This window comes from Luteimonas terrae (assembly GCF_004358165.1).
Lineage (GTDB): Bacteria > Pseudomonadota > Gammaproteobacteria > Xanthomonadales > Xanthomonadaceae > Luteimonas > Luteimonas terrae.
On sequence record NZ_SMTG01000005.1, the window covers coordinates 1 to 111,815 of the forward strand.

General features: G+C 67.0%; 108 protein-coding genes, 1 tRNA gene, 1 pseudogene and 1 riboswitch (1 of these 111 running past the window's edge). Of the genes and pseudogenes, 77 read left to right on the forward strand and 33 right to left on the reverse strand.

Annotation, left to right across the window (positions count from 1 at the left end; genetic code table 11):
- Nucleotides 1-86: 86 nt before the first annotated feature.
- On the forward strand, nt 87-290 hold the full coding sequence (locus E2F49_RS12000; protein ID WP_055246315.1) for a CsbD family protein: 204 nt from the start codon (nt 87-89) through the stop codon (nt 288-290).
- 78 nt (nt 291-368) lie between these two features.
- Here the strand turns inward: E2F49_RS12000 and E2F49_RS12005 are convergent, their stop codons facing one another.
- Nucleotides 369-1,181 carry a hypothetical protein gene (locus E2F49_RS12005; RefSeq protein WP_133394132.1) on the reverse strand — a complete coding sequence of 271 codons (813 nt, stop codon included), beginning with the start codon at nt 1,179-1,181 and terminating at the stop codon, nt 369-371.
- A gap of 132 nt (nt 1,182-1,313) precedes the next feature.
- Between E2F49_RS12005 and E2F49_RS12010 the strand changes: the two genes are divergently transcribed.
- The 3 genes from E2F49_RS12010 to E2F49_RS12020 all read left to right on the forward strand — a co-directional run bounded on the left by E2F49_RS12010 (nt 1,314) and on the right by E2F49_RS12020 (nt 4,082).
- Complete coding sequence (locus E2F49_RS12010) at nt 1,314-2,633, forward strand: tryptophan--tRNA ligase (RefSeq protein WP_133394133.1); 1,320 nt, start codon at nt 1,314-1,316, stop codon at nt 2,631-2,633.
- The gene (locus tag E2F49_RS12015; protein WP_133394134.1) at nt 2,630-2,938 is read left to right on the forward strand and encodes a hypothetical protein; all 309 of its coding nucleotides are present in this window, start codon (nt 2,630-2,632) and stop codon (nt 2,936-2,938) included. The genes E2F49_RS12010 and E2F49_RS12015 overlap by 4 nt, the downstream gene beginning before the upstream one ends.
- A 205-nt stretch (nt 2,939-3,143) precedes the next feature.
- Nucleotides 3,144-4,082 carry an MBL fold metallo-hydrolase gene (locus E2F49_RS12020; RefSeq protein ID WP_133394135.1) on the forward strand — a complete coding sequence of 313 codons (939 nt, stop codon included), beginning with the start codon at nt 3,144-3,146 and terminating at the stop codon, nt 4,080-4,082.
- Nucleotides 4,083-4,104: 22 nt separating this feature from the next.
- Here the strand turns inward: E2F49_RS12020 and E2F49_RS12025 are convergent, their stop codons facing one another.
- Nucleotides 4,105-4,491 (reverse strand): VOC family protein, encoded by a 387-nt coding sequence (locus tag E2F49_RS12025; protein WP_133394136.1) that lies wholly within the window; start codon nt 4,489-4,491, stop codon nt 4,105-4,107.
- Nucleotides 4,492-4,570: 79 nt separating this feature from the next.
- A complete protein-coding gene (locus tag E2F49_RS12030) occupies nt 4,571-5,443 on the reverse strand; it encodes a tryptophan 2,3-dioxygenase (protein ID WP_133394137.1) in 873 nt (290 codons plus the stop codon).
- A gap of 147 nt (nt 5,444-5,590) precedes the next feature.
- On the opposite strand from E2F49_RS12030, the gene E2F49_RS12035 reads away from it, so the two are divergent.
- The 4 genes from E2F49_RS12035 to E2F49_RS12050 all read left to right on the forward strand — a co-directional run bounded on the left by E2F49_RS12035 (nt 5,591) and on the right by E2F49_RS12050 (nt 14,024).
- On the forward strand, nt 5,591-9,151 hold the full coding sequence (locus tag E2F49_RS12035; RefSeq protein ID WP_133394138.1) for a Calx-beta domain-containing protein: 3,561 nt from the start codon (nt 5,591-5,593) through the stop codon (nt 9,149-9,151).
- A 133-nt stretch (nt 9,152-9,284) separates the two neighbouring features.
- Nucleotides 9,285-10,856, forward strand: a complete 1,572-nt coding sequence (locus E2F49_RS12040) for an AbgT family transporter (protein ID WP_133394139.1) — start codon at nt 9,285-9,287, stop codon at nt 10,854-10,856.
- A 166-nt stretch (nt 10,857-11,022) separates the two neighbouring features.
- Nucleotides 11,023-12,546, forward strand: coding sequence for a peptide MFS transporter (locus tag E2F49_RS12045; RefSeq protein WP_133394140.1), 1,524 nt, complete (start codon nt 11,023-11,025; stop codon nt 12,544-12,546).
- Between the two features lie 131 nt (nt 12,547-12,677).
- The gene (locus E2F49_RS12050; RefSeq protein WP_133394141.1) at nt 12,678-14,024 is read left to right on the forward strand and encodes an MFS transporter; all 1,347 of its coding nucleotides are present in this window, start codon (nt 12,678-12,680) and stop codon (nt 14,022-14,024) included.
- A gap of 22 nt (nt 14,025-14,046) precedes the next feature.
- Here the strand turns inward: E2F49_RS12050 and E2F49_RS12055 are convergent, their stop codons facing one another.
- On the reverse strand, nt 14,047-14,547 hold the full coding sequence (locus E2F49_RS12055; protein WP_133394142.1) for a MarR family winged helix-turn-helix transcriptional regulator: 501 nt from the start codon (nt 14,545-14,547) through the stop codon (nt 14,047-14,049).
- 131 nt (nt 14,548-14,678) lie between these two features.
- On the opposite strand from E2F49_RS12055, the gene hppD reads away from it, so the two are divergent.
- Together hppD and hmgA are read left to right on the forward strand one after the other, a co-directional pair.
- Nucleotides 14,679-15,749 (forward strand): 4-hydroxyphenylpyruvate dioxygenase, encoded by a 1,071-nt coding sequence (hppD, locus tag E2F49_RS12060; RefSeq protein WP_133394357.1) that lies wholly within the window; start codon nt 14,679-14,681, stop codon nt 15,747-15,749.
- A gap of 123 nt (nt 15,750-15,872) precedes the next feature.
- Nucleotides 15,873-17,174, forward strand: coding sequence for a homogentisate 1,2-dioxygenase (hmgA, locus tag E2F49_RS12065; protein WP_133394358.1), 1,302 nt, complete (start codon nt 15,873-15,875; stop codon nt 17,172-17,174).
- A gap of 3 nt (nt 17,175-17,177) precedes the next feature.
- Here hmgA and E2F49_RS12070 read toward each other — a convergent pair whose 3' ends face one another.
- Entirely contained in the window at nt 17,178-17,735 is a 558-nt protein-coding gene (locus tag E2F49_RS12070; protein ID WP_133394143.1) for a hypothetical protein, read from the reverse strand.
- A 176-nt stretch (nt 17,736-17,911) separates the two neighbouring features.
- Here E2F49_RS12070 and E2F49_RS12075 point away from each other — a divergent pair, with 176 nt between their 5' ends.
- Complete coding sequence (locus E2F49_RS12075; protein WP_133394144.1) at nt 17,912-18,565, forward strand: lectin; 654 nt, start codon at nt 17,912-17,914, stop codon at nt 18,563-18,565.
- A gap of 43 nt (nt 18,566-18,608) precedes the next feature.
- On the opposite strand, the gene E2F49_RS12080 is transcribed toward E2F49_RS12075, so the two are convergent.
- Genes E2F49_RS12080 through E2F49_RS12105 form a run of 6 tightly spaced genes read right to left on the reverse strand, consistent with a single transcriptional unit; the run spans nt 18,609 to nt 24,405 of the window.
- Nucleotides 18,609-18,986, reverse strand: a complete 378-nt coding sequence (locus E2F49_RS12080) for a Na+/H+ antiporter subunit G (RefSeq protein WP_055246346.1) — start codon at nt 18,984-18,986, stop codon at nt 18,609-18,611.
- Nucleotides 18,983-19,258, reverse strand: coding sequence for a K+/H+ antiporter subunit F (locus tag E2F49_RS12085; RefSeq protein ID WP_055246349.1), 276 nt, complete (start codon nt 19,256-19,258; stop codon nt 18,983-18,985). The genes E2F49_RS12080 and E2F49_RS12085 overlap by 4 nt, the downstream gene beginning before the upstream one ends.
- A complete protein-coding gene (locus E2F49_RS12090; protein WP_055246351.1) occupies nt 19,255-19,743 on the reverse strand; it encodes a Na+/H+ antiporter subunit E in 489 nt (162 codons plus the stop codon). The genes E2F49_RS12085 and E2F49_RS12090 overlap by 4 nt, the downstream gene beginning before the upstream one ends.
- Nucleotides 19,740-21,266 carry a monovalent cation/H+ antiporter subunit D gene (locus E2F49_RS12095; protein WP_133394145.1) on the reverse strand — a complete coding sequence of 509 codons (1,527 nt, stop codon included), beginning with the start codon at nt 21,264-21,266 and terminating at the stop codon, nt 19,740-19,742. The genes E2F49_RS12090 and E2F49_RS12095 overlap by 4 nt, the downstream gene beginning before the upstream one ends.
- Nucleotides 21,263-21,628 (reverse strand): Na+/H+ antiporter subunit C, encoded by a 366-nt coding sequence (locus E2F49_RS12100; RefSeq protein WP_133394146.1) that lies wholly within the window; start codon nt 21,626-21,628, stop codon nt 21,263-21,265. Before E2F49_RS12100 ends, E2F49_RS12095 begins: the two co-directional genes overlap by 4 nt.
- Nucleotides 21,628-24,405, reverse strand: coding sequence for a monovalent cation/H+ antiporter subunit A (locus E2F49_RS12105; RefSeq protein ID WP_133394147.1), 2,778 nt, complete (start codon nt 24,403-24,405; stop codon nt 21,628-21,630). Before E2F49_RS12105 ends, E2F49_RS12100 begins: the two co-directional genes overlap by 1 nt.
- Before the next feature lie 113 nt (nt 24,406-24,518).
- Here E2F49_RS12105 and E2F49_RS12110 point away from each other — a divergent pair, with 113 nt between their 5' ends.
- Nucleotides 24,519-25,415: an NAD-dependent epimerase/dehydratase family protein gene (locus E2F49_RS12110; protein ID WP_243713591.1), complete on the forward strand. Its 897-nt coding sequence runs from the start codon at nt 24,519-24,521 to the stop codon at nt 25,413-25,415.
- A 65-nt stretch (nt 25,416-25,480) separates the two neighbouring features.
- Here the strand turns inward: E2F49_RS12110 and E2F49_RS12115 are convergent, their stop codons facing one another.
- The 3 genes from E2F49_RS12115 to E2F49_RS12125 form a co-directional block, all read right to left on the reverse strand.
- On the reverse strand, nt 25,481-26,374 hold the full coding sequence (locus E2F49_RS12115) for a DMT family transporter (protein WP_133394148.1): 894 nt from the start codon (nt 26,372-26,374) through the stop codon (nt 25,481-25,483).
- A gap of 186 nt (nt 26,375-26,560) precedes the next feature.
- Nucleotides 26,561-27,055 (reverse strand): Mpo1 family 2-hydroxy fatty acid dioxygenase, encoded by a 495-nt coding sequence (locus E2F49_RS12120; RefSeq protein WP_133394149.1) that lies wholly within the window; start codon nt 27,053-27,055, stop codon nt 26,561-26,563.
- Between the two features lie 66 nt (nt 27,056-27,121).
- Nucleotides 27,122-28,018 carry a phosphoribosylaminoimidazolesuccinocarboxamide synthase gene (locus tag E2F49_RS12125; protein WP_133394150.1) on the reverse strand — a complete coding sequence of 299 codons (897 nt, stop codon included), beginning with the start codon at nt 28,016-28,018 and terminating at the stop codon, nt 27,122-27,124.
- A gap of 111 nt (nt 28,019-28,129) precedes the next feature.
- Here E2F49_RS12125 and E2F49_RS12130 point away from each other — a divergent pair, with 111 nt between their 5' ends.
- Complete coding sequence (locus tag E2F49_RS12130) at nt 28,130-28,474, forward strand: J domain-containing protein (protein ID WP_055246362.1); 345 nt, start codon at nt 28,130-28,132, stop codon at nt 28,472-28,474.
- A gap of 223 nt (nt 28,475-28,697) precedes the next feature.
- On the opposite strand, the gene E2F49_RS12135 is transcribed toward E2F49_RS12130, so the two are convergent.
- Entirely contained in the window at nt 28,698-29,543 is an 846-nt protein-coding gene (locus tag E2F49_RS12135; protein WP_133394151.1) for an outer membrane protein, read from the reverse strand.
- A gap of 281 nt (nt 29,544-29,824) precedes the next feature.
- Between E2F49_RS12135 and rpe the strand changes: the two genes are divergently transcribed.
- The 9 genes and pseudogenes from rpe (at nt 29,825) to E2F49_RS16435 (ending at nt 38,133) form a co-directional block, all read left to right on the forward strand.
- Complete coding sequence (rpe, locus tag E2F49_RS12140) at nt 29,825-30,508, forward strand: ribulose-phosphate 3-epimerase (RefSeq protein ID WP_133394152.1); 684 nt, start codon at nt 29,825-29,827, stop codon at nt 30,506-30,508.
- 235 nt (nt 30,509-30,743) lie between these two features.
- On the forward strand, nt 30,744-31,691 hold the full coding sequence (yegS, locus tag E2F49_RS12145) for a lipid kinase YegS (protein WP_133394153.1): 948 nt from the start codon (nt 30,744-30,746) through the stop codon (nt 31,689-31,691).
- A 147-nt stretch (nt 31,692-31,838) separates the two neighbouring features.
- Nucleotides 31,839-33,323 (forward strand): anthranilate synthase component I, encoded by a 1,485-nt coding sequence (trpE, locus tag E2F49_RS12150; RefSeq protein WP_133394154.1) that lies wholly within the window; start codon nt 31,839-31,841, stop codon nt 33,321-33,323.
- 40 nt (nt 33,324-33,363) lie between these two features.
- Nucleotides 33,364-34,149, forward strand: a complete 786-nt coding sequence (locus tag E2F49_RS12155; RefSeq protein WP_133394155.1) for an SIMPL domain-containing protein — start codon at nt 33,364-33,366, stop codon at nt 34,147-34,149.
- Nucleotides 34,150-34,152: 3 nt separating this feature from the next.
- On the forward strand, nt 34,153-34,731 hold the full coding sequence (locus tag E2F49_RS12160; RefSeq protein WP_055246375.1) for an anthranilate synthase component II: 579 nt from the start codon (nt 34,153-34,155) through the stop codon (nt 34,729-34,731).
- A 158-nt stretch (nt 34,732-34,889) separates the two neighbouring features.
- Nucleotides 34,890-35,924, forward strand: a complete 1,035-nt coding sequence (trpD, locus tag E2F49_RS12165; protein ID WP_133394156.1) for an anthranilate phosphoribosyltransferase — start codon at nt 34,890-34,892, stop codon at nt 35,922-35,924.
- 60 nt (nt 35,925-35,984) lie between these two features.
- A complete protein-coding gene (locus E2F49_RS12170) occupies nt 35,985-36,398 on the forward strand; it encodes an antibiotic biosynthesis monooxygenase family protein (protein ID WP_208004890.1) in 414 nt (137 codons plus the stop codon).
- 79 nt (nt 36,399-36,477) lie between these two features.
- A pseudogene (gene trpC / locus E2F49_RS16650) lies at nt 36,478-37,269 on the forward strand (indole-3-glycerol phosphate synthase TrpC); the annotation flags it as partial.
- Between the two features lie 132 nt (nt 37,270-37,401).
- Complete coding sequence (locus E2F49_RS16435) at nt 37,402-38,133, forward strand: haloacid dehalogenase-like hydrolase (RefSeq protein ID WP_243713604.1); 732 nt, start codon at nt 37,402-37,404, stop codon at nt 38,131-38,133.
- Here E2F49_RS16435 and E2F49_RS12180 read toward each other — a convergent pair.
- From E2F49_RS12180 to crp, 3 genes are read right to left on the reverse strand one after another with little or no spacing between them, the layout of a single operon-like run.
- Entirely contained in the window at nt 38,119-38,868 is a 750-nt protein-coding gene (locus E2F49_RS12180; RefSeq protein WP_133394157.1) for a sulfite exporter TauE/SafE family protein, read from the reverse strand. The genes E2F49_RS16435 and E2F49_RS12180 overlap by 15 nt on opposite strands.
- A 60-nt stretch (nt 38,869-38,928) precedes the next feature.
- Nucleotides 38,929-39,402 (reverse strand): GNAT family N-acetyltransferase, encoded by a 474-nt coding sequence (locus E2F49_RS12185; protein WP_055246381.1) that lies wholly within the window; start codon nt 39,400-39,402, stop codon nt 38,929-38,931.
- Nucleotides 39,403-39,412: 10 nt separating this feature from the next.
- A complete protein-coding gene (crp, locus tag E2F49_RS12190; RefSeq protein ID WP_243713605.1) occupies nt 39,413-40,048 on the reverse strand; it encodes a cAMP-activated global transcriptional regulator CRP in 636 nt (211 codons plus the stop codon).
- A 190-nt stretch (nt 40,049-40,238) separates the two neighbouring features.
- On the opposite strand from crp, the gene speD reads away from it, so the two are divergent.
- Complete coding sequence (gene speD, locus E2F49_RS12195) at nt 40,239-41,030, forward strand: adenosylmethionine decarboxylase (RefSeq protein ID WP_055246385.1); 792 nt, start codon at nt 40,239-40,241, stop codon at nt 41,028-41,030.
- A gap of 112 nt (nt 41,031-41,142) precedes the next feature.
- On the opposite strand, the gene coq7 is transcribed toward speD, so the two are convergent.
- Nucleotides 41,143-41,790 (reverse strand): 2-polyprenyl-3-methyl-6-methoxy-1,4-benzoquinone monooxygenase, encoded by a 648-nt coding sequence (gene coq7, locus E2F49_RS12200; RefSeq protein ID WP_133394159.1) that lies wholly within the window; start codon nt 41,788-41,790, stop codon nt 41,143-41,145.
- 222 nt (nt 41,791-42,012) lie between these two features.
- Between coq7 and rplM the strand changes: the two genes are divergently transcribed.
- The 6 genes from rplM to maiA all read left to right on the forward strand — a co-directional run bounded on the left by rplM (nt 42,013) and on the right by maiA (nt 45,643).
- Nucleotides 42,013-42,441: a 50S ribosomal protein L13 gene (gene rplM / locus E2F49_RS12205; protein WP_055246390.1), complete on the forward strand. Its 429-nt coding sequence runs from the start codon at nt 42,013-42,015 to the stop codon at nt 42,439-42,441.
- A 3-nt stretch (nt 42,442-42,444) separates the two neighbouring features.
- Nucleotides 42,445-42,837: a 30S ribosomal protein S9 gene (gene rpsI / locus E2F49_RS12210; RefSeq protein ID WP_055246392.1), complete on the forward strand. Its 393-nt coding sequence runs from the start codon at nt 42,445-42,447 to the stop codon at nt 42,835-42,837.
- 93 nt (nt 42,838-42,930) lie between these two features.
- Nucleotides 42,931-43,005: transfer RNA gene (locus E2F49_RS12215), tRNA-Gln, on the forward strand.
- Nucleotides 43,006-43,157: 152 nt separating this feature from the next.
- Nucleotides 43,158-43,892, forward strand: coding sequence for a 2OG-Fe dioxygenase family protein (locus tag E2F49_RS12220; protein ID WP_133394160.1), 735 nt, complete (start codon nt 43,158-43,160; stop codon nt 43,890-43,892).
- Between the two features lie 97 nt (nt 43,893-43,989).
- Entirely contained in the window at nt 43,990-44,982 is a 993-nt protein-coding gene (locus tag E2F49_RS12225; protein WP_133394161.1) for a fumarylacetoacetate hydrolase family protein, read from the forward strand.
- 4 nt (nt 44,983-44,986) lie between these two features.
- Nucleotides 44,987-45,643 carry a maleylacetoacetate isomerase gene (gene maiA, locus E2F49_RS12230; RefSeq protein ID WP_055246397.1) on the forward strand — a complete coding sequence of 219 codons (657 nt, stop codon included), beginning with the start codon at nt 44,987-44,989 and terminating at the stop codon, nt 45,641-45,643.
- Nucleotides 45,644-45,876: 233 nt separating this feature from the next.
- Here maiA and E2F49_RS12235 read toward each other — a convergent pair whose 3' ends face one another.
- Nucleotides 45,877-46,986 carry a PilT/PilU family type 4a pilus ATPase gene (locus E2F49_RS12235; protein ID WP_055246399.1) on the reverse strand — a complete coding sequence of 370 codons (1,110 nt, stop codon included), beginning with the start codon at nt 46,984-46,986 and terminating at the stop codon, nt 45,877-45,879.
- A gap of 93 nt (nt 46,987-47,079) precedes the next feature.
- Between E2F49_RS12235 and E2F49_RS12240 the strand changes: the two genes are divergently transcribed.
- The 28 genes from E2F49_RS12240 to E2F49_RS12375 all read left to right on the forward strand — a co-directional run bounded on the left by E2F49_RS12240 (nt 47,080) and on the right by E2F49_RS12375 (nt 76,897).
- Nucleotides 47,080-47,460, forward strand: a complete 381-nt coding sequence (locus E2F49_RS12240) for a DUF4398 domain-containing protein (protein WP_133394162.1) — start codon at nt 47,080-47,082, stop codon at nt 47,458-47,460.
- A gap of 14 nt (nt 47,461-47,474) precedes the next feature.
- Nucleotides 47,475-48,050 (forward strand): hypothetical protein, encoded by a 576-nt coding sequence (locus E2F49_RS12245; protein WP_133394163.1) that lies wholly within the window; start codon nt 47,475-47,477, stop codon nt 48,048-48,050.
- Nucleotides 48,051-48,610: 560 nt separating this feature from the next.
- Complete coding sequence (locus E2F49_RS12250; RefSeq protein WP_055246405.1) at nt 48,611-48,832, forward strand: HP1242/YdcH family protein; 222 nt, start codon at nt 48,611-48,613, stop codon at nt 48,830-48,832.
- A 107-nt stretch (nt 48,833-48,939) separates the two neighbouring features.
- Nucleotides 48,940-50,316 carry a pyridoxal-phosphate dependent enzyme gene (locus E2F49_RS12255; RefSeq protein ID WP_133394164.1) on the forward strand — a complete coding sequence of 459 codons (1,377 nt, stop codon included), beginning with the start codon at nt 48,940-48,942 and terminating at the stop codon, nt 50,314-50,316.
- A gap of 145 nt (nt 50,317-50,461) precedes the next feature.
- Nucleotides 50,462-52,198 (forward strand): GspE/PulE family protein, encoded by a 1,737-nt coding sequence (locus E2F49_RS12260; RefSeq protein ID WP_133394165.1) that lies wholly within the window; start codon nt 50,462-50,464, stop codon nt 52,196-52,198.
- On the forward strand, nt 52,191-53,399 hold the full coding sequence (locus E2F49_RS12265; RefSeq protein WP_133394166.1) for a type II secretion system F family protein: 1,209 nt from the start codon (nt 52,191-52,193) through the stop codon (nt 53,397-53,399). Before E2F49_RS12260 ends, E2F49_RS12265 begins: the two co-directional genes overlap by 8 nt.
- Nucleotides 53,400-53,413: 14 nt before the next feature.
- Nucleotides 53,414-53,860, forward strand: a complete 447-nt coding sequence (gene gspG / locus E2F49_RS12270) for a type II secretion system major pseudopilin GspG (RefSeq protein ID WP_133394167.1) — start codon at nt 53,414-53,416, stop codon at nt 53,858-53,860.
- Nucleotides 53,832-54,263, forward strand: a complete 432-nt coding sequence (locus tag E2F49_RS12275) for a type II secretion system protein (protein ID WP_133394168.1) — start codon at nt 53,832-53,834, stop codon at nt 54,261-54,263. Before gspG ends, E2F49_RS12275 begins: the two co-directional genes overlap by 29 nt.
- Nucleotides 54,256-54,678 (forward strand): PulJ/GspJ family protein, encoded by a 423-nt coding sequence (locus tag E2F49_RS12280; RefSeq protein WP_133394169.1) that lies wholly within the window; start codon nt 54,256-54,258, stop codon nt 54,676-54,678. The genes E2F49_RS12275 and E2F49_RS12280 overlap by 8 nt, the downstream gene beginning before the upstream one ends.
- Entirely contained in the window at nt 54,675-55,298 is a 624-nt protein-coding gene (locus E2F49_RS12285) for a prepilin-type N-terminal cleavage/methylation domain-containing protein (protein ID WP_133394170.1), read from the forward strand. Before E2F49_RS12280 ends, E2F49_RS12285 begins: the two co-directional genes overlap by 4 nt.
- Nucleotides 55,273-56,355, forward strand: coding sequence for a type II secretion system minor pseudopilin (locus E2F49_RS12290; protein WP_165971230.1), 1,083 nt, complete (start codon nt 55,273-55,275; stop codon nt 56,353-56,355). Before E2F49_RS12285 ends, E2F49_RS12290 begins: the two co-directional genes overlap by 26 nt.
- 85 nt (nt 56,356-56,440) lie before the next feature.
- On the forward strand, nt 56,441-57,340 hold the full coding sequence (locus E2F49_RS12295) for a hypothetical protein (protein ID WP_133394172.1): 900 nt from the start codon (nt 56,441-56,443) through the stop codon (nt 57,338-57,340).
- Nucleotides 57,337-57,966, forward strand: a complete 630-nt coding sequence (locus E2F49_RS12300) for a hypothetical protein (RefSeq protein WP_133394173.1) — start codon at nt 57,337-57,339, stop codon at nt 57,964-57,966. Before E2F49_RS12295 ends, E2F49_RS12300 begins: the two co-directional genes overlap by 4 nt.
- Nucleotides 57,963-58,436 carry a hypothetical protein gene (locus tag E2F49_RS12305; protein WP_133394174.1) on the forward strand — a complete coding sequence of 158 codons (474 nt, stop codon included), beginning with the start codon at nt 57,963-57,965 and terminating at the stop codon, nt 58,434-58,436. The genes E2F49_RS12300 and E2F49_RS12305 overlap by 4 nt, the downstream gene beginning before the upstream one ends.
- Nucleotides 58,437-58,548: 112 nt before the next feature.
- Nucleotides 58,549-60,792 (forward strand): secretin N-terminal domain-containing protein, encoded by a 2,244-nt coding sequence (locus E2F49_RS12310; RefSeq protein WP_165971231.1) that lies wholly within the window; start codon nt 58,549-58,551, stop codon nt 60,790-60,792.
- Between the two features lie 346 nt (nt 60,793-61,138).
- Nucleotides 61,139-62,545, forward strand: a complete 1,407-nt coding sequence (locus E2F49_RS12315; RefSeq protein ID WP_133394176.1) for a hypothetical protein — start codon at nt 61,139-61,141, stop codon at nt 62,543-62,545.
- Nucleotides 62,546-62,744: 199 nt separating this feature from the next.
- A complete protein-coding gene (locus tag E2F49_RS12320) occupies nt 62,745-63,797 on the forward strand; it encodes an acyltransferase family protein (protein ID WP_165971232.1) in 1,053 nt (350 codons plus the stop codon).
- 100 nt (nt 63,798-63,897) lie between these two features.
- Nucleotides 63,898-65,046, forward strand: a complete 1,149-nt coding sequence (locus tag E2F49_RS12325; RefSeq protein ID WP_133394178.1) for a cystathionine gamma-synthase — start codon at nt 63,898-63,900, stop codon at nt 65,044-65,046.
- A gap of 87 nt (nt 65,047-65,133) precedes the next feature.
- Entirely contained in the window at nt 65,134-65,952 is an 819-nt protein-coding gene (locus E2F49_RS12330) for an ABC transporter permease (RefSeq protein ID WP_243713592.1), read from the forward strand.
- A complete protein-coding gene (locus E2F49_RS12335; protein WP_133394179.1) occupies nt 65,942-67,294 on the forward strand; it encodes an ABC transporter ATP-binding protein in 1,353 nt (450 codons plus the stop codon). The genes E2F49_RS12330 and E2F49_RS12335 overlap by 11 nt, the downstream gene beginning before the upstream one ends.
- On the forward strand, nt 67,291-68,811 hold the full coding sequence (locus E2F49_RS12340; protein WP_133394180.1) for a sulfotransferase: 1,521 nt from the start codon (nt 67,291-67,293) through the stop codon (nt 68,809-68,811). The genes E2F49_RS12335 and E2F49_RS12340 overlap by 4 nt, the downstream gene beginning before the upstream one ends.
- An 8-nt stretch (nt 68,812-68,819) precedes the next feature.
- Entirely contained in the window at nt 68,820-69,959 is a 1,140-nt protein-coding gene (locus E2F49_RS12345; protein ID WP_133394181.1) for a hypothetical protein, read from the forward strand.
- On the forward strand, nt 69,959-70,876 hold the full coding sequence (locus E2F49_RS12350) for a glycosyltransferase family A protein (RefSeq protein WP_133394182.1): 918 nt from the start codon (nt 69,959-69,961) through the stop codon (nt 70,874-70,876). Before E2F49_RS12345 ends, E2F49_RS12350 begins: the two co-directional genes overlap by 1 nt.
- 384 nt (nt 70,877-71,260) lie before the next feature.
- Nucleotides 71,261-73,855, forward strand: a complete 2,595-nt coding sequence (locus tag E2F49_RS12355) for a DUF7657 domain-containing protein (RefSeq protein ID WP_133394183.1) — start codon at nt 71,261-71,263, stop codon at nt 73,853-73,855.
- Between the two features lie 188 nt (nt 73,856-74,043).
- Complete coding sequence (locus E2F49_RS12360) at nt 74,044-74,424, forward strand: EamA family transporter (protein WP_133394184.1); 381 nt, start codon at nt 74,044-74,046, stop codon at nt 74,422-74,424.
- 7 nt (nt 74,425-74,431) lie between these two features.
- Entirely contained in the window at nt 74,432-75,226 is a 795-nt protein-coding gene (locus tag E2F49_RS12365; protein WP_133394185.1) for a glycosyltransferase family 2 protein, read from the forward strand.
- A gap of 16 nt (nt 75,227-75,242) precedes the next feature.
- The gene (locus E2F49_RS12370) at nt 75,243-76,235 is read left to right on the forward strand and encodes a glycosyltransferase family 2 protein (protein ID WP_133394186.1); all 993 of its coding nucleotides are present in this window, start codon (nt 75,243-75,245) and stop codon (nt 76,233-76,235) included.
- A 53-nt stretch (nt 76,236-76,288) separates the two neighbouring features.
- Nucleotides 76,289-76,897, forward strand: a complete 609-nt coding sequence (locus E2F49_RS12375) for a methionine biosynthesis protein MetW (protein ID WP_133394187.1) — start codon at nt 76,289-76,291, stop codon at nt 76,895-76,897.
- 24 nt (nt 76,898-76,921) lie between these two features.
- On the opposite strand, the gene E2F49_RS12380 is transcribed toward E2F49_RS12375, so the two are convergent.
- Both E2F49_RS12380 and E2F49_RS12385 read right to left on the reverse strand, forming a co-directional pair.
- Nucleotides 76,922-77,869 carry an electron transfer flavoprotein subunit alpha/FixB family protein gene (locus tag E2F49_RS12380; protein WP_133394362.1) on the reverse strand — a complete coding sequence of 316 codons (948 nt, stop codon included), beginning with the start codon at nt 77,867-77,869 and terminating at the stop codon, nt 76,922-76,924.
- A 65-nt stretch (nt 77,870-77,934) separates the two neighbouring features.
- Nucleotides 77,935-78,681 (reverse strand): electron transfer flavoprotein subunit beta/FixA family protein, encoded by a 747-nt coding sequence (locus E2F49_RS12385; protein ID WP_133394188.1) that lies wholly within the window; start codon nt 78,679-78,681, stop codon nt 77,935-77,937.
- 230 nt (nt 78,682-78,911) lie between these two features.
- Between E2F49_RS12385 and cysD the strand changes: the two genes are divergently transcribed.
- The 6 genes from cysD to rfbD all read left to right on the forward strand — a co-directional run bounded on the left by cysD (nt 78,912) and on the right by rfbD (nt 85,259).
- The gene (gene cysD / locus E2F49_RS12390; RefSeq protein WP_133394189.1) at nt 78,912-79,865 is read left to right on the forward strand and encodes a sulfate adenylyltransferase subunit CysD; all 954 of its coding nucleotides are present in this window, start codon (nt 78,912-78,914) and stop codon (nt 79,863-79,865) included.
- Nucleotides 79,865-81,703 (forward strand): adenylyl-sulfate kinase, encoded by a 1,839-nt coding sequence (cysC, locus tag E2F49_RS12395; protein WP_133394190.1) that lies wholly within the window; start codon nt 79,865-79,867, stop codon nt 81,701-81,703. The genes cysD and cysC overlap by 1 nt, the downstream gene beginning before the upstream one ends.
- A 160-nt stretch (nt 81,704-81,863) precedes the next feature.
- The gene (gene rfbB, locus E2F49_RS12400; RefSeq protein WP_133394191.1) at nt 81,864-82,919 is read left to right on the forward strand and encodes a dTDP-glucose 4,6-dehydratase; all 1,056 of its coding nucleotides are present in this window, start codon (nt 81,864-81,866) and stop codon (nt 82,917-82,919) included.
- Nucleotides 82,916-83,803, forward strand: a complete 888-nt coding sequence (rfbA, locus tag E2F49_RS12405; protein WP_133394192.1) for a glucose-1-phosphate thymidylyltransferase RfbA — start codon at nt 82,916-82,918, stop codon at nt 83,801-83,803. The genes rfbB and rfbA overlap by 4 nt, the downstream gene beginning before the upstream one ends.
- A complete protein-coding gene (gene rfbC, locus E2F49_RS12410; protein ID WP_133394193.1) occupies nt 83,800-84,357 on the forward strand; it encodes a dTDP-4-dehydrorhamnose 3,5-epimerase in 558 nt (185 codons plus the stop codon). Before rfbA ends, rfbC begins: the two co-directional genes overlap by 4 nt.
- Complete coding sequence (gene rfbD, locus E2F49_RS12415) at nt 84,354-85,259, forward strand: dTDP-4-dehydrorhamnose reductase (protein WP_133394194.1); 906 nt, start codon at nt 84,354-84,356, stop codon at nt 85,257-85,259. Before rfbC ends, rfbD begins: the two co-directional genes overlap by 4 nt.
- A 70-nt stretch (nt 85,260-85,329) precedes the next feature.
- On the opposite strand, the gene E2F49_RS12420 is transcribed toward rfbD, so the two are convergent.
- Both E2F49_RS12420 and E2F49_RS12425 read right to left on the reverse strand, forming a co-directional pair.
- Nucleotides 85,330-86,742: a mannose-1-phosphate guanylyltransferase/mannose-6-phosphate isomerase gene (locus E2F49_RS12420; RefSeq protein ID WP_133394195.1), complete on the reverse strand. Its 1,413-nt coding sequence runs from the start codon at nt 86,740-86,742 to the stop codon at nt 85,330-85,332.
- Nucleotides 86,743-86,750: 8 nt separating this feature from the next.
- Entirely contained in the window at nt 86,751-88,106 is a 1,356-nt protein-coding gene (locus E2F49_RS12425) for a phosphohexomutase domain-containing protein (protein WP_133394196.1), read from the reverse strand.
- Nucleotides 88,107-88,241: 135 nt separating this feature from the next.
- Here E2F49_RS12425 and E2F49_RS12430 point away from each other — a divergent pair, with 135 nt between their 5' ends.
- Together E2F49_RS12430 and E2F49_RS12435 are read left to right on the forward strand one after the other, a co-directional pair.
- Nucleotides 88,242-88,979: a CoA transferase subunit A gene (locus E2F49_RS12430; protein ID WP_133394197.1), complete on the forward strand. Its 738-nt coding sequence runs from the start codon at nt 88,242-88,244 to the stop codon at nt 88,977-88,979.
- Entirely contained in the window at nt 88,979-89,608 is a 630-nt protein-coding gene (locus E2F49_RS12435) for a CoA transferase subunit B (RefSeq protein ID WP_133394198.1), read from the forward strand. Before E2F49_RS12430 ends, E2F49_RS12435 begins: the two co-directional genes overlap by 1 nt.
- A gap of 3 nt (nt 89,609-89,611) precedes the next feature.
- On the opposite strand, the gene E2F49_RS12440 is transcribed toward E2F49_RS12435, so the two are convergent.
- Entirely contained in the window at nt 89,612-92,425 is a 2,814-nt protein-coding gene (locus E2F49_RS12440; protein ID WP_133394199.1) for a rhamnan synthesis F family protein, read from the reverse strand.
- A gap of 142 nt (nt 92,426-92,567) precedes the next feature.
- Between E2F49_RS12440 and E2F49_RS12445 the strand changes: the two genes are divergently transcribed.
- Nucleotides 92,568-93,170, forward strand: a complete 603-nt coding sequence (locus tag E2F49_RS12445; RefSeq protein ID WP_133394363.1) for an alpha-ketoglutarate-dependent dioxygenase AlkB family protein — start codon at nt 92,568-92,570, stop codon at nt 93,168-93,170.
- Between the two features lie 291 nt (nt 93,171-93,461).
- On the opposite strand, the gene E2F49_RS12450 is transcribed toward E2F49_RS12445, so the two are convergent.
- From E2F49_RS12450 to E2F49_RS12465, 4 genes are read right to left on the reverse strand one after another with little or no spacing between them, the layout of a single operon-like run.
- The gene (locus tag E2F49_RS12450) at nt 93,462-94,151 is read right to left on the reverse strand and encodes an ABC-type transport auxiliary lipoprotein family protein (protein WP_133394200.1); all 690 of its coding nucleotides are present in this window, start codon (nt 94,149-94,151) and stop codon (nt 93,462-93,464) included.
- Nucleotides 94,148-95,074 carry an MlaD family protein gene (locus E2F49_RS12455; RefSeq protein ID WP_055246457.1) on the reverse strand — a complete coding sequence of 309 codons (927 nt, stop codon included), beginning with the start codon at nt 95,072-95,074 and terminating at the stop codon, nt 94,148-94,150. Before E2F49_RS12455 ends, E2F49_RS12450 begins: the two co-directional genes overlap by 4 nt.
- Nucleotides 95,075-95,077: 3 nt before the next feature.
- Entirely contained in the window at nt 95,078-95,908 is an 831-nt protein-coding gene (locus E2F49_RS12460; protein ID WP_133394201.1) for an ABC transporter ATP-binding protein, read from the reverse strand.
- A gap of 2 nt (nt 95,909-95,910) precedes the next feature.
- Nucleotides 95,911-97,023, reverse strand: a complete 1,113-nt coding sequence (locus E2F49_RS12465; protein WP_133394202.1) for an ABC transporter permease — start codon at nt 97,021-97,023, stop codon at nt 95,911-95,913.
- Nucleotides 97,024-97,158: 135 nt separating this feature from the next.
- Between E2F49_RS12465 and E2F49_RS12470 the strand changes: the two genes are divergently transcribed.
- Entirely contained in the window at nt 97,159-98,415 is a 1,257-nt protein-coding gene (locus E2F49_RS12470) for a threonine/serine exporter family protein (RefSeq protein WP_055246463.1), read from the forward strand.
- A gap of 68 nt (nt 98,416-98,483) precedes the next feature.
- Here the strand turns inward: E2F49_RS12470 and E2F49_RS12475 are convergent, their stop codons facing one another.
- The 3 genes from E2F49_RS12475 to E2F49_RS12485 form a co-directional block, all read right to left on the reverse strand.
- Nucleotides 98,484-98,864 carry an H-NS histone family protein gene (locus tag E2F49_RS12475; RefSeq protein ID WP_133394203.1) on the reverse strand — a complete coding sequence of 127 codons (381 nt, stop codon included), beginning with the start codon at nt 98,862-98,864 and terminating at the stop codon, nt 98,484-98,486.
- Between the two features lie 161 nt (nt 98,865-99,025).
- Nucleotides 99,026-100,738 (reverse strand): proline--tRNA ligase, encoded by a 1,713-nt coding sequence (locus E2F49_RS12480; protein WP_133394204.1) that lies wholly within the window; start codon nt 100,736-100,738, stop codon nt 99,026-99,028.
- A 74-nt stretch (nt 100,739-100,812) separates the two neighbouring features.
- A complete protein-coding gene (locus E2F49_RS12485; RefSeq protein WP_133394205.1) occupies nt 100,813-101,232 on the reverse strand; it encodes a DUF4124 domain-containing protein in 420 nt (139 codons plus the stop codon).
- A 104-nt stretch (nt 101,233-101,336) separates the two neighbouring features.
- On the opposite strand from E2F49_RS12485, the gene pssA reads away from it, so the two are divergent.
- From pssA to rimI, 3 genes are read left to right on the forward strand one after another with little or no spacing between them, the layout of a single operon-like run.
- On the forward strand, nt 101,337-102,107 hold the full coding sequence (gene pssA / locus E2F49_RS12490; protein WP_133394206.1) for a CDP-diacylglycerol--serine O-phosphatidyltransferase: 771 nt from the start codon (nt 101,337-101,339) through the stop codon (nt 102,105-102,107).
- Nucleotides 102,104-102,358, forward strand: coding sequence for a hypothetical protein (locus E2F49_RS12495; RefSeq protein ID WP_133394207.1), 255 nt, complete (start codon nt 102,104-102,106; stop codon nt 102,356-102,358). Before pssA ends, E2F49_RS12495 begins: the two co-directional genes overlap by 4 nt.
- A 49-nt stretch (nt 102,359-102,407) precedes the next feature.
- Entirely contained in the window at nt 102,408-102,851 is a 444-nt protein-coding gene (rimI, locus tag E2F49_RS12500; RefSeq protein WP_425481383.1) for a ribosomal protein S18-alanine N-acetyltransferase, read from the forward strand.
- A gap of 3 nt (nt 102,852-102,854) precedes the next feature.
- Here the strand turns inward: rimI and E2F49_RS12505 are convergent, their stop codons facing one another.
- Nucleotides 102,855-105,086: a primosomal protein N' gene (locus E2F49_RS12505; RefSeq protein ID WP_243713593.1), complete on the reverse strand. Its 2,232-nt coding sequence runs from the start codon at nt 105,084-105,086 to the stop codon at nt 102,855-102,857.
- 425 nt (nt 105,087-105,511) lie between these two features.
- On the opposite strand from E2F49_RS12505, the gene E2F49_RS12510 reads away from it, so the two are divergent.
- The 7 genes from E2F49_RS12510 to ribB form a co-directional block, all read left to right on the forward strand.
- Nucleotides 105,512-106,507 (forward strand): hypothetical protein, encoded by a 996-nt coding sequence (locus tag E2F49_RS12510; RefSeq protein WP_133394208.1) that lies wholly within the window; start codon nt 105,512-105,514, stop codon nt 106,505-106,507.
- On the forward strand, nt 106,494-107,141 hold the full coding sequence (locus E2F49_RS12515; RefSeq protein ID WP_133394209.1) for a DUF3106 domain-containing protein: 648 nt from the start codon (nt 106,494-106,496) through the stop codon (nt 107,139-107,141). The genes E2F49_RS12510 and E2F49_RS12515 overlap by 14 nt, the downstream gene beginning before the upstream one ends.
- Before the next feature lie 85 nt (nt 107,142-107,226).
- Entirely contained in the window at nt 107,227-108,495 is a 1,269-nt protein-coding gene (glyA, locus tag E2F49_RS12520; RefSeq protein ID WP_133394210.1) for a serine hydroxymethyltransferase, read from the forward strand.
- A 27-nt stretch (nt 108,496-108,522) separates the two neighbouring features.
- Complete coding sequence (nrdR, locus tag E2F49_RS12525) at nt 108,523-109,047, forward strand: transcriptional regulator NrdR (RefSeq protein ID WP_055246481.1); 525 nt, start codon at nt 108,523-108,525, stop codon at nt 109,045-109,047.
- Between the two features lie 305 nt (nt 109,048-109,352).
- Nucleotides 109,353-110,453, forward strand: coding sequence for a bifunctional diaminohydroxyphosphoribosylaminopyrimidine deaminase/5-amino-6-(5-phosphoribosylamino)uracil reductase RibD (gene ribD, locus E2F49_RS12530; protein WP_133394211.1), 1,101 nt, complete (start codon nt 109,353-109,355; stop codon nt 110,451-110,453).
- Between the two features lie 185 nt (nt 110,454-110,638).
- A riboswitch (FMN riboswitch) is annotated at nt 110,639-110,786 on the forward strand.
- Between the two features lie 96 nt (nt 110,787-110,882).
- Entirely contained in the window at nt 110,883-111,500 is a 618-nt protein-coding gene (locus E2F49_RS12535) for a riboflavin synthase (protein WP_133394212.1), read from the forward strand.
- Nucleotides 111,497-111,815, forward strand: partial view of a 3,4-dihydroxy-2-butanone-4-phosphate synthase gene (ribB, locus tag E2F49_RS12540; protein WP_133394213.1) — the beginning only. The gene runs 782 nt beyond the window's last position; 319 of the gene's 1,101 nt are visible here — the first part of the coding sequence; the start codon lies at nt 111,497-111,499; the stop codon falls past the right edge of the window. The genes E2F49_RS12535 and ribB overlap by 4 nt, the downstream gene beginning before the upstream one ends.

A 111,815-nucleotide genomic window follows, 5' to 3' on the forward strand; every position in this document is an offset into this window, starting at 1 on the left:
CGCGCGAGGATGGCCGTGCGACGAGGACTTCCGCACCCGCGCCGGTGCAGTCCCGCCGCCTCCATTCGAAGACAGGATCAACCGCCATGAACAAAGACATCATTGCCGGCAAGTGGACCCAGGTGAAGGGCAAGGCGCAGGCCAAGTGGGGCGACCTGACCGACGACGTGTTCGACGTGGCCGCGGGCGACAGCAAATATCTCGCCGGCAAGCTGCAGGAAAAGTACGGCTGGGAGCGCGACCGCGCAGAGCGCGAGGTCAAGGAATTCGAAAAGTCGCTCGACAGCTGAATCTTCGAACGCGCGACGTACGCGCACCTGGTTTACCCCCGAACGGACCGGCCTTGCCGGTCCGTTCGCGTATCCGGGTCACGGATCAGGCACGAAACGGCCGGGAAACGCATCCGGCCGGTGCGCCGACCAGGGCCGGTAGCCCGGCAGGATGCCGCGCGCGATCAGCGCGTCGGGACTGTCGTAGCGCAGGCTGGTGACCTGCGCGGGCTGGCGCGTGGCGCGCTCGAACGCCGTCGACGACACCGGCGCCCATTCGCGTATCCCGTGCGCGGTGCCGACCTGCTGGCGCGCGGCGCGTGCCTCGGACGCCATGTCCGCCGCCGACGACTCGGCCGCAGCGCGCCGGCGCGAGCCCGTAGGCGGCGAGGGCGGCGCCGGCACTGGTGCGCGCGCGGCTGCGATCGGTGGCGGTACGGCGCGGCGCTCCTCGAACACCGCGATCCCGATGGTCCCGACATCGTCCGGACGGCCCGTACGTGCCGCATAGCTCTCGCCGAGCGCGGCGAACTCGAACCGGGCGATGTCATCGTGCGATTTGCGCCAGCCCGTGATCTCGGTCGTCTGCCACGGCGCCAGGACGTAGCCGGTCTGCGCGGGCGAGGCAGTCTCGCCGCTGATCGCATTGACGCCGTCGACCGACAGCACCACCAGAACCCGCGCACCCGTGGTGTTGGTCAGTCGCACCGCATACGGCAGGCCGGGCATGCCGACGATCCAGGTCTCGCCGCGATGGGCGTGCGCCTGCAGCGGCGCTCCGCTGTCGCGCTCGACGACGTCCATGCGGACGCGTTCGACGGCCTTGGGCGCGCGATGCGCGGACGCCTCGCCGGCGATGAGCAGGGCGCCCAGGGTCAGGCAGGCGAGGGTGGTGGAGCCGGAAGTGCGCATGGCGGTGTCCCGCGGTGGAGGTGGACGGTCGAACGCGCCATCACCGCCGTCGGGGTTGCGCCGGGAACACCCGTGGCCAAGGGTTAGACTGGCGCTCAGCTGCAATCCGCATTTTCAGGTCGTTCCCAGTCCATGTCCCAGCGTCCCCTGCGCGTCCTCACCGGCATCACCACCTCCGGCACCCCGCACCTCGGCAATTACGTCGGTGCCGTGCGTCCGGCCATCCAGGCCAGCCGCGCCCCCGGTACCGAGAGTTTCTATTTCCTCGCCGACCTGCACAGCCTGATCAAGGCGCAGGACCCGGCGCGGACCCAGCGCTCGACGCTGGAGATCGCCGCGACGTGGCTTGCGGCGGGACTCGACCCGGCCAAGGTGTGGTTCTACCGGCAGAGCGACGTGCCCGAGACCACCGAGCTCATGTGGCTGCTGACCTGCGTCGCGGGCAAGGGCATCCTCAACCGCGCGCATGCGTACAAGGCCGCCGTCGACCGCAACCGCGCCGATGGCGAGGACGACGATGCGGCGGTGACCGCCGGCCTCTTCATGTACCCGGTGCTGATGGCCGCCGACATCCTGATCTTCAACGCCGACCGCGTGCCGGTGGGGCGCGACCAGATCCAGCACATCGAGATGGCGCGCGATTTCGCCCAGCGCTTCAACCATGTCTACGGGCGCGACTGGTTCACGCTGCCGGAGGTCGTCATCGACGACAACGTCGCGACGCTGCCGGGCCTCGACGGTCGCAAGATGAGCAAGAGCTACGAGAATACGATTCCGCTGTTCGTGCCGCAGGCGCAGTTGAAGAAGCTGGTGTTCTCGATCCTCACCGATTCGCGCAGCCCCGGCGAAGCCAAATCCACGGAAGGCTCGGCGCTGTTCCAGCTCTACCAGGCGTTCGCGACGCCCGACGAGACCGCGGGTTTCGCGCAGGCGTTCGCCGACGGCATCGGCTGGGGCGATGCCAAGCAGCAGCTGTTCGACGTGGTCGAGCGCGAGATCGCGCCGATGCGCGAACGCTACGAGGCGTTGATCGCGCGGCCGGGCGACATCGAGGACATCCTGCGCGACGGCGGCCGCCGTCTGCGCGAGCGCTACGCCACGCCGCTGCTGCAGCAGCTGCGCGATGCGGTGGGCCTGCGCGATCTGGGCAAGACGACCACGGTCGACACCGACGCCGGCACGCTGGCGAAGGCCGCGCCGCCGGTGTTCAAGCAATACCGCGACGCCGACGGCAAGTTCTATTTCAAGCTCGCCGACGGCGACCGCTTGCTGTTGCAGAGCACGGCGTTCGACGCGCCGCGCGACGCCGGCCAGACGATCGCGCGCCTGCGCCGCGGTGAGCTCGCGATTCCCGACGCGCCGGCAACGCTCGGCGAAGGCGTCGATGCGGCCACCGTGCAGGCCGCGCTCGATGCGCTGGCCGCAGCCGATGCCGAGAAGGCCGCCTCGTGAACCCGACCGTCGCCCAGAATCTCGCGCTGCTGCTGTTCCTGCCGTGGTTCCTGATCCTGGGCACGTTGTTCTGGGTGTATCCGCGCCAGCCGCGCGGCACGCGTCGCGTGATCTTCGATCTGGTCAGCCTGGCGGCATCGGTCGCCGCATTCCTGTGGTCGATCCATTGGGCGCATGCCGTGGCCGACGTCTCGCACGGACACATGTGGGGGCAGATTCTCGCCACCGCGGTCGGTTACGGCGTGTTTCTCGCGGTGCTGGGCGTGGCCTTCGCATTGCGGCGTCGCGTACTGCGCGCGCACTGACGCGAGCGTCCGCAGACGCCTGAGGGCGCGCGCTCGCGCGCGATTCGGGGCGTGTGACAGCGCACTGCATCACCGGAATCGCGTGCAAACGCGCTCCCACGAGAGCGGTGCCGGGTCATTCGAACGGGGCCGCATCGACCAAGGGCGGATTCGCCTGCACGCGGTCGAGGCCTAGACTGTCGCTTCCAAGTGCAGGAGCGATGCGATGTCCGATTCGGCTGCCATCACGATCATCGACACCGGCTATGTGCGCCCCGGGCTGTGCGCGGCGTATCTGGTGCAGTCGCAGGGGCGCGCGGCGCTGATCGACTGCGGCACCGCGACCTGCGCGCAGACCGTGCTGGACGCGATCGATGCGGCGGGCGTGCCGCGCGAGTCGGTCGACTGGCTGCTGGTCACGCACGTGCATCTCGACCACGCCGGCGCGGCGGGTCCGCTGATCCGTGCGCTGCCGAACGCGCGGCTCGTCGTGCATCCGCGCGGCGCGCCGCACATGATCGATCCGACGAAACTGATCGCCGGTGCCAAACTGGTCTACGGCGAGGCGATGTTCCAGCGCGACCACGCCGGCATGCTGCCGGTGCCCGAGGATCGCGTGGTCATCGCCGACGATGGTCACATCGTCGAACTCGCCGGTCGGCCGCTGCTGTGCGTCGACACGCCGGGCCACGCGCTGCATCACTACAGCGTCTGGGATGCGGCCACGCGCAGCTGGTTCGCAGGCGACACCTTCGGCCTGTCGTATCGCGAACTCGATACCGGGCAGGGCGCCTTCATCCTGCCGACGACCTCACCGGTGCAGTTCGATCCCGGACAGATGCACGCATCGATCGACAAGCTGCTGGCGAAATCGCCGGCGTCGATCCGCATCGCGCACTACGGCGAGGTCACCGAATGCGCTCGACTCGCGAAGGACCTGCATGACCAGATCGAAGCGATGGTCGCGATCACCCGGGAGGCGCAGGGCGCCGACGATCGCCACGCGCGCATCGTCGAGGGCCTGACGGCCCTCTACACGCAGCGCGCCGTCGCGCACGGCATCGAGGACGCCGAGGCGCGCGTGCAGGAGATCCTGGGCGGCGACATCGAGATCAACGCGCAGGGGCTGGGGATCTGGCTGGACCGGCAGGCGCGCGCGGCCTGATCAGGCGATTCCGGGCCGGCGCTCAATCCCAGCGGTTGAGGTGCGCGTCGAAGGGTTTGCCCTGCGGTTTCACCACGCAGAAGCGATGCCCGCTCGGCGCCTGCATGACCCACCAGTCCTTGACCTGCGCGACGCGCGTGGCGCCCAGGTCTTCCAGTCGCGCGACTTCCGCCTCGATGTCGTCGGTCTCGATGTCGAGATGGATGCGTGAGGCGTGGTCGACCTTCTGCAGCATCAGCACCGGTTCGTCGTCTGCGGTGTCGAGCACCGCGTAGCGACCATCGTCGTCTTCGGGCGGCAGCCGCTTGACCGGCTTGCCGAGCGCCTGTCGCCAGAAGTCGACATGCGGCGCGAGATCCTCGACCTGGCAGTCGAGCACGAACGTTGACAGGCGGCTGCGGTGCGGCATCTGCGATCCTCTGTTGCGGATGGGCGCAAGCATGCACCGCCTGCCGGCGACGTGCGTGAGCGAGAAGGCGTCCTTCGCCTCAGGCGTCGCTGCCGCGCCCCGGCCCGACGTGCGTGCGCACTTCGAACAGTTCCGGGAAGAACGTCAGGTCCAGCGCCTGGCGCAGAAAGCCGACGCCGCTCGACCCGCCGGTGCCACGCTTGAAGCCGATGATGCGCATCACCGTGCGCATGTGGCGGAAGCGCCACAGCTGGAACTGCGATTCCAGGTCCACCAGGTCCTCGCACAGCGAATACTCGCGCCACCAGCGCTCGGTGTCCTCGTAGATCGCCTCGAACACCGGCACCAGACTCGCGTCGAACACGTGCGGCTGGCGCCAGTCGCGGTCCAGATGGCGGGCGTCGACCGCGTGGCCCCAGCGGGCGAGATAGCGCAGGAACTCGTCGTAGAGGCCGGGCGCATCGAGCACCGCCTGCAGGCCGTCGCGGCCTTCGGGTTCGTGGGCGAACACGTCGAGCATCGCCGCGTTCTTGTTGCCCAGCAGGAACTCGACCTTGCGGTACTGCAGCGACTGGAAGCCCGACGACGGCCCCAGCACGTCACGGAATTCCATGTACTCGGCCGGCGTCATCGTCTCCAGCACCGACCACTGCTCGGTCAGCTGCCGCAGCACCTGCTTGCAGCGCGCCAGCACCTTGCGGCAGCGCCAGACCTCGTCGCGCTGCAGGTGACCGATCGCCGCCGACAGTTCGTGGATCAGCAGCTTGAGCCACAGCTCGGAGACCTGGTGCTGCACGACGAACAGCATCTCGTCGTGGTGCGGCGGCTCGGACAGCGGCTGCTGCGCGGCCAGCAGCAGGTCCAGGCGCAGATAGCCGCCGTAGGTGACGCGCCCGGAGAGGTCGAGGTGGATGCCGTCTTCGAGGGGGCGCTGGTTGCGGTCGATCGTCATCGGCGCAGGGTACCTCAGGGCCCTCGCTCCCTGTGTGCGGTGACGCTCCGGGGCCGGGACCGACGCCGCGCGTCATGCAATCGCCATCCAACCGCGGCACAATCGGGCGCGGGGCGCTATCGCCCGGGGACTCCAGGGAATCCACGCATGACTCGAACCACCAGCCGGCTGTTGTCGGCCTTGTTGCTGTGTTGCGGCGCCGGCGCCGCGCAGGCGGAGGTCGTCATCAGCCAGGTCTACGGCGGTGGCGGCAACAGCGGTGCCCCCTACAACGCCGACTTCGTCGAACTCTTCAATACCGGCGACCTGCCGGTCGCACTGGGCGGCAAGTCCGTGCAGTACGCCAGCGCCACCGGTACCGGAAACTTCGGCGCGGGTGCAAGCCAGATCGTCGTCCTGCCGGATGTCGAGATTCCGGCCGGCGGCTATTTCCTCGTCGGTCTGGCCGGCGGCACGAACGGCGCCCCGCTGCCGACGCCCGATGCCAGCGGCACGATCAACATGTCCGGCACCGCCGGCAAGGTGATCCTCGCCAATGCCACGACCAGCCTGGGCTGTAATGGCGGCGGCAATGCCTGCACGCCCGCCCAGCAGGCGCTGATCCTCGACCTGGTCGGATTCGGCAGCGCGAATTTCTTCGAAGGCAGTGCGCCTGCGCCTGCGCCGAGCAACAGCACGTCGATCCTGCGCGCCGGCGACGGTTGCACGGATACCAACGACAACGCCGACGATTTCGCCACCGCAGCACCGGCGCCGCGCAACGCCGCCAGCATCCCCAACATCTGCAGCGGCGGCGGCACGCTCTACCTGAGCATCACCGACACCAGCGGCGCCGAGGGCGACAGCGGCACCACGCCGTTCTTCATGACCGTCTCGCTGAACCAGCCGGCCGGACCGGAGGGCGTCACGTTCTCCTACGCCACCGCCGACGGCACTGCGACGGTGGCCGACAACGACTACATCGCGCGCTCGGGCACCGTCATGTTCGATGAAGGCGAGCGCGAACTCGTGTTGAGTGTCGACGTGGTCGGCGACGAGAAGGTCGAGCCGGACGAGGTCTTCTACGTCAACCTGAGCGATGTGCAGGGCGCCGAAGTGGCCAAGGGCCAGTCCGTCGTGACGATCATCAACGACGATGTGATCACGCTGCCGATCCACGCCATCCAGGGCAGCGGCGCGCGCTCGCCGGTCGAGAACCAGCCGGTCGCGACGCGCGGCATCGTCACCGGCCGCAAGAACAACGGCTTCTTCATCCAGACGCCCGACGGCGAGGACGACGGTGATCCGGCGACCTCCGAAGGCCTGTTCGTGTTCACGTCCAGCCTGCCGCCGGCCGATGCGCAGGTGGGCAACCTGGTGCTGGTGCAGGGCACGGTGATCGAGTACGTGCCGGCGGCCGATCCGCTGCAGTTGCCCTTGACCCAGATCACCAACGCCTCGGTGGTCAAGCTGTCGGAAGGGCATGCGCTGCCGGCAGCGATCGTGCTGACCAACGACCTGCCCAACGCGACCGGTGGCCTCGAGCAGCTGGAGCATCTGGAAGGCATGCGCGTCACCGCGCCGAGCTTCACCGTCGTCGCGCCGACCGGCGGCAACACCAACGAAGCGCAGGCGACCGGCAGCAGCAATGGTCGCTTCGCCGTCGTGGTCACCGGGACGCCGCGTCCGTTCCGCGAGCCGGGCATCCAGATCCCCAATCCGGATCCGGTCGGCAGCACCGCGCCGAACATCCCGCGCTGGGACTTCAATCCCGAGCTGATCGCCGTCAACAGCACGACGATCGGCGCGCCGGCGGCCGATCTCGCCGCGGGCTGCCGCATCACCGGCGGTTCGCTCATCGGCCCGCTGGACTACACCTTCCGCCGCTACACGATCTATCCCGAAGGCCCGCTCACCAGCGACTGCACGGGCGATGGCGAGCCGCGTCCCTCGGCGTTGCCGGGTCCGGACCACGTGAGCTTCGCGACCTACAACCTGCAGCGCTTTTTCGACACGGTGAACGATGCCAACAGCGGTCCGACGCTGACGCCGGCCGCGCTGGAGCGTCGGCTGTCGAAGGCCTCGATCGGCATCCGCGCGTATCTGCACGCCCCGGACGTCGTCGGCGTGACCGAGGTCGAGAACCTGCCTGTGCTGACCACGCTCGCCAACCGCATCAACGCCGACGCCGTGGCTGCGGGGCAGCCGGATCCGAAGTACGTCGCGTATCTGGAAGAAGGCTTCGACGTCGGCGGCATCGACGTCGGTTTCCTGGTCAAGACCGCGTCGGTCGGCAGCGTGGCCCGCATCGAGGTGGCGCGCGTCACCCAGGAAGGCCGCGACGAAGTGCTGACCAACCCGAACGGCTCGACCAGCGTGCTCAACGACCGGCCGCCGCTGGTGCTCGACGCCACCGCGCACTTCGCCGACGGCCGCCGCTACGGGTTCACCGCGATCGTCGTGCACCAGCGTTCGCTGAGCGGCATCGAGGACGATGCGTCCGGCAGCAACGGCTGGGCGACGGCCGGCCAGCGCGTGCGCGACAAGCGCCAGAAGCAGGCCGAGTACCTCGCCACGCTGATCGATGGCATGCAGAAGGATGATCCGGCGCGCCAGATCGTCGTGCTCGGCGACTTCAACGCGTTCGAGTTCAACGACGGCTACGTCGATGCGATGGGCACCGTCACCGGCCTGCCGTCGCCCGACGGCGAGACCGCGGTCGACAACGACGGCGCGGTGCTGATCACGCCGTCGCTGCTCAACATGACGCTGGAAGCGGCGAACGAGGAGCGCTACTCCTTCGTCTTCGACTACCAGGCGCAGTCGCTCGACCACGTGCTGGTGAACCAGGCCCTGGTGGATTCGCCGATGGTCGTGGGCCTCGACATCAGCCACGCGCGCATCAATGCCGACTTCCCGGAAGTCGCGCGCAACGATGCGGCCACGCCGACGCGTCTGTCCGATCACGATCCGACGGTGCTGCTGGTGCGTCTGCAGCCGGCGACGGTGGCCGATCTGGGCATCACCGCCGCCGCGGCGAACGCCGAAGTGTTCGCCGGCGACGCGCTGGACTTCAGCGCGACGGTGGTCAATTCCGGTCCCGATGCCGCGGCGTTCCCGGGCTTCGGCGCGGTGCTCGACGCCGAGCTCGACGATCTGCTGGTGACGCCGCCCGCCGACTGGAGCTGCGATGCGCCGGCGCTGGCCGACGGCAAAACCACCGTGTCCTGCAGCGCCGAAACGCTGGCCAACGCGGGGCAGGCGACGTTCGCACTGTCGGCCACGGCGCCCGAGTCGTCGATCGACGAGACGGTCACGCTGACCGTCGCGGCGACGTCGCAGACGCAGGATCCGGACGAGACCGACAACAACGCCGTGGCCGCGGTGTCGGTGGTCGAGGATCCGGCATCGGCCGCGACGCCGCTGGTGAACGGCGTGCAGATCGGCAATGTCGCCGGCGCAGCGGGCGAGTCGCGCCTGTTCCGCATCGACGTGCCGGCCGGTGCGCGCAACCTGCGCATCCTCACCGCGGGCGGTACCGGCGACGTGTCGCTGTTCGCCAGCCGCGACGTGCTGCCCACCGTCGATGCCTGGCAGCTGCGCTCGCAGCGTCCGGGCAACAACGAGACGGTGACGCTGGCGACCCCGCAGGCGGGCACCTGGTACATCCGCGTGGTCGGCGAGCGTGCATTCGCACGACTCACGGTGCGGGCCAGCTACACGCCCTGATCCGCGCGGTTTGCCTGTAGAGTGAAAAACCCCGGCCACGTGCCGGGGTTTTTTCGTCATCGGCACTGCGCCGGGGCCCGCGCGGGACACGGCTGCTAGGATGCGGGGCTGACGCACAAGGGGATTCCACCGCATGAGCCAGCCTTCTCCGCACACCGCAGCGCCGCGTGGCGCCATTGCCCGGTTCCTCGACGCCGTCGAGCGTGTCGGCAACAAGCTGCCCGATCCGGCAGTGCTGTTCCTGGGGCTGATGCTGGTCGTGTGGGTGGTGTCGGCGGTGCTGGCCAACGTGTCGTTCAACGAGATCGATCCGCGCAGCGGCGATCCGATCCAGATCCGCAACCTGCTGGCCGGCACCAGCTTCACCACCTTCATGGCGGACATGGTCCGCACGTTCGTCAACTTCGCGCCGCTGGGCGTGGTGCTGGTGGCGATGCTGGGTCTGGGCGTGGCGGAGCACACAGGCTTCATCAACGCAGCGCTGCGGTCGGTGCTGTCGATCACGCCGAAGATGCTGCTCACGCCGATGCTGATCGCGGTGGGCATCTTCAGCCACGTCGCCGTCGACGCCGGCTACGTGCTGGTGATTCCGCTGGGCGCGGTGATTTTCTATGCGGCCGGGCGTCATCCGCTGGCCGGCATCGCGGCCGCGTTCGCCGGCGTTTCGGGTGGATTCTCGGCAACGGTGATCCCGTCCAGCCTTGATCCGCTGCTCGCGGGTCTGACCCAGGAAGCAGCGAATCTCATTGACCCCACCGTCGTGGTCAATCCGCTCAACAACTACTACTTCACCACCGCCTCGACCGTGCTCGTGGTGCTGGTGGGCTGGTTCCTGACCGATCGCATCATCGAGCCGCGCCTGAAGACGACGCGTGTCGACGGCGATGCCAGCGACATGCCGAAGATGGAAACGCTGACCGCGCGCGAGCGCCGTGGCCTGTGGCTGGCCGTGCTGTCGATGCTGGTCTGCGTGGTGGCGCTGGTCGCGACCGCATTGCCGGCCGGCTCGCCCTGGCGGGCACCCGCCGACGCGCCGTCGGGCGCGGGCGAGCTGCTGGTGGCCAGTGCGCCGCTGATGCTGTCGATCGTGCCGTTGATCTTCATCCTGTTCGTTGTGCCGGGCATCGTCTACGGCTACGCCTCCGGCACGGTGCAGACCCATCGCGACATCATCGCCGGCATGAGCAAGGCGATGAGCGGCATGGGCTACTACATCGTCATGGCGTTCTTCGCCGCGCAGTTCATCTACGCGTTCGGCCAGAGCAACCTCGGCGCGCTGCTCGCGATCAAGGGCGCCAACGGCCTGCAGGCATTGGGCCTGCCGACCGGCGTGACCCTGATCGGCATCGTGCTGCTGTCGGGATTCGTCAACCTGCTGGTGGGTTCGGCCTCGGCGAAGTGGGCGCTGATCGGCGCGATCATGGTGCCGATGCTGATGCAGCTGGGCATCTCGCCCGACCTCACCCAGGCGGCCTACCGCGTCGGCGATTCGAGCACCAACATCATCACCCCGCTGCTGCCGTACTTCCCGCTGATCGTGGTGTTCTGCCAGCGCTACGTGAAATCGAGCGGCATCGGCACGTTGCTGGCGCTGATGCTGCCGTTCTCGCTGACCCTGCTGGTGGTCTGGACGGCCTTCCTGCTGGGCTTCTGGGCGCTGGGCCTGCCGCTGGGCGTCGGCGCGAGCTACACCTACCCGGGCTGACCGCGGCCTACAGCGATCGCGGCTTCGGGCCGCGATCGCCTGTTCAGCGTTCGACTGCACGCGGACGGGCCTCACGCCGCATTGACGCTGCGGCCGGTGTCGGTGATCCTCGCCGCACTTCGGGCCCCGGCCCGTCCCTCCAGTCCCGTATTCCCAGGGGTTCTCCATGAGTGCCGACGTCGTCGAGCCCAAGGTCGCGGCCATGCCGCCGCAGCCGCCCGCACCACCCGAATTTTCCCAGGTCCTCGGCCATCCCAAGCCGCTGTGGATGCTCTTCATGTCGGAGTTCTGGGAGCGCTTCGCGTTCTACGGCATCCGCTGGGCGATGGTCCTGTACATCGTCGCGCAGTTCCACGGTGGCGATGCCGCCGGTGAACGGCCGGCGAGCGAGATGTACGGCGCCTACCTTGCGCTGGTCTATGCCGGTGCGATTTTCGGCGGCTACGTCGCCGACCGCCTGATCGGCTTCCAGCGTTCGATCCTGCTCGGCGCGATGTTCATGGCGCTGGGCCTGTTCATGCTGGCCTCGCCGAGCGAGCCGCTGTTCAAGCTGGGTCTGGCGACGATCATCGTCGGCAACGGCCTGTTCAAGCCGATCATCTCGACCATGGTCGGCAAGCTCTACATGCAGGGCGACGCCCGCCGCGATGCCGGTTTCACCATCTTCTACATGGGCATCAACATCGGCGCGATGATCGCGCCGGTCGTCACCGGCTGGCTGGCGCGCAAGGTCTTCGGCACCGACACCGACCCGCATTACCAGTGGGTGTTCATCGCTGCCGGCATCGGCATGGTGATCAGCCTGGTGTGGTTCTGGGCCGGCCGCAGCCAGCTCAAGGGCATCGGTCTGCCGGATCCGGGGCAGGAAGGTCTCGGCCGCGTGGGTCTGGTCGCCGTGCTCGGCGCGGCGATCGGCATCCCGCTGTTCTACTTCCTGCTGACCATCGACGCGAGCGCCCTGCAGGCCATCCTGATGGCGCTGTTCGTGGTGCCGGCGGTAATGCTGCTGATCGAAGGCATCCGCGAGGGCAAGATCGCGCGCGACAAGGTGATCGCGATGCTGATCATCTTCGTGTTCAACGTGCTGTTCTGGATGTTCTTCGAACAGGCCGGCAGCTCGTTCACCTTCCTCGCCGACCGCATCGTCAATCGCGACTTCGGCAGCTGGACCTTCCCGCTGGAGTGGTTCCAGTCGGTCAACTCCATCGCCATCATCACCTTCGCGCCGATCATGGCGTGGATGTGGGTGAAGATGGGCAAGGCCAACCCGTCGATCCCGCGCAAGTTCGGTCTCGGCCTGATCTTCAACGGCCTGGCCTTCCTGCTGCTGATGATCGCGCTCAACAGCATGGTCGACGGCAGCGGCAAGATCCCGTTCTGGACGCTGTTCGCGGTGTACGTGATCCAGTCGATCGGCGAGCTCTGCCTGTCGCCGATCGGCCTGTCGATGACGACCAAGCTGGCGCCCTCGCGCGTGGCCGGCATGGCGATGGGCTGCTGGTTCCTGTCGATCGCGATCGGCAACAACCTGGCGGGCATCTTCGCCGGTCAGGTCAGCGGCGAGAGCGGCATGACCGCCGCCTCCGCGCAGGCCGGCTACACCTTCGGCTTCTGGGCGCTGGCCGGTGCCGGCGTGCTGCTGTTCGTGATCGCGCCGCTGGTCAACCGCCTGATGCACGGCGTGAAGTGACGCAACGGCCTGCGCTTGCGCGCAGGTCGGCTTGACGCGGAACGGCGGCCATGTGCCGCCGTTGCGCGTTTCCGGATCACCCTGCAGGGCTGTACAGTCCTGCACCAGCCTTCACCGATGACGAGACTTCCATGACCACCGGACCGCACACCGCGCTGCCGCGCCCGACGCCCACGCAGCGCTGGCTTGCCCTGGTGTTCGTCAGTCTGGCGATGTTCGGCAACTACTACGTCTACGACGCGCTCGGTCCGATCATCGACCTGCTGCGCGAGCAGGAAGGTTTCAGCTACGTCCAGACCGGCTGGCTCTACAACATCTACAGCCTGGCCGCGGTGCTGGTGCTGCTGTTCGGCGGTTACGTCATCGACCGCTGGGGCACCAAGCTCGCCATCGTCGTCTTCTCGACCATCTGCCTGATCGCCGCGGCCGTCACCGCATCCACCGCGCAGTTCGAGGTGATGCTCGCAGGCCGTTTCCTGCTCGGTCTGGGCGCCGAACCGCTGATCGTCGCCGCAACCGCGGTGCTGGCGAAGTGGTTCAAGGGCCGCGAGCTGAGCTTCGCGTTCGGCATCAACCTGTCGATCGCGCGTCTGGGCTCGGCCTCGACCGACTGGTCGACCTCGTTCGCCGCGCCCCTGTACGAGAACTGGCAGGACCCGTTGTGGCTGGCCACCGGCGTGGCGGCGGTCGGTGTGACCGCGGCGATGCTGTACTGGGTCAGCGAAAAGCGCGCTGAAGGCCGCGTGGATCTCGGCGCGCCGCCGGAAACCGACAAGCTCGATCTCAAGCAGATGTACGCCTTCAGCCAGTCCTTCTGGTACATCGTCGGTCTGTGCGTCGTGTTCTACGCGACCGTGTTCCCGTTCCGCGCGTTCGCGATCGACTACTTCCAGCAGGCGCACGGCCTGGACCGCAGCACGGCCGGCATGCTCAGCAGCTTCCTGCCGCTGGCGGCGATCATCGTGACGCCGCTGTTCGGCCTGTGGGTGGATCGCGTCGGACACCGCTCGGTGTTCATGGCGGTCGGTTCGCTGGTGATGCTGCCGCTGTTCCTCGCGGTGACCTATCTGCCGCCCGGGCCCGAAGTCGGCGTGTGGCTGCCCTTCGTCGGCAGAGCGCAGGTGCCGGTCACGCTGCTGCTGGTGATGCTGCTGCTGGGCGGCGTGTTCTCGCTGATCCCTGCGGTGATGTGGCCCTCGGTCGCCTACATCGTGCGCGAGAACCGGCTGGGCGCGGCCTATTCGATGATGACGCTGTGCCAACAGATCGGCGTATTCCTGGTGCCGCTGGCGGTGACCTCGATGAACCAGTTCAATGCGGCCGGTCCGGAGAACACGGGCGGCTACGCGTCGGGCATGTGGTTCTACACCACGCTCGCAGCGCTGGGCCTGTTCTTCTCGTGGCGCCTGTGGCAAGTGGAGCGCGGGCCGAACGGTCACGGCCTGGAGCGCGGCGCGAAGGAAATGGCGGCCGGCTGATCCGGCCGCCGCCTGCGCGGTCTCAGACCACGTACTTGCGGGTGAGCTTGGCCAGCAGGCCGTCGAGCGCGGCGCGCTCGTCCTCGTCGATCGCCGACAGCAGATCGCGTTCGAACTCCAGCGCCAGCGGCACGACCACGTCGTAGACCGCGTAGCCGGCTTCCGACAGTTCCAGCACCGAACGGCGGCGGTCGCTGTCGTGCATCTCGCGTTCGATGAAGCCGCGTTCGAGCAGGCGCGCCACCGCGCGGCTCACTGCGACCTTGTCCATCGCCGTGCGCTCGGCCACCCCGTTCGCCGACAGCTCCGGATAGCGCCCCAGCACCGCGATCACCCGCCATTCGGTCACGCTGATCCCGAACCGCTCCGAATAGATGTCCGCCAGGCCGCGGCTCATGCGGTTGGTCAGCACGCTGAGCCGGTAGGGCAGGAAATGCTCGAGATCGAGGCTGCGGTGGCCGTGGCCGTCGTGGTCGGCGGCCGGCTCGGCCGGAGGTGCTGCGGGAACTGCGGGTCGGGTCATGGTGCGTTGCGCCTTGCAGTAGGTTGCACACGTAACTATAAAGAGGGGTCTGAAGCCGCGCCCCCCGCCGGCCCCATCGCGATGGAGTATCCACCATGAGCGCTCACGCACACACCGCCCCCAATCTCGGCATGGAAGTGACCACGTTCGAGAATCCGATGGGCATCGACGGCTTCGAGTTCGTCGAGTTCGCCGCACCGGCCGACCAGGCCGCGTACATGCACGACTACTTCCGCAACATGGGCTTCACCGCGGTGCTCAAGCACAGGTCGCGGCCGATCACCGTGTACCGGCAGGGCGGCGTGAACTTCCTGCTCAACGAAGATCCCGATTCCTTTGCCGCGCAGTTCGCCAAGGCGCATGGCCCGTCGGCCTGCGGTTTCGCGATCCGCTTCAAGCAGCCGGCCGCGACCGTCTACGAGCGCGTGCTGGCCAACGGCGGCGAGGCGATCGGCGAAGGCGAGTCGACCAAGGCGGTCGATGCGCCGGTGGTCAAGGGCATCGGCGATTGCATGCTGTATCTGGTTGACCGCTACGGCACGTCGGGTTCGATCTACGGCGACGACTACGTGGCGATCGATGGCGTCGACCAGAACCCGACCGGATTCGGCCTGACCTTCATCGACCACCTCACGCACAACCTCTACTTCGGCAACATGCAGAAGTGGTCGGATTACTACGAGAAGCTGTTCAACTTCCGCGAGATCCGCTACTTCGACATCAAGGGCGCCAAGACCGGCCTGAAGTCCAAGGCGATGACCGCGCCGGACGGCATCGTGCGCATTCCGCTCAACGAGTCGAACGATCCCAAGTCGCAGATCAACGAATACCTCGACGCCTACAAGGGCGAGGGCATCCAGCACATCGCCTGCTTCACCGACGACATCTACAGCTCGATCGAGCAGATGCGCGAGAAGGGCATCGCCTTCCTCGACACGCCGGAGACCTACTTCGAGGTCATCGACCAGCGCATTCCCGATCACGGCGAGGATGTCGCGCGTCTGGCGCGCAACAAGATCCTGATCGATGCCGATCCGGAGACCAAGCAGCGCAAGCTGCTGCAGATCTTCACCCAGAACGCGTTCGGCCCGATCTTCTTCGAGATCATCCAGCGCAAGGGCAACGAAGGCTTCGGCGAAGGCAACTTCCAGGCGCTGTTCGAGAGCATCGAACGCGACCAGATGAAGCGCGGCGTGCTCTGACGCACAGCTGGCCTGCAGGCGTCCTCCCGCAGTGGCGTGGAGGACGCGCAACCACATTCGGGTGACGCCATGAACGCATCGACGGACGACACGGTGACCGCGCTACCGCAGGGCAACGCGCAGATGCGCGCTGCGCGCGGCTACATGTCCGGCTTCGGCAACGAATTCGCGACCGAAGCCGAAGCCGGCACATTGCCGGTCGGACGCAATTCGCCGCAGCGCGTGGCGCATGGTCTGTACGCCGAGCAGCTGTCGGGCACGGCGTTCACCGCGCCGCGGGGCGAGAACCGGCGTAGCTGGCTGTACCGCATCCGCCCGGCGGCGATGCACGGCGCGTTCTCGCCGTTCCAGCAGCCGCGCTTTCACGACGGCTTCGATCGCGGTCCGGTGCCGCCGGACCAGATGCGCTGGAGCCCGCTGGCGATTCCGGACACGCCGGTCGATTTCATCGACGGCCTGTTCTCGATGGCCGGCACCGGCGGCCCCGGCGCGCACGAGGGCGTGGGCATCCACGTCTATGCCGCGAACGCGTCGATGACCGACCGCTTCTTCTACAGCGCCGACGGCGAACTGCTGATCGTCCCGCAGCAGGGGCGGCTGGTGCTGGCGACCGAGTTCGGCGTGCTCGAAGTCGAACCGCAGGAAATCGCGGTGATCCCGCGCGGCGTGCGTTTCCGTGTCGAACTGCCCGACGGCGCGAGCCGCGGCTACGTCTGCGAGAACCAGGGTCATGCGCTGCGCCTGCCCGATCTCGGACCGATCGGCGCCAACGGTCTGGCCAATCCGCGCGATTTCCTCAGCCCCGTGGCGGCGTACGAGGACATCGAAGGCGACTTCACCCTGATCGCCAAGTTCCAGGGCCATCTGTGGCAGGCGCCGATCGATCATTCGCCGCTGGACGTCGTCGGCTGGCACGGCAACTACGCGCCGTACAAGTACGACCTGCGCCGCTTCAACGCGATCGGCTCGATCAGCTTCGACCATCCTGACCCCAGCATCTTCACCGTGCTTACCTCGCCGAGCGACACGCCCGGTACGGCGAACATGGATTTCGCGATCTTCCCGCCGCGCTGGCTGGTGGCGCAGGACACGTTCCGCCCGCCGTGGTTCCACCGCAACGTGGCCAGCGAGTTCATGGGTCTGGTGCACGGCCAGTACGACGCCAAGGCCGACGGCTTCTCGCCCGGCGCCTGCTCGCTGCACAACTGCATGAGCGGCCACGGCCCGGACGCGGCGACGTTCGAGAAGGCGAGCGCGGCCGATCTGTCCAAGCCCGACGTCATCAGCGGCACGATGGCCTTCATGTTCGAGACGCGTGCGGTGATCCGGCCGACGCGCCAGGCGCTCGATGCGCCGCATCGCCAGGGCGACTACCAGGACTGCTGGTCGGGACTGAAGTGCAACTTCGTGCCGCCGCGCGGCTGAGTCTCAGGCGACCGCGTCGGTCTCGCGGTCCAGCACCAGGCCGCCCAGCGCCGGCAGGTGCGGCTCGGGCATCACTTCGGCCACGCGTTCGCGCACGCGTGCGGCATAGCCGGGCTTGGTGAAGGCGGGAAGTCCCGCGATCGCTTCGAGAATCGCGGTCACCGTCGCGTCTTCGTCGGTGCCGCCGACCAGACGCGCGCGCAGGACCTGCGGCGCCGGCGCGCGCTGCAGTTCCAGCATGCCCTGCACGTAGATGCGCGCCGCGCTCAGCGAACGGCGACGTGCCGTCGTGGCTTGCGACGGCGCAGTCGTGGCGCCAGTGGTTTCGACAGCCGCAAGCGGCGATGCGGGCACCACGCGGGATGCGTCCACATCGTCCAGATAACCTGCGTCCTGAAGCTGCTGCAAAACGGCCACGGTATCGGCGCCGAGCATCGCGACGAGTTCGGACGCGGTGCGCCGACCGTCGCATAGGATCAGGACGCGACGTTGTCTGAGATCGAGCGCTGCACCGTGGGTCGCGAGTGCACGATGGGCGGATTCGGTCTTGCGGGCGGGCACGGCGCGGCACTTCCTGCGGCAGGCGGGCAGCATGGAAAGCGCCGATGAAACGGCCATGACAGACCGGGTGATGGCGATCACAGCCTGCGCATGCAGCGTGTGTGGAGCGCAGGCCACGTGCCGTTCACGCGTGGGCGCTAGTCTCGCTGCGCATTCCACCCTCGAGGAGTCGCTGCATGTCGATCCAACGTGTCCTGCCGGCGGTCGCCGTACTCGCCCTGTCGCTCGCCGCCTGCCAGCGCGAAGCCCCGCCGGCCGAGCCGGTTCCCGCCGCCTCCGCGCCCGCGTCGCCGGCCGAGCCTGCGCACGTGGCCGATCAGCCCGAGATGACCCCTCCGCCGGCCGGCATGGGCACCAACATGCCGCAGGTCGTCGATGGCGTGATCACCTTCCAAGGCTTCGGCCCGGCCGCGTTCGGCAGCGACGCCGAGCAGGTCCGCATGGCCTGGGGCAACGATCTGGGCGACGCCCAGCCGTCCGAGCCGGGCGGTTGCTATTACCTCTCGCCGCCGCGCACCGGAACGACGGATTTCGGCCTCGGCTTCATGATGGAAGGCGACAAGTTCTCGCGCATCGACGTAAGCAACGACGGCTACACCGCGCCTGGCGGTGGCAAGGTCGGCATGACGCGCGCGGAGATCGAGCAGCTGTATGCCGGTCGCGTCGAAGCCTCGCCGCACAAGTACGTCGACGGCGCCCATACCCTGCGTGTCACCGACACCGGCGGCGGCCAGTCGGCGCTCGTGTTCGAGACCGATGCCGGCGGCAAGGTGACCGGCTGGCGCATCGGCGTGCCGCCGCAGATCGATTACGTCGAGCGCTGCGGCTGATCGTTCATTGCAAGAAAACAAGGGCCGCATCTGCGGCCCTTGTTCATTGGCGCTCCGGCGGCGCCGGATCTTCGCGATCGACGACTTTCTCGTCCGCGTCGGGCGTGCGGTCGGGATGCGGCGGCCGGTCGTCCATCAGCGACAGCGCCGCGCGAGACATGAGGTGCGCGCTGATCGGCGCGGTCAGGAACAGGAACACGGTGATCAGGATCTCGCGCGGATGCACGCCGCTGCCGTTGACCCAGTGGTAGATGATCGACGCGAACAGCACGCAGCCCACGCCCAGCGTGCTGGCCTTGGCCGGACCGTGCACGCGACGGAAGAAGTCGGAGAGTTTGACCATCGCCACGCCGCCGAGCAGGGTGAAGAAGCACCCGACGGCCAGCAGGAAGATCACGACGATTTCGAAGACCGTGCTCATTCCACGATGTCCCGGCGCACGACGTACTTGCTCAGGACCACGGTGCCCACGAAGCCCAGCATCGCGATGATCAGCGCGGCTTCGAAGTACACCTCGGTGTCGAGCAGCATGCCGAACATGATCAGCTGCGCGATGGCGCTGATGTAGAGCGTGTCCAGCGCGAGAATGCGGTCGGGCGCGGTCGGGCCGCGCAGCAGGCGCCACAGCGACAGCAGCATGGCCAGGCCGACCACGTGCATGCCGACGATGATGGCGATATCGATGATCGTCATGGAAAGATCTCCCTCAGCGGCGCTTCGTAGCGGGCCTTGACCTCGGCCACCAGCGCCTGCGGGTCGTCGGTGCTCAGACAGTGCACCAGCAGATACTTGCGGTCTTCCGACAGCTCGGCCGACACCGTGCCCGGCGTGAGCGTGATCACGCTGGTCAGCGCGGAAATGCCGTGGATGTTGGTCAGGTCCAGCGGGATCCACACGAACTGCGAGCGCAGCCGCGATTCGGGGCCCAGCACCTGGCGGGCGACCGTGATGTTCGCGATGACGATGTCGACCAGCAGCCGGCCGATCAGGCGGAAACCGCCACGCAACCGGCCCAGTCGCGCGAACTCGCGTTCCAGCCGCGCCGCCAGCAGCGGCATCAGCCAGGCGAGCAGCAGGGCCATGACCACGTTGCCCGGGCTCACGTCCTGCGCCATCAGCAGCCAGAACGCGAAGACCGTCAGGCTCTGCGGGATCGAGGGCAGCATGCGGCGCTTCATGGCGAGGGCTCCCGGATCTGCGGATCGGTCTGGCGCAGCGTCTGGATGTACGTGTCCACGTCCAGTAACTGCGTTGCCGCCGCGTTCGTGTAACGCAGCACCGGCCCCGCCGCCACGGTCATCGCGATGCCGTAGGCGAGCAGCAGTACGACGGCGCCGATCTCTGCGCGGCGCACGGGTGGCGCCTCGTGGTCGGTCTCGCTGTCGATCCGCCAGAACAACCGCGTGCCACTTCGCGACAGGCCGATGATCGTCATCAGGCTGCTGCCCAGAATCACCGCCCAGATCCACGCCAGCTGCGCCTCGGGCACCGAATTGAGCAGCTGCAGCTTGCCGATGAAGCCCGATAGCGGCGGCAGGCCGGCGATCGACACCGCCGCGATCAGAAACAGGGCCGCCGGCAGCGTCTTGTTCGGCATCGAGGCGATCGGCATCAGGTAGTCGCCGTTGCTGCCGCGATGGCGCTGGATGATGTCGGCCAGCAGGAACAGCGACGCGCTGACGAACACGCTGTGCGCGAGGTAGTACAGGCCGGCGGAAATCGCGCCGGGATTGGCGAGCGAGAACGCCACGAACAGCGTGCCGGCCGACAGCAGCACCAGATAGGCCACGCCGATGCGCAGGCGCGGCGCGCCGATCACGCCCAGCGCCGCCAGCACGATCGTCGCCGCGCCGGCCGGCAGCAGCCAGTCCCAGGCCAGGTTCGCAAGGGGACCGGCGGCCTCGCCGAACATCAGCGTGTAGACGCGCAGGATCGCGTACAGCCCGACCTTGGTCATCACCGTGAACAGTGCCGCGACCGCGGCCGGCGCGCGCGCATAGGCTTCCGGCAGCCACAGGTACAGCGGCAGCAGCGCGGCCTTTGCGCAGAACACCAGCAGCAGCAGACCGGCGCCGGCATGGATCAGCATCGTGCGCTCGGGGGGCGCGGCCGCGATGCGCGCCGCCATCTCGGTCATGTTGAGTGTGCCGAGCATGCCGTACAGCAGGCCCAGCGCCATCAGGAAGACCACCGACGCCGCGATGTTGAACACCACGTAATGCATGCCGGCCTTGATCCGCGCGCCACGGGCGCCGCTGAGCAGCAGACCGTAGGAGGCGATGAGCATCACCTCGAAGAACACGAACAGATTGAACAGGTCGCCGGTCAGGAACGCACCATTGAGACCGGCCAGCTGCATCTGGAACAGCGCATGGAAGTGCAGGGCGCGCTTGTCCCAGCCCGCGCAGGCGTACATCAGGCAGGGAAGGGCGAGCAGCGTGGTGGTCAGCACCATCAGCGCCGAGAGCCGGTCGACCATCAGCGTGATGCCGAGCTTGGCCGGCCAGTCGCCGAGCAGGTAGACCAGCATGTCCTCGCGCTGCACCTGCACCAGCAGGGTCACGCTGACCGCCAGCATCGCCAGCATGCCCAGCCACGCCCAGATGCGCTGGACGGAGATGCGGTGCCGCCGTTCGAGCAACAGCAGCAGCGCGCCGGTGACCAGCGGCACCAGCACCGGCAGCACGGGCAGGTGGTTCATCGGTCACCTCCGCGCGCGGCGTCGTCGGGTTCCTCGCCGTCGACGTGGTCGGTGTGCAGGTCGGCGTGCTCGCGCATCGCCACGACCACGGTCACCGCGGTCATCGCGAAGGCGATGACGATGGCCGTCAGTACGAGTGCCTGCGGCAGCGGGTCGGAATAGTTGGCCAGCGTCTGCGCCACGCCGTCGCGCAGGACCGGCGGCTTGCCGACGACCGGGCGGCCGGCGGCGAAGATCAGCAGGTTGGTGGCGTAGGACAGCAGCGTCAGTCCCAGGATCACGTCGAACGTGCGCGCGCGCAGCAGCAGGTAGATGCCCGAAGCAGCGAGCACGCCGATGGCGGTGGCGATCGCGAATTCCATCAGCGCGCCTCCTCTGCGGCCTGTCGATGTTTGACCGTGCCCATCGTCGAGAGCATCAGCAGGGTGCCGGCGAACACGACCACGTACACGCCGGTGTCGAACACCAGCGCACTGGCCAGCGGCAGCAGGCCGATCAGCGGCACGTCGAGATCGAGGTGGCCACTGGTCATGAACGGCACGCCGAACCACCACGAGCCGACGCCGCCCAGCACCGCCAGCAGCAGGCCGATGGCGATGCCGCGCAGATAGTCGAAGCCGAACGTCGCTTCCACTGCGCGCGCGCCCTGCAGCACGTACTTCACCAGCACCGGCACCGCGAACACGAGGCCGGCGATGAAGCCGCCGCCCGGCGCGTTGTGGCCGCGCAGGAACAGATAGATCGACACCGTCAGCGCCAGCGGGAACAGCAGCTGGGTGAGATCGGCGGCGATGGGCAGCTGTGCCGGCGGACCGGGAATGACTTCGTCGGGCTTCAGGCGCGCCCAGCGCAGCAGCGCGTGCACCACCAGCGCAGCGATGCCGAACACGGCGATTTCGCCGAAGGTATCGAAGCCGCGGAAGTCGACCAGGATGACGTTGACCACGTTGCGCCCGTAGGCCTCGGGCAGCGAACGCACCAGCAGCTCGCTGGAGATCGTATCGGCGGGCGACATCATCATCGCGTAGGCCAAGACCGCCAGCCCGCCGCCGGCGACACCGGCGATGGCGATGTCGCGCGCCTTGCGCAGCGGACGGCGCGAGACCTTCGACTGCTTGGGCAGGTAGTTGAGCGCCATCATCATCAGCGCGATCGTCACCATCTCCACCAGCAACTGGGTCAGCGCGAGGTCCGGCGCGGAGAGGTGCACGAAGATCAGGCTCACCGCCAGACCCACCGCGCCGATCACGATCAGCGCGGTCAGGCGCTTGCCGTGCACGACGACGGTGCCGATGGTGGCGGCCACGAGGACGGCCCACAGCACCCAGCCCACGACCGGCAGCGGTTGCGGCCGGCCGAGCGTGGCGAGCAGTTCGAACGTGCCGCCCAGCATCGGCGTGCCGGCCAGCAGCAGCGCGATCGCGATCATCAGGAACAGGCTGCGCTGCAGGCTGCCGTTGGCCACGCGTGCGGTGAACCGGCGTGCCAGCGCGAACAGCGCCTCGACGTTGAGCTGGAACACGTTGCGGCCGATCGAGCGCGTCACCACGGCATGGAAATCGAGCAGACGGCGCAGGCCGAAATACAGCGCAACGCCCAGCACCACGCTGGCGATGCTCATCAGCAGCGGCAGGTTGATGCCATGCCAGACCGACAGGCTGAATTCCGGCGCCGCAGCGCCGAGCGTGCCGCGCACCATGGTGTGCAGCAGCGGGCCGATGGTCAGTGCCGGCACGATGCCGACCACAACGCACAGGATCGCCAGTACGCCGACGGGAATGCGCATCCAGCGCGGCGGCTCGTGCGGCACCACGTCGAGCGCGCGCGGACCCTTGCCGAAGAACGTGTCGTGCACGAAGCGCAGGCTGTAGGCGATGCCGAACACGCCGGCCAGCAGGGCTGCGATGCTCACGATGGTGCGCATCGTGCCGTGCCCGCCGATTTCCAGCGCTTCGGCGAAGAACATCTCCTTCGACAGGAAGCCGTTGAGCAGCGGAATGCCGGCCATGGCCAGCGACGCGACGATCGCGAGCAGGCTGGTGGCGGGCATCAGCCGCCTGAGGTTGCCCAGCCGGCGCATGTCGCGCGTGCCGCATTCGTGGTCGATGATGCCGGCCGCCATGAACAGCGACGCCTTGAACATCGCGTGGTTGAGGATGTGGAACAGGCCGGCGACCACGGCCATCTCGGTCGACAGGCCGAACAGCAGCGTGATCAGGCCGAGGTGCGAAATCGTCGAGTAGGCCAGCAGGCCCTTGAGGTCGTGCTGGAAGATCGCGAACCACGCGCCGACCAGCAACGTCGCGGCGCCCACGCTGGTGACCACGTAGAAGAACAGTTCGCTGCCGGCGAGCGCGGGGTGCAGACGGGCCAGCAGGAACACGCCGGCCTTCACCATCGTCGCCGAATGCAGATAGGCTGAGACCGGCGTCGGCGCGGCCATCGCGTGCGGCAGCCAGAAGTGGAACGGGAACTGCGCGCTCTTGGTGAAGATGCCCAGCAGCACCAGACCCAGCGCCCACGGATAGAGATGGCTGGCGCGGATCAGTTCGCCCGAGGCCAGCACCGTGTCGAGGTCGTAACTGCCGACGATGCGCCCGATCAGCAGCACGCCGCCGAGCAGCGCCAGACCGCCCATGCCGGTGATCGTCAGCGCCATGCGCGCGCCCTGGCGCGCGTCCTGACGGTGCGACCAGAAGCCGATCAGCAGGAACGAGCTGATCGAGGTCAGCTCCCAGAACACCGCCAGCAGCAGCAGGTTGCCGGCGATGACCATGCCGAGCATGGCGCCCATGAAGAGCAGCAGATAGGTGAAGAACCGGCGCGGACTGTCCTTGGCCGACAGGTAGTAATGGCCGTACAGCACCACCAGTCCGCCGATGCCCAGCACCAGCAGCGCGAACGTCCACGCCAGCCCGTCCACGCGCAGGCTGAAATCCAGCCCGGCTTCGGGAATCCACGCGTACTGCGTCTTGAGAATCGACCCGTCGAACACGTCGCCGGCCAACAGCCCCAACAGCGTCAGACCCAGCAGCGGCACGAGGCCGGCCAGCCAGGCATGGGTACGACGTGACGCATTCGCGGACAGCGCCACGACAAGCGCCAGCACGAAGGGCAGGGCCAAGAGAAGTTCGAGCATCGGGCTCCTTGTGGAGGCAGGTCGGCCAGTCGGCCGGCGGGTCACGCAAGGGCCGGGCAGTCTAACCGATGGCCGTCGACGGCGCGTGGTCGCGGCTCGATATGCTATGTCCCATGCCGCATGTCTCCGACGTTTCCGCCCACACGTCCCGCCGCGCGCTCGTGTTCGGCACCACCGGCGCGATCGGCGAGGCGCTGCTGCCACGCCTGCTGGCTGCAGGCTGGTCGGTCGACGCGCTGTCGCGCACGCCGCCCACCGACCGCGCGGGCCTTCACTGGCACACCGGCACCTTTGCCGACCTGCCGGCGACGTTGCCGGCGCAGGTCGATGCGATCTTCAGCTGCGGCCCGCTGGATCTGTTTTCGCTCTGGTACGCGGGCGCGACGATCGATTGCCCGCGGGTCATCGCCTTCGGTTCGACCAGCGATGCGACCAAACGCGACGCGGCCGATGCCGGCGAACGCGAGCTTGCGACGCGGCTGCGCGATTCGGGCAAGCGCGTGTTCGACGCGGCGCGGGCGCGCGGCGCGGCCGCCACGCTGCTGCGGCCCACGCTGATCTACGGCAGCGGACGCGATCGCAATCTCAGCCGGATCGTGGCGCTGGCACGGCGCAGTGGCGTGTTCGTGTTGCCGTCCGATGCGCGCGGCCTGCGTCAGCCGGTGCATGCCGACGATCTCGGCGCGGCGGCCTTCGCCGCGATCGATGCGCCCGCGGCCTTCGGGCAGGCCTTCGCCCTGCCGGGCGGTGAAACGCTGGCGTACCGGGACATGGTCGCGCGCACGCTGGCCTGTCTGGCGTCGCCGCCGCGTCTGCTGACGCTGCCGGGCGCACTGTTCGATGCCGCCCTGTGGGCCGCGCATCGCGCCGGTCGTCTGAAAGGGTTGCCGCCCGGCGCGGTCGCGCGGATGCGCGAGGATCTGGCCTTCGATGTCGCACCGGCGCAGACCGCGTTCGGCTACGCGCCGCGGCCGTTCCGGCCCGACGCGACGATGTTCGGCAACGACTGAAACCCGGTGGGCGCGCGATCGCGCGCGAATGCTCCGCAAGGAACAAGGCGGGGCCGCCTGCACACTCAAGGCCCCGCCATCGGCTCCTCGACCAGCTGCCGCGATTTGCGCAGCGCCCGCAGCGCGATGACCAGCACGCCACCGAGCACCATCGCGCCGCCGAGCCACAGGCGCGGACCGGGACGATCGCCCCAGAACGCCACGCCCAGGCCGATCGCCAGCACCGGCACCAGCAGCAGCCACGGCGTGACCATCGCCACCGGATAGCGCTGCATCAGCACGTAATACAGCCCGTGGCCGAGCAGCGAGGACACGAAGGCCGCGTACACGACGCCGCCCCAGGCGATCCACGACACGTCGGCCAGGCGCGCCACGCCGCCGGGCTCGACCAGTAGGCTGATCGCCAGCAACGGCAGCACGCTGACCAGTGCCGTCCAGCCCTGCATGTTCCACATGTCGACGCTGCGCAGCCCCTTCATCAGCACCGTGCCGATCGCGAGCATCAGCGCGGAGGCCAGCATGGTCAGCAGCGCGGCCGGATTGGCCAGCACCACCGGGTCGAAGCCCAGGACCAGCACGCCGCAGAAACTCACCGCGATCGCCAGCCCCGTGCGCCACGCGAAACGCTCGCCGAGCACGGCCCAGGCGAGCAGGGCGGTCATCGGAATGTAGCTCTGCATCACGATCGCCGGCGACGAGAGATCGCTCGACAGTCGCAGCGCGAGGAAACTCAGGCCGAAGTGGCAGACACCGATGCACAGGCACACCGCGATCAGGCGCGGCCACTGGCCGCGCGCGGGCGGGCGCAACATCCAGACCAGGGCCACGGCGAGCAGGGCGAAGCGCAGGGCCGAGAACAGGAACGGCGGAATCTCGCGCAGGGTGTTCGCGGAGACGAGGAAATTCAGCGCCCAGGCGATGCAGACGACGAGTACGAGGATCAGATCACGGGGCGACACGGCAAGGGACCTGCGCGGCGCGACAGGATCGCATGCACAGGCTGGAACCTGTTCAAAGTCCGTCGCGAGCGCAGTCAGATGGCGCGTGGCGGAGCGCAGAAAGCGGAGCGTACGTGCAGGTACGTGAGCATTTCGAGCACCGCACGCGCGCCAGCTGGCAAGCGCAGTAGGACTTTGGACAGGTGCTCAGTAGCTCAGGCCGAGCTTCCGATAGAGCTTCGCCAGTACCCACGCCGGCCCGACCAGCAGGTAGCGCAGATCGGTCAGGAAGCTGGGCTTGCGGCCTTCGAACAGCTTGCTGTGGCCGACGAACTGCGCCACCCACGCCACGGCGAAGACGCCCAGCGCCAGCCAGAACAGGAATGCGGTGCCGAACTCGCGCTGCAGCCACCAGGTCAGCGCCGACATCGCCACGAACACCAGCAACATGCCGAGACCGATCGACCGCGAGGCGCGGTAATAGAACATCCACGCCCCGAACATCGCGATGCCCGCCCAGATGCCGGGTTTGAACAGCGTGCCGGTGGGAATGCACCACAGCAGCGCGATCACGCTCCACAGGATCGCCGGCACGGCGAACACGTGGATGCGCTGGTTGGCGTCGTTGCGGTGATCGGCCGAGTAGCTGGCGAACCACTGGTCGATCGGGCGCGTCTGCGCGGCGTCGTGTGTCGCGTCCATCCGCCCCTCCCGAGGGTCGATTCGCGTCGCTGGGAGAATACGGCAATCCGGCGCGCGGTCCGCGCTTCAGTCGACCGAAATCCCCGCGAGCTTCTGCAACGCCTCGGCGTAGCGGGCGCGGGTGCGCGCGATGACTTCTTCCGGCAGCTTGGGGCCGGGCGCGGTCTTGTCCCAGTCCAGGGTTTCCAGGTAATCGCGGACGATCTGCTTGTCGTAGCTCGGCGGGCTGGTGCCGACCTCGTACTCGTCGGCCGGCCAGTAGCGCGAGGAGTCCGGGGTGAGCACCTCGTCCATGACGTACAGACGGCCGTCGGCGTCGGTGCCGAACTCGAACTTGGTGTCGGCCAGGATGATGCCGCGCTCGGCGGCATACGCGGCCGCGTGCGCGTACAGCCGCAGCGTCGCATCGCGCACCTGCTCAGCGAGATCGGCGCCGATGCTGCGGACCATCGTGTCGAAGTCGATGTTCTCGTCGTGATCGCCGACGGCGGCCTTGGTCGACGGGGTGAAGATCGGCTGCGGCAGCTGCTGCGCCTGGCGCAGGCCACCGGGCAGGGCGATGCCGCTGACGCGGCCGGTGCGCTGGTAATCCTTCCAGCCGCTGCCGATCAGATAGCCGCGCGCGATCGCCTCGACCGGCACCGGCTTGAGCTTCTTCGTCACCACCGCGCGCTGCGCGTACAGCGCCGGATCGACGCCGGCCGGCAGCACGCTGGCGACGTCGACGCCGGTCAGATGGTTGGGCATCAGCGCTTCGGTCTGCTCGAACCAGAAGTTGCTGATCTGGCACAGCATCTCGCCCTTGCCCGGGATCGGGTCGGGCAGCACCACGTCGAAGGCGCTCAGCCGGTCGGTCGCCACGATCAGCAGGCGTTCGTCGCCGAGCTCGAACACGTCGCGGACCTTGCCGCGATGACGCAGGTGGAGGCCGGGGAGGTGCGCTTCGAGCAGGGTCGTCGACACGGTTGACATTCCGGGTGGATCGCGAGCGGCCGGCAAGTGTAGTGCGAACCGTGTCGACGTGCAGGGCGCCGCCACGACCGGTCTCACCGACGCCCGGCTACACTGTCGGGCATGCAACGCTGGTACGGAAAACTGCTGGGCTTCATCGCCGGATGGCTGCTGCTGCGCCACCCTGCCGGCGGCGTGATCGGCGCCATCATCGGCCACGCTTTCGATGCCGGCTGGCTGGCCCCGCGCTCGCACAAGGACCACGCCGTGTTCGGCCTGGGCCCGGACGCCAGCCGCGAGGAGATCGACCAGGCCTACCGCAAGTTGATTTCGCAGTACCACCCTGACCGCGTCGCCAACGCCGCGCCGGAACTGCGCGAACAGGCGGAAGTGCGCGCGGCCGAGCTCAACGCCGCCTACGACCGCCTGCGTCGCGGTCGCGATGGACGCAAGCGCCGACGTCGCTGACAGTCGTTCGTAGGGTGGATACAGCGCAGCGAAACCCGTCGCTGCCGTGCGTGTTCTTGCGACGCCAAGACGATGCCCGACTCGCGTGTGACACGCGATTGCGCTTTCTTTCTGCCGCGAGTGCACGCGCGACAACGGCGGGTTTCGCTGCGTTCGACTTACCCTATGTACAAAGAAGCCGGCTTTCGCCGGCTTCTTCGTTGATGCGATCTGGCGGGATGGATCAGAACCGCCAGTTCACCGTGGCGCGCGCGGCGCCGTAGTCGAAGTGCTTGTCGCTGCGACGCATGTCGGTGCCGGCGCGGTTGACGATCAGGAAGGGATTGGTCGCCGGTGCCGTGCCCGGGCCGGTGCGGACGCGCTGGTCGTCGGCTTCAAGGCTCGTGAACAGGTATTCCAGGCCCACCGAGACGTTCTCGCCGAGCTTGCGCTCGTAGCCCACGCCGGCCTGCCAGCCGAAGCCGGTGGTGTCGCCGTTGGTGGTGAAGGAGTTCGCGGCGTTGCTGGTGGTGAACTCGTTCTCGAGCTTGGCGTGCGCCATGCCGCCGGTCAGGTACAGCAGGTTGGCCGAGTCGGCACCGAAGGCCCAGCCCGAGCGCAGGCGCAGCGCGGCGATGCGGTCGACCTTGCGGAACATCGTGTAGTAGGCCGGCGTGGTGCTGAAGGCGCTCACGGCGTCGCGGACATCGTTGGCGCCGTACTCGCCGACGACACCGAACACCCAGCTGCCCATCTGCCAGTCGTAACCGCCGCGCACGCCGTAGTCGGCGCCGCCCTTGTTCTCGGTGCAGCCGGCGGCCGGCGTCGCGCCCTGGGCTGCGCCGTTGCAGAAGCCGGGCGAGAACGCATTGGCGCCTGCCGCGGTGTTGACCGAATCGCCGTAGACGCGGTCGAGATTGGTGTCGAACACGAAGCGGTCGGTGCTGCTGTCCTCGGGCTTGTCGGTCACGCCGCCGTAGAGGCCGACGTAGCCGCCGGTCCAGGTGTCGTCGGTGGACTGGGCGAACGCGGCCGAGGTGCCGGCGGCGAGCAGCGCGAGGCTGGCGGTGGCGACATGGATGGTCTTCATGCGGGTGTTCTCCGTTCTGTTTTTTTTGGGCCCGATCCTTGGGACCGGTGCCGATGCGGGGCGCGGCCGATCGGGGGAACGGCCGCGCGCTAGGATTACGGGGGCTCTGTGAGCACAGATGCATGCACGGCGTCACTCTCTGAATGAACGGGCGCGTTCAATTCAGGTCCGCAGCCGCAAACCGCGTGTTGGCCGGATCGGACGCTTCGCGTCGCCGCCGTAGAATGTCGGGCTGCGGCCTGCAGGCCGCTTCACCTCCGCCGCCTTCTGGAACCGTCCGCATGCAGCCCGCCGTCATTGCCCCTTCGATTCTGTCCGCGAACTTCGCCCGTCTCGGCGAAGAGGTCGACAACGTGCTCGCCGCCGGCACCGACTGGGTGCACTTCGACGTGATGGACAACCATTACGTGCCGAACCTGACGATCGGGCCGATGATCTGCGAGGCGCTGCGCAAGCACGGCGTGACCGCGCCGATCGACGTGCATCTGATGGTGGAACCGGTCGACCGCATCGTCCCGGACTTCGCGAAGGCCGGCGCCTCGCTGATCAGCTTCCATCCCGAAGCCAGCCGCCACGTGCACCGCACCATCCAGCTGATCAAGGCCGAAGGCTGCCAGGCGGGTCTGGTGCTCAATCCGGCAACGCCGGTCGAGGTGCTCGACTACGTGCTCGAAGACCTCGACATGGTGCTGCTGATGTCGGTGAACCCGGGCTTCGGCGGCCAGGCCTTCATTCCGTCCACGCTCGACAAGCTGCGCCAGGTGCGCAAGCGCATCGACGCGACGGGCAAGCCGATCCGGCTGGAGATCGACGGCGGCGTGAAGCCGGACAACATCGGTGAGATCGCCGCGGCGGGTGCGGACACCTTCGTCGCCGGCTCGGCCATCTTCGGCAAGCCCGACTACCGCGCCGTGGTCGACGCGATGCGCGCCGAGATCGCCCGGGCAACGCAGATCCGCGCCTGAGCGTCGCGCCAACGACGCTGCGCACGAAAGGAAGGCCGCATCTCGCGATGCGGCCTTCCGGAAATTTGGAGGCTGATCCTGCCTCCGCCCGTCGTCCCTGCTATGGCCTCCCATGTTCCGGGCGCTCGATGACCGCGTGATGACAGCACCGGCCGCCGCGTGAGGGCGGGTTAACAGGGCGGACGCGGGCGTCCGCTACGCTCCGCGCCACCTCCATCACCGTACGTCCCCTCGCATGTCGCATCCGCACTGGCGCCTGATCCTCAATGGCAAGTCCGCGGGCGACGACGCGGTGCGCGAGGCGGTCGCGGCGATCCGCGCGCGCGGCATCCTTCTCGACGTGCGGGTGACCTGGGAATCGGGTGACGCCGAGCGCTATACCGCCGAGGCCATCGACGCCGGCGTCGACACCCTGGTGGCGGCCGGCGGGGATGGCACGCTCAATGCCGTGGTCTCGGTGCTGGCCGCGCGTGACGCCGAAGCGGACCGCCTGCCGACGCTCGGCCTGCTGCCGCTGGGCACGGCCAACGATTTCGCGACCGCCGCGGCCGTGCCGGTCCTGCCGATCGACGCGCTGACGCTGGTGGCCGACGCCCCCGCGGTGCCGATCGACGTGCTGCGCATCGACACCGACGACGGCGTGCACTGGTGCGCCAATCTCGGCTCCGGCGGCTTCGGCACGCAGGTGACCGTGGAAACGCATGCCGGCCTGAAGAAAGTGCTGGGCGGTCTGGCGTACTTCATCACCGGCCTGGCGCGGCTGGGGCGCATCGAACCGATCGAGGCGCGCATCAGCGGGCCGGAGTTCGCATGGGAAGGCGGCTTCATCGCGCTGGGCATCGGCAACGGCCGGCAGGCCGGTGGCGGGCAGGCGTTGTGTCCCGACGCCAGCATCGACGACGGGCTGATCGACGTCACCATCGTGTCCGAGCTCGAGGGCGAGCTGGTCAATACGCTGCGCACCGCTCTGACCGAGGGCAAGGTGGCCGCGCTCGACCAGGTCGCCGTGCGCACGCAGCTGACGGAGGTCGTCATCGAGGCCGAGGAACCGCTGGTGCTCAACCTCGACGGCGAGCCGCGCCGGGCGCGGCGTTTCGCGATCGCGTGCGTGTCGGGGCGGTTGCGCATGCACCTGCCGGATGCCTGCCCGCTGCTCGTCGGCGCACCGGCCCCGGTGGATTGAGCCGGTCGCGCAAGCCGCCGGGAGCCGCTACAGTAGCCGCCATGCGCACGTCCGCTCCCTCGCAGTTCCGTTCCGACGACGCCGGTTGGCGATGGTGGCGCGCCGCCACCGTTGCTCCCGTTCGTCCGACCTGCCAGGAAATGCCGCGTGACCACGCTTCCCGAGTTCCAGCGCTACGCCGCTGACGGCCATACCCACGTTCCCGTCGTCCGCGAGGTCCTGAGCGACCTCGACACGCCGCTGTCGGTGTATCTCAAGCTCGCCGACGGGCCGCACACCTACCTGTTCGAGTCGGTCGAGGGCGGCGAGCGCTTCGGTCGTCATTCGATCATCGGCCTGCCGGCCGAGCGCGTGTACGCCTTCCATGGCCATACGCTGACCGTGCGCGAACACGGCGAAGTGATCGAGACCCGCGAGGTCGACGACCCGTTCGCCGAGGTCGAGCGCTTGCGCACGCAGCATTCGGTGCCGCAGATCGACGGATTGCCGGTGTTCACCGGTGGACTCGTCGGCTGGTTCGGGTTCGAGTGCATCGAATACATCGAGCCGCGCCTGTGCGAAGGCGCGCGCAGCGACGTGCGTGACGAACTCGGCACGCCCGACATCCTGCTGATGCTGAGCACCGAGGTCGCGGTGTTCGACAACCTCAAGGGCCGGCTGTATCTCGTGGTCCATGCCGACACCCGCGAACCACAGGCCTGGGTGCGCGCAAACCGGCGCCTCGACGCGCTGACGCATCGCCTGCGCCAGGGCGGCGCGGGTTATCCCGAAACACTGCAACCGGCCGCACTCGACGAGTCGGATTTCGTGTCCGGCTTCACCCGCGAAGGCTTCATCGAGGCGATCGCGAAAACCAAGGAATTCATCGCCGACGGCGACGCCTTCCAGGTCGTGCTGTCGCAGCGCATGTCCGTGCCGTTCAATGCGCGTCCGGTCGACGTCTACCGCGCGCTACGCGCATTGAACCCGTCGCCCTACATGTACTTCCTCGATGTCGGCGGCACCCAGGTCGTGGGGTCGTCGCCGGAAATCCTCGTGCGTCTGAAGGACGGCGAAGTCACCGTGCGCCCGATCGCCGGCACGCGTCCACGCGGCGCGACGCCTGCGGACGATATGGCGCTGGAAGCCGAGCTGCTGGCCGATCCGAAGGAACGCGCCGAGCACCTGATGCTGATCGACCTGGGCCGCAACGACGTCGGGCATGTGTCCGCCGCCGGCACGGTCGAGGTCGGCGAGCGGTTCGTCATCGAGCGCTACAGCCACGTCATGCACATCGTCAGCGAGGTCACCGGTCGCCTGAAGGACGGGTTGAGCTACGCCGATGTGCTCCGCGCGACCTTTCCCGCCGGCACCGTCAGCGGCGCGCCGAAAGTACGCGCGCTGGAGATCATCCGCAGCCTCGAACCGGTCAAGCGCAACGTCTATTCCGGCGCGGTCGGCTACATCGGCTGGCACGGGGATGCCGACACCGCGATCGCGATCCGCACCGCGGTGATCCAGGACGGCCGCCTCTACGTGCAGGCCGGCGCCGGCATCGTCTACGACTCGGACCCGGAGATGGAATGGGCCGAGACCATGAACAAGGGCCGCGCACTCTTCCGCGCGGTCGCGCAGGCGGCAAAGGGTTTGTGAGCCGTTCCGACAGTTTCACCACGGACCAGGAGAGTCGACGATGACAGGACGTTTCGTTCGCGGATGTGCGGTGCTCGTGCTCGTGCTGTGCGCGCCGTTCGCGGCCGCGCAGGTCAATGCGCTGCCTTCGTTGCCGCATCTGCTGGTGAAGGGCGAAGCGACGCGCGATGTGGTGCCGGACCGGTTCACCGTGTCGATCACGCTCAGTGCGCTGGACATGCAGCCCGAGGTCGCGCGCGACCGCGTGCAGACGAATCTGGGCGCGCTGCTGGCTGCGCTGAAGTCTGGGCGCGCGATCGCCGACTCGATCGACGCCAGCACGTTCTCAGTGCAGCCCGAACACGACTATGAATCGCAGAAGCGCGTGTATCGCGGCATCCGCGCCACGCGCGTGCTGCGGGTCACTTTTCCCGATGCGGACGCCACGCGCGCGTTTCTCGCCAAGCTGCCGGCCGGTGAAGACGTGCAGCTGGGCGGTATCGAGCCGACATTCTCCGGCGAGGCCGCACTGCGCGGCGAGCTGAAGGCCGAGGCGATGCGACAGACCCGCGAGACAGCGGCGTTGCTGGCGACGAGCTACGGCGCGCGCGTGGGCTCGCTGTACAGCGTGTCCGACGTGGCGCCGAGCTTCGCCTACGGCGTCCAAGCCGGCCAGTGGGCGTCATCGCGCGGCCGTGGTGGCGCGTCCCCGCCGCCGCCCGCGAGTCCGGGGGCGGCATTCGACCGCATCCAGGTCACCGGCAGTCGCATCACGCCCGAAAGTCTCGCCGTCGGCACCGTCACCATCGCCGAACACCTCTACGCCATCTTCCTGCTCGCGGATTGACCCATGCTGTTGATGATCGACAACTACGACAGCTTTACCTGGAACCTCGTGCAGTACCTGCAGGCGCTGGGCGCCGAGGTCCGGGTGGAGCGCAACGACGCGTTGTCGGTCGATGCGATCGCGAAACTCGCGCCCGAGCGCATCGTCATTTCGCCGGGGCCGTGCACGCCGAACGAAGCGGGCGTGTCGCTCGAAGTCATCGAGCGGCTGGGCGCGACGACGCCGATCCTCGGCGTGTGCCTCGGCCACCAGGGCATCGGCCAGGCCTACGGCGGCAAGGTCATCCGCGCGCAGCGGATCATGCACGGCAAGACCTCGGCGATCCGCCATGAGGGGCGGGGCGTATTCGCCGGCCTGCCGGATGGCTACGAGGCAACGCGCTACCACTCGCTGGTCGTCGAGCAGTCCTCGCTGCCGGACTGTCTCGAAGTCACCGCCTGGACGGAACACGACGACGGCAGCCGCGAGGAGATCATGGGTCTGCGCCATCGCACGCACCCGGTCGAAGGCGTGCAGTTCCATCCCGAGTCGATCCTGACCGAGCACGGCCATGCGCTGTTGAAGAACTTTCTCGAGCGCTGACCCATCGTCGTCCCAGCGCAAGCTGGGACCCATTTTGATCTTGCCGTGCTGGTTGGCTCGAGAATCAAAATGGATTCCAGCGTGACCAGCCATTCGGCTGTTGAAAGCCGCTGGGATGACGCGCAAAGACCAACTCCTTTCGCGACAAGAATCCCCCCATGCCCATCACCCCCCACGAAGCCCTGCAACGCACCATCGAGCACCGCGAGATCTTCCGCGACGAGATGGTCGATCTGATGCGAATGATCATGCGCGGCGAGGTGTCGCCGCTGATGACCGCGGCGATCCTGTCCGGCCTGCGGGTCAAGAAGGAAACCGTCGACGAGATCGCAGGCGCGGCGCAGGTGATGCGCGAGTTCGCGCTGCCGGTGCCGGTTGCCGAGTCCGACCGCATGCATCTGGTCGATATCGTCGGCACCGGCGGCGACGGCGCGCACACCTTCAACATCTCGACCGCCAGCACCTTCGTCGTGGCCGCGGCAGGTGCGAAGGTCGCCAAGCACGGCAACCGCAGCGTGTCGTCGAAATCGGGCAGTGCGGATCTGGTCGAAGCGCTCGGCGCGCGCATCGATCTGCAACCCGAAGCGGTCGCGCGCTGCATCGCCCGGACCGGCGTCGGTTTCATGTTCGCGCCGATCCATCACCCGGCGATGAAGACCGTCGCGCCGGTGCGTCGCGAGATGGGCGTGCGCACGATCTTCAACATCCTCGGCCCGCTGACCAATCCGGCTGGTGCGCCGAACATCCTGATGGGCGTGTTCCATCCTGATCTGGTCGGCATCCAGGTGCGCGTGCTGCGTGAGCTCGGCGCCGAGCGCGCGCTGGTGGTCTGGGGCCGCGACGGCATGGACGAGATTTCGCTCGGTGCCGGCACGCTGGTGGGCGAACTGCGCGACGGCGTGGTGCGCGAATACGAGATCCACCCGGAGGATTTCGGCATCGCGATGGCGGCCAGCCGCAATCTGCGAGTCGAGAATGCCGACGAATCGAAGGCGCTCGTGCGCCAGGCCATCGACGGCACCCCGGGCCTGCCGCAGGACATCGTGAGTCTCAACGCCGGCGCGGCGCTGTACGTGGCGGGTATTTCGGACTCGATCGCCGCCGGGGTCGAACGTGCGCGCGCCACGATTCTTTCAGGCGCGGCGATCCGGCAGATGGAGACGTTCGTCGCCGCGACCCGCGCGCCCGATTGAGGGGTCGAAAGTCATGTAGCCCGCATCCGCGCGGGCGCGTATGCTGAATGCGATGCAAGGATGCTGACCCTTCGTACCGTTGCCGAAGAAGCGATCCTGCACATGAACCACCCCGCATTGCCCCGCCCGCCGTACCACGTCGCGATCTTCCGCTACCGCCGCAACGGCGAGGATGCGGTCGGATACGGCGAGGCGCGTCGCGACATGCTGGAGATGGCGAAGCTGCAGCCCGGCTTTCTCGGCATGGATTCGATCGAGGGCGAAGGCGGCGAGGGCGTCACGCTGAGCTACTGGACCGACGAAGCCTCGATCCGCGCCTGGCGCGCCCAGGACGAACTCGGCGTGATCCGCGAGAAGAGTCGCCGAGGCTGGTACGACCACTACGATCTGCAGGTCGCGCGCGTCGAGCGCGCCTACGGCTGGTCGAGCGCCGAGGACGGCGACGGCACCGAGTGGGACGCCGGCAGCCCCTGAGCCCGCGTTCGGCACCGCCTGCGGTATCGTGTGCGGCCCTTCCTGACCGGTGCCGCCGCGCCGGCCCCTGGTGCCGATCTTGAACGACGTCCTGCAGCGCATCCTTGCGCGCAAACACGAAGAAGTCGCCGCGCGCCGCGCCGCCATGCCGTTGGCCGAAGTCGCCGCACGCGCGGCCGCCGCGCCACCGGTGCGCGGGTTCGCTGCGGCGATCGAAGCCAAGATCGCCGCCGGACACGCCGCGGTCATCGCCGAGGTCAAGAAGGCCAGCCCGTCGAAAGGCGTGATCCGCGCCGATTTCCATCCAGCCGAGATCGCGCGCAGCTACGCGCAGGGCGGCGCGGCGTGTCTGTCGGTGCTGACCGACATCGATTTCTTCCAGGGCGCCGACGACTACCTGCTGCAGGCGCGCGCCGCGTGCGCACTGCCGGTGCTGCGCAAGGATTTCATCGTCGATCCCTGGCAGATCTTCGAGTCGCGCGCGCTCGGCGCCGACTGCGTGCTGCTGATCGCCGCCGCGCTCGACGACCGTGAGCTGGTGGAACTGGCCGAACTGGCGATGTCGATCGATCTCGACGTGCTGGTGGAAGTGCACGACATCGACGAGCTCGAGCGCAGCCTGCAGGTGCCCGCGCCCCTGCTGGGCATCAACAACCGCAGCCTGCGTTCGTTCGAGGTCTCGCTCGAAACCACGCTGTCGCTGCAGAACGCGGTGCCGCGCGACCGGCGCCTGGTCACCGAGAGCGGCATCCACACGCGCGCCGATGTTGTGCGGATGCGCGATGCCGGGATCGACGCGTTTCTCGTCGGCGAAGCCTTCATGCGCGAGCCCGATCCGGGCGTCGCCCTGCGCACGCTGTTCGCCCCCGCCGATGCGGCAACGGTGAGCGACGACAGTGCGCCCGTCGACCTTGCCGCGATCGCGATCGCAGCTGTCACTGCGGCTGCGCCCGCGCAGGACGCCCATGACGCGCCGGTCGAAGAGGCGCCCGTCGTGGCGCAACTGCTGCGCGAGACCGCGCCGGAGGCCGCGCCGCGTACGGTCGTCTTCGACTTCGACCACACGCTCTACGACGGTGATTCGGGCACCCACCTGTTCCGCTGGCTGATCACCCGCAGCGTCTGGCGCACCGCGCTCGCCTGTCTGGCCGCGCCCGTGCTCGGGCCGATGATCGCGTGGCTGCCGACGCGCCGGTACGGCATTTCCGGTTTCGTGTGGATCGGCACCGTGGGCATGCGCAGTCGCGGTCTGCTCGATCGCATGATCGATCGCTACGTCGCGCAGAACGCCGACGGCATCCGTCCCAAGCTGTTGCCGGTCGCGCTGGGCGTGCTGCATGCGCATCGCGTCGCCGGCGACGACGTGGTCATCGCGACCGGTGCGCCGCCCGAGCTGGCGCGCGCGATCCTCGCGTTCGTCGCCCACGAGTCGGTGCCGGTCATCGGCACGGCGGTCGGGCCGAAGTTCGGCGCGGTCACCGCCACGCGCCACTGCCACGCCGAGGAGAAGATGCGCATGCTGCGCGAGCGCGGCTACACGCAGATCGACATCTGCTACTCGGATTCCTCGGCCGACCTGCCGCTGCTCAAGGCCGCGAAGGCGCCGGTGGTGGTGAACCCGAAGGCGGGCAATGTCGACATGTTCCGCCGCGTGCTGCCACCGGGCACGCCGATCCTCAACTGGGGCTGCGCCGACCGCGCGGGCGAGCCGGCTGCCGCGCTAGCCCAGCAGTGACCGGCCGATCTGGTAGAGGCTGATCAGCAGCACGAGCGTGCCCACCGCGAGCAGCACCCAGCGCTCGCGCACGTGCTTGACGAACAGCGCCGCCAGAGGCGCTGCAATCATGCCGCCGACCAGCAGGCCCAGGATCACGTCCAGGTGCTGCAGGCCCATCGTCAGGAAGAAGGTCACCGAGATCGACACGGTGACCAGGAATTCGGCAGCGTTGACGGTGCCGATCGTCGTGCGCGCCGTGCCGCCGCGGGCGAGCAGGGTGGAGGTCGCCACCGGACCCCAGCCGCCACCGCCGCTGGCATCGAGCAGGCCGGCGAAGAAGCCGAGCACGGGGACGCGCCTGACCTCGCGCTTGGGCATCAGCCTGCCGGCCGCGCGCAGCAGGATCACCACCGACAGGATGAGCAGGTAGGCGTAGATGAAAGGCCGGATCGCATCGCCCGGCAACTGCGTCAGCACGTAGGCGCCAATCACGCCACCGGCCATGCCCGGCAGCGCCAGCCGCAGGAACAGCCGCGTGTCGACATTGCGCATCACCAGATGCGAGACGCCGGAGGCGCCGGTGGTGAAGACCTCGGCGGTGTGCACGCTCGCGCTGACCGCCGCCGGCGGCACGCCCATGCTCAGCAGCACCGACGACGAGACCAGGCCGAAGGCCATGCCGAGGGCGCCGTCGATCAGCTGTGCGATCAGTCCGACCAGGACGAAGAACAGGAATTGATCGCCGAGTTCCATGTCGCGGGCTCCGATGGACCGGGACAGTCTGCAGGCGTCGCGTGACCGCGACGTCGCCGGTCAGGCGTCGCCGAGCCGCTTGATGAAGCGCAGCGTGCCGTCGGAGAACCCGCAGGCCTTGTAGAACGCGTGCGCATCGGCGCGCTGCGAGCCGCTGGTCAGTTCGAGTCGCGCGGCCCCGGCGAAGCGCGCGCGGCGCTCGGCTTCCTTGAGCAGCTGCCGGCCCAGGCCATTGCCCTGCGATTCGCTGGTGACGACCAGTGCGGTGATGCGGCAGGTCGTCGAGCCCAGCGGCAGGTAGTACATGAAATCCAGCGCGATCAGCCCGCAGACCCGGCCGCCGCTGCGGGCGAGCACCAGCGCCTGGCGGTCGTTGGCGGTGATCAGGCCGATGCGCTCGCGCGCCTCGGCGACGCTGCACGGATAGCCCATCTCCGACAGCAGCGCGGCCACGTCGTCGGCATCGATCGCCGACGCGCTGCGCAGGTCGGCGTCGGGCAGTTCGCCGCGCGGCGCGAAGTGGCCGAGGCTCATGTGCTAAGTCCTAGCGGGTGCCGAACAGCACGATGGTCTTGCCGCGCGCGGTGAGCTTGCCGTCCGCCTGCAGCTTCTTGAGGACGCGGCCGGCCATCTCGCGCGAGCAGCCGACCAGCCGGGCCAGTTCCTGCCGCGAGATCCGCAGCTGGGTGCCCTGCGGGTGGCTCATCGCCTCGGGCTCGCGGGTGAGGTCGTGCAGGGTGCGGATGATGCGGTCGGTCACGTCCAGGAACGCCAGACGCCCGGCCTTGCGGCTGGTGTCGAGCAGACGCCGCGAGAGCTGCGCGCCGATCGCGTACATGATCGAGGTCGCATCGTTGGCCAGGACGCCGTCGAACAGCTGGTAGAGCCGCTCGTAGCTGATCTCGGCCAGCTCGCACTGGGTGCGGGTACGCAGGATGACCTCGCGCACGTCGGACTCGATGAACAGTCCCATCTCGCCGACCAGTTCACCGGTGCCGAAGTAGCCCAGGATCAGTTCGCGACCGTCGTCTTCTTCGGTGATGATGCTGACCGAGCCGCTGACCACGTAATAGAGCGTGCCGGCCGGGTCGCCGGGGCGGAACACTTCGCTGCGCGGCGGGTAGCGGCGGCGGTGACAGTGGGCCAGGAAGCGCTCGATGGCGGCTGGCGTGGGCGCCATCGGGTGCGGCGGGCGGGCGTGGGGATTGATCAGGGCCACGGGTGTCGGGGTCATGGGCGTCGGATCGGGGGAATGCCGCAGAGTAGGCGCTCAGGCTGCCGGGGGCAAACCCGCATCCGCCCGAGGTCGCGAGGCATGGGCGCTTTGCCGCATAATTGGCGTTTCGCCCAACCCCCGAGGGTCGACCGCTGTGGTCAAACCGCTCCCGCGCCTGAAGCTCCAGGGTTTCAACAACCTGACCAAGGCCCTGTCGTTCAACATCTACGACGTCTGCTATGCGGCGTCCGAAGACGAGCGCCAGCGCTACATCGCGTACATCGACGAGGTGTACAACGCCGACCGGCTGACCCAGATCCTGACGGACGTGGCCGAGATCATCGGCGCGAACATCCTCAACGTCGCCCGCCAGGACTACGAGCCGCAGGGCGCGTCGGTCACCATCCTCATTTCCGAGGAGCCGGTGATCGACAAGTCGCAGGCCAAGGGCGTGATCTCCGACGCCGTGGTCGCGCACCTCGACAAGTCGCACATCACGGTGCACACGTATCCGGAAACCCATCCGGACAACGGCATCGCGACCTTCCGCGCGGACATCGACGTGGCCACCTGCGGCGTGATCTCGCCGCTGAAGGCGCTGAACTACCTGATCGAGAGCCTCGAGTCCGACATCGTGGTGATGGACTACCGCGTGCGCGGCTTCACCCGCGACGTGAAGGGCAAGAAGCACTACATCGACCACAAGATCAATTCGATCCAGGATTACCTGGCCAAGAACATCAAGTCGCGCTACGACGCGCTGGACGTGAACGTCTACCAGGAAAACATCTTCCACACGAAGATGCACCTCAAGGAGTTCGACCTCGACCAGTACCTGTTCGAGGAGAAGGCGCGCAACCTGTCGTTCAAGGACCGGATGAAGATCGAGGCGCGCCTGCGCCGCGAGATCGAAGAGCTGTACCACGGCCGCAATCTGGTCGACTGACCGGCGCGACGTCGCAACTCGACGAAAAGGCCCCGCAGTGCGGGGCCTTTTCTGTTCAGGGGATCGGATGCGTGCGGCGTAGCGACGCCCTCACGTCTGACGTCTCATCGCTCTAGAGCCTGTACGCCACCGCCTTCATCAGGCTCGACGCGGTGGCCATCAGCGACGGCACCGGCCACGGCAGCACGCGGGCGCCGGCCTGTTCGGCATGGTCGGCATGGCGCGCCTCGTCTTCCTTCATCTGCCGCAGGATGTCGCGGCTGCGCTGGTCGGCCTCGGGCAGGGTCTGCAGGTGGTCGTCGAGATGGGCCTCGACCTGGCGCTCGGTCTCGACCACGAAGCCGAGGTTCCAGCCGTCGCCGCGCAGGCCGGCGACGACGCCCAGCGCGTAGCTGCCGCCGTACCACAGCGGGTTGAACAGGCTGGGGCGGCTGTCGAGTTCGCGCAGGCGCTGCGCGCACCAGGCCAGGTGATCGGTTTCCTCCTGCGCGGCCTCGAGCAGGTGGGCGCGCGTTTCCGGCTCGCGGGCGACCGCGGCCTGGCCGAAGTACAGGCCCTGCGCGCAGACCTCACCGACGTGGTTGATCCGCATCAGGCCGGCCGCGTGGCGGCGTTCGCTGTCGTTGAGGACCACGTCGGGCGTGTCGAGAGACGGGTTGGGGCGGGTCGCGGGCGGATTGCCGAACACCGTGTCGAGCGCGCGCTGGGTTTCGACCAGCAACTGGTCGACCGGATTGAAGCCGGACCGGGGGAGGGCCATGTCTCGATTCCTGCAGCGGCGGCCGGGCGCCGCCTCGCGTATCATTCTCGACCCTCGCCAGCGGACGCGCCAGCGCCCGGCGGTCGCATGGACCTCCGGCTTGCACGACAAGGCCCGGCCGGCTATAGTTCCGCTTCTGTGTTGCACGCTGTACAACGCGAGGCGACGTTCCGCCGGCAACCGGCGCAACCAGCCCGACCAGTCACCCATCGAGTATTTCCAATGAAGACCTTCGTTGCCAAGAACGAGACCGTCCAGCGCGACTGGTACCTCGTCGACGCTACCGACAAGACGCTGGGCCGCCTGAGCGCGGAAATCGCCCACCGCCTGCGCGGCAAGCACAAGCCCGTCTACACCCCGCACGTCGACACCGGCGACTACATCATCGTGGTCAATGCCGAGAAGATCGCCGTGACCGGCAAGAAGATGACGGACAAGCTCTACCACCGTTTCACGGGCTACATCGGCAACCTCAAGACCGAGACCCTGGGCCAGGCGCTGGAGCGCCACCCGGAGCGCGTGATCGAGATCGCCGTCAAGGGCATGCTGCCGAAGAACACCCTCGGCCGTGCCATGTACCGCAAGCTCAAGGTCTACAAGGGTGCCGAGCACCCGCACGCCGCTCAGCAGCCGCAGCCCCTGGAACTCTAAGTCATGGCAATTTCCCAGAATTACGGCACCGGCCGTCGCAAGTCCTCCGTCGCCCGCGTGTTCCTGCGCAAGGGCAGCGGCGCCATCACCGTCAACGGTCGTCCGCTCGACGAGTTCTTCGGCCGCGAGACCGCGCGCATGATCGTGCGCCAGCCGCTCGAGCTGACCCAGAACACCGAGTCGTTCGACGTCGTCGTCACCGCGTCGGGCGGTGGCACCACCGGCCAGGCCGGTGCGATCCGCCTGGGCATCGCCCGCGCGCTGGTCGAGTACGACGCGACGCTGAAGACCGAGCTGCGCAAGGCGGGCTTCATGACCCGCGACGCACGTGAAGTCGAACGCAAGAAGGTCGGCCTGCACAAGGCACGTCGCGCCACGCAGTTCTCGAAGCGCTGATGTTCGCGCTTGGCCGGATCCGCGCGACATGCGTGGATCCGGTGCTTCAGAAGCTTGCAGAACATCGCGGTTTCAGCGTTACAATATGCACATAGCCCCGTCGCCAAGCGGTAAGGCACCTGACTCTGACTCAGGCATTCGGTGGTTCGAATCCATCCGGGGCTGCCACATTCGAAAGACGAAACAGCCCGCCGCAAGGCGGGCTTTTTCGTGGGCGCAATTCGTTTCTCGCGCAGTGGTGCGATCGCATGCGGGCTGCGTTCCATGCGTGCGCACGCAGATGCGATGCATCCGCATCGGTGCAGGCCTAGAATTCGCCGATGAACGCGTTCGCCCCGCCGTACACCGCCCCCGATGCCGTCGTTGGCGCCTTGCGCACGCATGGCTGCGCGATTCTCGCGCCGTCGACGCTTGCTGCCTTGTGCGATGTCGACATCGCCGCGCTCGAACGCTGGCGCGCGGGCTGGGACGATCTGCCGCCAGATGCGTATCTCAAGGACGGCGGCCGCTACCGCCGCCGCCGCCATGGCTGTTTCGTGCAGCACGCCAGCACGCTGGACCAGGTGCCGCATCGCGCGCACTGGCAGTCCGAGGACTACAACGCGCTGCACGGCGGCATGCATCGCTGGTTCGAACCGCTGTCGCCGACGCTGGTTGCCGATGCGGCGTGGACGCGGCTCGTCGCCGGCCTCGGGGCCACGTTCGCGCAGGCGCGCGACGCCCGCGACTGGCATGTCGAAGCGCACCAGTTCCGCATCGACACCACCGATGGCATCGGACGGCCGACGCCAGAGGGCGCGCATCGCGACGGCGTGGACTTCGTCGCGGTGCTGCTGGTCGGCCGGCACGGCATCAAGGGCGGCGAGACGCGCGTGTTCGAGGCCGATGGGCCGGCCGGCCAGCGCTTCACCCTGACCGAGCCGTGGGCAGCCCTGCTGCTCGACGATCACCGGGTGATCCACGAATCCACGCCCATCCAGCCCGCCGGCGACGCCGGCCATCGCGACACGCTGGTGCTGACCTATCGCGCGGGCGCGTTCCAGGGCGAGGATTGACCGCTGCCGCGGGGCCCCTCCGGCATGTGCGGCGAACAGGCATCGCGGGGCTTCGTTACAATCGCAACGGAATAGCCGCACGCCAACCGGAGTTGCCATGAAGCTGGGTTCTTTGAAGGAGGGCGGCCGCGACGGCACCCTGATCGTCGTCTCGCGCGACCTCGCCACCGCGGTGCGCGCGACCGGCATCGCCGCGACGCTGCAGCAGGCGCTCGACGACTGGTCCAATACCGCGCCGCGCCTCAACGCGCTGTACGAATCGCTCAACGCCGGCGATGCCGACGGCGTGTTCGACCTTGATGTCGCACGCCTGGCCGCGCCGCTGCCGCGCGCCTACGAGTTCGTCGACGGCAGCGCCTATCTGCCGCACGTCGCGCGCGTGCGCCGCGCGCGTGGCGCCGAGGTGCCGGAGAGCTTCTACACCGATCCGCTGATGTACCAGGCGACCAGCGCCGGCTTCCTCGGCCCGCGCGACACGGTGAAGGTCACCAGCGAAGACCACGGGATCGATCTCGAGGCCGAGATCGTCGTGATCACCGACGACGTGCCGATGGCGGTCTCGCCCGCGCAGGCGGCCGGCCACATCCAGCTGGTCGGTCTGGTCAACGACGTGTCCCTGCGCAACCTGATCCCCGGCGAACTCGCCAAGGGCTTCGGCTTCCTCCAGTCCAAGCCGCGTTCGGCGTTGAGTCCGGTGTTCGTGACGCCCGACGAACTGGGCGACGCGTGGCGCGACAACAAGCTGCACCTGCCGCTGCTCACGCACATCAACGGCGAATGGTTCGGTGCGCCCGAGGCGGGCGTCGACATGCAGTTCGATTTCTCGCAACTGGTGGCGCACGCGGCGAAGACGCGGCCCCTGTCGGCCGGTACCATCGTCGGCTCGGGCACGATCGCCAACGAGGACACGTCCAAGGGCGCGTCGTGCTTCGCCGAGAAGCGCACCGTCGAGGCGCTGGAACACGGAAAGCCGCAGACGCCCTTCATGTCCTTCGGCGACACCGTGCGCATCGAGATGCTCGATGCCGAGGGTCGCAGTCTGTTCGGCGCGATCGAACAGGTGATCGAACGCCAGGCCCTGCCGGAGTAAGCCCATGGCGGCCGCGCTGACGCTCTACACCTACTGGCGTTCGAGCGCGGCTTATCGCGTGCGTATCGCGCTGCATCTCAAGGGCCTGGCCTTCGATAGCGTGCCGGTGCATCTGGTGCGCGATGGCGGCGAGCAGCACGCGCCCGACTACGTGGCGCGCAATCCGCAACATCTGGTGCCGACGCTGCAGCACGGCGATGCCGTGCTGACCCAGTCGCTGGCGATCATCGAATACCTCGACGAGGTCTTCCCGGGCACGCCGCTGTTGCCGGCCGACGCGTTGTCACGGCAACGCGCCCGCGCACTCGCGCAGCTGGTCGCATGCGACATCCACCCCCTCGGCAACCTGCGGGTGCTGCAGTACCTGGAGCACGATCTCGGCCTGCCGGGCGAGGCCCGTACGCGCTGGATCGCGCGCTGGGTGCAGGATGGACTCGCGGCCTATGAAGCGCTGCTGGCGCAGCACGGGGCAGGGGACCTTAGCGTCGGGGATGCGCCGGGCATCGCCGACTGCGCGCTGATTCCGCAGCTCTACAACGCGCGACGCTTCTCGATCGATCTGACGCCGTATCCGCGCATCCGACGGATCGATGCGGCCTGCGCCAAGCTGCCCGCGTTCGCGGCCGCGGCCCCGGAACGGCAGGCCGACGCGCCGGCCTGACGGCCTTGCTCGTCGCCCCAGCGGAAGCTGGGGCCCATTTTGATTTTCGCGAATCACACGAAGATCAAGAGGGATCCCAGCATGACCAGACATCCGTCTGTTGAAAGCCGCTGGGATGACGAAGTTTGGTTTGCCGGATGGAGGCGTCAGGTGCTCTGTTGTAAGGCAGCTCTCCTCCGGGCGATGGATCGCTGCCCGAAGTCGCGCGTAGGCGCCCAACAAGTGCGCTTGCCTCAGTGGTCGCTGCCGAACACGTCCGCGTAGGGATCGTGGCTGCCCATCGAGCCTTCCGACAGCCGGAACTTGAGATCCAGGCCATCGCGCGAATCCGCCGCACGCAGCGCGGTCTCGCGTTCGATGCGGCCTTCCTTGTGCAGGCGGAACAGGCACTGGTCGAAGGTCTCCACGCCGTCCTCCAGCGAGTCCTCCATCGCCTGCTTGATCTCGTGCACCTGACCGCGCCGCAACAGATCGCGGATCATCGGCGTGTTGATCAGCACCTCGGTGGCCGGCAGGCGACGGCCGTCGATACCGGCGACCAGACGCTGCGACACGACGGCGCGTAGGTTGAGCGCCAGATTCATCAGCACGTTCTTGTGCGCGGCCTCGGGGAAGAAGTTGAGGATGCGCTCGATGGTCTGGTCGGCGTTGTTGGAGTGCAGCGTGGCCAGGCAGATGTGGCCGGTCTCGGCGAACGCGATCGCCGCTTCCATCGTGGTCGCGTCGAGAATCTCGCCGATCAGAATGACGTCCGGCGCCTCACGCATCGCGTTCTTGAGCGCGTTGTGGAAGGTCAGCGTGTCCAGCCCGACCTCGCGCTGGTTGACCAGCGACTTCTTGTGCCGGTGCAGGTACTCGATGGGATCCTCGATGGTGAGGATGTGGCCCGAGGTGCTGGCGTTGCGGTGGTCGATCATCGAGGCCAGCGTGGTCGACTTGCCCGAGCCGGTGGAGCCGACGATCAGCACCAGCCCGCGCGGGGCCATGATGATGTCCTTGAGCACCTGCGGCAGCTGCAGCTCCTCGATGCTCGGGATGTTGCTGCGGATCGCGCGGATGACCATGCCCGCTTCGCCGCGCTGCTTGAACACGTTGATGCGGAAACGGCCGGCGTCCTGCAGCGAATAGGCCATGTTGAGTTCGTAGTCGCGCTCGAACTGCTGGATCTGGCCCTCGTCCATCAGCGAGTAGGCGATCTTGCGGACCATGCCCGGCGGCAGCCCGGTGCTGCCCAGCGGGTAGAGCTTGCCTTCGACCTTGATGTACACCGGCGCGCCGGTGCTCATGAACATGTCGGACGCATTCTTCTCGGTCATCAGCTTCAGGAAGTAGCCGATATCCATGTACGAACTCCCCCTCGGCAACCGGCCTGCGTTGCGCATCCGGTTGCGGCTGACCACAATGACCCGGATCACGCTTCCGGGCACGGTTTCTCGATGAACACAAGCTTCGCACACATCCGTCCGCTGCTGCAGGGCGTCACGCTCGCCGGCGTGCTGGCACTCGCCGGTTGCGCGAGCACGCCGCCGCCGACCGAGGAGCTCGCCGCCGCGCAGCTGTCGGTGGCCCGCGCCGGCGATGCCGATGCCGACCAGTACGCCCCGGCCGATATCGACCAGGCCCGCATGGCCTTGCGCCAGGCGCAGTCGGCGATGGCCAGCGACCGCAGCGACGAGGCGCGTACGCTCGCGCTGTCGGCCAGCGCGCTCGCCGATCTCGCGCACGCCCGCGCACGCCAGGCCGCGACCGAAGCCGAACTGTCCGCCCGCCGCGCCGAAATCACCAACCTGCGCCAGCGGTTGCAGGTGGAGGAATGAACCCGATGCGCCCGATGACCCGACTCGCCTTCGCACTGGCCGTGCTGCTGCCGTTGGCAGCCGCCGCGCAGCCCATGCCGGAGGGCGATGCGCAGATCCTGCAGCAGCGTCTGCAGGCGATCGACAGCAATCCGGACACCGCCGGCACCGCCGCCTACGAGCGTCTGCAGGCGCGCCAGTCGCTGGCGTCGCTGGTGAACGCACGCAGCAGCCAGCGCGCCGCCGCGCTGCAGATCGCACAATGGCGCGTGGAAACGGCCGAGCTCGCAGCCCGGACCGAGGCCTCGCGCCGCGAGCTCACCCAGCTCGAGCGCGAGCGCAGTGCGCTGATCGTCGAGGCCAGCCGCCAGGACGCCGTGCGCGCCCGGCAGGAGGCCGAGCGCCTGCGCATCCAGGCGCAGATCCAGGCCGAGGAAGCCGCGCGCCTGCGTCTGGCGGCCGAAGAGGAAACCACCGCCCGCCAGCAGGCCGAGACCGTGCTGCAGGGCGTCGCCAGCGGGGAAGCCGCCAAGCTGCGGGCCGCGCGCCAGCGCGAGGCCGAGCTGCGTCGCCGCGAAGCCGAGCTGCTCAAGAGTCTCGAGCAGCCCTGAGGGCGCGTTGTCCGGGGCGTGGTGCTCCGGTATGGCCTGCTGGCGGGTCTTCTCGCGAGAGGGCGCGCGCGGAACCGTGCCAGGTGCGCAGGGGTTTCTCGGAGCGCTCATCCGAGACGTGGTCGAGCGCCGTTCTCGGCGGTCATCGGCGCCGCCGAACGCGCACTGCCGCTGCCTCTTCATTCTGAATCCAAGTGAAATCAATGACTTGGGCGAAATTCGGCACGCTAGCCGCGTCGTAGCGCGCTTGGCCGCGGCTTCCGCTGGAAGCGTTTCAGCACCTGTCCGCGGCGCGCTTCGAAAATCGGACTTCGGCCTCTTGTCGACCCCGGACGGGAGGCGTAGGGTCGGTTGTCCGGGTGGCACCGACTCCTTCCGCCATCCGGTCAACGAGCCAGGCCGATGACCGAGATGATCCCCCACCAGGCACGCGCGTACCGTCCACAGGACGGCGGCGATGTCCTGATCGGATCGTCCGCCGACCATTTCTGGCTGCAGCCCACGTAGCGCCCCTGCCGTCCCCGGTGGGGGCGTTCGTTTTTTCCTGTCAGGAGGATCCAATGTTCGAAGCGCAATCGCAGACCGAACTCGAAGAGATCATGAAAGGAAACGTCGAGTTCCGGCAGCTCTACTACCGGCACAAGGAACTGGACAAGAAGGTGCTGAATGCGGAGCTCGGCGTGTTCGCCGTCGACGAGACCACGCTGTCGCAGATGAAACGCGAGAAGCTGGCCGCCAAGGATCGACTGACCCAGATGTACGACCAGATGCAGAAACACTGAGTTCGGCTGTCGCGGGCGGTGGCGGCCATCCTCGTCGGTCGCCATCGCCCGCGGATGTTGCGGGCGGATGCGATAATCGGACCATCCCGCCGCACTCCGGATACGCAATGCCGATCGCCCAGTCCGTTCTCGACCTCATCGCCGACACGCCCATCGTGCGTGCCCACCGTCTCGATGCGGGTCCCTGCGAACTCTATTTCAAGCTCGAAAGCCAGAATCCCGGCGGTTCGATCAAGGACCGTATCGGCCTGCGCATGATCGAGGCGGCCGAGGCGCGCGGCGACATCCAGCCCGGCGCCACCCTCGTGGAAGGTACCGCGGGCAACACCGGCATCGGGCTGGCGCTGGTGGCCCAGCAGAAGGGCTACAAGCTGATCCTCGTGGTCCCGGACAAGATGAGCCGGGAGAAGATCTTCAATCTCAAGGCGATGGGCGCCGAGGTCGTGCTGACCCGCTCCGACGTCGCCAAGGGCCATCCCGAGTACTACCAGGACCTCGCCGAGCGCATCGCGCGCGAGACCCCCGGCGCCTACTTCATCAACCAGTTCGGCAATCCCGACAACCCGGCCGCGCACGAGCATGGCACCGGCCCGGAAATCCTGCGGCAGATGGCCGAGGTGGGCGGGCTGGACGCAATCGTCTTCGGCTGCGGCAGCTCGGGCACCATGACCGGCCTGTCGCGCTGCTTCGCCAAGGACGCGCCGGACGTGGAGCTGGTGCTGGCCGACCCGGTCGGTTCGATCCTCGCCGAATACATCAACGACGGCGTGCTCAACGACAAGTCCGGCAGCTGGATGGTCGAGGGCATCGGCGAGGACTTCCTGCCGGGCATCTCGGACTTCTCGCGGGTGAAGCAGGCCTATGCGATCAGCGACAAGGAAAGCTTCCTGGCCGCGCGCGAACTGCTGCGCGCCGAGGGCATCCTCGGCGGCTCGTCGACCGGCACCCTGCTGGCGGCCGCGCTCAAGTTTTGCCGCGCCCAGACCACGCCGAAGAAGGTGCTGGTGTTCGTCTGCGACACCGGCAACAAGTATCTGAGCAAGCTCTACAACGATTACTGGATGCTCGACAACGGCTTCATCGAGCGCGAGCAGCACGGTGACCTGCGCGACCTGATCCTGCGCCCGTACTCGCGTCGCGACACGGTGGTACTGGCGCCGACCGACCTGCTGGTCACCGCCTACCAGCGCATGAAGCTTTACGAGATCTCTCAGCTGCCGGTGATGGAGGGCGACCGCATCGTCGGTATCCTCGACGAAAGCGACGTGCTGCTGCACGTCTACGGCGACGAGGCGCGCTTCCGCGAGCCGGTGTCTTCGGCGATGGTCAGCAAGCTCGACTTCCTCGACGTCAAATCGCCGGTCGAGGCCCTGCTGCCGGTGTTCGACCGCGGCCAGGTGGCCATCGTGACCAGCGGCGAGAATTTCCTCGGGCTGATCACCCGGATCGATCTGCTCAATTACCTGCGCCGCCGGGTCAACTGAGCAGGCGCACGACAGTCCGGCACCGATGTGTCGAAGTGCTGGAATGACCGGAGTCGGCTTCCCGGATAATGCACACTGCCGCAACTTGGCATCGGTTTTCTTTTTCGACGTCTGATATGCCCAACGGGTCTAGCGATACTTCTCAATGAACGCTGCTGCATCTACTCTCGATCGCCATCAGGAACGCCGTCGCTTGGGGGAGATCCTGGTTGAGCGCCAGATCGTATCCGTCGCCGATGTATCCAAGGCGCTGGCGTTCCAAGAGCAGTTCGGAGGGCGACTCGGCAGTGTGCTGGTTCGGCTGGGTGCTCTATCGGAAGAGACACTGATCGCAACTTTGGCCGATCAGTTGCAGATGCCGGTCCTGCAGGGCGACGAATGGCCGGAAAGCGGTGACACGATTCGTGAGACGCTAGAGTCGTCCGGCTTCGATTTGGGTTGGTGGCATGAGAGTGGTGTCGTTGCGTGGGTGGGTCCGTCACAAGCCTCCAGCCAGCCTGACGCACTGCTCGTCGTTGCACGCGATCCGCTCGATCCATTGATCAACGAGGCACTCGAGCATGCCTTCGCGCAACGCGCATGGTCATGGCGGCTTGCACAGGGCCAGGATGTGGATCGATTGCTGGAGATGTGCAGCAATCGGCGGCGTCACGGTGATGCACCGTGGGACGATGAGGATGTCAGTCATCTGAGGGAGCTGGCCGAAGAGGCCCCGGTCATCGAACTGGTCAATAACATTCTCGCGCAGGCGATGGATCAGCGTGCCTCGGACATCCATATCGAGCCCGAAGAACAGGTCTTCCACATCAGACTGCGGATCGACGGCATTCTTCACACACGAATGACATTGCCAGCAAGCCGGTATCCGGCGGTTGCATCGCGTGTCAAATTGATCTCCGGCATGGACATCGCCGAACGCCGTCTGCCGCAGGATGGTCGTTTAGGAACCCGGGTGAGCGGGCAAGAGGTCGATGTCCGAGCCTCCGCGGTGCCCGCAGTCCATGGGGAGTCGATCGTACTGCGTTTGCTCCCCAAAGAGCGGCAGGACCTCGGTCTGGAAAAGCTAGGGTTCTCGCAGCGGGACATCACACTGTTCCGGACGTGGGCGAAGGAGCCACACGGCATCGTGTTGGTGACCGGTCCGACCGGTTCGGGCAAGTCCACGACGCTCTACGCCACGTTGGAGGAAATGAACCAGCGCGATCGCAAGATGATCACCGTCGAAGATCCGGTCGAATACCAGGTATCGGGTGTAACCCAGATCCAGGCGAATGCCGAGATCGGCTATACGTTCGCCAGGGCGCTGCGTGCCATTCTGCGACAGGATCCCGATGTGATCATGATCGGCGAGATCCGCGATCTCGAAACCGCCGAGATCGCAGTGCAGTCCGCGTTGACCGGCCATCTCGTGCTGTCCACGCTCCACACCAACGATGCGGTCAGTGCGTTTACCCGGCTGATCGATATGGGGGTCGAGCCGTTTCTCGTGGCGACGAGCGTTCGCGCCGTACAGGCGCAGCGTTTGGTCCGACGGCTGTGCCCGCATTGCAGTCAGCCGGCAGACGTGTTGCCCGCCGTGCGCCAGCTCGTCGCGACGCGGGCGGCACCGGGCGCAGCGGCCGACTGGCGTCGGGCTGTCGGTTGCGGGCGCTGCCAGGGCACGGGATATCGCGGGCGATTGGGAATCTACGAGCTCGTCGACGTCACACCGGAGTTGCAGGAGCTCGTGCTTGCCTCCGCGACGGCCGAGAAGATGCGCGCGCTCGCGAGCGAGCAGGGGGCCCGTTCGCTCCGTGAGGACGGGCTGCTCAAGGCGATGGCGGGCATGACGACCGTCGACGAAGTCATCCGGGTCACGGGCGGCGCGGTGGCGGATGGCTGATCGGCTTGCTTTCCGCTACGAGGCGGTGGATCGCGCAGGCAAGAAGGTCAGCGGGACCCTTGACGCAGGCGATGATGCCGAAGCCGCGCGACTGCTGGTGCAGCAGGGGCTCACCCCTTACGCGCTCAAAGCCGCCGGAGGGGGTTTCCGTTCACCGCGTCGGCGCAAAGCCTCGGTCCGCGAGCTGCAACTCGTGCTGCAGGAGTTCACAACCCTGCTCGAGTCCGGCGTCGGGCTCGTGACGTCCTTGTCCTCACTTGCGAAGTCCAGCCACCATCCGGCACTGACTGCAGCGTTTTCCCAGATGGAGAAGACGGTCCGTCGTGGCGAAAGCTTCAGTACCGCCCTGCGCGAGTCGAAGCTTCCCGTACCCGAGTATCTCCATCAACTGGTCCATGCGGGCGAGGCGACAGGTCGTCTCGCCGAATCGATTCGCGGCGGCGTCGAGCAGTTCGAGTACGACCAGCGCGTACGTCAGGAGGTGACGGGCGCGATGATCTATCCGCTGGTCTTAGTGCTGTCTGGCGTCGCGGCAGTGGGCATCATCTTCGTCTGGGTCGTGCCCAGGTTCGGCAGCCTGCTGACGCAGCACGGGGATGCGATGCCCGCACTTTCCCGGTGGACCATCGCGACCGGCGTCTGGCTCAGCGCACACATATGGTGGGTACTCGGAGCGGTGGCGGCGATCGCGATTCTCGCTCGTACGCTTCTGAAAGCCCCCGGCGTTCTGGATGGACTCGCAGAGCGCGCGTCCCGGCTCCCGGTCGTCGGCACGTGGTTGATCGAGGCGGAAGTCGGGCGTTGGGCGAGCACATTGGCGGCGCTGCTGGCAGGGCGTGTGGAGTTGATCCGGGCGCTGGGGCTTTCCGCCGCTTCGGTACGCATGGCCTTTCTGCAGGAGCGACTTGCCGCCGTCGCGCGTTCCGTCAAAGGTGGCGCCACCCTTTCCGCCGCGCTGCGCGAGCACCGGGCGCTCAATCCCACCGGCTATGACCTGGTCGCAGTCGGAGAGGCCAGTGGCGAGTTGCCTAAGCTGCTCGCAGCACTGGCCCGGCTGTATGAGACAATCGGACGTGATCGCATGAAGCGCGCCTTGCAGTTGATGGAGCCGCTAGCCATCATCGTCATCGGAGTCGTCGTCGGCACAATCATGACTGCGATCATCCTTGCTATCACCAGTGTCAACGACGTGCCTTTGTGAGCCTTATGTCACACATGCAATCCGCTTCCGTCCCCCGCCGTGAGCAGTCGGGTTTTACGCTGCTGGAAATGCTCGTCGTGCTGGTGCTTATCGGTCTGATCGCCAGCCTGGTGGGGCCTCGCCTGTTCAGTCGTGTCGACAGTTCCAAGGTGCAGGTCGCCGAAACGCAAGTGCGGCTTCTGCGAGGCGCCATCGAGACCTATCGGCTTGAAGTGGGGCGTGTGCCGTCCGCGGAGGAGGGACTCGCCGCGCTTTCCAGCCCGCCCGCGGATGAGCGGGCGCGGGCGCGGTGGCGTGGCCCGTACCTCGACGAGGCGGTGCCTGCGGATCCCTGGGGCAATCCGTACCGGTACTCGGTCCCGGGGCGTGACGGTATGCCGTTCGCAATCTATTCGCTCGGAGCCGACGGTGAGCCGGGAGGCGAGGGCAACGATGCGGACATCGGTTTTCTGCCTCCCTGATCCCACGGGCTCGCGTGGCGTCGATGTCTCGGGGTTTTCACTTCTCGAGATGCTGGTGGTCCTGACTCTAGTGTCGATCATGGTGGCGCTGATCGCCCCTCGTCTCGCGAATACGGTTCAGGCCATCCAGGTTAGCGGAGATCGCGCGGAGACCGTGCGTCAGATCGAGCGTCTTCCGCTGCTCGCGCGCACTGCCGGACTGGACCTGAGATTCGGGCCGGGCCAGCTGATCGCGCATGAGGGCGTCGCGATTCCGGAGGGCTGGACCCTGACGGCCTTGACGCCGTTACGCGTCGCCGCGAACGGCATCTGCTCCGCCGCGAAGGTGCGTGTCACGGGTGCGGGCGTGACCGAAGAATGGAGCATTGGTGCTCCCGATTGCCGGGTCGCCGGCCATGCATGAAAAGCGGGGGCAGGTGGGGTTCTCGCTGCTCGAAGCGATTGTGGCGCTGACCATTCTTGCCACGGCCGGCCTGGCCCTGTTTGCGGCCATGAACCAGTCGGTGCAGATGGCACAGCGCGTGGAGCAGGCGAGGTTGGCCGACTCGGCCGTCCGCAACGCGATGGCCTGGATGGAGACGGTCAATCCCGCGTTGGCGCCTTCGGGCGAGCAGCGGTTGGGCGACGTGGATCTGCGTTGGCAGTCTGAACTGGTCGAACCGAGTCGCAACTCCATGACGGGGCATCTGCAGGCGGGTCTGTTCGAGGTCGGCCTCTACACCGTGACGCTCGATCTGAGGCGGGATGGCCAGCTGCTGACGACGACGCAGATCCGTCGCGTGGGGTATCGGCAAGTCCGTGAGCCCGATCGTCTATGAGCGGCTATGTATCGCATCGGCCTGCTGTCCATCGCATGCGTGGCTTTACGCTGCTGGAGGCGGTGGTGACGCTGGTAGTAGTGTCGCTTCTGGTCGCGATACTCATGCAGTCGCTGAGTCATGCGCTGAGTCTTCGCACGCGACTGCTGCGGGTGCAGGCGGAAGCGCGGACGGATTTTCTGCAGGAGGCCTGGTTTCGAGAGGCCGTCGGTGCCGCACAGGCCGACTTCGACAACGCGCTCGGCAATCTCGAAGGACGCGTCGATCAGCTGGAGTACGCGACGCCTGTTCCGCTGGTCGCGCAAGGCATGTCGCGTGCGCGGTGGTGGATCTCGGGACGGGGCGATGCGCAATCGCTGCACTATGCCGACAGTGCCGTCGCCGACATGGTGATCGTGGCCGGCCCGCTGCGCGATGCCCGGTTCGCGTATCTCGGTCTTGACGGCCTGTGGCGCGAAAGCTGGACGCCTGCACCCGATGACCCGGAGCGGTTGCCGAAGCTGGTCCGCTTCGAGGCAGTTACAGATCGGGGCGTGCTGTACTGGCTCGTGCCGTTGCTGGCCGACCCCATTCCCCCCAGCCAGTTGCGCACAGATGAACTCGAAGCCAGTGGCATCTAGGCTATGCGTCCGACCGCAGAACGGATTCGTTCTGGCGGTCACGCTGTGGATCCTCGCCGGCATCGCTATCGCCGTCGGTCTGATGACCGTGTGGTCGCTTGATCAGGTCGCACAGGCTCGCATCGGGCACGAACGACTGCAGGACGAAATCGCGCTTAGTGGTAGCCGCGACACGCTGCTATATATCGCCGCGACGCGCGAACTGACGCTGGCCGGGCTGCCCGTCCGCCCGCTGGACGACGACCAGGTCGCGTTGCGACGTCTCGACGAATTCGGTGCGCTGATCCGCGACCCGATCGGAACGGAGATGCGTTTGGACGACACGCCGTATGCCGGCATGCCGGGTGCGCTGTTCGCGATCCAGGACGAGGCGGGCCTCTATCCGCTCTCGCCCTGGATGACCGGGCGCGGGCTTGACCGGTTCCTCGTGCATCAAGGCGTGGAGGAGGCCGCCGTACCGCGACTGCGGGATGCCCTGCTCGACTACATGGATTCGGATGATCTGACACGGCTCAACGGCGCAGAATCGCGCGAATACGAGCGGGCGGGTCGTCCGCCACCCGCCAACCGGCGGCTGTTGACGCCGGGTGAACTGGGCAATGTCCTAGGCTGGGACGCCTTGGGGCCGGATGTGCTCGACGCGATCGTAGCCCGGGTCACCCCGTACTACGCGGGCGCAATCAACCCCAACACGATGCCCGCCGACATGCTGCCGATCTGGGTGTCCGGATGCCCGGAAGCCTGCGACCGTATCGTGGCGGCCCGCCGATCGCAGCCATTCCGGTCCGCGCTCGACATGCAGATGCGTCTGGGCGTTCTGCTGCCCGGCGGCGATGCCGGCGACTACCGCTTTCTCGCCGATCAGACTTTACGCATGACGCTATGGGGACGCTCCGGCGCGGCATGGCGGATGCATGTACGATTGACGCCCCTCGCGGACAAGCAGGGTCCCTGGTCGATCATGGCCGCTTATCCCATCGTACGCCCTTCAATTCATGACCCTGCGGAAGACACTGGCAGCGAATTTTTCGCCGACCCGACGGCTTTACGGGAGTGATAGCGCTCCCGTACAGCGCGGTGGACGCTTCGGCGGGCAGCAATGGGTGGTTCCCAGAGGCCAGTGCCAGTACAGACGTCTCGACATGGCCGCCATCCCTGCGCGTCAGCGCGAGAACGCCGCGCGTCTCGCCCTGTCTGCGCAACTGCCTTCGCCGCGTGCGCTGACCTGCATTGCCTGGAAAGGAACTGTCGGTCATGCATGGATCTGGATCGATCCGCCCGCCGCCATCGAGATCGGCGACCGGACCTGGATTCCCGAAAGCCTGCTTGCGCCCGTCCCGCAGACGGACGGCGTGCGTTTCCTGGCGTTGTCGTCCGGCATGGAAGGGCAGGTCTGGCGCGCCGGCCAATTGACGGCCAGTCAATGGTGGCCCGCGCTTCCCGATGACGCCGCGCGCGGTCGCTTCCTGCGCGCGTCGGGTTTCGATCAGCAGCTGGACGTGCCGCCGGTAGGCCCCTTTGAATGGCGAGTCGAGCCCTGGGCGGAACTGCGCAGAAGCTGGTTGCCCGGTACGGTCGATGCTCAGGAGCGTCTCGCCTGGGTCGGGGCGGCCGCACTGATTGCTCTCGTGGCTGGCTGGCAGCTCACATCCCTTGTCCGCTGGCAGAACGCCAGTGCCACGGTCGCCCGGCAGCTCGAAGTCGCGCGTGCGGACGTGGCGCCTGTGCTCGCGGCGCGCGAGCGCGCGGAACTCGCCAGCGAAGAGGCCGCGCGCCTGATGGAACTGCAGTCGGGTGTCAGCGATTACGAAATGATGTCGCAGATCACGGCAGCTCTGCCCGAAGGCGTCGAGCTCGTCAGCTGGCGACGCGAGCCGGAACGCATCGTGACTACGGTCAGAAACGGCCCTGCCGACCCGCGTGGCTTCGTCAGCGTCTTCGTGGGCAGGTCGCCGCTCGACGACGTCAGCGCGACGCCGGTGCCTGCGGGCATGCAGTTGACCTTCGTATTGTCGGACGCCACGCAGGACGCCGCGTTGTGAGCCGCGAGCGGTGGAGTCGGGTCCGCGACGAATGGCGGGCCAGCCGGCGGCTGCGACTGGTGAGTCTGGTCGTGCTGGTCGTGGTCGCGCTGCACGGCCTCGCCAGTCTGCAGACGCATGCGGATGCGGACAGGCAGCGCTTCGAGTCGGATCTCGAACTGCAGGCGCGTCTGGAAGGGCTGCGGACCCAGGACGCCTGGACCGCGCGCGCGGAGCAGGCGGAGGCAGCGCTTTCCGCTATGCGTGATCGTATGCCTGAAGTCGCGAACACCGGCCTTGCTCAGGCAGAGTTGCAGGCCTGGCTGACCGAGCTTGCGTCCAGCAGTGCGCTGCAGGAGCCGCGCATCCGGGTAGAAGACACGCTGGACGTGCCCGGGCATCCGGACATGTGGCAGGTGCTCGCGCGTCTGGACGGTCGTCTGCCGCAGTATGGGCAAGGCGCATTGTTGCGGGCCCTTTCGGATGCGCTTCCGTGGGTCCAGGCGGAGCGGGTCGAAATCGGCGATGGCGAGAGTCCACAAGTCAGCCTCGTGGTCCGGGCCTACTATCGGCGTTCAACGACGACAGTGGCACCAGCTGTCAGTGGAATGGAAGATGTATCGAGCCAGGAGGGCACCACACCATGAAGCCGGTTGTGCGCGATTCGGGCGTGATTCTGGGCTTCGGCTTGCTGGGCGCGCTGGCCTGCCTGCTGGTCGGAAACTCGCCGGCATCGGTGAAGCCACGCGAGGATCCGGGCCTTGTCTGGGACACGATCCGCATGCGATTGCCTGACCTCGCCGTGGTCGATGCGGCTTGGGAAACCCGCGCGCCCTGGGGCGCCGCACCGCGTCCGGTCGAACCGCCGCCTCCGCCACCGCCTCCACCGCCGACCCCTGTCGGGATTGCCGGCAGGGGTCGGAATCTCCAGGCCATCTTCATGATCCATGGCGAGGGCGGGGTCCGGGTGCCGGTGGGAGGCAAGCTGCCAGACGGCGGGCAGGTATTGCGAATCCATGGCATGCAGGTGGATTGGGTGGATGGCGAGGGCGAGCGTCACCAGCGCCGACTCTTCGTCGATCCGCAACAACCTCAGGCCGCCGGGGCGGCCGAGTGAAGCCTTCGGACCACCCCCGGTGGCATGACCCGCGCATGGCGCACGCGGCCGCGTCCCTTTCGATACGAGTGATTTCCTGATGGCTCCACATTCACGGGCGCACCGCGCGCCGATGTCCACCGCGCGTCCGTTCGTCGCCTCGCTGCTCGCGGGGGCGCTCGCAGCCTGCAGTTCGATTCCGCCCTCGCAGATCCCGGCGCCGTTGCGAGCGCCCAAGGCGGACGCCAGTGCCGAAGAAGTGCTGCAGGGCGAGCGCGACGCGACCCGTCGCCGGCCGCTGGTCGAGCAGCAGTCACCAGCCCTGCCGCCGCGCGCCGTGCGGCAGGACACTGCTGCCGACGCCCCGGTGCCGGACATGCCGGGCAGCCGTCCTGTCTCGCTCGTGCTTGACAACGTGCCGCTGCCGACATTCATCAACGTCGTGTTCGGCATGGAGCTGGATTTCGCCATCCAGATCGACCAGGCCATCGCCGCCCGCCAGGACGTCGTAAGCCTGCGTCTGACCGAACCGCGCTCGCCGCAGCAGGCCTTCACCATCGCCCGTGAAGTGCTGCACAGCTACGGGGTGCAAGTCACCGAACTCGGTGGTGTGCTGCGCTTCACGCCCATCGCTGCCAATGCCGCGGGCGGGCTGCCGCGCATCATGGTCACCAGGTCCCTGCCAGACGTACCGGCTGGCCAGCGGACGGTGTTCGTCGCGATGCCGTTGGAGGCCTCGCAGCCCGGCATCGTCGCTGGTCAGCTGCGTGGCCTGTTCGGCGACCACGCGGTTACCTTCACCGAACTGGTCGAAGCCAATGCGCTGATGATTTCGGGTCCCGGCGACGCCGTGCGCGCGGCGATGGAGGCCGTGTCCGCCCTCGATGCCAGCCTGCTGCGCGGCAAGCGTTCCATCCGCATCAACCCGCTGTACCTCAATGCGGACCTACTAGCGCGGGAACTGCGCGAGGTGTTGTCGGCGCAGGGCGTGTCGATCCGGACCGGCCCCGGTACCGGCGGGGCGGTGACCTTCGTCCCGGTCAATTCCGCGAACGCGCTGGTAGTGTTTGCCGATTCCGACGATGTGCTGTCGATGGTCGCGGAATGGGCCGAGCGTCTCGATCAGCCCAGCGACGATGGTGCCGGCGGCGGCATGTTCCTCTACTCGGCGCGTCATACCACGGTCGAGACTCTCGTGCCCGTGCTCGAAGCGCTCGTCGGCGCCACGGGCAGCACGTCCGGCATTCAGGGCGGCGGCGGATCGGGCGGGCAGCGAGGCGGTAACGCGGCGGCACAGGGCGCAGGCGAAATGACCGGCAGTGCAGCCCAAGGACAGCAGCAGGCACCGCGCGCGTCGGTGACTTCGATGTCCGGCCTCGGTGGTCAGCTCGCCGTCGACCCGGTGCGCAACGTCATCGTGTTCCAGGGCGACGCCCAGCGCTGGCGCGCGATCCAGGGCGTGCTGGCGCGTCTCGACCAGCCGGCGCGTCAGGTGGTCATCGAGGTCACGATCGCCGAAGTCACGCTGACTGACGAGTTCGCCAACGGCGTGGAATGGGCGCTGCAGAACATCAGCATCAATGGCGTCCGCGGGCCCTTGAACCTGCTGCAGGGCGCCACCTCCGGTGGCGGCTTGGTCTGGCAGGGCGTCTCTTCCTCGGGTCAGGTGCGTGCGCTGGTCAATCTGTTCGCACGCGACAGTCGCGTCGCCATCCTGTCCACACCGCGCATCCTGGTGAAGAGCGGCGAGAACGCCAGCATCGACGTCGGCACCGAAGTGCCCACTGTCACCAGTCAGGCTACCGCGCCCGACCTGCCGGGCAGTGGCAGCTCCATCCTGCAATCCATCCAGTACCGCAAGACCGGCGTGCTGATGGACATCACTGCAGTCGTGCACTCGGGTCAGCGCGTTGACCTGAAGATCTCGCAGGAAGTCAGCGAAGCGTCCGCCACCGACACCAGCGACATCTCCTCGCCCAGCATTTTCAGCCGTAAGCTGCAGACCAGCCTGAGCCTCGCCGATGGTGAGAGCACGCTGCTCGGCGGCTTGATTTCCAACACGCGCAGCGCCGGCAAGACGAAGATTCCGCTGCTGGGCGACATCCCGGTGCTGGGCGCTGCCTTCCACAGCCGGCGTTCGGAAAACAACCGCACCGAGCTGCTGATGCTGATCACCCCGTACGTGGTCGAGGACACGGCGCAGACCCGCGCGATTACCGAGGCCATCCGCAGCCGCTTCTCCGGCATTCCTGCTGAACCCGCGGTGTTGCCACGCGAGCCGGAAGTCCGGTCCCTGCCCTCGATTCCGAGTCCGCGGGAGGTGCCGCTCCCGGTCACCCCCCATGCCGCGCCTGGGCAGGATGTGCCGTTGCACTGAATGCGCGAAATTCCGGCTTTCCTCCATTCAGAATCAGGCCAAAGTGTGACCGACGAGGCGCTTCGACCTTGCGCGCGCCTTGCAAAACCGGAAATTGAAGTTTGAGCATTTATCGCGCGTTGACGGTTGTCAAACGCCGTGCTTACATTGCTCCCGCATTCGGGGACTGTGCAGCTTAGAAGCACGCGCAGCAGTGGGCTGGGACGCCACACAGGGAGCAGGGGGAATGACCTGGACTTGGTGGAGTGCGGCTTGGGTGTCGGCGCCGGCACGTGCATGCGGACGGCGGATGGCCTCGGGTGTAGGTAGAAGTAATTTCATGGAAAATCCTAGGAGCATCACCAAAATGTTGAACAAGAAGGTTCTCGCCGCCGCAGTTGTCGGCTCGCTGCTCGCCGGCAATGCATTTGCTGTCGATTTCTCGGCCACCAACCCGGCCTCCACCGCTGCGCGCTTTGCCAGCGAAATCAAGACCACCACCGGCACCAACGCCACCACCTTCACCGGTCAGGGCGTCAACATCGTCTGGAATAGCGGCTATGCCTACTCCCCGGGCGAAGTGCGCTACATCCGCGTCGAAGCGTCGCCGCACGTGCAGTTCCAGCCGGGCTTCACCCCGGTGATCTCTGCTGGCCCCCAGGGCCAAACGTACGCGGTCGCCGGCAACGTCAACGGTTCGGGCACCAACGTGATCACCTTCTCGATCACCGCTGGTGATGCTGGTGCGCCCGCCACGACGAAGATCACGCTGCCGGTCGTCGCCAAGGTCAGCGCCATCCAGAACGCCAACGTCGCTGTCGCCCTGTACGACCAGCCGTCGCAGGCCCAAGCGGGTGGTACCACTGGCCTGATCGCTGGTGGCTCGTTCCAGGGTGCCTACTTCTCGTTTGCCAACAGCCTGCGCTGGGTGGGTGAAGCCCAGACGGCGACTGCCGACGTCAATGCGACCCCGGCGTTCACTCGCTTCCTGTACGGCAACAACTCCGCAACTCTGAACAACGGCTTCGGTCTGACGACGATCGAGGGCGGCACGCTGACCGCGGCCAGTCTCCCGGTTTCGGTTGATACGCTTCTCGATCTGGAAGAGTCTGAAGTCAACATCGAAGGCGACTTCTCCTTCGTGGCCAGCAGTGGCGCTACGCCCTACAACGCTGCTGCCCGTGGTCGCGTTCAAGCGCTGGGTACTTCCGCAGCTGCACTGACGGCGACGTCTGCGACGTTCAACCTGACCAGCACGAGTGGTAACTTCTGGGTTGAGAAGCTGGTTGGTGACTCGTGGAACCCGGTGATCCAGGCCAGCAACTACACGGCCAGCCTCGACGGCGTGTCCGCCAACACCACCGCCTATAACCTGCCGGTCGTGGCGTCGGGTGTGATCGGCAACATCGTCCGCAACGGCACTGAGCTGCAGGCACCGCTCGCACAGGTCCCGGCTGGTTGGGTTTCGCGCGTCGCGCTGACCAATACCGGCAATACCGCCCGTCCGTACACCATCCGCGTGATCGGCGAAGAGGGTCAGTCCTTCGAGACCGCCAACCTCACCGGTACGGTTCCGGCCAACGGCACCCGCGTGATCGACCTGAACGCCGTGCTCACCGGCTTCGGTGATTCGACCCGTCCGCGTGGCACGCTGCTGATCAATGTCGCCGGTCCGGCAGGTCAGATCGAGGGTCTGTACCAGATCGTCAACCCGGCTTCGGGTTCGATCAGCAACCACATCCTGGCCCGTCCGGCCGCTCCGGTGTGGTGGTAATCGATCGTCTGCTCTGATCAGCGAGTGATTTAAAGTTGTGTTGAAAGGCCCGCAAATGCGGGCCTTTCTTTTTTTCTAAGACGATTAGGTGATCTGCGATGCTTGCTTCATCGCGAATGCAAGCCTCACAGGTGCGAGTGGAGTAAGGCCTTTGGAGTTCCGATTGACTAGGTGGTTTTTGGGAACACCGCACAATCGATTGCAGCAATTCGATGCATTGGATGGACTGCGTGGACTTGCCGTGCTGATCGTTATCGGGTCCCACTTGTCGAATTACGGCCTGTTGCCGCAACCGGGGCTGTCGGGAACGGGCAAGAGCGGCGTGTACCTGTTCTTCGTGCTCAGCGCGTTCCTGCTCGGCCGGATCCTGCTGGCCCGGCCGCTGTCGGCGCTGACCGCGCCGCGCTTGTGGGCCGACTACTTGCTGCGCCGCGTGCTGCGGATCTGGCCCCTGTACCTCGTCGTACTGCTGCTGTCGTGGGGGCTCACGACAGCGGGTCTGCCGTGGCACTACCGTCTCGACGATGGCGCGCTGCTGCGGCATCTGACGCTGCGCGACGGGCAGAGCGTGCTGTGGAGCATTCCGGTCGAATTCGTTTTTTATTTCGTGTTGCCGCCGCTGGTGCTGGCCCTCGCGTGGCTGCGCGGGCGCTGCCCACCGGGGGGGCTCGTGGCGCTAGCCGGGCTGCTGCTGGCATTGGCGATGTGGCGGTGGCCGGCTTCCGCCATGGCGGTCAACGATGTGCGGCTGGGGCCGTATCTGCCGGTGTTCCTGTGCGGGCTGCTCGCGGCGCGCATCGATTTGGCGCTGGAAGAGGCACTGGATCGCCCGCGCATCTGGACCCTGATCGCGCTCGCCGCGGTGGCCGCGTGCCTGCTGATGGTGCCCTCCATCTGGTCCCGGCTGAACGGCAACGCGTTCGATCCCGCCCTCAATCACGGCTGGTTCCTGGCCCACGGCCTCGCCTGGGCGACCCTGCTGCTGGCGCTGCTCCACGGTCCCGCCTGGCTGCGGCGTCCCTTCGCCTGGGCGCCGATGCGGCTTGTCGGCATCGTCAGTTTCAGCGCCTATCTCTGGCACATGCCGGTGCTTGAGTTTGTGCTGTGGCTGGGCGGTGGCGCGTGGGCGGTACTCGGCCCGGCCCTGATGCTGGCCCTCACGCTGATCGCATCGATGCTGTCGTTCCTGCTGTTCGAGCGCCCTTGGCGCCATGTGCGCCTCGCGCACGTGCGGCCGGCATCGGCTGGCTGAATCGCCCGTTATCGCCGGCGCTTCGTTGTCGAACGGCGCGAAAGGGGGCTTAATGGGGCTTCCGTTATGATGGCGGCCCCTCGAATTTACCCCGCCCTCCATGACCCATCGCCTCGGGACACTCGCCATCCACGCCGGACAGTCACCCGACCCGTCGACCGGCGCGGTGATGCCGCCTATCTACGCGACCTCGACCTATGCGCAGTCCAGCCCCGGTGAACACCAAGGGTTCGAGTATTCGCGCACCCACAATCCGACGCGCTTCGCCTACGAGCGCTGCGTGGCGGGCCTGGAAGGGGGGGCGCGCGGCTTCGCGTTCGCATCCGGCATGGCGGCGACGGCGACCCTGCTCGAACTGCTCGACAGCGGCGACCACGTGATCGCTATGGACGACCTCTACGGCGGCAGCTATCGATTGTTCGAGCGCGTGCGCACCCGCAGCGCCGGCCTGTACTTCAGCTACGTCGACATGACCGATCCGGCCGCGTTCGAAGCCGCGATCACCGACAAAACGAAGCTGGTCTGGATCGAAACCCCGACCAACCCGATGCTGAAGATCGTCGACATCCGCGCGATCGCGGACATCGCCCACACGCGCGGCCTGATCGTCGTCGTCGACAACACCTTCGCTTCGCCGATCCTGCAGCGTCCGATCGAACACGGCGCCGATATCGTCATGCACTCGGCGACCAAGTACCTCAACGGCCACTCCGACATGGTCGGCGGCATGCTGGTGGTCGGCGACAACGCCGAGCTCGCCGAGCAGCTGGCGTTCCTGCAGAACTCCTGCGGCGCCGTGCAGGGGCCGTTCGACAGCTTTCTCGCGCTGCGCGGATTGAAGACCCTGCATCTGCGCATGCAGGCGCACTGCGAGAACGCGCAGGCGCTGGCCGAATTCCTCGACACGCATCCGGCGGTCGAGCAGGTGATCTACCCGGGTCTGCCGTCGCATCCGCAGCACGCGCTCGCCAAGCGCCAGATGGACGGCTTCGGCGGCATCATCTCGGTCCGCATCAAGGGCGGATTCGAGGCGGCGAAGCGGTTCTGCGAGCGTACCGAACTGTTCACGCTGGCCGAGTCGCTCGGTGGCGTGGAAAGTCTGGTCAACCATCCGGCAGTGATGACGCATGCGTCGGTGCCGGTGGAGCGGCGCGCGGCGCTGGGCATCCATGATGATCTGGTGCGATTGAGCGTCGGGGTCGAGGACGCGGACGATCTGAAGACGGATCTGGCGAGCGCGCTGGCATAGGCGGGCGCGAGCGGCCGAGGCCGCGAGATCATCCCGCAGTGGTCCGGCTTGGCCGGACCGACGATGTGCCATCCAGAGGCCCGATTCTTGAAACTATTCCCCCGCTTGCTGCTTTCGCCGGCGCTCGAGGTCATCCGGCACCGGGCGCTCATCCGCGAGCTGACCCGTCGCGAGATCGGCGGTCGCTATCGTGGCGCTAGCCTCGGCGTGCTCTGGTCGCTCGCCAGCCCCTTCATTCTGCTGTGCATCTACACCTTCGCGTTCGGCACCGTGATGGGGGGACGCTGGCCGGAGCCGCAGGCCACGGGGACCCACTTCTCGGTCGTGCTGTTCGCGGGGCTGGTGGTGTATTTCCTGGTGTCGGAGTGCATGGTGCGTGCCCCCGACCTCGTGATCGGCAACCCGTCCTTCGTCAAGCGGGTGGTGTTTCCACTGGAAATCCTGCCTTGGCCGATGCTGCTGACGGCCTGCTTCCACTGCCTCATGAACACGCTCGTCTTCATCGCGCTGAGGCTTGTGCTGGACGGCGAGTTCTCCTGGACCATCGTGATGCTGCCCATCGTGCTGGCGCCCATGGCTCTGGTGGCGCTCGGCATCTCCTGGTTGCTAGCTTCGCTGGCGGTTTATATGCGGGATATCCAGCAGGTCATCGGCATGGCGAGCATGGCGCTGCTGTTCCTGTCGTCGGTGATGATTCCGACCACATCGGTACCTGCGGAATACCGCTGGGTCTACCAGCTCAATCCACTGTCTTTCATCGTCGACCAGGCGCGCGCCGTGATGATCTGGGGTGTCCAGCCGGACTGGAAGGGCCTGTTTTTCTACAGTCTCGGCGCGGTGGCCTTCATGTATGTCGCACGCGCCTGGTTCGTGGCCACGAAGCGGGGGTTCGCCGATGTCCTGTGAGCCCGCCATCGTCACGCGCGGCGTGCACAAAATCTTTCCGATGTACGACAAGCCGTACAAGCGGCTGATGGAACTGTTGGACCCCCGGGATGGCACGCACTGGCGACGCGATTTCCATGCGCTCAAGGGCATCGACCTGGAAATCTCGCGGGGTCAGACGGTCGGCATCATCGGCCGGAATGGGTCAGGCAAGTCCACGTTGCTGCAGATCATCTGCGGCACGCTCGCGCCGTCCTTGGGCACGGTGGCCGTCAACGGGCGGATCGCGGCACTGCTCGAACTGGGCGCCGGATTCAACCCGGAGTTCACCGGTCGGGAGAATGTGTTCCTCAACGCCACCATTCTCGGGCTGGACCGGGCGCAGACCGAAGCGCGGCTGGACGACATCCTCGCGTTCGCGGAAATCGGCGAGTTCATCGATCAGCCGGTCAAGAACTATTCCAGCGGCATGTACGTGCGCTTGGCCTTCGCGGTCGCGATCAACGTCGAGCCGGACATCCTGGTGGTGGATGAGGCGCTTTCCGTGGGCGACGAGGCATTCCAACGCAAGTGTTTCGCGAGGATCGAAGCGATTCGCGAGACGGGCGCGACGATCCTGTTCGTGTCCCACTCCGCCGGCGCCGTGGTCGACCTCTGCGACCATGCCGTGGTCCTCGACGCAGGCGAGGTGATATTCAGAGGCTCACCGAAAGATGCGGTGACCAACTACCAGAAGATGCTATACGCGCCGAAGGAGCGGCAGTCCGCGATCCGTGCATCGATCATCGGGCAAGGTCGCGCAGCCGACAATGCCGCCGCGGCACCGGGTTCGCCGATGCGATCCGAAACGCCGCAGGCCTTGGCCGAAGGCGCGCGGGCTTGGTTCGACCCCGGGCTGGTGTCCGCCAGCACGATCTCCTACGAGAACAAGGGGGTCGAAATTCGCGAGCCTCGTGTGCTCACGCCGGAGGGAGAGCAGGTCAACATGCTCGTGCACGGGCACGATTACATTTACACCTATCACATCGAGCTGCAGCAGACGCTGTCCCGCTTGCGTTGCGGGATGATGATCCGCAGCACCACAGGTGTCGAAATCGGTGGTTTCTCGACCGACGCATCCGATCCGGCAATGGCGCTTCAAGCTGCTGGAGCCTGCATGGAAGTGCGCTTCCGCTTCCGATGCCTGCTCAATCCGGGCGTCTATTTTCTGAATGCCGGCTGCCTTGCCGATGTCGACGGAGCCGAGGCGTACGTCGGCCGGCACATCGATGTAGCGATGTTCCGGGTCCAGGCCGAGCCGGCGCTGGGCGCCACGGCGTTGGTCAACTTCGTCGAACGCGCGACCGTGGAGATGCGGTCTTGAGTGTTCGATTGGATCGGATCGGCATTCTTGTCGCAGGTATGCACCGGAGCGGCACCTCGGCGATCACCGGATGTCTGGAAAGCCTGGGTGTTGCGCTGGGGACCGGCCTGCTGCCGCCGGGAAGCGACAACCCCAAGGGGTATTTCGAGAGCGAGCGGGCCGTTCGCATCGACGATGCGCTTCTCGCTGGACTGGATCGACGCTGGGACGATGCGCGTGCGCTGCCTGCTGGCTGGACGGAAACCGCAGTCGCGACGTCGGCGCTCGCGGAGATCGCCGCGCTGCTGCAGGACGAGTTTCCTGCCGAACCCGTATTCGCGATCAAGGATCCACGTCTCTCGCGATTGTTGCCGGTGTGGCTGGATGCGCTGCGCCGGACCGGTAGCACGCCGCGCGTCGTCCTGGTGGTCAGACACCCGTCGGAGGTGGCGGCGTCCATCCAGAAGCGCAATGGATGGTCGCCCGCGGTTTCCGAGTTGCTCTGGCTGCGCCACATGCTGGCCGCGGAGCGCGACTCGCGCGGCGTTCGCAGGGTGGCGGTGACCTACGACCAGCTCATCGATCGACCCCTGCAGACGATGACGGCGGCGCTCGGCGCGCTGGGCGTGGAGGTCGATGGTCGCGGCGACGTGCTGGATGCTTTCGTGTCGGCCGGGGATCGGCATTTCGAGGGTGGCGAAGGTGCAGCGTCCGGAACCGGACTGACGGAAATCGCCACCGGCGTCTACAAGGATTGCGTGGCCATGGCTGGCGGGCAAGACGTGCCGCCGGCGGCGTTCGACAGGCACGCGCAGGCGCTGGAGACGCTGCTCTCTTCGACAGGCCCGCTGGTCGATGGCTTGGGGGGCATGGCGCTTGCATTCGCACGCCGAGTGGAGGAGGCCGAGGCGGAACTGGCGACGGTCCGGTCATCTCTAGAAGCGCAACTCGCTTGGTCGAAGAGTGCGGTCGAGGCGCGTGAACGTCTCAATGCGGAACTGGCGAGGGTGCAGTCCGAGCTGGCAGCGCAGGTGTCGTGGTCGGAAAGCGCGGTAGCCGAGCGCGAGCGCCTCCACGCGGCTGTGGCGGAGCTTCGCTCGAACCTGACGGCGCAGACGCAGTGGTCCGAGCATGCCGTCGACGAACGCGATCGCCTCAATGCGGCGTTGGCGAAGCTTCGCTCCGACCTGACGGCGCAGATCGCCTGGTCGGAGAGCGCAGTGGTCGAGCGCGAGAAGATGCACGAGACCATCGCGCAACTCCGCTCGGATCTGGCCGCGCAGGTGCGATGGTCGGAAGAGTCGATGGCGGTGCGCGAGCAGCTACGCGCGGAACTGGCCGAGGCCTCCGTCGAGCTGGATGCGACCCGGCTCGAAGCGCAGCAGTCGAGGCAGCATTTCGAGGCACGGGAGGCTGCCCTGGCATCGGATGCAGACTGCCTGCGCCGCCGTCTCGAGCGTTACGAATCCAGCCTGTTCGGAAAGCTCCACCGCAGGTGGGTCGACAGGAATTCCCAAGACACTCCGGATACCAATTAGGCGAGCACATGATCTATTTCACATCCATCTGTTCCAACTATCTTCCCAAGGCGATGGCGCTCGCCGAGTCGGTGAAGCGCCACTGCAAGGACGCCACGTTCGTGCTGTGTCTGGTCGAACGCGAGGTGCCGGAGGTCGCGCTCGCGTTCCCGCACTTCGACGAAGTCGTGCTCGCCAAGGACGTTGGCTGGGAGGACTTCGACCAGTTCATCTTCAGGCATTCGATCGTCGAGGCGTCCACGGCGGTCAAACCGCAGTTCATGCGAGGCCTTCTCGAGCGCCATCCGGAGGTCGAGAAGTTCGTGTATCTGGACCCGGATGTGCTCGCCTACAGCCACTTTTCCGAACTCGAGGAGATCCTCGATACACAGAGCATCGTCGTGTGCCCGCATCTGCTCCGACCGGGCAATATCGACATGGAGATCAGCTCGCTGGCGCACGGCACCTACAACCTTGGATTTCTGGCGGTTCGGCGGAGTGCGAACGCGGAGGCGTTTCTCGGCTGGTGGGCCGAGCGTCTGTTCCGCTTCTGCTACGACGACAAGGCGCGCGGCATCTTCACCGACCAGAAGTGGATCGATCTCGCGCCCTGTTTCTTCGACGTGCATATCCTCAAGCATCACGGATACGACTTCGCGACTTGGTCACTGCTCGACAGTGACCTGAGGAGAGTGGGCGACGCTCACGTCGTCAACGGCGATCCGCTCCGGTTCATCCATTTTTCTGGCCTGGATTCCGGCACCATCGACAAGGCGATCGGCTGGTGGCTGCGTGACGACAACAAGGCCGATTTCGTGGCGCTGTACCAGCACTACCTTGCGCTGCTCGATGCCCACGGTCAAAAGACGCTCGGGAAGATGCCCTGGTCGTATGCCAACTATGTTAGCGGGGAAAAGATCGAGAACGATGCCCGAGTGGCCTATCGGGATCCCGACATGTGGCAGCGGTATCCGCGTCCGTTCGATGTGAGCAACGCCACGTTTCGGGCGCCGCCCGCGCCACAGGGCGTTCTGGAGGTGACGGAATCAACCGGCGCCGGGCAGACGCCGGGTCTATATGAGAAGTTCCGTCGATCCAGTCGGGAGATCGGTGTGGTGGGCACGCTGAAGAAGTCGGTCGACAGGGTACTCAACGGGCCAGTGCGCTGATGGAAGGTCTGCGCAAGGTGTCTGTCGTGATTCCGTGTTTCAACGGGGGTGCGACGATCGACGAGGCGATCCGGTCGGTCCATGAGCAGACCTATCCGAATATCGAAATCGTGGTCGTGGACGATGGTTCGACAGACCTTTGCACCATCGAATTGCTGAAGCGCTCCGAGTGGGCGAATACGCGCATCGTCTGGAAAGACAACGGTGGCCCGGCATCCGCGCGCAACAGGGGCATTGCCGAGTCGTGTGGCGAGTACGTCCTGCCGCTCGATGCGGACGACCGGATCGCTGCAACCTATATCGAGCAGGCGGTCGCGGTGCTCGATGCGAGGGCCGACGTCGGCGTCGTGTACTGCAAGGCCATGCGTTTCGGCGCTGACAGCGGCTTGTGGATGCTTCCGGATTACTCCGAGCGCGAGCTGACGATCGACAATGTCATCTTTGTCACGAGTCTTTTCCGCAAAGCCGACTGGACGGCAGTTGAGGGTTTCAGCGAGACGCTCAAGCATGGTGTGGAGGACTACGATTTCTGGCTGAAGATCGTCGGTGGACTGAATCGGGCGGTGGTGCAGCTGGACGAGCCGCTATTCTTCTATCGCGTCCAGGATGTCTCGCGCACCACGCAGTTCAATGGTCAGCGCCCGATCGTGGTGACCACGTATGCGGACATTTTCAGGAACAACATCGCGTTCTTCGCCCGGAATGCCGAGTACATCTTCGAACATCGATTCGGCATTTACGATGAGCTGGTGCGATACAGGGCGCGATATGCCCGATTCGACGCATTAATGGACAGGCACGTGCGGGTCAGACGGGTGCTTTCTGGACTCTGGGCCGTGGTGTGCCGGGTGATCGATAGCCGATTGGTGTCGGGTCTCCGCGACCGGGTGCGGGCTGTCGGTTCCGGTGGGAAATGAGCGGCGTGGAAGCCGGCATTCACGCTCGTGCCGGGTTGGCTGCGTGCAATCTCCGGTCCGGTCGCGTCCGGTGCAAGTTGCGAATAAGAACCGGCCAGTATCAAGCGATGCAGGCGCTGATCGTCCCATCGAATTTGGAGACGGCCGCTGGACTGCAGACTGCACAGCGGGATGCGTGCGTTGAGTGCGGAGTTTTCACTTTTCCGGCCCGAAACTTCAGCTCGTGGCACAGGTTGCGTTGCAGGTCTCTATCGCCGACTCCGACACACGCGGCCATCCGGTACGCGTCAAGCTGCGCTTGCGATCGGTCGGCTCGCGAACGGGGCGCGACGTTCATCATGTTCAAGCGTGAAGCCGCGCTTCTCTAATGCAGGTATCCAACACATGAATCGACAATCGGCCGAGCGGTCGACCGTCTGGAGCAATCGTCCGATCAATCTTCTGCAGCGATTCGTCGATGGCTGGTCGAACATGAGTCTTCTGGGGCGTGTGCTGCTCGTAGGTTCGGTGACGATTTCGATCGTCTGGCTGTCGCTGGGCGCGTATCAGAGCCACTACATCTCCGGGTTGCGGCTGCTGGGGGACGATGTGACTCAGACCATTTTCGGCAGCCCCAGAGAGGGGCGTGGCGACGAGTGGTCGACCTACATACCGATGCTCAAGCAGGCGTATCTGGAAGGATTTCCGGAAACGTCGAGGCTCGAGCCCTACCTCGAGTCGTATCGGCTTTTTGTGGGCATCCCTCGGCCCGACTGGACGATGATATTTACGCCCACGCTCGCTTTGTACTTCGTCTTGCCCGGACCGTTGGCGCTGTCCTTCCAAGGCTTGTTCTACAACGCGCTGTTCCTGGCCTCGTTCGTCTGGCTGCTGACGAACCTCGGGGCCAGGAAAGAGGTCGCGGTTCCCGTCAGCCTGATGGTGCTCTTCAGCATGTACTACCAGGTCTGGTGGAGCAGCAATCTGTCCACGTTGGGGCCGAGTCTGCTGCCGCTGGCGGTGCTCTCGGCAAACATGCGCTGGCGGTACAAGTTCTTTCTGCTCACCTGGTCGATCTCGCACATGCTCATGGGTGCGATGTATCCGGCGTTCTACTACGTCATCGCGTTCTCGCTGGCGCCGCTTGTACTGCTCATGAAGCGGGATTTGCTGCGGCCGACCGCGTTGATCCTTGCGGCGCTGAGTGCAGCTATCGCGGTTGCCATCTACTGGAGCCAATATGCCGACTACATCGAGGCAGTCAGCCTGACAGCCTATCCGGGCGCTCGCTTCAGTACCGGTGGAGGGGCGCCTTGGAGCGTGCTCTTGGGCCTGATCTTCCCGACCGCTGCCGCCGTCAGCCCGGTGGATGTCGGTCTAACCGTTTACGAGTTGTGCGTGGTCGGGACCGTGCTGCCACTGATCGCGATCGCTGCATTGCTGCGGACCGGATCGGCCCGGGATTCGGCACCGCTCCTGGTTCTCTTCGTCACGATGTTCGTGATCATGGCGATCTTCACGGTCGTGGGCGGCTTCCCGCAGTCACTAGCGAAGTACACGGGGCTGTTCATCGTGCCGGGCCGTCGTATGCAGCTCGGTCTTTCATTGCTGACGGTCGGTGTGTGCGCACTGTTGATCTCGAGAGCCTACGGAAAGATCGAAAACAGGCAGATGCTCGTCGCCGCGGTGATCTTCACTATCGGAAGCCTTGTGGTCGGCGTCCGGGCGGACGCCCGGGGGCAGTTCTTCATGATCGAGGCATATCCCTGGATCTTTCTGGCACTGGTCGTGATCGGAATCGCGCTGGATGTGCTCCGCTCGGATCAGCGCGCATTCGCACACGGGACACTGGCCTTGCCCGTGGTGCTGTGGGGCGCCGCGCTCGCTCACGTGATCATCTTCGGCTCGTTCAATCCTGTCATGCGGGCGAAAGACATTCTCACGCCTGTCCGGACCCAGCTGACAGAAGACTGGAAGGCATTGTTCGAGGCGAATGGTGGCAAACCCATCGCAACGCTCGGAAACTACGGGCACCTTCTGCGTGGCGAGAATCTGCCGGCGCTGGAAGCGATCCATCTGATCAATGTCGAAGACGAGACCTATCGACGCACCTTTCCAGAGTTCACCCGCGCGGATCGCGAAACACTGTTCAACCAGATGCGCGGGATCCGGTTCGACAATGTCAAGCAGTACGATGCGGCCGGAATCACGGCGATCCTCCCGGTCATGGAGCACGCGTATCGCATTGAGCCGGATTTCCGAACGCTACTGCCGTCTCTGCTGGACGACATCGAGCCGCTAAACGAGCAAATGGCTGTCGACGATGTCGAGCAGATCAACCTCAGTGACTTCAGAGTGTTCTGGAAATCGAGGCTGGACCAAGCGCTTCCATTGGACTCTCGCCTGGTTGTAAATTCGGGGTGCCGCATTCTTTCCACAGAGCTGACGCGTTATCCGGTCGACATCACCGCTTACTCGGGCAATGTGATGCTGCGTGGCCTTGCCGGCGTCACGACGCTGCAAGCGGGAACGAAGGAGGCGGCGGAAGCCTGTGCCGTCTCGATGAAACTGACGTCGCCCACGATTGCAGCGAGGCACTCGGAAAAATTCGTGATCGTTCCGAATGCTCAGCTCGATGGCGCCGCGTGGTCGGGACGCGCCTGCGACCTGAGCGGCGAGCCCAACCGGACGTTCGGTCCAAGGCGAAACATTACGCTCGATGGTTATCTCATTGGCGCAAACGGCGGCTTGGTGTCCGATTTCACCCTGCTGCTGAGAGACAAGGAAGCGGGCAAACTGTACGGCGGCGGCGCGATCACGGGTGCCGTCAGAAAAGATGTCGCCGAGTACTTCGGGTCGGAGGTGCTGTCGCGCTCGGGTTTCAAGGCACGCTTCTCGCTTGAAGGCGTGGATGCGGGTCACTACGATGTCGTGTTCCTTTTCGCGGAGAAGGGTGCGAATTTCTTCTGCGAATCCGGAAAAAATATCGTGGTCTTGTGACGTGGCCAGCGGGCCTACATCCGTTGCACGCTTTCGTTCTTATTCCGCGATTGTCCGATGTTGCGAAGTCTCGGTGGTGCCACTGATGCGGCTCGCTCGAGCCGTTACACCCGAGGCGAGCGCTTGTACGACCCGGGCTGAACCGTTCAGCGCCGTAGCGCTGCCCCTCAGACAGAGTGTGAGACGTGATGATCCGCGAAATATTGATGATCGTATTTGTGACCTGTTCCACTCTTGGCAGCCAACTATTGGTCAAGCGGGCAGTGACCCAGATTGCATTGCGGGATCCTGTACCGTCGGGAATCCAGTGGTTGTTGGCGGCGTGTCTTTCGCCAGGTGTGATAGCAGCCGTTGCGATCCAGGGCGTCGGTTTCATCGTCTGGGTCGTGGTCGTAAGCCGGATAAAACTTGGACTGGCGTTCGCAATCTCCGGCTCGTTCTTCTACATCCTTATCGCGGCTGCAAGTTGGTTCTTCTACGGAGAGCGGCTCGGATTACTGCAGTGGATAGGCTTGTTGCTCGTGTCCGGCGGCGTCCTGCTGATGACACTCACTGGCAAGCCGGCCTGAGAATGTCATGAGACCCGATCACAGTTTCGTCATTCCTGCCTACGGTTGTTCGCCACATCTGACCGCATGTCTCGAGTCCCTGCAGGCGCAGACTGCGCCTGGATCGGAGGTCGTGTTGTGCACGTCGACGCCGTCCGAGACGCTGTCGCGCATCGCGGAGCGATTCGATGTGGAAGTGCGGGTGCACGAACCGAACGCTGGCATCGGCCGCGACTGGAACGCGGCACTCGATTGTGCGTCGCGCAGTTGGGTCACCATCGCACACCAGGATGATGTGTATCTGCCACGTTTCGTCGAGCGGACGATGGCGACGGTGTCCAAGACGCCTGGAGCATCCTTGGCGATGACGGGTTACTCGGAACTGCTCGACGAGCGGATTCGCGAACGCTCTATGATGCTCCGCATCAAATCCCTGTTGCTCGAAGTCGGCTTTCTCGGGCGTGACGCGGCGGCATCGCGAAGTTCTAAGACTCGCCTGCTGCGCTTCGGCTGTCCGGTTGCATGTCCCTCCGTCACGCTGGGCCCGTCACTGTCGAATCTGCGCTTCCGCGAGGATCTGCGTGTCGATTTGGATTGGGATGCGTGGATTCGTGCTGCTCGACTTCCGGGTGCGTTCTGCTACGTGAGAGACCGTTTGATGCTTCACCGCATTCACGGTGAGAGCGAGACGACCGCAGGTGTGCGAGATGGAGTGCGTGCCCGCGAAGATGCGGAGATGTTCGCGTCGCTCTGGCCGGCGCCGGTGGCAAGATTGCTGGCGCGCGCGTACGCGACGTCCTACGAGGAGGGCGGTCATGCATGAGAGCCCTCCGACCGTCATGTCGACGTCCTACGGGGAAATGACCTTGGCTGCAACGAGTGACCGGGTTGCCATCGTGATCCCGTCTTATCGCGTATCGCGCCACATTCTTGATGTCGTGGCAGGATTGCCGAACTGGATATGGCGGGTGTACGTCGTCGACGATCGCTGCCCCGATGGCAGCGGTGCCTTGGTGCAGTCGCAGTGCACCGATCCGCGGATCAGGGTCGTATTCAACGAGGTCAACCTTGGCGTCGGCGGTGCAGTAATGGCCGGCTACGCACAGGCGGCTGCCGACGGCGCTGACATCATCGTCAAGATGGACGGCGATGGGCAGATGGATCCAGCGCTGCTTTCCCGTTTCGTGGATCCGATTGCGGCAGGCGAGGCGGACTACACCAAAGGAAATCGCTTCTACGATCTGTCGCAGATCGGGCAGATGCCACGAATCCGTATCTTCGGCAACGCGGGCCTTTCCTTCATGACCAAGATATCGTCCGGCTATTGGGATCTGTTCGATCCGACCAACGGATATACCGCGATCCACGCACGAGTGGTCTCAAAGCTGCCGATGGAGAAAATCAGTCGGCGTTATTTCTTCGAGACCGACATTCTGTTCCGGCTCAACACGCTCCGTGCCGTCGTCGTCGATGTGCCGATGGATGCTAAGTATGGTGACGAAGAAAGCGGGTTGAAGATCGGCAGGATTTTCTTTGATTTTCTTTCGAAGCACGCGCGCAATACCGGTAAACGAATTTTTTACAATTACTTTCTGCGCGATCTGTCGCTGGCGACCTTCGAACTTGTCGGTGGTTTGGCTCTGCTGTTTGCGGGTCTCGTGCTAGGGGCGTGGTTCTGGATCGAAGCCTCTAGTCTGGGCGTACCGACATCGGCCGGGCGAGTAATGTTATCCGCCTTGCCCGTCATTCTCGGCTTGCAGCTGCTTCTGGGCTTTATGGCCTTCGATATCGCCTCGGTTCCGCGACGCGCCATTCATCGATTGCTGCGCTGAAACTGATTTGCACATGTGCGAGGATGCCCGTCCAGGTGTAAAGGAGCGTCGGGATGTCCACGGAGTTCGATTCCCGTTATACGCAGTACCAACTGGATCGCAGTCCTGTACGCAAGTGGGTGCGCCAGATCTATCTGGAGCGTGCGGCCTCTCTCGTGAGGGGCCCGACACTAGACTTCGGGTGCGGCGTCGGAGAACTGCTGAGGAGGTTGCCGGCGGGTTCGAAGGGGCTGGAGTACAACACTGCGACAGTGGAGCACTGTCGGCGTGAGGGGCTCGACGTGGCGCCCTATGACGGGTTTGAAGACGACTGGGGTCTCACTGCACTTTCAACGAAGCCCGGGTTCGAGAGCATGGTGGTCAGCCACGTCCTCGAACATCTCAACGCGCCCATGGAAGTATTTGTGAAGCTGCTGGGCGCAGCGTCCAGACTCGGTGTGCGTCGCGTGCTGGTGACTGTGCCAGGCCAGGCCGGCTTCCGGATTGATCCGACACATCTGACCTTCGTTGATCGATCCATGCTGCTTGACGAGGCGATGTTGGCAAGTACGGGCTTTCGACCGGTGCGAGATGGATACTTCCCGGGAGATCTGCGCTGGATCGGCGACTGGTTTCCGCATCATGAGTTGCAGGTGGTTTACGAGCGATCGCCGGCCACTTGAAGCAAGCGGCCGGCAAGCCCAGCGCTATTCGCCCAAAGTCGCTTCCAGCTCCGGCAACACCTTGAACAGGTCGCCCACCAGTCCGATGTCCGCGATCTCGAAGATCGGCGCGTCGGCGTCCTTGTTGATCGCGACGATCGTACCGGCGTCCTTGATGCCGGTCAGATGCTGGATCGCGCCGGAGATGCCGATTGCGACATAGAGCTCGGGCGCGATGATCTTGCCGGTCTGGCCGACCTGCAGTTCATTAGGGACATAACCCGCGTCGACCGCTGCGCGCGAGGCGCCGACGGCGGCGCCGAGTTTGTCGGCGAACTCGAAGACGATCTTGAAGTTCTCTTCCGAGCCGACGCCGCGGCCGCCAGAGACAACCCGCTTGGCGCTTTGCAGGTCAGGACGATCAGTGCTGCCGGCGGCGAGGCCGACGAAGCGGGTATGGACGGGCAGGGCAGCATCGACGGTGGCGGTCTCGACAGGGGCACTACCGCCGCGTGCCGACTCCTGCCAAGACGCGGTACGCACGGTGGCCACGACGGTCTGGTCGGCCGGCGCTTCGACCGTGACGATCGCGTTCCCCGCGTAGATCGGGCGCTTGAAGACGCGGCTGCCCTCGACCGTCATCAGGTCGGAGACCTGATTCACGCCAAGCAGGGCCGCGACCACAGGCATCAGATCCTTGCCGAATGTGGTCGACGGGGCAAACACGTGGCTGTACCCGGACGCCAGCGCGGCGATCTGCGGGCCGAGCACCTGGGCGAGCGCCTGCGCATTGGCGGGATTGGCGACCGCAAGCACCTTCGCGACGCCGGCAATGGTGGCAGCATCGGCCGCAGCGGCCGACGGATCAGCCGCGAATACAGCGACATCGATGGCATCGGGCGACAGCGCTTGCGCGGCGGCGACGGTCTTGGCGGTCGCGCTGGCGTTCAGGACGCCGTCGAGATGTTCGGCGATGACGAGGACTTTGGACACGGTGTTCTCCTGTACTCCGGCGGGGCCGGACGTCGCTGGGCGCCCGCGTGGCGGGCGCAACGGAATCAGAGCAGGCCCTTGGCCTTCAGGGCAGCGACCAGTTCGGCCGCATCCTTGACCATAACGCCCTTGCCGCGCTTGGTCGGCGCTTCGAAGTGCGTGGTCCTCAAGGTGTCAGCCGATTCGACGCCGAGATCGGCGAACGGGATCGACTCCATCGGCTTGGACTTGGCCTTCATGATGTCCGGCAGCTTGATGAAACGCGGTTCGTTGAGGCGCAGGTCGGTTGTGACGACGGCCGGCAGGTCCACTTCGAGCGTCTCCAAGCCAGCGTCGACTTCGCGCGTGACCGTGGCCTTGCCGTCAGCGATCTCGACCTTCGAGGCGAAAGTCGCCTGCGGGCGGCCCCACAGCGTCGCCAGCATCTGACCGGTCTGGTTGGCATCGTCGTCAATCGCCTGCTTGCCGAGGATCACCAGATCCGGCTGTTCCTTCTCGACCAGCTTGAGCAGGGTGCGGGCCGCGGTCAGCGGCTGGATGGCCGCATCGCAGACCACGTGGATGGCGCGGTTGGCCCCCATGGCCAAGCCGTTGCGCAGATGGGCCTGGGCGTCGCCGGGCGCGATGGTCGCCACCACGACCTCGGCGGCGACACCCTTGTCGCGCAGTCGCAGGGCTTCTTCCAATGCGATCTCGTCGAAAGGATTGGCCGAGAGCTTCACGCCATCGGTGACCACGCCGGACCCGTCCGGCTTGACCTGGATGCGGACGTTGTAGTCCACCACGCGCTTGTAAGCGACAAGGATCTTCATCGGAGGGAAAACTCCTCGATATCTGGCGAAATCACGAGCCGCGGTCCCTCGCGGGCTGCGGAGCGGCCCCGGATTCTAACGCACCCCCGGATGGCGAACGAAGCCACCCGGAAGGATCGCACCGCTCGGGGCAAGGGCTGCCGGCACCTGCCGCGGCTTCTCCCGAGAAACTCTGTCTGTAGAACCGGCGTTGCCGATCCGTAGAAGATGCGCCGCGTACAATCGCAGTCATGGAAAACGCAGTGCAGTCGTCGTTCGTCCCAGCAATCGGGCTCTCGTCTTCGTCGGTCTCGGCAGATCTCGACCGTCTGGAAGCCGAAGGCATCCACATCCTCCGCGAGACGGCCGCGGAATGCGCGCGTCCGGTCCTGCTGTATTCGATCGGCAAGGACAGTTCCGTACTGCTGCATCTTCTGCTGAAGGCGTTTGCACCGGCGAAGCCGCCAATTCCGCTGCTGCACGTCGATACCTTGTGGAAATTCCGCGAGATGATCGAGTTCCGGGATCGGCGTGCAACGGAAACCGGCGTCAACCTCAAGGTTCATGTCAACGCCGACGGCGCACGCGAAGGGGTCGATCCGCAGATTCACGGTGCCGCGCGGCACACTGAGATCATGAAAACGGTCGCGTTGAAGCAGGCGCTCGAGGCAGGACGCTACGACGCGGCAATCGGCGGTGCCCGCCGGGATGAAGAGAAATCCCGGGCCAAGGAGCGGATTTTCTCTTTCCGTGACGGACGGCATCGCTGGGACCCCCGTCAGCAGCGCCCGGAGTTGTGGAACCTGTACAACCCGCGCGTCTCGGCAGGAGAGAGCGTTCGGGTGTTTCCTCTCTCCAATTGGACAGAGCTCGATGTGTGGCGCTACATCAAGCGGGAGAGCATCCCGGTCGTGCCGCTCTACTTCGCGAAACCTCGGCCCGTAGTGCGCCGCAATGGCGTGTATCTGATGGTCGACGACGAGCGCTTCAGGTTGTTACCCGGCGAGGAGGTCGAGACGCGGAGTGTCCGGTTCCGCACACTCGGTTGCTATCCACTGACTGGGGCTGTGGAGTCGGAGGCGGCCGATCTCGACGCCATCATCTCGGAGATGGCGTCAGGACGTCAGTCCGAACGGGCCGGGCGACTGATCGATCATGCTGAAGGCGACTCGATGGAAAAGAAGAAGCGCGAGGGATATTTCTGATGCCCCTCGAGACGGATGCGTTCGTCAGACTCGTTGCGTGTGGCAATGTCGATGACGGCAAGAGCACGCTGATCGGGCGGTTACTGTACGAGAGCGGCAGCGTGCCGGATGACGAAGTCGCCGCGTTGGTCAGGGCCAGCGCCGCCCACGGCACGCGCGGCGCCGATCTCGACTTCGCGCTGCTGCTGGACGGTCTGGAGGCGGAGCGCGAGCAGGGCATCACCATCGATGTCGCATGGCGGCACTTGGTGACCGGCGCCCGACGATTCCTGATCGCGGACTGTCCGGGACATGTGCAGTACACGCGCAACATGGCCACCGGCGCCTCGCAGGCCGATGTAGCAGTCATGGTCGTCGATGTCGCGAAGGGGCTGCTGCCGCAGACGCTGCAGCATGCGACCATCGTCGCGCTGCTTGGCGTGCGGCATGTCGTGCTTGCGGTCAACAAGATGGATCGGGTCGACTACGATCGCGCGGCTTTCGATGATCTGGTTTCGCGATTCGTCGCGCATGCGGCGCGCTTGGGCGTGGAGGATGTGGTCGCGATACCGGTGTCCGCTGCGTTGGGCGTGAACGTGTCCAGTCGCTCCAACGAAGCGCGGTGGTATGCGGGTCCGAGCGTGCTCGAAGTGCTGCAGCGTATCGATGTATCGAAGGAGATTTCAGGTACGCCACGTGTGGCCGTCCAGCAGGTCATCCGTGATGCGGACGGTGCCCGCTGGCTGGCCGGCACGGTGACCCGCGGGCATTTGGATAGCGGCATCCAGGTCCGGGTGGAGCCGTCGGGGACCGCCGCTGTGATCGAGTCGTTGCTGCGCGCGGGTGTCGAAGCGCAGGCAGCCAGCGCCGGCGACGCGGTGGCAGTGCGACTGGGCCAGGACGTGGATGCAGGCCGAGGCGATGTCCTGACACCTGTCGACGCGCCGCTGCAGGTCAGCGACCAGTTCGCTGCCGATGTCTTCTGGTTCGACGATGCGCCACTGGTTGCCGGGCGGCGTTACCGCTTCAAACTGGCCACCCGGACCGTCGGCGCACGCATCACGGAGATCAAGCATCGACTCGACCCCGAGAGCCTGCAGTTCCTCGCGGCCAAGCAGCTGGCTTTCAACGGAATTGGGGCAATCTCGTTGGCGCTTGATGCCCCGATAGCGTTCGCATCCTACCGTGAGGATCCTGGGCTGGGTGCGTTCATCCTGATCGATCCGATTACGAACACCACCGTGGGCAGCGGCATGATCCGCCATGGTCTGCGTCGGGCCGACAACGTGTCCTGGCAGTCAGTGGACATCGACCAGGCTGCGCGTGCCGCACTCAAGGGGCATCGAGCCCGGTGCATCTGGTTTACCGGTCTGTCGGGCGCGGGCAAGTCGACGATCGCCAATCTGGTGGAGCGTGGACTTGTGGCGAAGGGCGTGCACACCTATCTGCTCGACGGAGACAACATCCGGCATGGCCTCAACAGCGATCTCGGATTCACCGACCGGGATCGCATAGAGAGCCAGCGACGGGTATCGAATGTCGCCAAGCTGATGACGGACGCAGGGCTGGTGGTAATCGTAAGCCTGATATCGCCATTCCGCGCCGAACGCGACGCCGCACGCGGACTGTTTGCAACTGGCGAGTTCCTCGAAGTCTTCGTGGACACGCCTCTGGAAGTCGCCGAGCGTCGGGACGTGAAGGGGCTGTACGCGAAAGCCCGTCGAGGCGGGTTGCCCAACTTCACCGGCATCGATTCGCCATACGAGGCGCCGCATTCCCCCGAGCTCGTGCTCGACACCACGGCGTTTTCGGCGGCGCAGTTGGCGGAGCGCGTAATCACCCACGTGCTGGATGTCTGATGTGACGCGTCGAGGTTTTACGGGGCGTCGCCAGGATGTTCAGGGACTGTCGTGGAAAATAACGGCCTGTCCTCGTATTCGAGCGCCGCTGCGTACGCCGGTATCATGCGGGGTCCGCTTGGCGCGGATTGGTGTCCATATTTTTCGGGAGTAAGTTCCAGTGCTCACATGGCTCGTGACCGGCGGGGCCGGTTTCATCGGCGGTAATTTCGTGCTCGAGGCTGTGCGCCGCAACATCCGGGTGATCAATCTCGATGCGCTGACCTATGCCGGCAACCTGCAGACGCTGGCGTCGATCGAGTCCGATCCGAACCATGTCTTCGTGCACGGCGATATCGGCGATCGCGCGCTGGTGGCCGGGCTGCTGGCCGAGCATGCGCCCGACGCGGTGCTGAACTTCGCTGCTGAAAGCCACGTCGATCGTTCGATCGACGGCCCTGCAGCGTTCATCGAGACGAATGTGGTGGGCACGCTGGGCCTGCTGGAATCGGTGCGCGATTACTGGAAGGCGTTGCCGGACGGCCGTCGGGAGGCTTTCCGCTTCCTGCACGTGTCGACTGATGAGGTCTACGGCACCCTGGGCGAGACCGGCAAGTTCTCCGAGACCACGCCCTACGCGCCGAACTCGCCGTACTCGGCGTCCAAGGCCGCATCCGATCATCTGGTGCGCGCCTTCCACCACACGTACGGGCTGCCGGTCCTCACGACCAATTGCTCGAACAACTATGGGCCTTATCACTTCCCCGAGAAGCTCATTCCACTGGTCATCGCCAAGGCGCTGGCCGGCGAGCCGCTGCCGGTCTACGGCGACGGCAAGCAGGTCCGCGACTGGTTGTTCGTGACCGACCACTGCGCGGCGATCCGCACCGTGCTCGAGAAGGGCCGGGTCGGCGAGACCTACAACGTCGGCGGTGACTCCGAGCGGCAGAACATCGAGGTCGTCGAAGCGATCTGCCGTTTGCTCGACGCCCGCCGTCCGCGCGAGGACGGTCAGCCGCGCAGCAGCCAGATCACCTACGTCAAGGACCGCCCCGGTCACGACCGTCGCTATGCGATCGACGCGTCGAAGCTGCAGGGCGAACTCGGCTGGAAGCCGGAGCACACCTTCGAAAGTGGCATCGAGTTCACGGTGGACTGGTATCTCGAGAATCAGGAGTGGGTGCAGCGCATCCTCGACGGCAGCTATCGTCTGGAACGCATGGGAGCGGAGGCATGACGGCGCGCAAGGGCATCATCCTCGCCGGCGGTTCCGGTACACGGCTGTATCCCATCACCAAGGGCGTCAGCAAGCAGCTGCTGCCGGTGTACGACAAGCCGATGATCTATTACCCGCTCAGCGTGCTGATGCTAGCGGGCATCCGCGAAGTGCTGATCATCAACACGCCGCACGAGCAGGCGCTGTTCCAGGCGCTGCTGGGCGACGGCTCGCAGTGGGGCATGGACATCCAGTACGCCGTGCAGCCCAGCCCCGACGGTCTGGCGCAGGCCTATCTGATCGGCCGCGACTTCGTTGGCGGAAAGCCGAGCTGCCTGGTGCTCGGCGACAACATCTTCCACGGCCACGGCCTGACCGACACGCTCAAGACTGCCGATGCGCGCAGCGACGGCGCAACGGTGTTCGGCTATTGGGTCAATGATCCCGAGCGCTACGGTGTGGCGGAATTCGACTCCACCGGCAAGGTCATCGACATCGCAGAGAAGCCCGAGAAGCCCCGTTCCAATTACGCCGTCACCGGCCTGTACTTCTACGATGGGCGTGCCAGCGACTACGCCGCCGAACTGGAGCCGTCGCCGCGTGGCGAGCTGGAAATCACCGATCTCAACCGCCGCTATCTCGATGACGACGCGCTCTATCTGGAGCAGCTCGGTCGTGGCTATGCATGGCTCGACACCGGCACGCACCAGTCGCTGCACGAGGCCTCGAATTTCATTCAGACCATCCAGGATCGCCAAGGGCTGCAGGTGTGCTGTCCAGAGGAAATCGCCTTCGGCAACGGCTGGATCGATGCCGAGCAGCTGTCCGCGCTCGCCAAGCCCCTGTCGAAGAACGGCTACGGCCAATACCTGATGTCCCTCGTTTCGCGTGGAGTGGTCCGTTGAACCTGATCGAAACCAAATTGCCGGGTGCCGTCGTCATCGAGCCCGCCGTTTTCGGCGACGCACGCGGATTCTTTTTCGAATCCTGGAACGCCGAGCGGTTCGGACAGCACGGCCTGCCGACGAAGTTCGTGCAGAGCAACGTTTCGTCGTCCGCCAAGGGCGTGCTCCGTGGTTTGCACTACCAGTGGCCGCGCCCGCAAGGCAAGCTGGTCAGCGTGCTGCAGGGTGAAGTGCTCGACGTCGCCGTCGACATCCGTCGCGGCTCGCCGACCTTCGGCCAGTGGGAAGGCGTGATCCTGAGCGAGGCCAACAAACGCCAGTTCTGGATTCCGGAAGGCTTCGCGCATGGGTTTGTGGTGCTGTCGGACATGGCGGTCTTCAGCTATCTGTGCACCGACGTGTACGTGAAGGAAGCCGACGCCGGCGTGCGCTGGAATGACCCGGCGATCGGTGTCGACTGGGGCGTGGAAGCGCCGCTGCTGTCGGACAAGGACACGCATGCGCCGCTGCTGGCCGACATCACAGAAGACCGGTTGCCGGTGTTCGGCGCATGACCTCGCTGGTCTTCGGCGGTAACGGTCAGGTCGGACAGGAACTGCTGCGCGCGCTTGCGTCGCTCGGCGCGGTGCAAACCACGACGCGCAGCGGCACGCTGCCGGATGGTCGCGCTTGCCTGCAAGCGGATTTCGCCGATGCCGACGCTGTTGTCGCCGTGCTCGATACAGTGCGCCCGGCGCGCGTCGTCAATGCGGCGGCCTACACCGCGGTCGACCAGGCCGAAAGCGATGCCGACGCCGCGCATGCGGCGAATGCCTCGACGCCGGGCGCCATCGCACGGTGGTGCGCCGCCAACGGCGTGCCGCTTGTGCATTACTCCACCGATTACGTGTTCGACGGCGCCGGCACGCGTCCATACCGGCCGGAGGATCCGACCGCGCCGCTCGGTGTCTACGGCGCCAGCAAGCTCGCCGGCGAGGATGCCATCCGTGCGGCCGGCGGCCGGCACCTGATCTTCCGCACCGCGTGGGTCTACGCCGCGCATGGACAGAATTTCCTGCGCACGATGCTGCGCGTCGGCGCCGAGCGCGATGTGCTGCGCGTGGTCGCCGACCAGATCGGCACGCCGACACCGGCGGCGCTGATCGCGGACGTCACAGCCCGTGTCCTGCAGCAGGGCACTGACGCGTCCGGCACCTGGCATCTGACCGCGGCGGGCGAGACCAGCTGGCACGGGTTCGCGCAGGCGATATTCGACGATGCGGTCGCACGCGGCCTGATCTCGCGCGCGCCGACGGTCGAAGCGATCACCACGGCCGACTATCCGACGCCTGCGAAGCGTCCGGCCTATTCGCGGCTGGACACGGATTCGCTGCAACGCGATTTCGGCATCGAATTGCCGCAGTGGCGGGACGCGCTCGGCGACGTCCTGGACACGCTGGCCGCTGCGCAGCGCTGAAGGTCGACGTCGTTCGACAGTGAAACGGCGCCCGAGGGCGCCGTTTCCGGTTCTGACGCTGACTGGTCGCTCACGCGCGCCCGTAGGTGTCCTCGAGACGCACGATGTCGTCCTCGCCCAGATAGCTGCCCGACTGCACTTCGATCAGTTCCAGCGGCACCTTGCCCGGGTTGCGCAGGCGGTGCGTCACGCCGAGCGGGATGTAGGTGCTCTGGTTCTCAGCCAGCAGCAGCACATCGTCGCCGCGCGTGACCTCGGCCGTGCCGCTGACGACGATCCAGTGCTCCGCGCGGTGATGGTGCATCTGCAGACTCAGGGTCGCTCCCGGCTTGACGGTGATGCGCTTGACCTGGAAACGCGGGCCATTGTCGATCGAGTCGTAGGCGCCCCACGGGCGATAGACCTTGCGGTGCCAAGCGGCCTGCGGCAGGTCGCGCGCCTTGAGTTCGGCCACCACGTCCTTGACCCGCTGGATGCGGTCGCTGCGCCCGACGAGGATCGCGTCGGGTGTTTCCACCACGACGGTGTCTTCCAGTCCGATCATCGCGATCAGGCGCTCGCCGTGCGCGTAGGTATTGCGGCAGTCGATCGCGACGACGTCGCCATGGTGTGCGTTGCCGTGCGCATCCTGCGGTGAGACTTCGCGCAGGCTCGCCCAGGAGCCCACGTCGCTCCACCCCGCGTCCAGCGGCATGACCACCGCGTCGTCAGTCTTCTCCATCACCGCATAGTCGATCGAGTCCGACGGACTCGCGGCGAAGGCGTCGGCATCGAGACGGGTGAAATCGACATCCTGGCGCGCGCCTTCCCAGGCCGCGCGAACCGCGGAGAGCATTTCGGGTGCGAGTTTTTCCAGCGCCTTCAGATAGGCATCGGCGCGGAACAGGAACATGCCGCTGTTCCAGTAGTGCTCGCCGGACGCGACGTAGGCCTGCGCGCGCGCGAGATCCGGTTTCTCGACGAAAGCGTCGACCGGCGAGGGTGCGCCATCGGCGCCTGTTGCCGACTTGATGTAGCCGTATCCGGTCTCCGGTCCTCGGGGGACGACACCGAACGTCACCAGCTTGCCGGCCTCGGCGGCCGGCAACGCGGCGTGTACGGCGGCATGGAACGCCGCGGGTTGCTGCACCACGTGATCGGAAGGCAGCACCAGCAGGACGGCCTCGGGCGCGTCGCGCAGCGCCTCGAGCGCGGCGGCGGCGATCGCCGGCGCGGTGTTGCGACCCACGGGTTCGAGCACGATCGCCGCGGGGCGCGCGCCGACCTGCTGCAACTGCTCGGCGACGACGAAGCGATGCGTCTCGTTGGCGACGACGATCGGGCCGCGGTCGCCGGCCAGCGGGGCCGCACGCAGCCATGTCGCCTGCAGCATCGTGTCCTCGCCGACCAGCGGCAGGAACTGCTTGGGATGCATTTCGCGCGACAGCGGCCAGAGCCTCGTGCCGGAGCCGCCGGACAGCAAAACAGGAACGATCGTGGACATGACGGACCTCAGGCCTTGGCCGACAGCAGGTCGGAGAGCTCGCGCGTGCGCGCGTCCAGCAGGGCACGATCCCCACGGGTTTCGACATTGAGCCGCAGCAGCGGCTCGGTATTGGAGCTTCGCAAGTTGAAGCGCCAGTCGCCGAAATCTGCACTGATGCCATCGGTGTGGTCGAGCGTCGGCGACTGCGCGGCGTAATGCATCATGACGCGGTCGACCGCGGCCTTCGCATCCGCCACGCGGAAATTGATCTCGCCGCTGCAGGGAAATTTCGCCACGCGCTCGGCCACCAAATTGCCCAGCGTGCGGCCGCTGGTGGACACCAGCTCGGCGATCAGCAACCACGGGATCATGCCCGAGTCGGCGTAGGCGAACTCGCGGAAGTAGTGATGCGCACTCATCTCGCCGCCGTAGACCGCATCCTCTGCGCGCATCTTCTCCTTGATGAAGGCGTGGCCGCTCTTGCACAGCACCGGCACGCCACCCGCCGCCTCGACCTGCTCGACGGTGTTCCAGACCAGGCGCGGGTCGTGCACCACCTTGCCACCCGGCTGCTTGGCGAGGATCGCCTCGGCCAGCAGGCCGACGAGGTAATAGCCCTCGATGAAGGCGCCGGTTTCGTCGAAGAAGAAGCAGCGATCGAAATCGCCGTCCCAGGCGATGCCTAAGTCCGCGCCGTGTGCGCGCACCGCGTCGGCCGTCGCCTGACGGTTCTCCGGCAGCAAGGGGTTCGGTATGCCGTTGGGGAAGTTGCCGTCGGCTTCGTGGAAGACGCGGACGAACTCGAACGGCAGGTGCGGGCCGAGCAGGTCGACGATCGAGCCGGCGCCGCCGTTGCCGGCATTGACCACGAGCTTGAGCGGACGCAGCGCCCTGGTCTCTACATACCCCAGCAGATGCGCGATGTAGGCCGACTTGTCGAGTGCGACCGTCTCGGTGCCTGGCGTCGCCACCGGCGCAGGCAGATCACCGGCCTCGACTGCGTCGGAGATCGCGAACAGGCCCGTGTCCGAGCTGATCGGGCGCGCATGCTCGCGCACCAGCTTCATGCCGTTGTAGTCCATCGGATTGTGGCTGGCGGTCACCATGACGCCGCCGGCCGCGCCGAGATGGTCGACCTGGAAATAGACCTCTTCCGTACCCCCGACGCCGATGTCGATGATCTCGCGGCCCTGACTGCGCAGGCCTTCCGACAAAGCCGCCTGCAGATCCGGGCTGCTCAGGCGCACGTCACGGCCCAGCACGATCGCGCCGGGCGGCAGCTGGGCAGCCAGCGCAATGCCGATGTCGCGGGCGAGCGCGGGATTGAGTTCATCCGGCACGCGGCCGCGGAGGTCGTAGGCCTTGAAGGCGGGCAGGGGCATGGTCGATCCATCGGTGGGGAAGCCCGATTCTAGCGTTTCGCGTGGACGGGACCGTCTGCGCCACTGCACCAAGGTCCAAGGCCGCGTACACGCGCAGCCGGTAGAATCGAAGGCCGTTGCGCCATGAGGATCACAATGAGCGAGCAGAGTTCCGCCGCGGGTCGACGCGGCAAGCAGTATCCCGATGCCGCGGCGGCATTGGCCGACATCGTGGCCGACGGCCAGACCTTCGCGGTCGGCGGCTTCGGCCTGTGCGGCATTCCCGAGGCGCTGATCGCCGCTTTGCGCGATTCGGGCGTCAAGGAAATCACCGCGATCTCCAATAATGCGGGTGTCGATGGCTTCGGCCTCGGCCAGCTGCTGGAGACCCGCCAGATCCGCAAGATGATTTCCTCGTATGTGGGCGAGAACAAGGAGTTCGAACGCCAATACCTGGGCGGCGAACTCGAGCTCGAATTCAACCCGCAGGGCACGCTGGCCGAGCGCCTGCGCGCCGGCGGCGCCGGCATCCCGGCGTTCTTCACCGCGACCGGCTACGGCACGATCGTCGCCGAAGGCAAGGAAACGCGCGAGTTCGACGGCAAGCATTACGTGCTCGAAACCGCGCTGGTCGCCGACGTTGCGCTGGTCAAGGCGTGGAAGGCCGACACGGCCGGCAATCTGGTGTTCCGCAAGACCGCGCGCAACTTCAATCCCGCCTGCGCGATGGCCGGCAAGGTCTGCGTGGCCGAGGTCGAGGAACTGGTGGAGATCGGCGACATCGATCCGGACCAGGTGCACCTGCCGGGCATCTACGTCGACCGCATCGTCGTCAACGCGACGCCCGAGAAGCGCATCGAACAGCGCACCGTGAAAGCCGGAGGAGCGAACTGATGGCCTGGACCCGCGACGAAATGGCCGCGCGCGCCGCGCGCGAGCTGACCGACGGCGCCTACGTGAACCTCGGCATCGGCCTGCCCACGCTGGTGGCGAACCACATCCCCGATGGCGTCGACGTGTGGTTGCAGAGCGAGAACGGCCTGCTCGGCATCGGGCCGTTCCCGACCGAGGACGAGGTCGACGCCGACCTCATCAACGCCGGCAAGCAGACCGTCACCGCGCGCAAGGGCGCGAGCTACTTCGGCAGCCACGATTCCTTCGCGATGATCCGCGGCGGCCACATCGATCTCGCTATCCTCGGCGCGATGCAGGTCACCGGCAACGGCGACCTCGCGAACTGGATGGTGCCCGGCAAGATGGTCAAGGGCATGGGCGGCGCGATGGATCTCGTCGCCGGCGTCAAGCGTGTGGTCGTGCTGATGGAGCACGTCGCGAAGGACGGCAGCCACAAGATCCTGCCCGAGTGCACGCTGCCGCTGACCGGCGTGGGCGTGGTCGACCGGATCATCACCGACCTGGCGGTGTTCGATGTGACCGCGGACGGGCTGGTATTGATCGAAGCCGCTGAAGGTGTGGATATCGGAGCACTGAAAGTCAACACCGGCGTCGCATTCGCGACCTGAGGCCTAGCGGCCGGCTGCGGGCACCTGTCCGCGGCCGGTAAAGGCGTCCTCGATTCCGATCCCCGCAAGCCACGGCGCATGCCAGCGTCGGTTGCCGATGCATTCGAGTGGGATCTGGACCGATTCCACGTCGAAAACTAGTTCGTCCACGAGCGGGCCCGCGGCGTCCAGCGCGTCATCGATGAAAGCGAGGGCGCCGGCGTGGACGGCCTCGATGACTTGCCATCGCGCGGGATCGGCATCCCGGCCGGCGAATATGGGTTGCCTGCCTTCGCCACAGGATTCGAATCCGCTGAACTGTGCATGCGGCGCGGTGAGGATGCTTTCCAGCAGGAGATCGTGCGCCAGCACGGTGGAGCGTCCGGTCTCGCGCCGACCATCGTAATAACGGGCATGGGCGCTGCTGATACCTGAGAGCCGGCGTTCGGCCCGGTCGTCGAGTGCGAAGTAGGCACCGTCGACTGGATGTCCGAGCAGCCGGGATAGATTGCGCTGGATGGTGCCCGCGTAGCCAATGTCTGCGATGAGCGCCGCCTTGTCACCGACGTTTTCGCGCCAGTAGGCGCGGTACTCGGTGCGCGCATTCTCGGCGAGCGCGAGCAGTGCATCGAGCACTGGCGATAGTCGTGTCACGACGGCGTTGTGCATTTCAGGCAGGAACACCATCTCGTCCATGGCGCCGCCGAGCTGGTCTCGCGCCGAAGCGGCGGCGCGTACGCCGAGCCGCGCATCGAGCAGGCCCCCAAGTGTGCCGTTGTAGGTGCCTTCGAGCAACGTCGCCAGATCATCCGCATCGCGCAGCGAGGCCAGGCCCGTCGCCTGCCGGGAGGCCAGGAAGTAGCGTCCTCGCAGGCCGCCTGTCCGATCAGGCGTCGCCGCCTGCAGGCGCTCGAACGCCTGCACGAGCAGATGTCCCTCGCGGCTCAGGAATAGAACCGTGCTCACGTCGGACGCCAGCGCCTTGCCGATCAACCAGATCAAATAGTCGAGTACCAAGGGTCCGATGACCGCATAGCCGAGTGTCCGCGGCGACACGGTGAACGTGTCGAGGAACGTCGTCGGATCGATATCCGCGATCGCACTGAAGTGGTTGGCGATCAGACCCAGTCGCAATTGTTCGGGCCATGGTGCATCGGCCGCTGGACGAAGCGGACGCAAGGCAGGCACCACATCGAACAGGGCAGACGCGCGCAGCACGTGAGCGGGTGTCAGCATCCCCTGCCAGTGCGGCTGCTGGATGTCGGCGTGCTCGTTGTCGCCGACATGCAGCCATGCGGCGGGTGCGACGGCAGACCAAGAGGCGAGTGCCGGCCATGCGCTGCCGTCGTCCTTGCGCAAGCCGGTCTCGCAGGACACAGACCACTTCTCGGTCAATGCGGCGACCTGCGGCGGCAATACCTCACGCAAAGTCGCTCCATCGAGATACATGTCCGACAGCGCGATCACGCGCAGTCCCCGCGTCTTCAGCGAACTGACCGACTCAATGACGCCCGGGCGTGTCCGCAGCAGACGTTGTTCGGTCGAGAGTTCCAGTGCTTGCAATGCATCCACTGGAGCGCAGGGCATGCGCTCCGCCAATGCGGCGTAGATCTCGACGAGTGTCGGGTCGCGGCCCAGCGCATGGCGCGCGCTCGCTTCGGCGCGAATGCGCAGGTCTTCGAAGGCATCCACACCCAGCGTGCGTGCTGCCAGCCGTGACAGATAGCGGCGCGCGCCCTCGGGAGACAGGAACGGGCGTTGGACCAGCGTGTCGAACACATCGAGCGAGATCAGCTTTGCATCGACCGCGGCAACGTCGATCCGTTCCCGCAGGGGCGAAGCGAAGTAGGCGGTCCAGTTTCGACTGCCCTCGCTCGACAGCGACAGGTTGCCGTCCTGCGGCAGGACGCCGATGCGATAGCCGGTACTGCGTGCGACAGCAACGAACAGCCGCTCGATCGCGTGCTGCAGGGTGCCGTCCAGTTGCCCGCTTTCCTCCGGGAATGCGGTCAGTGGAAGTTCGAGCTGCAGCAGCGGGCGGATCGCATCCAGTCGCGCCCAGAACATCGAGCCCGCAGGGAAATCGATGTAGGCGCTCGCGTCGATCTGGAAGCCGATACGATCGGCGATTTCCCGTGCGATGGCAGCGTTGCCGAGCCAGGTATGGCCCCAGAGCGGGAAGGTTTCATGACTCTCGGGGTAGAGCAGACCGAGCGACGGTTCCGCTATGAACATTCCAAGTTGCCACGTGATGCGCTCGCGACTCCCCAGCAGCGAGTCCACCAAATAGCTGCGCCATCGACTCTGGACGCCTTTGGAATGCAGTGATTTCTTGCTGTGCAGGTGACACACGATGTCGAGCTCGAGGAGATCTTCACGAAACGTCACCAGCAACGGTGCGATGTCGCGACCACGGTTAGGTACGGGGATCACCTCGATGCGGCGGATGACATCGATGCCTGCGAACGCCTGGCGGACGCGTGGAATCTCCACCGCATCCGCGACCGACACCAGCAGCACGAAGGGAACGGGCATGTGCGACAGTGCCGTCGCGAACTCTTCGGCCAGATCCGCATAGAACAGGTGCAGCATGACGCCCACGCGCAGCGTAGTGCCCTCGATTGGTGCGGGTAGTGGAAACTTGTAGCCGTCTTCCGGGGGAGCAATGACGGATGACGTACGACTCGCAGCCCGCAGGCGGGCGAGTACACCGCGAGCACCGAGCGCCAGCAGCATCCGCCACACCCGCGCCAGCAACGCGGTGAAGCCGCGGACGCCGCCACCGCGCACGTCGATGCCGCGACGCACGGCCTGTACCAGCCCCGACACGTGTTTCATCGCGCCGAGCCCTCCGCGTAAGACTGGGTCGCGACACAGTGTGGTGGAAGTGCTCGAGTTGCCTGATGCGGGGTCATGTGCCGGATTGTCGCGGGTCGTGCGGTGACGCCGCAAACCCCGCCGTGTGCGGCATGCTGTGGCAATGGTGCTGCAGGACATCGATGGCTTCGAAGGCGGGCTGCAATGTGCATCCGCGTGGTTGCCTGCGTCCGAGGCCGACGAGCTGTTCATTGCGTTGCAGAGCGAGCTTGGTTGGGCCCGCCATCGCCTGCGCATCTTCGGCCGCGAGATCGACGCGCCGCGGCTGAGTTGCTGGATCGGCGATCCGGATGCGGCCTACCGATACTCGGGTGTGCGGTTCATGCCGCATGCGTGGCCGGCGGCGCTGGTGCCGGTGCGGCAGGCGGTGTCCGAAACCGCCGGTGTCGCTTTCAACAGCGTGCTGGCCAATCTGTATCGAGACGGCCGCGATGCGATGGGTTGGCACAGCGACGACGAGCCCGAGCTGGGGTCGGCGCCGGTGATCGCTTCGCTGAGTCTCGGGGCGACGCGGCGGTTCGTCCTGAAGGCGAAGCGACCCGACGCGCACGGGCAGCTGGCGCGGCACGTGCTCGAGTTGCCGCACGGCAGTCTGCTGTTGATGCGTGGGGACACGCAGGCCCACTACCGGCATGCACTGCCGCGGACGGCGAAGCCGGTCGGGCCGAGGATCAATCTGACGTTCCGCAGGATCCTACCGGTGTAGTCATCGACGAAAAAGTCGGCGGCATTTCAACCGGGATGCAAGTGCACTGTCCCGCGCGGTTGGGCGTGCGCGGAAGTCGGGCTGCAGTGTTCAGGCACTCGCGTCCACGGGCCGGTGTCCGCGTTACACCGGTCGCCCGCCTGAGGCGGGATCGCAATTCAGGACATCGCGCGGTGCGTACCCGCGCCGCCCAAGGCTTGATCAAAGCCAGATTTTGCAAGTGAGCGCGCGCTGTCCGCTTCCGCATCGCCGGCTCAGGGGGCCGACCCTTAGGCGCAGCCGAGTCGCGCGTCAGCGGCGGCCCGGCGCAGGCGGCTGCGCGTGCGTCGCCTCGTGCGCGTTGCCGGAGGTCAGGATCCAGCCGACCATCTGGCCACTCACACTCTGCAGCGCAGTCGAGAACGCGTCCACGACCTGCGCCACCTCCGTGCCGGCCGCCGGCTGCGCGGCGAGGAACGTGCGCGAGCCCACGACGGTCTGGTCGATGTTGTGGATCAGCTTGACGTTGGCTTCAATCGTCGCGGCCGGCAGCACGTTTCCGTTGTAATCGGCCTCGAACCGGCGCAGGTCGATCACCAGCTTGTAGTCGGCGGTGATGCCGGCGCCTTGGCGTGCGACGGCCGGGATGTTGCCCGAGTCTTCCAGCGTGCGCAGCACGGTGTCCTGCAGCATGTCGGTCGGCGTCTTGGCCCAGCTGGCGCCGCGATACACCTGCAGTTCGGCCGGTGTCGGGCGCACGGCGATGCGGAAACTGTCGATCATGCGCGCGGCGGTCGGCGGGCTCAGCGTGAGCTGCCAGTCGGCGCGGGGCCACGCGGGATCGGCCGCAACGCGGGGATCGGGCGCATAGATCGTCGAGCGGTCCCGATCACCGCCACCACCGCCCAGCAGAGAGCTGCAGCCGGCGAGCAGGGTGCCGAGCGCGAGTGCGACGGCGAAGCGGGGCAGGGCGCGGCGCGCGGAGGTCGAGAGCGTGATCATTCGGGTTCGAATTCCTTCGGCGCGTCGCGGCCGAGCAGATAGCGCGCGGGATTGGCATCGAGTCGGTCGCTGATGCGGCGCAGGTCGCGGACCAGCGAGCGCAACTCGCCCAGCGTCGGGCCGAGCTGCGACAGGCCGTCGTTGGCGAAACTGCTGATCGCCGCGCGGTTCTCGTTGAGGATCGTGTCGGCGCCACCGGCGGCCGAGTCCATGCGCGCCAGCGTGCTTTCGAGGTTCGCGACCAGACCCGGCAGCTTCTGCACCAGTTCCCGGTCGAAGCTGGTCATCGCGCGGTTGGTCGTCGTCAGGGTCTGCTCGAGCTGCTCGCTGGCCTGGCGCGCGTTGACGATCATCGCCGCCAGATCCTCGCGCTGGCCGGCGACCGAGCCTGTCATGCCCTCGATGTTCTCCAGCGTGTTGGAGATGCGCGCGACGTTCTCTTCGCTGAGCACGCGGTCGAGACGTTCGACCAGGCGGTTCGCGGTATCGGAGATGTTCTGCAGCGCCGAGGCTTCGGTCTGGATGATCGGCACCCGGTCGCTGTCTTCCGAGACCAGCATCGGTGCTTCGGGCGAGCCGCCGGTGAGCTGGATGATCGGCGAGCCGGTCAGGCTGGTCATCGACATGCGCGCGCGCGTGTCGGTCTTGACCGGCGCATTCGCCTGCAGGCGCAGGCGGGCGATGACCTGGCGCGGGTCCTGCGGCGCGAGCTGCAGGTTGTCGACCGTGCCGACGGCGATGCCGTTGTACTGCACGCTGCTGCCTTCGGTCAGGCCGGTCACCGGCTCGCGGAAGACCACGTCGTACTCGTTCCAGCTGCGGTCGGACGAATATTTCGCCGCCCACAGCGCGAAGCCGAGCAGGGCAATCGAGGCGACGATGGTGAACGCACCGATGAGGACGTAATTGGCTCTGGTTTCCATGGTTCAGTCGGCTCCCGGGCCGTCGGCCCTGGCATCGCGGGCCGCGCGTCCGCGCGGGCCGTGGAAATAATCCTGGATCCAGGGGTGATCGATCCGTTCGATCTCCGCCACCGGCGCGACCGCGATCACCTGCTTGTCGGCCAATACCGCGATGCGGTCACAGATAGCGTACAGGGTGTCGAGGTCGTGTGTGATCAGGAACACGGTCAGTCCCAGCGCTTCCTGCAGGGTGCGGATCAGCCGGTCGAACGCGGCCGCGCCGATCGGGTCGAGGCCTGCGGTGGGTTCGTCGAGGAACAGCAGCGGCGGGTCGAGCGCGAGGGCACGTGCCAGGCCGGCGCGCTTGCGCATGCCGCCCGAAAGCTGCGCGGGCAGCTTGTCGAGTGCGTCGGCCGGCAGACCGGCGAGCTTGACCTTGAGCAGGGCCAGTTCGTAGCGCAGCGAATCACGCAGGTCCGGGTGGTGTTCCTTCAGCGGCACCTGCACGTTCTCGCCCACGGTCAGCGACGAGAAGAGCGCACCGTCCTGGAACAGCACGCCGGTGTTGCGTTCGATGTGCCGCCGCTCCTCGACATCGCGCGAGAGCGCATCCGCGCCCAGGACCTCGATGCTGCCGTTCTGCGGCGGGCGCAGGCCCAGGATGCTGCGCATCAGCACCGACTTGCCGGTGCCCGAACCACCGACCACGCCGAGAATCTCGCCGCGACGCACGTCGAGGTCGAGGTTCTCGTGGACGGTCTGCGCGCCGAAGCGGTTGACGAGGCCGCGCACGCGGATGGCGACATCGTCGCCATCGCTGGTCTGCGCGGAGTCATTGGGCTGTTCGTCGCGCATCGTCACCAGCCCACGTGCATGAACCAGATCGCGGCGAACGCGTCGAACACGATCACCAGCGAAATCGTCTGCACCACGCTCGAGGTCGTGCGCTCGCCGACCGACTGCGCCGTGCCTTCGACCTGCAGGCCTTCGAGGCAGCCGATCAGGCCGATCACGAGCGCGAAGATCGGCGCCTTGGCCATGCCGACGAGGAAATGCCGCAGCTCCATCGTCTCGTACATGCGCGCCAGATACGCCTGCGGCGGAATGTCGAGGCTGAAGGCGCCTACGCACAGGCCACCGATCAGGCCGGCGATCATCGCGATGAAGGTCAGCAGCGGCAGCATCACCATCAGCGCGACCACGCGCGGAATCACCAGCAGGTCGACCGGGTCTAGCCCCAGCGTCCGGATCGCATCCACTTCCTCGCGACTGACCATCGCGCCGATCTGCGCGGTGAACGCACTCGCCGTACGACCGGCCAGCAGGATCGCGGTGAGCAGCACGCCGAATTCGCGCAGGAAGGCGATCGACACCAGTTCGACGACGAAGATCACCGCGCCGAAGTCGGCGAGCACGGTCGAGCCGAGGAAGGCGATCACCGCGCCGACCAGGAACGACAGCAGCGCGACCAGCGGCACCGCGTCCAGGCCGACCTGCTCCATGTGATGCACGGTCGAGGTCAGGCGGAACCGGCGCGGCGCCACCAGCAGGCGGCCGAGCTTGACCAGCGTCTCGCCGAGGAAACTGACCAGCGCGACGATCTCGCGCCAGTTGTCGTGCATGGTTTCACCCAGACGCGCCAGCGCGGCCTGGAAACCGTAGTCGCGCTTCTTCTTGGGCCGGTCGTCGGCGACGTCCTCGATCGCCTCGACCAGCGCGTGGTGATCGTCGCGGAAGCGGAAGGTCGAGAAATCCAGCCCGCGCTTCTCGGCGAAACGCAGCAGCTGCAGCACGCCCACCGAATCCAGCCGGTCCACGCCGGTCGCGTCGACTTCGCCCGCGTGCCCGTCCTGCGCCCGCAGCGCTTTCTCGATCTCGCCGGCATGCGCGAGCGTCCAGTGACCGCGCAGGCGCAGCGGTCCACCGTCTCCGGATTCGGCGCTGGGCGTGGCGTGGTGGGGGACGGTCATGCAGGCATGGGCGATCGGAGATGCAAACGCCGGTGAGCATACCCAAATCAGGTGTGACGCCGCGCATCACGGCCCCGCCCCCCGAAGTCGACGGCACACGGCGACGCCGGAAGACGGGCATGCGATCCTGTGCCGATGTCCGGCGCCTCTCCGCTCACCACCGCCACCTATGCCGCACGCATCGCGTTCGTCGTCGAGCTGGCCGAGCACCTGCATGCCTACGGCACCACCGCCCAGCGTCTGGAAGGCGCGATGATCTCGGTCACCCAGCGCCTCGGGCTGGAATGCGAGCCGTGGATCAATCCCACCGGCATGGTGCTGTCCTTCAGCGATCCTATGCGCCCGCCCGGCGACAGCGACACCACGCGCGTGATCCGGATGCCGCCCGGCGACACCGATCTCTACAAGCTCTGCGAGACCGACCGCATCGCCGAGCAGGTGATGGCCGGCGAGATGGATCTGGCCGAAGGCTACGCGGCGCTGCGTGCGCTCGATGCGCGGCAGCCGGGCCGCTGGGGCAAGGCGCTGCAGGTGCTGGCGTTCGCGATGGTGGCGATGGGGCTGGCCGGCGTCTGGCGGCTGCCGTGGCAGGACATCGCGACGGCGGGCACGATCGGCCTGCTGATCGGCGCGCTCGACCTCGCCACGCGCAACGGCACGCGGCTCAAGGAAGCGCAGGAAGCGCTGGCGGGCATGCTGGCCGGTGTCGTCGCCATCCTGGTGTCGGCCTTCGTCGTGCCGCTCAATCTCAACACCGTGATCATCGCTTCGCTGATCGTGATGCTGCCGGGTATGGCGCTGACCAACGCCATCAACGAACTCACCTCGCAGCACCTGGTCTCCGGCACCGCGCGGTTCTCCGGCGCGATCACCACGGTGCTCAAGCTCACCATCGGCACGATCATCGCGCTGACGCTGATGCAGTTGCTGGGTGTCGAGCCGCAGGTCCGGGCCCTGCGGCCTCAGGCGCAGTGGGTGGAATGGGCGGGGCTGGCGATCGCGGCGGGTGCATTCGCGATCCTGTTCCGGGCCGCGCGTCGCGACGTGCTGCTGGTCATGGCGGCGGCCGCATCGGGATTCCTGATCTCACGCTGGGTCGGCGCCGCGCTGGGCCCGAATATCGGCCTGTTCGTCGCCGCCCTCGTGACCACAGCGGCCGGCAACGGCTACGCGCGCTGGGTGAACCGGCCGGGCGCGCTGATCCGCGTCCCGGGCATCATCATGCTGGTGCCCGGCAGCAACAGCCTGCGCGGTCTGATGAATCTGGTGCAGCAGCAGGATGTGGCGGCAGGCCAGGAAGCGGTGCTGATCGTGATGAACATCGTGCTGGCGCTGATCGCCGGTCTGCTGTTCGGCAACGTCCTGGTGCCGGCGCGCAACAAGAATCTCTGAGTGGCGGATACGAAAACGCCCGCCGGGTGGCGGGCGTTTTCAGGCGCAGGCGGCCAGCGCCGCAGGCCTCACTTCTCTATCAGGAACTCTTCGAGTTTCTTGCCCTTCTTGGTCAGCGCGGCCAGCCACAGCGGCTGCTTGCCACGACCGGTCCAGGTCTCGTTCTTGTTCGCCGGGTTGCGGTACTTCGGCGCGACCTTGCCGAGCTTGCGGCCCTTGGTCGCGCTGGTGCGCTGGGCAGGTGCTGCGGCGCGCGTCGACGCACTCGCGGTGCCGCCGCCGAACAGCTCGGCGATGCTGTAACCCTCGGCCGCCGCCTGGTCGGTCAGCTTCTTGCGCACGGCCGCGATCGGCTTGCGCTTCTTCAGCGTGGTCTTGCGCTGCTTGGCCTGGTTGATCAGGGCATCGAGCTGCTGGGGGGAAAACGCATTGAGGTCGAATGACGCCATTCGAGTCGGCTCCGGCTGGTGAGTGGGTATACCAGTCCCTGGCATGCCCGCATCTTAATCCGGATTATTCCGCGCCGACAAATGTCACGGCCGCGTGTACGCCGCCCGCGAATGCAGGCGGTGTCGAATCCACAGTTTCTCTCCGGCGCGAATGGAGCGGTTTATTGCTCGGAAAACCTACAGCCGCGCAGGCGTGCCAGCAGGGCCGCGCGGTCGAGATTCTCCGACTCGCTCGCGCTGCGCGCGCGATATTCGAAGGTGCCCGCTTCCAGTCCACGCCCCGAAACCACCACGCGGTGCGGCACGCCGATGAGTTCGATGTCCGCGAACATCGCGCCGGGGCGCAGGCCGCGGTCGTCAAGCGCGACATCGAAGCCGGACTCGCGCAATTCGCGGTACAGCGCATCGGCCGCTTCGGCGACGTGCGCCTCGCCCTTGGGATTGATCACGCACACCGCGACCTGCCAAGGCGCCATCGCGGTAGGCCAGACGATGCCGTTGGCGTCGTGGTTCTGCTCGATCGCCGCGGCGACGATGCGCGACACGCCCACGCCGTAGCAGCCCATGAACGGCACGGTGGCCTTGCCGTTGGCGTCGAGTACCTTGAAATCCATTGCTTCGGCGTATTTGCGGCCGAGCTGGAACACATGGCCGACCTCGATACCGCGCACGAGCTTCAGCGTGCCGCCGTCCTCGGCGCGGTCGCCTTCGACGACGTCGCGGATGTCGGCGACGGTTTCGGGTTCGGGCAGGTCACGGCCCCAGTTGACGCCGGCGATGTGGAATCCGGCGGCATTGGCGCCGACGACGAAATCGGCGAGGGCCGCGACTTCCGGGTCGGCGATGACGCGGATGGCCTTCGCCGCACCGATCGGGCCGAGAAAGCCCGGTGTGCTGCCGAGATATTCGGCAATCTCGGCCTCGGTGGCCATGCGGTAGTCGGCGAGGCCGGCGACCTTGGCCAGCTTGATCTCGTTGACCGCGTGGTCGCCACGCACCAGCGCGAGCACGAAGGTCTTGCCGGCGAACAGCGCGACAGACTTCACCGTGCGCGCCATCGGAATGTCGAGCAGCGCGGCGACGTCCTCGCAGGTCTTCTGCGTGGGCGTGTCGACACGGCGCATCGTTTCGGACGCGGCCGCACGCGGCGCGGGCGCAGCGGCGCGCGCGGCTTCCACGTTCGCGGCGTAGTCCGAGCCGGTCGAGAACACCAGCGCGTCCTCGCCCGATTCGGCGAGCACGTGGAATTCCTGCGAGGCATCGCCGCCGATCGCGCCCGAGTCCGCCTGCACCGCGCGGAACTCCAGACCCAGGCGCGTGAAGATGCGCGTGTAGGCCGCATGCATCGCCTGGTAGGACGCGGCCATGCCGGCCTCGTCGATGTCGAACGAGTAGGCATCCTTCATCAGGAACTCGCGCGAGCGCATCACGCCGAAACGCGGGCGGATCTCGTCGCGGAACTTGGTCTGGATCTGATAGAAATTCACCGGCAGCTGCTTGTAGCTCGCCAGCTCGCCGCGCGCGAAATCGGTGACCACTTCCTCGGCCGTCGGCGCGTAACAGAACTCCTGCTCCTTGCGGTCCTTGACCTTGAGCAGTTGCGGGCCGAACTTCTGCCAGCGGTCGGTCTGCTCCCACAACTCGCGCGGCTGGATCGTCGGCATCAGCAGTTCGATCGCACCGGCAGCGTCCATCTCCTCGCGCACCACGGTCTCGACCTTGCGCAGCACGCGCAGGCCCAGCGGCGACCAGGTGTAGATGCCCGCACCCAGCTTGCGCAGCATGCCGGCCTTGAGCATCAGCTTGTGGCTGACGAGCTCGGCGTCGGCGGGTGTTTCTTTCTCGGTGCGGAGGTGGAACTGCGACAGGCGCATCGGCGGCATTCGGCTGTGAACGGACCGCCATTGTGCCACGCAGCACACGGCGCTCCGGGCGCCGTCGGGTGCCCTCAGCGGCAGTAGGCGCGCACCGCGGCTTCCGACAATGCCAGCTGGTCGGTGCGCTCGTTGGCCGACAGTTCGCGCGGCTTGCCGTCGGCGCCGACCTGCTGCACCGCGCCTTCGGCCTTCAGTGCCGCCACGTTCTTGCGGGCGAGGTCGCACTGGCCTGCATCACCGCCGGCACTGGCGTTCGCGTTGGCCGCCGTCGCGGCGGCAGGCGTCGCGGCCGGCGCGGGCGTTGCCGGCGTCGACGGCGTCGACGGCGGCGTGGTGCCGGCCATGCGCCGCACCTCGAAGCGGGTCCCCGCCGGTGGCGGCGTTTCCGAATAGTGGGTGACGCCGCGCGCGTCCTTCCAGGTGTAGATCTCGCTGGCGGCGAGCGGCGCGGCGGCCAGCAGCGCGAGGACGATCACGAAGGTGCGGCGCATGGCGGTGTCCGGCGGCTGGCGAATGTGGGGCGATTGCAGCACCCCCGGCCTGCGGGCGCAAGCGCATCCCCGGGCGGCGCGGCGCCCGCGCTACACTGCGGCGCATGAGCGAGACCGACCCGACCCCGCGCCGCGGCCGCGGCATCTATCTGCTGCCCAACCTGTTCACCACCGGCGGCCTGTTCGCGGGCTTCTTCGCGATCATCGCGGCTTCGCAGGGGCGCTTCAGTGCCGCGTGCATCGCGATCTTCGTCGCGGCCGTGCTCGACGGCATCGACGGTCGCGTCGCGCGCCTGACCAATACCCAGAGCGAATTCGGCGTGCAGTACGACTCGCTGGCCGATCTGATCAGCTTCGGCCTGGCGCCGGCGCTGGTGATGTACCACTGGTCGCTGATGGCGATGCGGCTCGACGGCCCGACGCTGGGCAAGATCGGCTGGCTCGGCGCGTTCCTCTACGCCGCCTGCGCGGCCTTGCGCCTAGCGCGTTTCAACAGCCAGGTGGCGACGGTCGACAAGCGCTATTTCGTCGGCCTGGCGAGCCCCGCGGCCGCGGGCCTGATGGCGAGTTTCGTGTGGACCTGCCACGAACTCGATTTCACCGGCGATGCGCTGCGTTATGTCGCCCTTGCCGTCACCGTCATCTGCGGCCTGCTGATGGTCAGCAGCGTCCGCTACACCAGCTTCAAGGGCAGCGGCACCGGGCCGCGGTCGGATCGCGTGCCGTTCATGGCGCTGGTCGTGGCGGTGGGCATCCTGATCGCGCTGTGGGTGGATCCGCCCAAGACCCTGCTGATCGCGGCGGTGCTCTACGCATTGTCGGGTCCGGCGCTGTGGGTGCTGCGGCGCCGCGGAGGCGCGGAGGCCGCGTCGTGAGCTGGGATGCGCTGCAGTCCGCGGCGCTCGATGCGCTGGGCCATGTGCGCTACCGCGTGCAGATGCCGGGACAGACGTTGCCCGAACACCCGTTGGTCGATCCGCTGCTGCACGCGGCGGGTCTGCATCGCGAGGCCGATGGTGCGTTCGCGCTGATGCGCAGTCTCGGTCCGCTGGACGCACTGCGTGCGCCGACGGCCAAGCGCGCGCTGTGGCCGCGTCTGCGCGGATTGCGCGCGCATGGTGGCTGAGCCCGACGCGGTCGCCGCGGCGCAAGGCGTCCAGCCGCGCGACTGGTCGATGCGGCCGATGCGTGCGACCGATGTCGACGCGGTCATGGACGTCGAGTTGCGCGCGTATCCCTTCCCGTGGACGCGCGGCATCTTCGACGACTGCCTGCGCGCCGGCTATCCGGCCTGGCTGCTGCACGTCGACGGGCGGCTCGCCGGCTACGGCGTGCTGAGCATCGCCGCCGGCGAAGCGCACGTGCTCAACGTCTGCATCGATCCCTCGCTGCAGGGCGGTGGCCTCGGCCGCCGGCTTTTCCGGGCGCTGATCGACATCGCCCGCCAGCGCGGTGCCGAGCGCGTGTTTCTCGAAGTGCGTCCGTCGAACCCGCACGCGATCGCGCTGTATCACGACGAAGGCTTCAACGAAATCGGCCGGCGTCCGCGTTACTACCCCGCGCACACCGGGCGCGAGGACGCGATCGTCATGGCGCGCGAACTGTTCGCCGGCGACTGAGTTTCAGTACAGATCCACCGGATCCACGTCCAGCGACCAGCGCGCCCGACGCGCTTCGGGCAAGGCGTAGATGTCCGGCAGGGCCGCATCGAGAATCGCGTGCAGGCGCGGGCGCTGGTCGCAGGCGATCAGCAGCTGCGCGCGGTAGACGCCGGCGCGCCGTGGCATCGGCGCGACCACCGGGCCATCCAGCAGCAGTGTCGGCATGCCCTGCGCATCGCGTCCGGCATGGGGCGCGAGCACACGGCGCGCGGCCTGCAGGAATGCCATCGGCGGCTGCGCCTGCTGCGATTCGGCGCGCAGCAGCGCCAGGGGCGCGAAGGGTGGGAACCCGGCGGCTTCGCGCTGCGCAAGCTCGGTCGCGGCAAACGCGTGATAACCGCCGCTGATCAGGGTCAGCAGAAGCGGGTGCTCGGGATGGTGGGTCTGCAACAGCACCGTGCCGGGCCGGTCGGCGCGGCCCGCGCGACCGGCGACCTGGATCAGCAGCTGCGCGAGTTTTTCGCCGGCGCGGAAGTCCGCCGAGAACAGGCCCTCGTCGATCCCGACCACGCACACGAGTGTGAGGTTCGGCAGGTCGTGGCCCTTGGCCAGCATCTGCGTGCCGATCAGGATGCCGGGCGCGTCGCCGAGCGTGCCGAACAGGCCTTCGAGCGCATAGCGCCGGCGGGTGCTGCCGCGGTCGATGCGCAGCACGGGCACGTCGGCAAAGCGCGCGGCCAGCAGCTCCTCGATGCGTTCGGTACCCACGCCCTGCGGCTGCAGGCCAAGGCTGGCGCAGTCCGGACAGGCCGGTGGCGCACTCGCGCGGTGGCCGCAGTGATGGCACTGCAGCCGTCGACCGCCGGCATGCACGGTCATGGGATGCGGGTGCTCGGCTGTACTGCAGCGCGGGCAGTGCGCGCTCCAGCCGCAGTCGTGGCACAGCAGCACCGGCGCGTAGCCGCGGCGGTTCTTGAACACCAGTACCTGACCGCCGGCCGCGAGGGCGGCCGAGATGGCCGCCAGCGATTCGGGCGACAGACCCGCCTCGAGCGGACGCTTGCGCACGTCGAGCACGCGCACCGCGGGCGGCTTGGCGGCGCCCGCCCGGCGCGTCAGGCGCAGATGCGCATAGCGGCCCGAGACCGCGTTCTGCAGCGACTCCAGCGATGGCGTCGCGCTGCCCAGCAGCACCGGCACGTCGAGCGCCTTGGCCCGCACAAGCGCGAAGTCGCGCGCGTGGTAGCGGATGCCGTCCTGCTGCTTGTAGCTGCCGTCATGTTCCTCGTCGACGACGATCAGGCCCGCATCGGGCAACGGCACGAAGACCGAGGAGCGGGTGCCGACGATCACGCGTGCCTCGCCGCGGGCCGCGGCCGTCCACACGCGCGCACGTTCGCCGTCGCCCAGACCGGAGTGCAGCGCATGCACTGGCACGCCGAGGCGCGCACGGAATCGCGCCAGCGTCTGCGGGGTCAGGCCGATCTCGGGCACCAGCACCAGTGCCTGGCGGCCGCGCGCGAGGCAGTCGGCAATCGCCTGCAGATAGACCTCGGTCTTGCCGCTGCCGGTGACGCCGTCGAGCAGCAGCGCAGCGAAACCGCTGCACGCGGCAACGGCATCGACGGCCCGCTGCTGCTCCGCATGCAGGGGCGGTCCGGCCTGCGGCGCCGGCGCCAGTTGCGAGGCCGGCACCGCGAACCGTTCGGCGAAACCGCGCGTGGCCAGCGTGCGTGCGGGCGTGCGCCAGCCTACCAGGGCGAGGTCGAGGGCGTCCTCGTCGCGGGCCTGCGGCGCCAGCAGCGTGGCCAGCCGATGCGGGCGGCCACCGGCCTTGAGGCCGGGCAGGGCGGTGCGGCCAGCCTCTGTGAGCTGCCAAGCCCAGGCATGGGTATCGGGCAGCGGCTCGCCGCGGCGCAGTGCCGCGGGCAGGGCAGTCGCCAGCACCTCGCCGAGCGGCGCGTGGGTGTAGCGGGCCAGCCAGCGCAGGGAGGCGGCCAGTTCGCCCTGCAGCAGCGGGCCGTCGTCCAGCCACTCGAGCGCCGTTCGCAGGGCTTGCGTCGCGTCGTCCGCCGGTCCGACCTCGGCCACCACGCCGACCAGCTCGCGCGGCCCGAACGGCACGCGCACGCGTCGGCCGACATCGCCGGGGCCGGCAGTGGAACCGCCGGGCGCGGCGTAGTCGAACAGGCGGGGCAGCGGGACCGGCAGGGCGACGCGCAGGACCGGCGTAGCGGAATTCGGGGCAGGCACGTGCGAAGTCTATCTACTCGTCGGCGCGCTTCCACGATTTGCGCGGCGAACCTGTCTTGACTTGCACGTTGTGGCTGCAAGTCCCGGAAAGAAAAGGGAATGACGCTTATCCACACGAACTGTGGATAAGCCTGTGCATGAACGCTCGCGAGAGGGACGTTATGCGGTATTCAGTGCGGTAAAGGCTTCGTTGGACAAAAAAGTGCCATATCGCACATTTCATTTACAATCAGTCACTTGGCCGTGAAACATTGCTGTCACGTAGCATGGCGTCGGCTGCATCTTCAGCTGGATGACAGGGTTGTGAACCCTGTGAACAACCACTTGCGCGCGTCCCGGCCTGTGGAACGTTTTCGCACGGGTCTGTCAAGGCTTGGGTCGCGGCGTGGGATCGCTAAGATGCGCGGTCTCGCACGCGAGCCCCGATGAGCACGCCTCCGCAGTCTTCTTCCTCCGGTCTGTCCTCCGCCGTCGCCGCGTTTCTGCGCGGCGTGGAGCGGCGCGCCGCCGCATTCGCGCAGTGGCAGACCGGCGACGTCGACACCGGCGATGCTGCGCTGGCCGCGGCGATGACCGAATTCGCCCAGCTGGCCACCGGCACCCCGTTTCCCGACTGGCCGCGCCGCTTCTGGGCGCAGCTGCTGGCCGCGCCGGCCCTGCGCGCGCCGGCCGTGCTGCCCGACGACGGCGACGGCCTGCCGGCGCTGGCGGGGTTGTCCGGCGGGCCGCGGGTGACGGTGCTGCTGCGCATGGTCGCCGGTCTGGCCGAGCACGAAGCGGCCGCGGTCTTGGGCGTGACCCGGGCGACCTACCGGCTCGGGCTGCAGCGCGCGTTGCCGCATCGCGAGGACGGCAGCCCTGATCCCGAGGCCTGGCGCCGCATCGCCGACGCCGCGCAGGCCGCGATCCGCGCGCTGCCGCCCGATCGCCTCGCGCGACTGGCCGGTCTGCGCGAAGCCGCGCTGCGCGGCCAGGTGCCCCCGCTGCGCCGCTTTCCGTTGCAGCGTGCGCCCGCGGTCGAGGCCCCCGTCGAGGTGGCACCGCGGGCGCGTCGCCGCGCGCCGTGGCTGTGGCCGGCGCAGGGGCTGGTGCTGGTCGCGATGCTGGCCGCGCTGGCCTGGACCTGGCGCGACGCCTGGCCCGGCGGCGGGCTGGAGGACGACGTGGCGATCCGCATCGAGGCCCTGCCCGCGGCGCAGGCCCCGGCGGCGACCTACGATGACGAGGTCGCGCTGTTGACCGATCCCGATTTCGACCTGCTGACCGAAACCGACACGGCCGCGTGGCGCGAAGAGCCCGCGTTTTACGCATGGCTGTCGACGCGCATCGAGACGCCCGTCGACGACCGCAGCGACGCGCATCTGGACAGCGTGCCCGAAGCCGCCGACGACACGCTGGAGACCACCGATGCCGATCTCTGAGCGACGGCTGCGCGGCTTCGGCACGGGCTTTGTGGGCCTGCTGCTGGCCGCGTCGGGCATCGCCGCGGCGCTGCCGCCGGCGCTGCAGTCCGACACGTTGCCGGCTGCCGAGCGTGCGCGACTGGAAGCGCGTGCGGCGCGGCTAGCGAAGATGACGCCCGAAGCGCGCAACGCCCTCGCGGCCCGCGTCGCCGCCTGGCACGCGCTACCGGCCACCGAGCGCGCGCGCCGGCGCATCGCCTACGAGGCCGCCGCCGCCCTGCCGCACGCCGAGCGGGTGCGGCTGCAGCAGGCCGCGGCGCATTTCGACACCTTGCCCGAGGCCGAACAGGCCGAGCTGCGGCTCGCCTTCGAACAGCTCGACCAGGGCCTGCGCCGGGGCTGGCTGCTCGGGCCCGAACTCGGCGGCGACTGGCCGGGCCTGCATCCGTTGTTCTCGGCGATGCCCGAATCCGAGCGCGCGCCGTCGCTGCTTGCCCTGCGCGCGATGTCGCCGCAGGCGCGCGAGGATCTCGCCGCGCTGGCCCAGCGCACGCCGCCGCACGAGCGCGAAGCGCTGCGCAGCGCCTGGCTGGCCGTGCCGGCGGACGCACGCGACGCCTGGCTGCGTGCGCGGGTGAGCGGCGCGCCCTGACGGACTCGGCACGTCGAACGCGGATCGGAGCGCGGCACCGTCGCTTGTACAATGGCCGGCCGCCGTCCCAGTTCCGGAGTTTTCGATGTTCCAGCGCGATGCCCGACTCGACAGTTTCGACCCCGATCTCGCCCGGGCCATCGCCGACGAGGTCCGCCGGCAGGAAGACCACGTCGAATTGATCGCCTCGGAGAACTACTGCAGCGCGCTGGTCATGGAAGCCCAGGGCAGCCAGCTGACCAACAAGTACGCCGAGGGCTATCCGGGCAAGCGCTATTACGGCGGCTGCGAATACGTCGACATCGCCGAGCAGCTCGCGATCGACCGTCTGAAGGAACTGTTCGATGCCGACTACGCCAACGTGCAGCCGCACTCGGGCTCGCAGGCCAACCAGGCCGTGTACTTCGCCCTGCTGCAGGCCGGCGACACGATCCTGGGCATGTCGCTGGCGCACGGCGGCCATCTGACCCACGGCGCCAAGGTCAACGCCTCGGGCAAGCTGTTCAACGCCGTGCAGTACGGCGTGAACGAGGCCGGCCTGATCGACTACGACGAGGTCGAGCGTCTGGCGGTGGAGCACAAGCCGAAGATGGTCGTCGCCGGCTTCTCGGCGTACTCGCAGAAGATCGACTGGGCGCGTTTCCGCGCGATCGCGGACAAGGTCGGCGCGTATCTGTTCGTCGACATGGCGCACGTGGCCGGTCTGGTCGCTGCGGGCGAATACCCGACGCCGGTGCCGCATGCGCACGTCGTCACCTCGACCACGCACAAGACCCTGCGCGGCCCGCGCGGCGGCATCATCATCGCCAGCCAGCAGGGCGCGGGCGACCGGTTCGACGAGATCACCAAGAAGCTGCAGTCGATCGTGTTCCCGGGCATCCAGGGCGGTCCGCTGATGCACGTGATCGCGGCCAAGGCGGTCGCGTTCAAGGAAGCGCTGGATCCGGCGTTCAAGACCTACCAGCAGCAGGTCGTCAGGAACGCGCAGGCGATGGCCAAGGTCGTCATCGAGCGCGGCTACAAGATCGTCTCGGGCGGTACCGAAAACCATCTGATGCTGGTCGACATGATCGGCAAGGACGTCAGCGGCAAGGACGCGGAAGAAGCGCTGGGCCGCGCCCACATCACCGTCAACAAGAACTCGGTGCCGGGCGACCCGCGCAAGCCCTTCGTGACCTCGGGCCTGCGTCTGGGCACGCCGGCGGTGACCACGCGCGGCTATACCGAAGCCGACTGCACCGAGCTCGCGCACTGGATCTGCGACGTGCTCGACGCGCCGTCCGACGAGACCGTCATCGCCACCGTGCGCGACAAGGTCGCCGCGCAGTGCGCGAAGTATCCGGTCTACGGCTGATCCGCCCACCGCGCGCCGGACTGACGCATGTACTGTCCCTTCTGCCAGGGCACCGACACCCGTGTGATCGATTCGCGCGTGTCCGAGGACGGCGCGACGATCCGCCGCCGGCGCGAGTGCGAGGCCTGCGGCGAGCGTTTCAGCACGCTCGAGACCATCGAACTCAAGTTGCCGGCGATCATCAAGGGTGACGGGCGCCGGGAACCGTTCGATGCTCGCAAGCTGCGGCTGAGCATGGACCGTGCGCTGCACAAGCGCCCGGTTTCGGAAGAACAGGTCGAGGCCACGGTGCGCGCGGTGGTGCATCAGCTGCGCATGACCGCCGAACGGGAAATCTCCTCACGGCGCGTCGGCGAATTCGTGATCGCCGAACTGCGCAAGCTCGACCATGTGGGTTTCGTGCGCTTCGCCTCGGTCTATCGCTCGTTCGAGGACGTCGCCGATTTCCGCGAGGAACTCGACCGGCTCGAGCGCGACCTGCCGGGCGGTGACGGCCAGCTGCCGTTGCTCGAAGGCGAAGCGGCGCCGGCGAAGACGCCGCGCAAGCGCTGAGACGCCCAGCCGCGCTGCGCCGGTTCAAGGATCGAGGGGAGCAACACGGACCGGCGCAAGTCACGTCTGTGGGAACGCGCGTGCGCGCGATGCCGGAGTGGCTCGGTGCGCGCGCATGTGGTCCATCCGACGGGGCGCTGTGTTGCTCGTGTCCGCCCGATCGCGCATCCGGTAACAGCGTCTACCGCGATCGCGCGCAAGCGCGATCCCACAGGAGCATGTATCGCCGACTGCGACCTTGGCGCTGGCCTGGCCCGCGATTATCTGCGTCAATCCCAAGCCAAGGCTCCTCCCGGGAATTCCGCATGACCGACTTCACTGCCGACGACCACCGCCACATGGCGCAGGCCCTGCGCCTCGCCGAACGCGGCGCCTGGACAACGCGTCCCAATCCGATGGTCGGTTGCGTACTGGTCGCGGACGGCGCGGTCGTCGGCGAAGGCTTCCACGTACAGAAGCGCGGACCGCACGCAGAGGTCGTCGCGCTGCAGGCTGCCGGCGCGCGCGCGCGCGGTGCGACCGCCTACGTGACGCTGGAACCCTGTGCGCACACCGGCAGCACCGGGCCATGCGCGGATGCGCTGATCAACGCCGGCGTGTCGCGCGTGGTGGCGGCGATGCGCGACCCGTTCCCGCAGGTCGACGGCGCCGGCTTCGATCGTCTCCGTGCCGCTGGCATCGTTGTCGATTCCGGGCTGATGGAAACGCAGGCGCGCACGCTCAACCGGGGCTTCCTGTCGCGCGTGGAACGCCGTCGGCCGTGGCTGCGGGTCAAGCTCGCCTGCAGTCTCGACGGACGCACGGCAATGGCGAACGGCGACTCGAAATGGATCAGCGGCGATGCCTCGCGTCGGGACGTGATGCGCTGGCGCGCGCGCGCCGGTGCGCTGCTGACCGGCAGCGGCACCGTGCTGGCCGACGATCCGCAGCTGACCGTGCGGCTCGACACGGACGCCCCGTTCGCGGTGCCGCTGCGCGTGGTGCTCGATGCCGGGCTGGCGACGATCGCGCGCGGCAACGTCCGCGACGGCGCCGCGCCGACGCTCTACGTCCACGCGCACGACACCAAGGTGCCGCACGGCTTCGACGCGCCGCGGGTCTCGGTGCCGCGCGACGCTGCCGGTCAGCTCGACCTGTACGTCGTGCTCGCCGCGCTCGCCGACGGCGGCATCAACGAGGTCCAGGTCGAGGCGGGCGCGACGCTGTCGGGCGCCTTCCTGCGGGCCGGCCTGGTCGACGAGCTGCTGCTGTACGTCGCGCCGGTGCTGCTGGGCGAGCGCGGCCGTCCGCTGTTCGACGGACTCGGCATCGATGCCATGGCGCAGCGCCTGCATCTGCAGACCGTGGACGTGCGCCAGACCGGCCACGATCTGCGTCTGCTGATGCGACCCGAAGCGGCTGCCTGAGAGCCTCTTGCGAAGGGGCGGCTGCGCTCGACGGAACGGTCGTTGCGCGCGAGCGGTTCCCGCGGGCGCCCTGGATCCGTGCTAGCCCGCCGGCTGTCCCTGCAATGAAGCGTCCCGCGGCGGTGCCGGGGACGCCGCCGCGCCGCTGCTAGAATGCGTGGGCCGGCCTGGCCGGCAACACAATCGAATGTCTTCGGGGCGGGGTGGAAGTCCCCACCGGCGGTAGGCGCGGCGACGCGCGAGCCCGCGAGCGCTGCCGGCTTTGCCGGCGAGTCAGCAGATCCGGTCCAAGTCCGGAGCCGACGGTCAGAGTCCGGATGCGAGAAGACGACCTCTTGCGTGGCGCATCGCCGCGCACGCTGTCGCGTCCTCCACGACCTTCCCATTCGGCAAGACCGCGCGGGTGTCCGCGTGGATGGAGGCAGCGACATGTTCACCGGACTGATCGAGGGCGTCGGGCGCCTGGTCTCCACCGACGCGCGGGGCGGCGACGCGCGACTGCGCATCGCGGTCGGCACGCTGCCCTTCGACGACGTGGCGATGGGCGAGAGCATCGCGGTCAATGGCGTCTGCCTGACCGTGGTCGCGTTCGACGACGCGCATTTCGAGGCCGACGCGTCGACCGAGACGCTGTCGCTGACGACGCTCGGTGCACTGGCACCGGGGCGCGCGCTGAATCTCGAGCGCGCGATGCGCCCGACCGACCGCCTCGGCGGTCACATGGTCAGCGGTCATGTCGACGGCGTCGGCAGTGTCGCCTCGGTACACGACGATGCGCGCGCGCAGCGCTGGCGCTTCGACGCACCGGCCGCGCTGCTGAAGTACGTCGCCCACAAGGGCTCGATCTGCGTCGACGGCGTCAGCCTGACGGTCAATGCCGTCGACGCGTCCGGCTTCGAAGTCGCGCTGGTGCCGCACACCGTCGCGCACACCGCGTTCGGCAGCACCGCCGTCGGCGAGGCGGTGAATCTGGAAGTGGATCTGGTCGCGCGCTACGTCGAGCGGCTGCTGAGCGCCGGCGTCGTCCCGGCAGGAGCACAGGCATGAACTTCGCCCCCGTCCCCGAACTGCTGGAGGAGATCCGCCAGGGCCGCATGGTCGTCATCGTCGACGACGAGGACCGCGAGAACGAAGGCGACCTGATCATGGCCGCCGAGCTGGTCAAGCCGGCCGACATCAACTTCATGGTCACCCACGGCCGCGGTCTGGTCTGCCTGCCGGTGACGCCCAGTCGCGCGGCGCAGCTGGGCCTCGCGCCGATGGTCCGCGCCAACACCGCGCAATTCCAGACCAACTTCACCGTCAGCATCGAGGCGGCCGAGGGCGTGACCACCGGCATCTCGGCGCACGACCGCGCGCACA

What these genes read in the sequence shown, in the direction of transcription:
- E2F49_RS12000 (WP_055246315.1), top strand. Translation starts at nt 87, where the DNA reads ATGAACAAAGACATCATTGCCGGCAAGTGGACCCAGGTGAAGGGCAAG.
- E2F49_RS12005 (WP_133394132.1), bottom strand. Translation starts at nt 1,181, where the DNA reads ATGCGCACTTCCGGCTCCACCACCCTCGCCTGCCTGACCCTGGGCGCC.
- E2F49_RS12010 (WP_133394133.1), top strand. Translation starts at nt 1,314, where the DNA reads ATGTCCCAGCGTCCCCTGCGCGTCCTCACCGGCATCACCACCTCCGGC.
- E2F49_RS12020 (WP_133394135.1), top strand. Translation starts at nt 3,144, where the DNA reads ATGTCCGATTCGGCTGCCATCACGATCATCGACACCGGCTATGTGCGC.
- E2F49_RS12025 (WP_133394136.1), bottom strand. Translation starts at nt 4,491, where the DNA reads ATGCCGCACCGCAGCCGCCTGTCAACGTTCGTGCTCGACTGCCAGGTC.
- E2F49_RS12030 (WP_133394137.1), bottom strand. Translation starts at nt 5,443, where the DNA reads ATGACGATCGACCGCAACCAGCGCCCCCTCGAAGACGGCATCCACCTC.
- E2F49_RS12035 (WP_133394138.1), top strand. Translation starts at nt 5,591, where the DNA reads ATGACTCGAACCACCAGCCGGCTGTTGTCGGCCTTGTTGCTGTGTTGC.
- E2F49_RS12040 (WP_133394139.1), top strand. Translation starts at nt 9,285, where the DNA reads ATGAGCCAGCCTTCTCCGCACACCGCAGCGCCGCGTGGCGCCATTGCC.
- E2F49_RS12045 (WP_133394140.1), top strand. Translation starts at nt 11,023, where the DNA reads ATGAGTGCCGACGTCGTCGAGCCCAAGGTCGCGGCCATGCCGCCGCAG.
- E2F49_RS12050 (WP_133394141.1), top strand. Translation starts at nt 12,678, where the DNA reads ATGACCACCGGACCGCACACCGCGCTGCCGCGCCCGACGCCCACGCAG.
- E2F49_RS12055 (WP_133394142.1), bottom strand. Translation starts at nt 14,547, where the DNA reads ATGACCCGACCCGCAGTTCCCGCAGCACCTCCGGCCGAGCCGGCCGCC.
- hppD (WP_133394357.1), top strand. Translation starts at nt 14,679, where the DNA reads ATGGAAGTGACCACGTTCGAGAATCCGATGGGCATCGACGGCTTCGAG.
- hmgA (WP_133394358.1), top strand. Translation starts at nt 15,873, where the DNA reads ATGCGCGCTGCGCGCGGCTACATGTCCGGCTTCGGCAACGAATTCGCG.
- E2F49_RS12075 (WP_133394144.1), top strand. Translation starts at nt 17,912, where the DNA reads ATGTCGATCCAACGTGTCCTGCCGGCGGTCGCCGTACTCGCCCTGTCG.
- E2F49_RS12080 (WP_055246346.1), bottom strand. Translation starts at nt 18,986, where the DNA reads ATGAGCACGGTCTTCGAAATCGTCGTGATCTTCCTGCTGGCCGTCGGG.
- E2F49_RS12085 (WP_055246349.1), bottom strand. Translation starts at nt 19,258, where the DNA reads ATGACGATCATCGATATCGCCATCATCGTCGGCATGCACGTGGTCGGC.
- E2F49_RS12090 (WP_055246351.1), bottom strand. Translation starts at nt 19,743, where the DNA reads ATGAAGCGCCGCATGCTGCCCTCGATCCCGCAGAGCCTGACGGTCTTC.
- E2F49_RS12095 (WP_133394145.1), bottom strand. Translation starts at nt 21,266, where the DNA reads ATGAACCACCTGCCCGTGCTGCCGGTGCTGGTGCCGCTGGTCACCGGC.
- E2F49_RS12100 (WP_133394146.1), bottom strand. Translation starts at nt 21,628, where the DNA reads ATGGAATTCGCGATCGCCACCGCCATCGGCGTGCTCGCTGCTTCGGGC.
- E2F49_RS12105 (WP_133394147.1), bottom strand. Translation starts at nt 24,405, where the DNA reads ATGCTCGAACTTCTCTTGGCCCTGCCCTTCGTGCTGGCGCTTGTCGTG.
- E2F49_RS12110 (WP_243713591.1), top strand. Translation starts at nt 24,519, where the DNA reads ATGCCGCATGTCTCCGACGTTTCCGCCCACACGTCCCGCCGCGCGCTC.
- E2F49_RS12120 (WP_133394149.1), bottom strand. Translation starts at nt 27,055, where the DNA reads ATGGACGCGACACACGACGCCGCGCAGACGCGCCCGATCGACCAGTGG.
- E2F49_RS12130 (WP_055246362.1), top strand. Translation starts at nt 28,130, where the DNA reads ATGCAACGCTGGTACGGAAAACTGCTGGGCTTCATCGCCGGATGGCTG.
- E2F49_RS12135 (WP_133394151.1), bottom strand. Translation starts at nt 29,543, where the DNA reads ATGAAGACCATCCATGTCGCCACCGCCAGCCTCGCGCTGCTCGCCGCC.
- rpe (WP_133394152.1), top strand. Translation starts at nt 29,825, where the DNA reads ATGCAGCCCGCCGTCATTGCCCCTTCGATTCTGTCCGCGAACTTCGCC.
- yegS (WP_133394153.1), top strand. Translation starts at nt 30,744, where the DNA reads ATGTCGCATCCGCACTGGCGCCTGATCCTCAATGGCAAGTCCGCGGGC.
- E2F49_RS12155 (WP_133394155.1), top strand. Translation starts at nt 33,364, where the DNA reads ATGACAGGACGTTTCGTTCGCGGATGTGCGGTGCTCGTGCTCGTGCTG.
- E2F49_RS12160 (WP_055246375.1), top strand. Translation starts at nt 34,153, where the DNA reads ATGCTGTTGATGATCGACAACTACGACAGCTTTACCTGGAACCTCGTG.
- trpD (WP_133394156.1), top strand. Translation starts at nt 34,890, where the DNA reads ATGCCCATCACCCCCCACGAAGCCCTGCAACGCACCATCGAGCACCGC.
- E2F49_RS12170 (WP_208004890.1), top strand. Translation starts at nt 35,985, where the DNA reads ATGCTGACCCTTCGTACCGTTGCCGAAGAAGCGATCCTGCACATGAAC.
- E2F49_RS12180 (WP_133394157.1), bottom strand. Translation starts at nt 38,868, where the DNA reads ATGGAACTCGGCGATCAATTCCTGTTCTTCGTCCTGGTCGGACTGATC.
- E2F49_RS12185 (WP_055246381.1), bottom strand. Translation starts at nt 39,402, where the DNA reads ATGAGCCTCGGCCACTTCGCGCCGCGCGGCGAACTGCCCGACGCCGAC.
- crp (WP_243713605.1), bottom strand. Translation starts at nt 40,048, where the DNA reads ATGGCGCCCACGCCAGCCGCCATCGAGCGCTTCCTGGCCCACTGTCAC.
- coq7 (WP_133394159.1), bottom strand. Translation starts at nt 41,790, where the DNA reads ATGGCCCTCCCCCGGTCCGGCTTCAATCCGGTCGACCAGTTGCTGGTC.
- rplM (WP_055246390.1), top strand. Translation starts at nt 42,013, where the DNA reads ATGAAGACCTTCGTTGCCAAGAACGAGACCGTCCAGCGCGACTGGTAC.
- rpsI (WP_055246392.1), top strand. Translation starts at nt 42,445, where the DNA reads ATGGCAATTTCCCAGAATTACGGCACCGGCCGTCGCAAGTCCTCCGTC.
- E2F49_RS12220 (WP_133394160.1), top strand. Translation starts at nt 43,158, where the DNA reads ATGAACGCGTTCGCCCCGCCGTACACCGCCCCCGATGCCGTCGTTGGC.
- E2F49_RS12225 (WP_133394161.1), top strand. Translation starts at nt 43,990, where the DNA reads ATGAAGCTGGGTTCTTTGAAGGAGGGCGGCCGCGACGGCACCCTGATC.
- maiA (WP_055246397.1), top strand. Translation starts at nt 44,987, where the DNA reads ATGGCGGCCGCGCTGACGCTCTACACCTACTGGCGTTCGAGCGCGGCT.
- E2F49_RS12235 (WP_055246399.1), bottom strand. Translation starts at nt 46,986, where the DNA reads ATGGATATCGGCTACTTCCTGAAGCTGATGACCGAGAAGAATGCGTCC.
- E2F49_RS12240 (WP_133394162.1), top strand. Translation starts at nt 47,080, where the DNA reads ATGAACACAAGCTTCGCACACATCCGTCCGCTGCTGCAGGGCGTCACG.
- E2F49_RS12245 (WP_133394163.1), top strand. Translation starts at nt 47,475, where the DNA reads ATGACCCGACTCGCCTTCGCACTGGCCGTGCTGCTGCCGTTGGCAGCC.
- E2F49_RS12250 (WP_055246405.1), top strand. Translation starts at nt 48,611, where the DNA reads ATGTTCGAAGCGCAATCGCAGACCGAACTCGAAGAGATCATGAAAGGA.
- E2F49_RS12255 (WP_133394164.1), top strand. Translation starts at nt 48,940, where the DNA reads ATGCCGATCGCCCAGTCCGTTCTCGACCTCATCGCCGACACGCCCATC.
- E2F49_RS12260 (WP_133394165.1), top strand. Translation starts at nt 50,462, where the DNA reads ATGAACGCTGCTGCATCTACTCTCGATCGCCATCAGGAACGCCGTCGC.
- E2F49_RS12265 (WP_133394166.1), top strand. Translation starts at nt 52,191, where the DNA reads ATGGCTGATCGGCTTGCTTTCCGCTACGAGGCGGTGGATCGCGCAGGC.
- gspG (WP_133394167.1), top strand. Translation starts at nt 53,414, where the DNA reads ATGCAATCCGCTTCCGTCCCCCGCCGTGAGCAGTCGGGTTTTACGCTG.
- E2F49_RS12275 (WP_133394168.1), top strand. Translation starts at nt 53,832, where the DNA reads ATGCGGACATCGGTTTTCTGCCTCCCTGATCCCACGGGCTCGCGTGGC.
- E2F49_RS12280 (WP_133394169.1), top strand. Translation starts at nt 54,256, where the DNA reads ATGCATGAAAAGCGGGGGCAGGTGGGGTTCTCGCTGCTCGAAGCGATT.
- E2F49_RS12285 (WP_133394170.1), top strand. Translation starts at nt 54,675, where the DNA reads ATGAGCGGCTATGTATCGCATCGGCCTGCTGTCCATCGCATGCGTGGC.
- E2F49_RS12290 (WP_165971230.1), top strand. Translation starts at nt 55,273, where the DNA reads ATGAACTCGAAGCCAGTGGCATCTAGGCTATGCGTCCGACCGCAGAAC.
- E2F49_RS12295 (WP_133394172.1), top strand. Translation starts at nt 56,441, where the DNA reads ATGGCCGCCATCCCTGCGCGTCAGCGCGAGAACGCCGCGCGTCTCGCC.
- E2F49_RS12305 (WP_133394174.1), top strand. Translation starts at nt 57,963, where the DNA reads ATGAAGCCGGTTGTGCGCGATTCGGGCGTGATTCTGGGCTTCGGCTTG.
- E2F49_RS12310 (WP_165971231.1), top strand. Translation starts at nt 58,549, where the DNA reads ATGTCCACCGCGCGTCCGTTCGTCGCCTCGCTGCTCGCGGGGGCGCTC.
- E2F49_RS12315 (WP_133394176.1), top strand. Translation starts at nt 61,139, where the DNA reads ATGTTGAACAAGAAGGTTCTCGCCGCCGCAGTTGTCGGCTCGCTGCTC.
- E2F49_RS12325 (WP_133394178.1), top strand. Translation starts at nt 63,898, where the DNA reads ATGACCCATCGCCTCGGGACACTCGCCATCCACGCCGGACAGTCACCC.
- E2F49_RS12335 (WP_133394179.1), top strand. Translation starts at nt 65,942, where the DNA reads ATGTCCTGTGAGCCCGCCATCGTCACGCGCGGCGTGCACAAAATCTTT.
- E2F49_RS12345 (WP_133394181.1), top strand. Translation starts at nt 68,820, where the DNA reads ATGATCTATTTCACATCCATCTGTTCCAACTATCTTCCCAAGGCGATG.
- E2F49_RS12350 (WP_133394182.1), top strand. Translation starts at nt 69,959, where the DNA reads ATGGAAGGTCTGCGCAAGGTGTCTGTCGTGATTCCGTGTTTCAACGGG.
- E2F49_RS12355 (WP_133394183.1), top strand. Translation starts at nt 71,261, where the DNA reads ATGAATCGACAATCGGCCGAGCGGTCGACCGTCTGGAGCAATCGTCCG.
- E2F49_RS12360 (WP_133394184.1), top strand. Translation starts at nt 74,044, where the DNA reads ATGATCCGCGAAATATTGATGATCGTATTTGTGACCTGTTCCACTCTT.
- E2F49_RS12365 (WP_133394185.1), top strand. Translation starts at nt 74,432, where the DNA reads ATGAGACCCGATCACAGTTTCGTCATTCCTGCCTACGGTTGTTCGCCA.
- E2F49_RS12370 (WP_133394186.1), top strand. Translation starts at nt 75,243, where the DNA reads ATGTCGACGTCCTACGGGGAAATGACCTTGGCTGCAACGAGTGACCGG.
- E2F49_RS12375 (WP_133394187.1), top strand. Translation starts at nt 76,289, where the DNA reads ATGTCCACGGAGTTCGATTCCCGTTATACGCAGTACCAACTGGATCGC.
- E2F49_RS12385 (WP_133394188.1), bottom strand. Translation starts at nt 78,681, where the DNA reads ATGAAGATCCTTGTCGCTTACAAGCGCGTGGTGGACTACAACGTCCGC.
- cysD (WP_133394189.1), top strand. Translation starts at nt 78,912, where the DNA reads ATGGAAAACGCAGTGCAGTCGTCGTTCGTCCCAGCAATCGGGCTCTCG.
- cysC (WP_133394190.1), top strand. Translation starts at nt 79,865, where the DNA reads ATGCCCCTCGAGACGGATGCGTTCGTCAGACTCGTTGCGTGTGGCAAT.
- rfbA (WP_133394192.1), top strand. Translation starts at nt 82,916, where the DNA reads ATGACGGCGCGCAAGGGCATCATCCTCGCCGGCGGTTCCGGTACACGG.
- rfbD (WP_133394194.1), top strand. Translation starts at nt 84,354, where the DNA reads ATGACCTCGCTGGTCTTCGGCGGTAACGGTCAGGTCGGACAGGAACTG.
- E2F49_RS12420 (WP_133394195.1), bottom strand. Translation starts at nt 86,742, where the DNA reads ATGTCCACGATCGTTCCTGTTTTGCTGTCCGGCGGCTCCGGCACGAGG.
- E2F49_RS12425 (WP_133394196.1), bottom strand. Translation starts at nt 88,106, where the DNA reads ATGCCCCTGCCCGCCTTCAAGGCCTACGACCTCCGCGGCCGCGTGCCG.
- E2F49_RS12430 (WP_133394197.1), top strand. Translation starts at nt 88,242, where the DNA reads ATGAGCGAGCAGAGTTCCGCCGCGGGTCGACGCGGCAAGCAGTATCCC.
- E2F49_RS12435 (WP_133394198.1), top strand. Translation starts at nt 88,979, where the DNA reads ATGGCCTGGACCCGCGACGAAATGGCCGCGCGCGCCGCGCGCGAGCTG.
- E2F49_RS12440 (WP_133394199.1), bottom strand. Translation starts at nt 92,425, where the DNA reads ATGAAACACGTGTCGGGGCTGGTACAGGCCGTGCGTCGCGGCATCGAC.
- E2F49_RS12445 (WP_133394363.1), top strand. Translation starts at nt 92,568, where the DNA reads ATGGTGCTGCAGGACATCGATGGCTTCGAAGGCGGGCTGCAATGTGCA.
- E2F49_RS12450 (WP_133394200.1), bottom strand. Translation starts at nt 94,151, where the DNA reads ATGATCACGCTCTCGACCTCCGCGCGCCGCGCCCTGCCCCGCTTCGCC.
- E2F49_RS12455 (WP_055246457.1), bottom strand. Translation starts at nt 95,074, where the DNA reads ATGGAAACCAGAGCCAATTACGTCCTCATCGGTGCGTTCACCATCGTC.
- E2F49_RS12460 (WP_133394201.1), bottom strand. Translation starts at nt 95,908, where the DNA reads ATGCGCGACGAACAGCCCAATGACTCCGCGCAGACCAGCGATGGCGAC.
- E2F49_RS12465 (WP_133394202.1), bottom strand. Translation starts at nt 97,023, where the DNA reads ATGACCGTCCCCCACCACGCCACGCCCAGCGCCGAATCCGGAGACGGT.
- E2F49_RS12470 (WP_055246463.1), top strand. Translation starts at nt 97,159, where the DNA reads ATGTCCGGCGCCTCTCCGCTCACCACCGCCACCTATGCCGCACGCATC.
- E2F49_RS12475 (WP_133394203.1), bottom strand. Translation starts at nt 98,864, where the DNA reads ATGGCGTCATTCGACCTCAATGCGTTTTCCCCCCAGCAGCTCGATGCC.
- E2F49_RS12480 (WP_133394204.1), bottom strand. Translation starts at nt 100,738, where the DNA reads ATGCGCCTGTCGCAGTTCCACCTCCGCACCGAGAAAGAAACACCCGCC.
- E2F49_RS12485 (WP_133394205.1), bottom strand. Translation starts at nt 101,232, where the DNA reads ATGCGCCGCACCTTCGTGATCGTCCTCGCGCTGCTGGCCGCCGCGCCG.
- pssA (WP_133394206.1), top strand. Translation starts at nt 101,337, where the DNA reads ATGAGCGAGACCGACCCGACCCCGCGCCGCGGCCGCGGCATCTATCTG.
- rimI (WP_425481383.1), top strand. Translation starts at nt 102,408, where the DNA reads ATGCGGCCGATGCGTGCGACCGATGTCGACGCGGTCATGGACGTCGAG.
- E2F49_RS12510 (WP_133394208.1), top strand. Translation starts at nt 105,512, where the DNA reads ATGAGCACGCCTCCGCAGTCTTCTTCCTCCGGTCTGTCCTCCGCCGTC.
- E2F49_RS12515 (WP_133394209.1), top strand. Translation starts at nt 106,494, where the DNA reads ATGCCGATCTCTGAGCGACGGCTGCGCGGCTTCGGCACGGGCTTTGTG.
- glyA (WP_133394210.1), top strand. Translation starts at nt 107,227, where the DNA reads ATGTTCCAGCGCGATGCCCGACTCGACAGTTTCGACCCCGATCTCGCC.
- nrdR (WP_055246481.1), top strand. Translation starts at nt 108,523, where the DNA reads ATGTACTGTCCCTTCTGCCAGGGCACCGACACCCGTGTGATCGATTCG.
- ribD (WP_133394211.1), top strand. Translation starts at nt 109,353, where the DNA reads ATGACCGACTTCACTGCCGACGACCACCGCCACATGGCGCAGGCCCTG.
- E2F49_RS12535 (WP_133394212.1), top strand. Translation starts at nt 110,883, where the DNA reads ATGTTCACCGGACTGATCGAGGGCGTCGGGCGCCTGGTCTCCACCGAC.